Source organism: Natrialba sp. SSL1 (genome assembly GCF_001861355.1).
GTDB lineage: Archaea > Halobacteriota > Halobacteria > Halobacteriales > Natrialbaceae > Natrialba.
This window is the reverse complement of record NZ_MASN01000030.1, coordinates 167,994-282,075: the sequence shown is the minus strand read 5'-3', so window position 1 is coordinate 282,075 and position 114,082 is coordinate 167,994. Positions and strand designations below refer to the sequence as shown.

The 114,082-nt window shown below is 62.4% G+C and carries 100 protein-coding genes, 2 tRNA genes and 2 pseudogenes (2 of these 104 only partly in view); 52 read left to right on the top strand and 52 right to left on the bottom strand.

Annotated elements, in window-relative coordinates; genetic code table 11:
* Positions 1-17 carry the 5' end (the start) of a DUF7114 family protein gene (locus tag BBD46_RS09400; RefSeq protein ID WP_071401450.1) on the bottom strand. The gene continues 919 nt to the left of window position 1, outside the view, so the window shows 17 of its 936 coding nt (coding positions 1-17); it begins with the start codon at positions 15-17; the stop codon falls past the left edge of the window.
* A 60-nt stretch (positions 18-77) separates the two neighbouring features.
* On the opposite strand from BBD46_RS09400, the gene BBD46_RS09395 reads away from it, so the two are divergent.
* Complete coding sequence (locus tag BBD46_RS09395) at positions 78-884, top strand: enoyl-CoA hydratase/isomerase family protein (protein WP_071401449.1); 807 nt, start codon at positions 78-80, stop codon at positions 882-884.
* Between the two features lie 93 nt (positions 885-977).
* On the opposite strand, the gene BBD46_RS09390 is transcribed toward BBD46_RS09395, so the two are convergent.
* The 3 genes from BBD46_RS09390 to BBD46_RS09380 all read right to left on the bottom strand — a co-directional run bounded on the left by BBD46_RS09390 (position 978) and on the right by BBD46_RS09380 (position 4,020).
* Positions 978-1,772 (bottom strand): NAD+ synthase, encoded by a 795-nt coding sequence (locus BBD46_RS09390; protein WP_071401448.1) that lies wholly within the window; start codon positions 1,770-1,772, stop codon positions 978-980.
* Between the two features lie 149 nt (positions 1,773-1,921).
* A complete protein-coding gene (locus BBD46_RS09385) occupies positions 1,922-3,550 on the bottom strand; it encodes a hypothetical protein (RefSeq protein ID WP_071401447.1) in 1,629 nt (542 codons plus the stop codon).
* A gap of 224 nt (positions 3,551-3,774) precedes the next feature.
* Positions 3,775-4,020 (bottom strand): amphi-Trp domain-containing protein, encoded by a 246-nt coding sequence (locus tag BBD46_RS09380; protein WP_071401446.1) that lies wholly within the window; start codon positions 4,018-4,020, stop codon positions 3,775-3,777.
* Between the two features lie 181 nt (positions 4,021-4,201).
* Here BBD46_RS09380 and BBD46_RS09375 point away from each other — a divergent pair, with 181 nt between their 5' ends.
* The gene (locus BBD46_RS09375) at positions 4,202-5,137 is read left to right on the top strand and encodes an NAD(+)/NADH kinase (protein WP_071401445.1); all 936 of its coding nucleotides are present in this window, start codon (positions 4,202-4,204) and stop codon (positions 5,135-5,137) included.
* Between the two features lie 96 nt (positions 5,138-5,233).
* Here the strand turns inward: BBD46_RS09375 and BBD46_RS09370 are convergent, their stop codons facing one another.
* The 3 genes from BBD46_RS09370 to BBD46_RS09360 all read right to left on the bottom strand — a co-directional run bounded on the left by BBD46_RS09370 (position 5,234) and on the right by BBD46_RS09360 (position 8,344).
* Positions 5,234-5,893: a DsbA family oxidoreductase gene (locus tag BBD46_RS09370; protein ID WP_071401444.1), complete on the bottom strand. Its 660-nt coding sequence runs from the start codon at positions 5,891-5,893 to the stop codon at positions 5,234-5,236.
* Positions 5,894-6,021: 128 nt separating this feature from the next.
* Positions 6,022-6,930: a DNA-directed RNA polymerase subunit epsilon gene (locus BBD46_RS09365; protein ID WP_071401443.1), complete on the bottom strand. Its 909-nt coding sequence runs from the start codon at positions 6,928-6,930 to the stop codon at positions 6,022-6,024.
* 364 nt (positions 6,931-7,294) lie between these two features.
* A complete protein-coding gene (locus BBD46_RS09360; RefSeq protein WP_071401442.1) occupies positions 7,295-8,344 on the bottom strand; it encodes a nucleotidyltransferase domain-containing protein in 1,050 nt (349 codons plus the stop codon).
* A 247-nt stretch (positions 8,345-8,591) separates the two neighbouring features.
* On the opposite strand from BBD46_RS09360, the gene BBD46_RS09355 reads away from it, so the two are divergent.
* Both BBD46_RS09355 and mptA read left to right on the top strand, forming a co-directional pair.
* On the top strand, positions 8,592-9,353 hold the full coding sequence (locus BBD46_RS09355) for an SDR family oxidoreductase (RefSeq protein WP_071401441.1): 762 nt from the start codon (positions 8,592-8,594) through the stop codon (positions 9,351-9,353).
* Between the two features lie 356 nt (positions 9,354-9,709).
* On the top strand, positions 9,710-10,642 hold the full coding sequence (gene mptA, locus BBD46_RS09350) for a GTP cyclohydrolase MptA (protein WP_071401608.1): 933 nt from the start codon (positions 9,710-9,712) through the stop codon (positions 10,640-10,642).
* Positions 10,643-10,659: 17 nt separating this feature from the next.
* On the opposite strand, the gene BBD46_RS09345 is transcribed toward mptA, so the two are convergent.
* Positions 10,660-11,463: a TrmB family transcriptional regulator gene (locus tag BBD46_RS09345; RefSeq protein ID WP_071401440.1), complete on the bottom strand. Its 804-nt coding sequence runs from the start codon at positions 11,461-11,463 to the stop codon at positions 10,660-10,662.
* 79 nt (positions 11,464-11,542) lie between these two features.
* Positions 11,543-13,231, bottom strand: a complete 1,689-nt coding sequence (locus tag BBD46_RS09340; protein ID WP_071401439.1) for a DUF255 domain-containing protein — start codon at positions 13,229-13,231, stop codon at positions 11,543-11,545.
* Positions 13,232-13,354: 123 nt separating this feature from the next.
* Between BBD46_RS09340 and BBD46_RS09335 the strand changes: the two genes are divergently transcribed.
* The 4 genes from BBD46_RS09335 (at position 13,355) to BBD46_RS09320 (ending at position 16,600) form a co-directional block, all read left to right on the top strand.
* Positions 13,355-14,032 carry an FxsA family protein gene (locus BBD46_RS09335; RefSeq protein ID WP_071401438.1) on the top strand — a complete coding sequence of 226 codons (678 nt, stop codon included), beginning with the start codon at positions 13,355-13,357 and terminating at the stop codon, positions 14,030-14,032.
* 68 nt (positions 14,033-14,100) lie between these two features.
* Positions 14,101-14,174, top strand: a tRNA-Ile gene (locus tag BBD46_RS09330).
* A 327-nt stretch (positions 14,175-14,501) separates the two neighbouring features.
* Complete coding sequence (locus tag BBD46_RS09325; RefSeq protein WP_071401437.1) at positions 14,502-15,098, top strand: TetR/AcrR family transcriptional regulator; 597 nt, start codon at positions 14,502-14,504, stop codon at positions 15,096-15,098.
* Positions 15,098-16,600 (top strand): MATE family efflux transporter, encoded by a 1,503-nt coding sequence (locus BBD46_RS09320; RefSeq protein ID WP_071401436.1) that lies wholly within the window; start codon positions 15,098-15,100, stop codon positions 16,598-16,600. The genes BBD46_RS09325 and BBD46_RS09320 overlap by 1 nt, the downstream gene beginning before the upstream one ends.
* A 580-nt stretch (positions 16,601-17,180) precedes the next feature.
* Here BBD46_RS09320 and BBD46_RS09315 read toward each other — a convergent pair.
* On the bottom strand, positions 17,181-19,913 hold the full coding sequence (locus tag BBD46_RS09315) for a hypothetical protein (protein WP_071401435.1): 2,733 nt from the start codon (positions 19,911-19,913) through the stop codon (positions 17,181-17,183).
* Between the two features lie 476 nt (positions 19,914-20,389).
* Here BBD46_RS09315 and BBD46_RS09310 point away from each other — a divergent pair, with 476 nt between their 5' ends.
* The 3 genes from BBD46_RS09310 to BBD46_RS09300 all read left to right on the top strand — a co-directional run bounded on the left by BBD46_RS09310 (position 20,390) and on the right by BBD46_RS09300 (position 23,435).
* Positions 20,390-21,184: a hypothetical protein gene (locus BBD46_RS09310; protein WP_071401434.1), complete on the top strand. Its 795-nt coding sequence runs from the start codon at positions 20,390-20,392 to the stop codon at positions 21,182-21,184.
* Between the two features lie 104 nt (positions 21,185-21,288).
* Positions 21,289-22,575 (top strand): HEAT repeat domain-containing protein, encoded by a 1,287-nt coding sequence (locus tag BBD46_RS09305; RefSeq protein WP_071401433.1) that lies wholly within the window; start codon positions 21,289-21,291, stop codon positions 22,573-22,575.
* The gene (locus tag BBD46_RS09300) at positions 22,572-23,435 is read left to right on the top strand and encodes a CheF family chemotaxis protein (protein ID WP_071401432.1); all 864 of its coding nucleotides are present in this window, start codon (positions 22,572-22,574) and stop codon (positions 23,433-23,435) included. The genes BBD46_RS09305 and BBD46_RS09300 overlap by 4 nt, the downstream gene beginning before the upstream one ends.
* Before the next feature lie 186 nt (positions 23,436-23,621).
* Here BBD46_RS09300 and BBD46_RS09295 read toward each other — a convergent pair whose 3' ends face one another.
* Positions 23,622-23,816, bottom strand: coding sequence for a hypothetical protein (locus BBD46_RS09295; protein WP_071401431.1), 195 nt, complete (start codon positions 23,814-23,816; stop codon positions 23,622-23,624).
* A gap of 235 nt (positions 23,817-24,051) precedes the next feature.
* Between BBD46_RS09295 and BBD46_RS23515 the strand changes: the two are divergent.
* The 8 genes and pseudogenes from BBD46_RS23515 to BBD46_RS22625 form a co-directional block, all read left to right on the top strand.
* A pseudogene (locus BBD46_RS23515) lies at positions 24,052-24,306 on the top strand (archaellin/type IV pilin N-terminal domain-containing protein); the annotation flags it as partial.
* A 351-nt stretch (positions 24,307-24,657) separates the two neighbouring features.
* A complete protein-coding gene (locus tag BBD46_RS23510; RefSeq protein ID WP_253184542.1) occupies positions 24,658-25,389 on the top strand; it encodes a flagellin in 732 nt (243 codons plus the stop codon).
* 2 nt (positions 25,390-25,391) lie between these two features.
* The gene (locus BBD46_RS09285) at positions 25,392-26,051 is read left to right on the top strand and encodes an archaellin/type IV pilin N-terminal domain-containing protein (protein WP_071401429.1); all 660 of its coding nucleotides are present in this window, start codon (positions 25,392-25,394) and stop codon (positions 26,049-26,051) included.
* A gap of 248 nt (positions 26,052-26,299) precedes the next feature.
* Positions 26,300-26,806 (top strand): flagellin, encoded by a 507-nt coding sequence (locus BBD46_RS09280; protein WP_071401428.1) that lies wholly within the window; start codon positions 26,300-26,302, stop codon positions 26,804-26,806.
* A gap of 86 nt (positions 26,807-26,892) precedes the next feature.
* Positions 26,893-27,384, top strand: coding sequence for a flagellin (locus tag BBD46_RS09275; protein ID WP_071401427.1), 492 nt, complete (start codon positions 26,893-26,895; stop codon positions 27,382-27,384).
* Positions 27,385-27,422: 38 nt separating this feature from the next.
* The gene (locus BBD46_RS09270) at positions 27,423-29,201 is read left to right on the top strand and encodes a FlaD/FlaE family flagellar protein (RefSeq protein WP_071401426.1); all 1,779 of its coding nucleotides are present in this window, start codon (positions 27,423-27,425) and stop codon (positions 29,199-29,201) included.
* A 306-nt stretch (positions 29,202-29,507) separates the two neighbouring features.
* Positions 29,508-31,232: an archaellar assembly protein FlaJ gene (flaJ, locus tag BBD46_RS09265; protein ID WP_071401425.1), complete on the top strand. Its 1,725-nt coding sequence runs from the start codon at positions 29,508-29,510 to the stop codon at positions 31,230-31,232.
* Between the two features lie 218 nt (positions 31,233-31,450).
* Positions 31,451-31,588 carry a hypothetical protein gene (locus tag BBD46_RS22625; RefSeq protein WP_171908180.1) on the top strand — a complete coding sequence of 46 codons (138 nt, stop codon included), beginning with the start codon at positions 31,451-31,453 and terminating at the stop codon, positions 31,586-31,588.
* An 89-nt stretch (positions 31,589-31,677) separates the two neighbouring features.
* On the opposite strand, the gene BBD46_RS09260 is transcribed toward BBD46_RS22625, so the two are convergent.
* Positions 31,678-32,511 (bottom strand): DUF7500 family protein, encoded by an 834-nt coding sequence (locus BBD46_RS09260; RefSeq protein ID WP_071401424.1) that lies wholly within the window; start codon positions 32,509-32,511, stop codon positions 31,678-31,680.
* A 495-nt stretch (positions 32,512-33,006) separates the two neighbouring features.
* Here BBD46_RS09260 and BBD46_RS09255 point away from each other — a divergent pair, with 495 nt between their 5' ends.
* From BBD46_RS09255 to BBD46_RS09240, 4 genes are all read left to right on the top strand, one after another.
* Positions 33,007-35,481, top strand: a complete 2,475-nt coding sequence (locus tag BBD46_RS09255) for a FlaD/FlaE family flagellar protein (protein WP_071401423.1) — start codon at positions 33,007-33,009, stop codon at positions 35,479-35,481.
* Positions 35,482-35,559: 78 nt separating this feature from the next.
* Positions 35,560-36,318, top strand: coding sequence for an ATPase domain-containing protein (locus BBD46_RS09250; RefSeq protein ID WP_071401422.1), 759 nt, complete (start codon positions 35,560-35,562; stop codon positions 36,316-36,318).
* Positions 36,319-36,332: 14 nt separating this feature from the next.
* A complete protein-coding gene (locus BBD46_RS09245) occupies positions 36,333-38,006 on the top strand; it encodes a type II/IV secretion system ATPase subunit (protein WP_006653771.1) in 1,674 nt (557 codons plus the stop codon).
* Positions 38,007-38,086: 80 nt separating this feature from the next.
* Entirely contained in the window at positions 38,087-38,971 is an 885-nt protein-coding gene (locus tag BBD46_RS09240) for a CheF family chemotaxis protein (protein ID WP_071401421.1), read from the top strand.
* A 234-nt stretch (positions 38,972-39,205) separates the two neighbouring features.
* Here BBD46_RS09240 and BBD46_RS09235 read toward each other — a convergent pair whose 3' ends face one another.
* The 3 genes from BBD46_RS09235 to BBD46_RS09225 form a co-directional block, all read right to left on the bottom strand.
* Positions 39,206-40,423 (bottom strand): chemotaxis protein CheC, encoded by a 1,218-nt coding sequence (locus BBD46_RS09235; protein WP_071401420.1) that lies wholly within the window; start codon positions 40,421-40,423, stop codon positions 39,206-39,208.
* A gap of 6 nt (positions 40,424-40,429) precedes the next feature.
* Positions 40,430-40,786, bottom strand: a complete 357-nt coding sequence (gene cheY / locus BBD46_RS09230) for a chemotaxis protein CheY (RefSeq protein ID WP_006653774.1) — start codon at positions 40,784-40,786, stop codon at positions 40,430-40,432.
* A gap of 630 nt (positions 40,787-41,416) precedes the next feature.
* Positions 41,417-42,226: a CheR family methyltransferase gene (locus tag BBD46_RS09225; RefSeq protein ID WP_071401419.1), complete on the bottom strand. Its 810-nt coding sequence runs from the start codon at positions 42,224-42,226 to the stop codon at positions 41,417-41,419.
* Between the two features lie 387 nt (positions 42,227-42,613).
* On the opposite strand from BBD46_RS09225, the gene BBD46_RS09220 reads away from it, so the two are divergent.
* The 3 genes from BBD46_RS09220 (at position 42,614) to BBD46_RS09210 (ending at position 46,200) form a co-directional block, all read left to right on the top strand.
* Positions 42,614-43,420: a bacteriorhodopsin gene (locus BBD46_RS09220; RefSeq protein WP_071401418.1), complete on the top strand. Its 807-nt coding sequence runs from the start codon at positions 42,614-42,616 to the stop codon at positions 43,418-43,420.
* Positions 43,421-43,652: 232 nt separating this feature from the next.
* Positions 43,653-45,293, top strand: coding sequence for a methyl-accepting chemotaxis protein (locus tag BBD46_RS09215; protein ID WP_071401417.1), 1,641 nt, complete (start codon positions 43,653-43,655; stop codon positions 45,291-45,293).
* A 154-nt stretch (positions 45,294-45,447) separates the two neighbouring features.
* On the top strand, positions 45,448-46,200 hold the full coding sequence (locus BBD46_RS09210; protein WP_071401416.1) for a bacteriorhodopsin: 753 nt from the start codon (positions 45,448-45,450) through the stop codon (positions 46,198-46,200).
* A 124-nt stretch (positions 46,201-46,324) separates the two neighbouring features.
* Here the strand turns inward: BBD46_RS09210 and BBD46_RS09205 are convergent, their stop codons facing one another.
* From BBD46_RS09205 to BBD46_RS09185, 5 genes and pseudogenes are all read right to left on the bottom strand, one after another.
* On the bottom strand, positions 46,325-47,911 hold the full coding sequence (locus BBD46_RS09205) for a globin-coupled sensor protein (protein WP_071401607.1): 1,587 nt from the start codon (positions 47,909-47,911) through the stop codon (positions 46,325-46,327).
* 262 nt (positions 47,912-48,173) lie between these two features.
* A complete protein-coding gene (locus BBD46_RS09200; RefSeq protein WP_071401606.1) occupies positions 48,174-48,740 on the bottom strand; it encodes a chemotaxis protein CheW in 567 nt (188 codons plus the stop codon).
* A 96-nt stretch (positions 48,741-48,836) separates the two neighbouring features.
* Positions 48,837-50,470: pseudogene (locus tag BBD46_RS09195) on the bottom strand (methyl-accepting chemotaxis protein).
* Between the two features lie 323 nt (positions 50,471-50,793).
* A complete protein-coding gene (locus BBD46_RS09190; RefSeq protein WP_071401415.1) occupies positions 50,794-51,960 on the bottom strand; it encodes a chemotaxis protein CheW in 1,167 nt (388 codons plus the stop codon).
* Positions 51,957-52,751 (bottom strand): ParA family protein, encoded by a 795-nt coding sequence (locus tag BBD46_RS09185; protein ID WP_071401414.1) that lies wholly within the window; start codon positions 52,749-52,751, stop codon positions 51,957-51,959. Before BBD46_RS09185 ends, BBD46_RS09190 begins: the two co-directional genes overlap by 4 nt.
* A gap of 138 nt (positions 52,752-52,889) precedes the next feature.
* Between BBD46_RS09185 and BBD46_RS22170 the strand changes: the two genes are divergently transcribed.
* The 6 genes from BBD46_RS22170 to BBD46_RS09160 all read left to right on the top strand — a co-directional run bounded on the left by BBD46_RS22170 (position 52,890) and on the right by BBD46_RS09160 (position 58,428).
* A complete protein-coding gene (locus BBD46_RS22170; protein ID WP_139173555.1) occupies positions 52,890-53,114 on the top strand; it encodes a hypothetical protein in 225 nt (74 codons plus the stop codon).
* Entirely contained in the window at positions 53,114-54,163 is a 1,050-nt protein-coding gene (gene cheB, locus BBD46_RS09180) for a chemotaxis-specific protein-glutamate methyltransferase CheB (RefSeq protein WP_071401413.1), read from the top strand. Before BBD46_RS22170 ends, cheB begins: the two co-directional genes overlap by 1 nt.
* Positions 54,151-56,172 carry a chemotaxis protein CheA gene (gene cheA, locus BBD46_RS09175; protein ID WP_071401412.1) on the top strand — a complete coding sequence of 674 codons (2,022 nt, stop codon included), beginning with the start codon at positions 54,151-54,153 and terminating at the stop codon, positions 56,170-56,172. The genes cheB and cheA overlap by 13 nt, the downstream gene beginning before the upstream one ends.
* A 92-nt stretch (positions 56,173-56,264) precedes the next feature.
* The gene (locus tag BBD46_RS09170; protein WP_071401411.1) at positions 56,265-56,882 is read left to right on the top strand and encodes a chemotaxis protein CheD; all 618 of its coding nucleotides are present in this window, start codon (positions 56,265-56,267) and stop codon (positions 56,880-56,882) included.
* Positions 56,883-56,977: 95 nt separating this feature from the next.
* Complete coding sequence (locus tag BBD46_RS09165; RefSeq protein WP_071401410.1) at positions 56,978-57,688, top strand: RAD55 family ATPase; 711 nt, start codon at positions 56,978-56,980, stop codon at positions 57,686-57,688.
* A gap of 5 nt (positions 57,689-57,693) precedes the next feature.
* The gene (locus tag BBD46_RS09160; protein ID WP_071401409.1) at positions 57,694-58,428 is read left to right on the top strand and encodes a hypothetical protein; all 735 of its coding nucleotides are present in this window, start codon (positions 57,694-57,696) and stop codon (positions 58,426-58,428) included.
* A 386-nt stretch (positions 58,429-58,814) separates the two neighbouring features.
* Here BBD46_RS09160 and BBD46_RS09155 read toward each other — a convergent pair whose 3' ends face one another.
* From BBD46_RS09155 to BBD46_RS09145, 3 genes are all read right to left on the bottom strand, one after another.
* Positions 58,815-59,882 (bottom strand): anthranilate phosphoribosyltransferase, encoded by a 1,068-nt coding sequence (locus tag BBD46_RS09155; protein WP_071401408.1) that lies wholly within the window; start codon positions 59,880-59,882, stop codon positions 58,815-58,817.
* Between the two features lie 114 nt (positions 59,883-59,996).
* Positions 59,997-60,587: a bactofilin family protein gene (locus BBD46_RS09150; RefSeq protein WP_171908179.1), complete on the bottom strand. Its 591-nt coding sequence runs from the start codon at positions 60,585-60,587 to the stop codon at positions 59,997-59,999.
* An 82-nt stretch (positions 60,588-60,669) separates the two neighbouring features.
* Positions 60,670-61,710, bottom strand: coding sequence for a phosphatase PAP2 family protein (locus BBD46_RS09145; protein ID WP_071401406.1), 1,041 nt, complete (start codon positions 61,708-61,710; stop codon positions 60,670-60,672).
* Positions 61,711-61,841: 131 nt separating this feature from the next.
* On the opposite strand from BBD46_RS09145, the gene BBD46_RS09140 reads away from it, so the two are divergent.
* Complete coding sequence (locus BBD46_RS09140) at positions 61,842-62,891, top strand: Lrp/AsnC family transcriptional regulator (protein ID WP_071401405.1); 1,050 nt, start codon at positions 61,842-61,844, stop codon at positions 62,889-62,891.
* Between the two features lie 144 nt (positions 62,892-63,035).
* Here BBD46_RS09140 and BBD46_RS09135 read toward each other — a convergent pair whose 3' ends face one another.
* The 4 genes from BBD46_RS09135 to BBD46_RS09120 form a co-directional block, all read right to left on the bottom strand.
* A complete protein-coding gene (locus tag BBD46_RS09135; RefSeq protein WP_071401404.1) occupies positions 63,036-63,329 on the bottom strand; it encodes a hypothetical protein in 294 nt (97 codons plus the stop codon).
* A gap of 69 nt (positions 63,330-63,398) precedes the next feature.
* A complete protein-coding gene (locus tag BBD46_RS09130) occupies positions 63,399-66,506 on the bottom strand; it encodes an FAD-binding and (Fe-S)-binding domain-containing protein (protein WP_071401403.1) in 3,108 nt (1,035 codons plus the stop codon).
* Between the two features lie 506 nt (positions 66,507-67,012).
* On the bottom strand, positions 67,013-67,828 hold the full coding sequence (locus BBD46_RS09125; RefSeq protein ID WP_071401402.1) for an enoyl-CoA hydratase/isomerase family protein: 816 nt from the start codon (positions 67,826-67,828) through the stop codon (positions 67,013-67,015).
* On the bottom strand, positions 67,825-68,712 hold the full coding sequence (locus BBD46_RS09120) for a 3-hydroxyacyl-CoA dehydrogenase family protein (RefSeq protein ID WP_071401401.1): 888 nt from the start codon (positions 68,710-68,712) through the stop codon (positions 67,825-67,827). The genes BBD46_RS09125 and BBD46_RS09120 overlap by 4 nt, the downstream gene beginning before the upstream one ends.
* 128 nt (positions 68,713-68,840) lie before the next feature.
* On the opposite strand from BBD46_RS09120, the gene BBD46_RS09115 reads away from it, so the two are divergent.
* Together BBD46_RS09115 and BBD46_RS09110 are read left to right on the top strand one after the other, a co-directional pair.
* A complete protein-coding gene (locus BBD46_RS09115) occupies positions 68,841-69,587 on the top strand; it encodes a hypothetical protein (RefSeq protein WP_071401400.1) in 747 nt (248 codons plus the stop codon).
* A gap of 184 nt (positions 69,588-69,771) precedes the next feature.
* Complete coding sequence (locus BBD46_RS09110) at positions 69,772-70,914, top strand: thiolase family protein (protein WP_071401399.1); 1,143 nt, start codon at positions 69,772-69,774, stop codon at positions 70,912-70,914.
* 45 nt (positions 70,915-70,959) lie between these two features.
* On the opposite strand, the gene BBD46_RS09105 is transcribed toward BBD46_RS09110, so the two are convergent.
* The 4 genes from BBD46_RS09105 to BBD46_RS09090 all read right to left on the bottom strand — a co-directional run bounded on the left by BBD46_RS09105 (position 70,960) and on the right by BBD46_RS09090 (position 77,479).
* Positions 70,960-72,099 (bottom strand): acyl-CoA dehydrogenase family protein, encoded by a 1,140-nt coding sequence (locus BBD46_RS09105; protein ID WP_071401398.1) that lies wholly within the window; start codon positions 72,097-72,099, stop codon positions 70,960-70,962.
* A gap of 230 nt (positions 72,100-72,329) precedes the next feature.
* Positions 72,330-73,901, bottom strand: coding sequence for an AMP-binding protein (locus BBD46_RS09100; protein ID WP_071401397.1), 1,572 nt, complete (start codon positions 73,899-73,901; stop codon positions 72,330-72,332).
* Between the two features lie 254 nt (positions 73,902-74,155).
* Entirely contained in the window at positions 74,156-76,423 is a 2,268-nt protein-coding gene (locus BBD46_RS09095) for a TRAP transporter permease (RefSeq protein WP_071401396.1), read from the bottom strand.
* A 12-nt stretch (positions 76,424-76,435) separates the two neighbouring features.
* Positions 76,436-77,479, bottom strand: a complete 1,044-nt coding sequence (locus tag BBD46_RS09090) for a TAXI family TRAP transporter solute-binding subunit (RefSeq protein WP_071401395.1) — start codon at positions 77,477-77,479, stop codon at positions 76,436-76,438.
* A 161-nt stretch (positions 77,480-77,640) separates the two neighbouring features.
* Here BBD46_RS09090 and BBD46_RS09085 point away from each other — a divergent pair, with 161 nt between their 5' ends.
* From BBD46_RS09085 to rdfA, 3 genes are all read left to right on the top strand, one after another.
* On the top strand, positions 77,641-78,804 hold the full coding sequence (locus tag BBD46_RS09085) for an acyl-CoA dehydrogenase family protein (RefSeq protein WP_071401394.1): 1,164 nt from the start codon (positions 77,641-77,643) through the stop codon (positions 78,802-78,804).
* 368 nt (positions 78,805-79,172) lie between these two features.
* Entirely contained in the window at positions 79,173-79,937 is a 765-nt protein-coding gene (locus BBD46_RS09080) for an IclR family transcriptional regulator (protein WP_071401393.1), read from the top strand.
* A 444-nt stretch (positions 79,938-80,381) separates the two neighbouring features.
* Positions 80,382-81,005 (top strand): rod-determining factor RdfA, encoded by a 624-nt coding sequence (rdfA, locus tag BBD46_RS09075; protein ID WP_071401392.1) that lies wholly within the window; start codon positions 80,382-80,384, stop codon positions 81,003-81,005.
* Between the two features lie 151 nt (positions 81,006-81,156).
* On the opposite strand, the gene BBD46_RS09070 is transcribed toward rdfA, so the two are convergent.
* The gene (locus BBD46_RS09070) at positions 81,157-83,145 is read right to left on the bottom strand and encodes an archaea-specific SMC-related protein (protein ID WP_071401605.1); all 1,989 of its coding nucleotides are present in this window, start codon (positions 83,143-83,145) and stop codon (positions 81,157-81,159) included.
* A gap of 415 nt (positions 83,146-83,560) precedes the next feature.
* Between BBD46_RS09070 and BBD46_RS09065 the strand changes: the two genes are divergently transcribed.
* From BBD46_RS09065 to BBD46_RS09055, 3 genes are all read left to right on the top strand, one after another.
* Positions 83,561-84,016: a hypothetical protein gene (locus BBD46_RS09065; protein WP_071401391.1), complete on the top strand. Its 456-nt coding sequence runs from the start codon at positions 83,561-83,563 to the stop codon at positions 84,014-84,016.
* 107 nt (positions 84,017-84,123) lie between these two features.
* Positions 84,124-84,879, top strand: a complete 756-nt coding sequence (locus tag BBD46_RS09060) for an SDR family NAD(P)-dependent oxidoreductase (protein ID WP_071401390.1) — start codon at positions 84,124-84,126, stop codon at positions 84,877-84,879.
* A gap of 114 nt (positions 84,880-84,993) precedes the next feature.
* Complete coding sequence (locus tag BBD46_RS09055) at positions 84,994-85,632, top strand: small multi-drug export protein (RefSeq protein ID WP_253184532.1); 639 nt, start codon at positions 84,994-84,996, stop codon at positions 85,630-85,632.
* A 59-nt stretch (positions 85,633-85,691) separates the two neighbouring features.
* Here BBD46_RS09055 and BBD46_RS09050 read toward each other — a convergent pair whose 3' ends face one another.
* Positions 85,692-86,711: a succinylglutamate desuccinylase/aspartoacylase family protein gene (locus BBD46_RS09050; RefSeq protein ID WP_071401389.1), complete on the bottom strand. Its 1,020-nt coding sequence runs from the start codon at positions 86,709-86,711 to the stop codon at positions 85,692-85,694.
* Between the two features lie 117 nt (positions 86,712-86,828).
* On the opposite strand from BBD46_RS09050, the gene BBD46_RS09045 reads away from it, so the two are divergent.
* Positions 86,829-87,347, top strand: a complete 519-nt coding sequence (locus BBD46_RS09045) for a peptidylprolyl isomerase (RefSeq protein WP_071401388.1) — start codon at positions 86,829-86,831, stop codon at positions 87,345-87,347.
* A gap of 91 nt (positions 87,348-87,438) precedes the next feature.
* Here the strand turns inward: BBD46_RS09045 and BBD46_RS09040 are convergent, their stop codons facing one another.
* Positions 87,439-87,672 (bottom strand): helix-turn-helix transcriptional regulator, encoded by a 234-nt coding sequence (locus BBD46_RS09040; RefSeq protein ID WP_071401387.1) that lies wholly within the window; start codon positions 87,670-87,672, stop codon positions 87,439-87,441.
* 10 nt (positions 87,673-87,682) lie between these two features.
* Entirely contained in the window at positions 87,683-88,114 is a 432-nt protein-coding gene (locus BBD46_RS09035; protein WP_071401386.1) for a DUF2178 domain-containing protein, read from the bottom strand.
* A gap of 61 nt (positions 88,115-88,175) precedes the next feature.
* Between BBD46_RS09035 and BBD46_RS09030 the strand changes: the two genes are divergently transcribed.
* From BBD46_RS09030 to BBD46_RS09015, 4 genes are all read left to right on the top strand, one after another.
* Complete coding sequence (locus tag BBD46_RS09030; RefSeq protein WP_071401385.1) at positions 88,176-89,156, top strand: oxidoreductase; 981 nt, start codon at positions 88,176-88,178, stop codon at positions 89,154-89,156.
* A gap of 32 nt (positions 89,157-89,188) precedes the next feature.
* The gene (locus BBD46_RS09025) at positions 89,189-89,536 is read left to right on the top strand and encodes a ferredoxin (RefSeq protein WP_071401384.1); all 348 of its coding nucleotides are present in this window, start codon (positions 89,189-89,191) and stop codon (positions 89,534-89,536) included.
* A gap of 90 nt (positions 89,537-89,626) precedes the next feature.
* A tRNA-Leu gene (locus BBD46_RS09020) sits at positions 89,627-89,710 on the top strand.
* A gap of 272 nt (positions 89,711-89,982) precedes the next feature.
* Entirely contained in the window at positions 89,983-90,966 is a 984-nt protein-coding gene (locus tag BBD46_RS09015; protein ID WP_071401383.1) for a hypothetical protein, read from the top strand.
* 60 nt (positions 90,967-91,026) lie between these two features.
* Here the strand turns inward: BBD46_RS09015 and BBD46_RS09010 are convergent, their stop codons facing one another.
* From BBD46_RS09010 to nadA, 7 genes are all read right to left on the bottom strand, one after another.
* On the bottom strand, positions 91,027-92,520 hold the full coding sequence (locus tag BBD46_RS09010) for an aldehyde dehydrogenase family protein (RefSeq protein WP_071401382.1): 1,494 nt from the start codon (positions 92,518-92,520) through the stop codon (positions 91,027-91,029).
* A 96-nt stretch (positions 92,521-92,616) separates the two neighbouring features.
* Positions 92,617-93,051 carry a hypothetical protein gene (locus tag BBD46_RS09005; RefSeq protein ID WP_071401381.1) on the bottom strand — a complete coding sequence of 145 codons (435 nt, stop codon included), beginning with the start codon at positions 93,049-93,051 and terminating at the stop codon, positions 92,617-92,619.
* A gap of 72 nt (positions 93,052-93,123) precedes the next feature.
* Positions 93,124-93,954 (bottom strand): ABC transporter permease, encoded by an 831-nt coding sequence (locus tag BBD46_RS09000; protein WP_071401380.1) that lies wholly within the window; start codon positions 93,952-93,954, stop codon positions 93,124-93,126.
* The gene (locus BBD46_RS08995; RefSeq protein WP_084777718.1) at positions 93,951-95,204 is read right to left on the bottom strand and encodes an ATP-binding cassette domain-containing protein; all 1,254 of its coding nucleotides are present in this window, start codon (positions 95,202-95,204) and stop codon (positions 93,951-93,953) included. The genes BBD46_RS09000 and BBD46_RS08995 overlap by 4 nt, the downstream gene beginning before the upstream one ends.
* A 261-nt stretch (positions 95,205-95,465) precedes the next feature.
* Complete coding sequence (nadC, locus tag BBD46_RS08990) at positions 95,466-96,338, bottom strand: carboxylating nicotinate-nucleotide diphosphorylase (protein WP_071401379.1); 873 nt, start codon at positions 96,336-96,338, stop codon at positions 95,466-95,468.
* A 38-nt stretch (positions 96,339-96,376) separates the two neighbouring features.
* Positions 96,377-97,966 (bottom strand): L-aspartate oxidase, encoded by a 1,590-nt coding sequence (locus BBD46_RS08985; RefSeq protein ID WP_071401378.1) that lies wholly within the window; start codon positions 97,964-97,966, stop codon positions 96,377-96,379.
* Between the two features lie 4 nt (positions 97,967-97,970).
* On the bottom strand, positions 97,971-99,104 hold the full coding sequence (nadA, locus tag BBD46_RS08980) for a quinolinate synthase NadA (protein WP_071401377.1): 1,134 nt from the start codon (positions 99,102-99,104) through the stop codon (positions 97,971-97,973).
* Between the two features lie 210 nt (positions 99,105-99,314).
* Here nadA and gfo6 point away from each other — a divergent pair, with 210 nt between their 5' ends.
* Positions 99,315-100,427, top strand: coding sequence for a D-xylose 1-dehydrogenase Gfo6 (gfo6, locus tag BBD46_RS08975; RefSeq protein ID WP_071401376.1), 1,113 nt, complete (start codon positions 99,315-99,317; stop codon positions 100,425-100,427).
* Positions 100,428-100,438: 11 nt separating this feature from the next.
* Here the strand turns inward: gfo6 and BBD46_RS08970 are convergent, their stop codons facing one another.
* The 6 genes from BBD46_RS08970 to BBD46_RS08945 form a co-directional block, all read right to left on the bottom strand.
* Complete coding sequence (locus tag BBD46_RS08970) at positions 100,439-101,422, bottom strand: LLM class flavin-dependent oxidoreductase (protein WP_071401375.1); 984 nt, start codon at positions 101,420-101,422, stop codon at positions 100,439-100,441.
* Between the two features lie 120 nt (positions 101,423-101,542).
* The gene (locus BBD46_RS08965; protein ID WP_006653827.1) at positions 101,543-102,019 is read right to left on the bottom strand and encodes a PIN domain-containing protein; all 477 of its coding nucleotides are present in this window, start codon (positions 102,017-102,019) and stop codon (positions 101,543-101,545) included.
* On the bottom strand, positions 102,016-102,309 hold the full coding sequence (locus BBD46_RS08960; RefSeq protein WP_071401374.1) for an AbrB/MazE/SpoVT family DNA-binding domain-containing protein: 294 nt from the start codon (positions 102,307-102,309) through the stop codon (positions 102,016-102,018). The genes BBD46_RS08965 and BBD46_RS08960 overlap by 4 nt, the downstream gene beginning before the upstream one ends.
* A 165-nt stretch (positions 102,310-102,474) precedes the next feature.
* On the bottom strand, positions 102,475-103,233 hold the full coding sequence (locus BBD46_RS08955; RefSeq protein WP_071401373.1) for an E3 ubiquitin ligase: 759 nt from the start codon (positions 103,231-103,233) through the stop codon (positions 102,475-102,477).
* A 123-nt stretch (positions 103,234-103,356) separates the two neighbouring features.
* Entirely contained in the window at positions 103,357-104,586 is a 1,230-nt protein-coding gene (locus tag BBD46_RS08950) for an ABC transporter permease (protein ID WP_071401603.1), read from the bottom strand.
* A 185-nt stretch (positions 104,587-104,771) separates the two neighbouring features.
* Entirely contained in the window at positions 104,772-106,442 is a 1,671-nt protein-coding gene (locus BBD46_RS08945) for an amidohydrolase (protein WP_071401372.1), read from the bottom strand.
* Between the two features lie 140 nt (positions 106,443-106,582).
* On the opposite strand from BBD46_RS08945, the gene hmgA reads away from it, so the two are divergent.
* Positions 106,583-107,815, top strand: coding sequence for a hydroxymethylglutaryl-CoA reductase (NADPH) (gene hmgA, locus BBD46_RS08940; protein WP_071401371.1), 1,233 nt, complete (start codon positions 106,583-106,585; stop codon positions 107,813-107,815).
* 81 nt (positions 107,816-107,896) lie between these two features.
* Here the strand turns inward: hmgA and BBD46_RS08935 are convergent, their stop codons facing one another.
* The 4 genes from BBD46_RS08935 to BBD46_RS08920 all read right to left on the bottom strand — a co-directional run bounded on the left by BBD46_RS08935 (position 107,897) and on the right by BBD46_RS08920 (position 110,626).
* Positions 107,897-108,259 carry a hypothetical protein gene (locus tag BBD46_RS08935; RefSeq protein WP_071401370.1) on the bottom strand — a complete coding sequence of 121 codons (363 nt, stop codon included), beginning with the start codon at positions 108,257-108,259 and terminating at the stop codon, positions 107,897-107,899.
* A 91-nt stretch (positions 108,260-108,350) separates the two neighbouring features.
* A complete protein-coding gene (locus BBD46_RS08930; RefSeq protein ID WP_071401369.1) occupies positions 108,351-108,875 on the bottom strand; it encodes a DUF5817 domain-containing protein in 525 nt (174 codons plus the stop codon).
* A 144-nt stretch (positions 108,876-109,019) separates the two neighbouring features.
* Positions 109,020-109,673, bottom strand: coding sequence for a hypothetical protein (locus BBD46_RS08925; protein WP_071401368.1), 654 nt, complete (start codon positions 109,671-109,673; stop codon positions 109,020-109,022).
* Positions 109,670-110,626, bottom strand: coding sequence for a GAF domain-containing protein (locus tag BBD46_RS08920; protein WP_071401367.1), 957 nt, complete (start codon positions 110,624-110,626; stop codon positions 109,670-109,672). Before BBD46_RS08920 ends, BBD46_RS08925 begins: the two co-directional genes overlap by 4 nt.
* A 165-nt stretch (positions 110,627-110,791) precedes the next feature.
* On the opposite strand from BBD46_RS08920, the gene BBD46_RS08915 reads away from it, so the two are divergent.
* The 4 genes from BBD46_RS08915 to BBD46_RS08900 form a co-directional block, all read left to right on the top strand.
* Positions 110,792-111,133 carry a cupin domain-containing protein gene (locus BBD46_RS08915; protein WP_071401366.1) on the top strand — a complete coding sequence of 114 codons (342 nt, stop codon included), beginning with the start codon at positions 110,792-110,794 and terminating at the stop codon, positions 111,131-111,133.
* A gap of 86 nt (positions 111,134-111,219) precedes the next feature.
* Positions 111,220-112,581, top strand: a complete 1,362-nt coding sequence (locus tag BBD46_RS08910; RefSeq protein WP_071401365.1) for an NRAMP family divalent metal transporter — start codon at positions 111,220-111,222, stop codon at positions 112,579-112,581.
* A gap of 115 nt (positions 112,582-112,696) precedes the next feature.
* Positions 112,697-113,404 carry a sensor domain-containing protein gene (locus BBD46_RS08905; RefSeq protein ID WP_071401364.1) on the top strand — a complete coding sequence of 236 codons (708 nt, stop codon included), beginning with the start codon at positions 112,697-112,699 and terminating at the stop codon, positions 113,402-113,404.
* A gap of 104 nt (positions 113,405-113,508) precedes the next feature.
* Positions 113,509-114,082, top strand: the 5' portion of a protein-coding gene (locus tag BBD46_RS08900; protein WP_253184531.1) for a hypothetical protein. The gene runs 248 nt beyond the window's last position; only the first 574 of its 822 coding nucleotides appear in the window; the start codon lies at positions 113,509-113,511; the stop codon falls past the right edge of the window.

Genomic DNA, 114,082 nt, shown 5'->3' with positions numbered 1-114,082 from the left:
GAGTCGGCTTTGTCCATTAGCGGGACGTTACGAGGGCGGAGGCAAAGACCTTTGGAAACGCCGGATCGACTCTCGCCATGATCGACAGTTTCGATGGGCTGGACCCCGCTGCTAGTGCGGACACCGATGGCTCTCGTACGGGCGACGACCCCGCCCCCTCTCACGAATCCACTCCCCCCGATCACTCTCACATCCGAACGATCGCCCTCGACCGCCCCCAGGCCCGAAACGCCCTCACGGTCGACGGACTCGAGTCCCTCGCCGCCACGGTCGAGTCGCTTTCAGCGGGTACAGACGCCCCCGCAGTCATCTATCTCCACGGCCGCGGGCCCGCCTTTTGCGCCGGCGCAGACCTCACCGCCGTCGCCGATCTCGACGGTGACCGTGATGCAGCCCGCGAGTTCGCCCGCCTCGGCCAGCGCGTTGCCCGTGCGATCGAAACCTCTCCGGCGGTCGTCATCGCCGGCATCGATGGCCCCGCGATGGGCGGCGGTCTCGAACTCGCCCTGGCCTGTGACGTTCGCGTCGGCACGCCCGCGTCAACGTACGGCGAACCCGGCGTTACCTTCGGCCTCTTTGGCGCTTGGGGCGGCACCGCCCGGCTCCCGCAACTGGTCGGTGAGGGCAACGCACTCGAGTTCGCGCTCTCCGGACGAACCGTCGATGCGGAGGAGGCGCTTCGGATGGGGCTTATTTCGCGGATCGAAGATGATCCCCGCACGGTCGCCGCATCGATCGCTGAGAATCCGAGCGAGACGGTGAGTGTGCTGAAGCGTCGGCTTCGCGACGACAGCGAGCGGGCGGAACAGGAGCGACGCGAGGCGGATGCGTTCGCGGATCTGGTGGCTGCGCACGCGGACGAGATCGAGTCGGTGCTGGAGTGAGCTGCTGGCGCTGGTCAGTCGGACGGCTCGTGATGGCGAGGCGGGGCTCCGGAGAGCGGACAGCAGACGGTGAGAAACAAACCGTCCGGCGGTTCAGAAAAGGGGGTCTGGTGACGGCGGAACCTGACGTTTGTGTTCGCTGTGTTCGTACATCCCGCGAACGCGTTCGACGGTTTCGGGTTCGACATCGAGTTCGCGGCAGGTCGCGGCGACCGAGAGTGGACCATCGACGTGTGCGATGAGGATGGAATCGAGCGTTTCGTAGCTCAGCCCCATCTCGTCCTCGTCAGTCTGATCGGCCCACAGCTCTGCGGTCGCGGGCTTGGCGGCGAGTTCCTCGGGGACGCCGACGTGGCGCGCGAGTTGGCGGACCTGCGCCTTGTAGAGGTTCCCGATCGGGTGGCAGTCGACCGCGCCGTCACCGTACTTCGTGAAGTAGCCGACGGCAGCCTCGCTGCGGTTGCCTGTCCCCAGTACGAGACGGTTTTCGTGGTTTGCGACGAGGTAGTTGAGGACCGCCCGAACACGGGCACGAGCGTTGCCGACGGCTTCGCGGTCACCTTCGGCTTCGGGATACGCCGAGAGCAGCGAGTCGACGATCGGCTCGATTTCGATGACGTCGTACGTGAGTCCCAGTTCCTGAGCGACTCGTTCTGCGTCGCTCATGTTCTCGTCGCCGCTGACGACAGCAGGGAGGACGAGGCCGTGTACGTTCTCGGCGTCGAGTGCGTCCGCAGCGAGGTGGGCAGTGAGTGTGCTGTCGATCCCACCCGAGAGACCGAGGACAGCGCCATCGACGCCTGCCGTGTCGATCTGCTTTCGAATAAACGTCGTAATGTGGTCGTGGTGCTGGTCGAGTTCGGCTTCCGAGAGTCGTGGATCAATCATACTCAGCCATACGCGGACAGGTGTCTAATATCCTGTCCACACAGGTAATTGGTGGACGAGTGGTCACCTATCCACCGTTCTGGGAGCCAAAACTCTTCGGAAAGAGGGATAACAGCAGTGTGTTCAGTGACTTCTGAAGCGAACCGAGATCACAGATACCCGAACAGCGTCCCGACGAGCACCAGTACCCACGTGCCGGCACCGACGAGGAGCATGTCGTTGAACCGGCTCTCGCGCGTTGCCCGCCGTGTCGCGCCACCGGCGATCAGCCCGAGTGCAACGACGACGAGCATCCGCTGGACGATCACGTCGAGCGGCAGTACGTCGACGCCGAGCAGGCTATAATCGAGCCAGATAGCGACCGCGAGCGAGGTCGATGCCACGAGCGCCGCATCGAGTCGGCGCTCGAGTCCGCTCGCGATCACGTACGTCGCAATCGGCAATCCGAGTGCGATGAGCGGGTAGAGCGACGCTGCGATCATATGAACGGTCATGAACGAGAGCGTCCGATCGACGGCGATGCCGAGGATCCTGACGCCGAGGATGATCGTGAGAATCGTCCCCGCGAGGATCAGGTGGCGCGCCTCGATTCGATCTGCGGCGGCGGCGAGTCGCTCCCGATCGCTCTCGGTGAGGTGCTCGTCGAGTTCGGCACTGAGTTGCCCCTCGATCCGCTGTGCTGGTCGCTTCCCGTCGTCATGCGGGCGTTCCCGTGGGTCGATCGAGGACAGCCGTGACCAGCCACGAGTACTAGGCTCGCTCTGCCCGCTCCGCGCGCTATTGCGGAACCGCATACCGGTTCGGCGATGCAAGAGCATTCCGAGCAGCAACGGCACGACGAGCGCAGGTGAGAACGTCAGATCGACCTTCGTCGCCCAGCCGTCGGCATCCGACGGGCCGCTGTTATCGAGGTAGATCCGCTGGAGATCCTCCTGCTGGTCGACCCCCGGGATCGCCATCAGATCCTGTTCGAGACGCAACTGCGCACCTTCGACACCGTCGACGCGGTGTCGCAGGGTAAACCAGTCGAAGTGTTCGGAGTGCGTTTGCATGACGACCCACTGGTCGTCGGGGTTCGGACTCTCGTAGAGTCGGATGTGATACCGGTAGCCGTAGTACTCACCGTCCTCGAGTTGCAGCGTCTCGGTCGTCCAGTAGGCCTGCTCGTCTGTGCCCGGGTCGAGGTAGGCAAAACGGGTCGCACCGTCGGCCTGCGACCACGGGATATCCGTCGGTGAGACGGGGCGAAGCGCGTGCTCGTGGCCCGCCTCGGACTCGTTTTCGGGCTCAGTTTCGGTCGGTTCCGTACTCTCAGTGCGCTCGACGCCGGTCGAGCTGTCGCCATCCTCGCTCGTCTCAGCTGTGTCGTTCCCGCCATCCGTCTCGGTCTGTGCAGTCGTACTCGAGTTCGGGGGAGTCTGTGAGTCTGTTGTACTCTCGTTCTGAGCGAACCCGACGAGGTCGTCCGTATCGAAGTGGTCGTGATCGGTTTCCTCCCAGTCACCGCCGCCGTAGGCGGTCAGCAGTTGAACGATCGTCTCGGTTTCCCCGCGGACGACGACGTTGAGCGGGCTGCGCTGTTCGTGGGCCTCTCGGGCGTTGAGATACGGCCAGAAGCCACTGTCGCTGTCGTCGAACGTGATGATTTCAGGGGTCGGTTCGTCCTCCGTTTCGGGGGCCACGTCGCTTGTCGATGGCGAGAACAAGAGTGAGGGGCCACCGATGAGTACGATGGTGGCTACCAGCAGGATGGCTCCAATGACGATCGAGCGACGCATCTCACCACACTATCGACTGTATTCATATTAATCTACCTCTCAGGCGCTGTTCTCCCAGCGGAACCAACATGACTGGTGGTGAGAGCAACGAAGGTACCTGGAACTGGGTGATCGACGCTATCGACGGAAACGGCGGAAATAACCGAACCGGCAGAACCGACGAAAACGACCGAAACGACTGAAACAACCGAACACGGCAATGACGAAAGCGATGAAACCGACAGCTACTGTTCCGGTTTCCAGTTCAACTCGATCCGTACCGTTTCCCGGTTCCCTCGGAACATCGTCGACCGCTCGATTACGTCGATCGATGTCTCGACCGTTTCTGGCGGGGAAAGTGCCACCGTCTTGTTTCCAACGTCGATATCGACGTGTTCGCCGCCGGCTCTGAACTCCGCAGCAAGCTGCTCGAAATAGGCCGCAAGCTCGTCCCGTGACTGTGGCTGATCGACTGTCGTGCGCTGTGCCATACTCGCTGGTGCCCTCGGATTCGGAAAAGTATGGGCTGCAAACGAACGCCTAGTCAGGGTTTACTTCGGCCCCACTGCTTCACCGACCGTTCATACGCAGCCGCGGTTCGGTCCCACGCTTCGTCCTCGAATTCTCGATTCCAGGCGTGACTTTTTGCCGACGGCCGCGGTACTCGAACCGATGGCAGACGTCTCGAGTGCCACCGTCGATGTCGGCATCGTCGCCCAGCGAGCAAACGACCGAGCATACGACCTCGTGACAGCGCTCCGGACTGCACTCGAGAACCGGGCCGCCGTCGAGACGACCGTCACGGTCGACGAACTGACTGCCGAACACGTTTCGGTGCCCGGCGTCCCCGTCGCGGCGATGGCCGAGTTCGACCTCGTCGTGAGTATCGGCGGGGATGGAACGCTTCTGTTCGTCGCCCGTGAGGTTGGCGAGACGCCGATTCTCGGTGTCAACCTTGGTGAGGTTGGGTTTCTCAATGCCGTTGCACCGTCGGATGCGCTGGATATCGTCCCCGATGTCGTCTCCCAGCTACATGCAGCGGACGATCTGGAGACACAGCGGCGAACGCTGCGGCGATTGACGGCGACACCAGCCGGTGCTGGTGGCGAGGATGGAGCCACTGCACCCACGGGCGCAACCGAATCAACTGACACCGGACCCCAACCCAACTGGACGCTCGAACCCGCACTCAACGAAATCGTGGTTCACGGCCCGCGGCGAGGCCACGGCGGCGGCGCAACGATTCGTGTCGCTGTCGACGGCCGACAGTACGTTTCCGGACACGCAGACGGCGTCCTCGTTTCGACGCCAACCGGCTCGACCGCGTACAACCTGAGCGAGGGTGGCCCGCTCGCCCACCCCGACGCCGACGCACTCATCGTCACACAGATGGCCGCTGCGGACGGCCGACCGCCGCTTGTCGTCGACGCCGATGCGACGATCACGATCACCGTCGAGGACGCAGCAACCGCGTTCGTGATCAGCGACGGCCGCGACCGCCAGCAACTCGAGCCGCCCGTGAGTGTCACCGTCACCACCGCGTCCGAACCGACGACGCTCGTCGGTCCCCAGTCCGATTTCTTCGCCGCACTCGAGAAACTCGAGTGACTACGATTTCGGTCGAGCCGGTCACGGTGACCTTCTGTGGGCGTTCACACCGGTCTCTGCCCGTTCACACTGGTAGTCGCCCGTTCACCCTCTCTCTCATAGCTTCTCAGCGTCGTTACCCGACTCGACCAACTGAGCGAGTTGCGTCGGTGCGACGGCACCGCGTGCGGCCGTCCCATCGACGACGAACGTCGGCACGCCGGTAATCCGGCGTTGCTGGGCTGTCTGGAACAGCTCCTCGAGTTCGCTCCGAAGTGAGGTATCGTCGAGCGCCGATCGAATTTCCTCGACTGGAAGCCCACCGTCGGCTGCGAGATTGGTCAGAACGTCGGTCTCGCCGATGTCGCGACAGTCCTGCCAGAGCGCCGAGTAGATGGCTTCGTCGAAGGCCGCCCACTGTTCTGGGTACTCCTGCGAGACGTACCAGGAGGCCTGCTGGGCTGGCAGTGAGTCGACTTCGATGGCGAGCTCCTGTGCCATCTCGACGTCGTACCGTTCCTGTAGTCGCCGGACGTTCTCACGAGCCTGATCGAAGTACTCGTCGTCCTTGCCATCGTCGGCGTCGTGATCGATCGAGCCATCGGGATTGCGCTTCCCACGACGCAGATCGAACGGTCGCCAGTCGATCTCGAGTGGGTTTGATCGCGTCTCGCGGTACTGCTCGAGTGTGCGCGTGCCGAGGTAACAGAACGGGCAGACGTAGTCGGCGTACAGGACGAGGGTGTCCGCGGCACCGCTACCGCTGTCGGTACTCATTGGCTGCCATTGGGTGGCTGGCGGGAAAGGACCACCGTCTGTCGTGTAGACGCGAAAGGAAACGTGCAAGAACGTACAGACAGGGAGGAAGGCACAGACGCAGGTGGTCGATGTGTCGCGCCGGTAGGTCAGTTGGGTCGTGTGTCGCCACTGGAGTCAGTATCGGTGGTAGGATCGAGGTCGGTATCAGGTCCGGAATCGCTCGTCCCATCGCCGGCCGTATCGCCATCCTCACCGCTCCCCGGCGCTTCGTTCGCCGTTTCATCCGGAGCACTGCCCATATCGCTGTCCCCATCTCCACTCGCATCCGCGTCGGTCGCAGCCGGCAGATTCGGATCCCGGTACGGGTTCCGTCCGTACGCCGGCAGTTCGTCGTCGAGTTGGGACTTCAGCACCCGGCGCAGGCGGTTCAGACTCGTCGTATCGAGGCCGTGATCCGCTGCGAGGCGTTTGAACGTCGGCTCGTCGGTAATGTCGTGAGCACGGTACTGGCCGAACAGTTCGTCCATTCGATCAGCCGACAGCGTCTGGGCGTCGATATCGTCGAGTCCGAAATAGGCCCGGCGGTCGAGATCGACGACGTGGCGGATCACTACCAGTGCGACCTTGGGAATCGCCCGCTGGCTGCCGAACTCCGTCAGGTCGATCTCGTCCATGACGCCGAGCGCGAGGTCTCGCTGCCAGGGGGTGAGCTCGAGTGCGTTACACAGCGCCTGCGTCGTCCGCAGTCGGTCGAGGTGGTGGGCACGCTCGCTGTAACCCGGGGTGGCGGCGTGTTGTTCGTCGTGGAGCCGCCGAACGCTCTCCGAGAGGTCCGCATCGGGTGATTCCGCGCGGCCGATGACGGTCGCACTCGGCGTGACAATCCCCCACTGGCGGACCGTCGTGTCTCGCCTCGCGGCCGTACGGGAGAGCGTCCCCGCGCCGGGGCGGCTCTCCAGCGGGCGCTCTGGTGGCTCTCCGGGGTGATCAGGGCGGGCAGTGACGGCTCCCGCCCGTTCGGGGACTGGACCGGGGTCGGCACCGTCGTCGTACATTGTCTGTCGCTCAGACAGGGAGACAGAAAAAGGCTCGCTCGTTTTGCGGCGCGTTTCAAGACGACTGACAGACGATCTGACAGCTCTTCGAGAGCTGGTAGCTGGTAGTTGGTTGCTGGTAACTCGTCACGTCGTACTCGAGTCGAACGGAAACCAGCGCACCCGCTCCGCAAGCGTAGTCGTCCCGCAAAATGCCCTTCGTAGCTACACCTTGTGACCAGAGGCACTTAAAGAATCGTTGCCGGCGCGGGACGAACGGCGGTGGACAGTCGATGGACAGCCAACCGGCTACCCGATTCGAACGAACCGACGCAAAACAGCGCGTCGGTGACCCGTCGTATCTACACCTTGTGACCAGAAGCACTTAAAGAACTGCCGCGAGCAACTCGTCGGTGAATTCGTCCAGCCGCGCCGGCTCCGGGCCCGAACGCGCGTGAATCGCCGGCTCAATATCGACCGGCGGGTGGGCGAACTCGCGACCTACGATATCGCCGACCACCTCCTCGCCCTCGCCGCGGCGCTTTCGCTCGAGCAAGTCCTGCGCGCGCTCGATTCGTTCAGCGTCGAAGACTGCTGGTGCCTGCTGGGTGAGAAACTGTTCGAACTCGAGTGCTGGGAGGTCGTGGCTGGTGGAGTTGGTGGGGATAGTGGGGCCGTCACCTGCCTCCCCACGCTCACCAGTCGCCTGCAGATAGCGTGCGGCCATCGCCGCGCGATAGATCGTGAGATTGCGCTTGACGGTGGGTTTCGTCTGCGTTTCGGTGAAGCGTTCGTCGTCTGCAGCGACGGTCATGGTTCTCGTGTCGCCGCTCGTCGTGTCGTCGCCCGCCGTGTCGTCGCACTCACCTCCGGTCGCTCGTTCAACGACGTAGCTATCCGCACGCTTCTCCACGATAGGAAATAGCTCGTCGTCCGTACGCACGAGGTGGTGTGAGATATACTTCCGGTAGTTACTCGCCGCGATCCCGCGGTAAGCGTGGTAGAGGTCCATCGGGTTGTACGTGTGTTCGATGTACGCCCGGAGTTCGTCGAGAACGGACGGCTCACACGCGACTCGATACTGGATGGGGCTCCGAACGAGGTCGAGGGCACCGTCGTTCGAACCCGCGAGCAGGTCCGCGAACGTCCGGACGCTCCAGCCCTGGTAGTCGACATCGTCCTCGCCACTGTACTGTGTGACGAGGGTCTCGTCGGGCTGCTCGAGATGTGCGTACTGCCGGAGATCGGTTGGCGCGAAGACGAATCCAACGTCGTAGTCGCTCGCTGGACTCGCACCACCCCAGGCGTGGCTTCCGCGGGCGACGGCGAGCACGACCTTGACGTCGTGGGCGCGCTCGATGCACTCGAGTTGCCGCTCGACGGTGGCTCGAACACGCGCTGATACTCGTGGGGAAGCTGCTGGCGCTGTTGGCATGGGACGTTCAACTCGGGAGCGAAGCCGCCAGTCGACAAGAAGCCGCACGACCGCGGAGTGCCGTTCGTAGCTACACCTTGTGACCAGAAGCACTTAAACGACGATGGGAACGGGTTAATCGACAACCTATTTTCTCTTTCTGTCGGGATCTCGTCCGGTACTCGAGTCGCCGCCTGCAGTTGAGGGTCGTCTCGCTTAGCTTTCCGGCTTCTCGAGGCTTTTTGGTGGTTCCCGACGGGACAGTGGTATGGGTAATGAAAACACGCTGCATGGAAAGGCGGCGCTGGTCACTGGAGCGAGCGCAGGAATCGGACGGGAAACTGTTCGGGCACTCGCACGCGAGGGGATGAACGTCGCACTCGCGGCGCGCCGAGCCGATGAGTTAGATGCGCTGGCGGCGGATGTCGAATCAGAGTACGGTGTCGACACGCTCGTCGTTCCAACCGATGTGACGGACGAAGAGGCGGTCGAACAGCTGGTGGCCGAGACGGTCGACACCTTCGGCGGACTCGACGTAGTGGTCGCCAACGCGGGAACGGGAACCGAACGCGGCGTCGGAATCGACGAACTGGACACCGAACAGTACCGGACCGTGATGGACGTCAACACCGACGGCATGTTCTTCACGACGCGAGCAGCCGTTCCGCATCTCGAGAAATCGGCGGGGACGATCGTTTTCGTCGGCAGTTTTGCGGGGAAGTTTCCGCGGTCGGGAAGTCCGGTCTACGCGGGAACGAAGTGGTGGACTCGCGGGTTCGCATTGAGTCTGGCGGCACAGGTTGGCCCGGACGGGATCGGTGTCACGGTCATCAATCCGTCCGAAGTTAGAACGGAGTTCGGCAAGGAGTATCGCGACGAGGCGGAGTTATCGAAACAGCGGTACGATCCGGGAGAGATCACCGAACCTGCGGATATCGCGGCGGCGGTTGTCTTCGCCGCACAGCAGGAACCGCCAAACGCCGTGACCGAGATCGACCTCTACCGGCGGGATAAGTTCGAGATGATGTGAAATGCGAGTGCGGACCGGATGGCTCTCCGCTGAAGTGCTGCCGACGCAGATTTTGGACAGATACCGCGCATGGTCTGTCCTGTGGAGACTCAAGGTGTGCCCCGCAGAACTGTTCGGACTCGATGTGTGATTGGTCGATATACGGAGCCCAGTCTCTCCAGTCAGAACAGTGTAGAGTGCGATCCGCAGAACGACGTTCTCCCGTCGTATCTACACCTTGTGACCAGAAGCACTTAAAGAGATGTTGTGCTGGAGTGGTTTCGCCGTTCCCCACCGCAACCGAGCCGTCCGCCGGTATTCGCCAGTGAACTGTCCGTTCCGAAAGGCATAATCGCGCGCTCCCCTGAATGCGAGCAATGAGTCACCAGTTGCCGGACGTACAGGCGTCTTCGCCAGACGTTACCGTCGGCCTGAGCCAGGTCGGCGTCACCGGTGTCGAAAAGCTCGTCAAACTCGCCCGGGAGGACAAGCGCCCGATCGTCCTCACCGCCGAGTTCGAGGTCTTCGTCGACCTCCCCGCCTGGCGCAAGGGCGCGGACATGAGCCGCAACATGGAGGTCATCGACGAGATTCTGGAAGACGCCACGCGCGAGGAAGCCTACCGCGTCGAGGAGGTCTGTGGCGACGCTGCAGAGCGCCTCCTCGAGAAGCACGACTACACATCGAAAGCACAGGTCTCGATGGAAGCCGAGTTCATGCGCCGCGAGCAGACGCCGGCGAGCGACCGCGAGACCCAACACACCGTCGATATCATCGCCGCCGCGACCGCGACCGAGGAGGGCACGCGCGAGGAGATCGGCGCGGAAGTAACCGGAATGACAGTCTGTCCGTGCTCGCAGGGAATGTCCGCGGCGCGCGCAAAGCAGACGCTCGAGAACCTCGGCGTCGAGGACGAGACGATCACGCAGTTCCTGGAGGAAGTGCCACAGCCGGGCCACTCCCAGCGCGGACACGCGACGCTCACCGTCGAGGCGGGCGGCGACCCCGACGTGGACCTGAACGACATCATCGACATCGCGCGGGATTCGATGAGCGCGCGAATCTACAACCTGGCCAAGCGCCCAGACGAGGACCACATGACCTACGAAGCCCACGCAGACGCGAAGTTCGTCGAGGACTGTGTGCGCTCGCTTGCGGAGGGCGTGGTCGACGAGTTCGAGCACCTGCCGGACGATGCAGTCGTGACGATGAAGCAGTCGAACGACGAGTCGATCCACCAGCACAACGCCCACGCCGAGCGCGTCGTCGAGATGGAGACGCTGCGCGAGGAAATCGCAGCCGACGAGTAAGCAAAACGCGAACGCAGTTAGAACGTCAGCGGCTCTGCATCTTCCCACCGCGGCGCGAACTCGTCGTGGACGTTCGCCGCAAACTCGGGGTCTTTGAGGTCGATCATGCCGAACGCGTCGCCCGAGGAAAGCGGGTTCGGCACCTGAATACAGACCTCGGCGTCGTCGATGAGGTTGAACGACCCGGTCACTTCTTCGCTCGTCCGCACGTCGAAATCGTCACGCGCCTGTAGCGTCGAGCGATACCGCTCGCCGACGTTCTGGGAGAGCGAATTGACCAGTCGGCGCGTCATCAACACGTCGACCGAGACACCGCGATCGAGGGCGTCCTCGAGTGTCGCCAGCACATCGTCGCCGACGGTCTGCATGTCCCGCTGTGGCACGGGGTCTGCGGCGACCATGACGATCGACTGGTCGGCGGCAGCGAGGCGCTCTAAGAGGAGGTCGATCGTCTCCTCCGGGCCGACTGCGGCGGTCCAGAACTGTTCTTCGACCGGATCGGCCGCGTCGAGTTCGTCGGAGAGATCGTCGACGATGGATTCGTACTGGTCTGCTTTCTCGTCGAGTTCGCGCTTTTTGTCCTCGAGCAGGCGGTCGAGTGCGGTCGAGGGCTCGACGGCGACATACTTCTTCGGTCGGCTCGCAGTCTGCGTTCGAACGAGATTGTACTGCTCGATGCTGTTCAACACGTCGTAGATACGGCCCATGGGAACGTCACTGGCGCGTGACAACTCTTTGGCCGTTGTCGGACCGGTGTTCAACAGTGCTCGATACGCTCGAGCCTCGTACTCCGAGAGCCCGAGGTCCCTGAGGCTGGCCATATACTGTCCACTCGACCGGAGAAACATAAACGCTGTGGTGGTTTGCGATCGGATCGAGTCGGCCCGTTTCAGCACCCGACTAGTCGAGAACGGACTGCACCGCCTCGCTCAACTCAGTTGGAGTTTCAGCGATGGTCGAACTGCGGTCACCGAGGATCACGCGGGCAGTGCCTGTCTCGACTCCGGGCTCGATATCGACCGTGGCTGCGTCAGGAACAACGACCTTCTCGTGGTCGGCCATCCGCAACGCGGCCCGGTGCAAGTCAGACCCCGGCTCGTCGCCGACCGCGATAACGAGCGGCCCCTCGAGTAGCCGCGACGTTGCCGTCGCGTACTGTGCGATCTGGACACCGAACCGATCGCTCGCGCCGGCGAAGGACGCGAGTACCTCCCGGGCGACGGTGCGGTACGTTTCGTCGCCGGTGAGCGCCGCGAGGTCGAGCAGCGCGTCGGCGAGCGCGACGTTCGAATCGAGCGGCCGCAGCGGCTGATCGAGGAGTCCCGCACCTGCCTCCGGTCCGTCGACGAACGAGTCGCCATCGCGCAACTGGTCGATGGTCGCGTCGGCGACGGCGGTCGCGGTCGACAGGATATCCAGATCGAAGACACTCGCGGCCGTCGTCAGCGCTGACAGCGCTCGGGCCTGGTTCGCGAGCAACGGCGCGGTTGCACTAGCGCCGTCGGAGACGGTCTCGGGATGAGCATGCGTGACGACGCCCTCATCGATCAGGTCAGTCTGGAGTGTCTCGAGTGCACGCGTTGCGTACCGCCGGGCGCGCTCGTCGTCAGTGTAGGCCGCATAGGTGGCCAGCCCCTCGATTGCGAGCGCATTCGGGCCTGCGAGGACGGCGTCGTCGACCGGTGGCTCGGCTGCCGCCTCGCGATCCGTCGCATCCAGGCTGTGGGCGTCCGTTTCGCCCGGTGCCTGGCTGTTCGCGAAGGCGTCGACGGCGTCGTTCCAGAGCGTCGTCGTCAGGAACTCGACCGTCCGCGCGGCCGGCTCGCGGTACTCGTCTCTCCCAGTGAGGAGATACGCGTTCGCGAACGCGCGTACGAGCGCGCCGTTCGAGTCCAACAGCTTCTCGTGCTGGAGGCCCGACCAGTCGGGGTCCGTCGCGAAGCGATAGAAGCCCCCATCGTACTCGTCGAGCAAGTTCGCGCTGACCGCGTCGAACGAGCGCAGCGCCATCTCCCGGTCACGCTTCAGGGCGAACTCGAGTGCGTCGGGCAGCGGGAACTTCGGCTGTTGGCCCCAGCCGCCGGCGGTCTCGTCGTACGCCTCGGTGAGCTGGCCGAGCATGGCAGACTCGACGTCCGGCGTCAGATCACCGGCGGGCGGGTTATCCTCGCGGAGCGGTCGCGGCACGCGACCGGCACCGCTGCCCTTCGTGTCCCACATGGTGCGGACGCTGTCGAGGACCTGTCGCATGCCGTCGTGGCCGAGATAGCCCGCACCGGTCAGCACCGAGCCGTCGGGGGCCAGAAAGACAGTCGAGGGAAAGCCGCCCATGTTGTACCGATCGCGCACGCGTGGGCGACGGTCGACGTCGACGCGGACGGGGACGAAACTATCGTTGACGTTCGCTGCAATCCGCGGTTCTGCGTAGGTCTCTTCGTCCATCTCGTGACAGTGGTCACACCACGTCGCAGTGAGCGAGAGCAAGATGGGGAGCTCTGCCTCCGCTGCCTCGTCGAAGGCCTCCTGGCCCCACTCGCGCCACTCGACGCGCGTTCCGTCGTCGCGGTCACTGTCCATACCGATACCCATACCGGAGGTGGGTGAGTGACTGGGGTAAGCCCTTCGTTCGGCCGTGCTGGCCGTCGCAGTGAGCCTGCTCGTCAGGTGTAGTGAGAGTAAAGGGTTTTCACCCTTCGCTGGCTATATTGCGGTATGCTCCGGTGGATCTTCGCGCTGTTGCTCATCCCGTTTCTCGACGCGGTGCTTCTCGCGGTCGTCGTCAGTCAGACGGGCCACATCGGCTGGGTCGGCATGGTGCTTCTCGTCGTCCTCACCGGCCTCGTCGGGATGCTCCTCGTCCGTGCAGAGGGCCGCAGGACGCTCCGGAAGATGCAACGTTCGCTCGTCCAGGGTGAACCGCCGACGAATCAGCTCCTCGATGGGGCGCTCCTGATCGCGGCCGGCGCGTTCTTGCTCACACCCGGCCTCGTCACGGACCTCATTGGGTTCCTGATCGCGGTTCCGATCACTCGGATCCCGATCAGAACCGCCCTCAAGCGGTACGTGGTCATCCCCTACGCCGACAAGAAGACCGACGGCCTCGCGAGCGGAGCCGTCTGGACGTTCGGCTTCCCGGACGACGGCCACCCGGACGCAAGCGGCGCTGGCACGACACAGGAGACCACCGGAACCGGTGTCGGAACCGGCACCGCAGGTGGCACGTACGATCTCGGCACCGACGACTACTCGGTAGACACAGGTTCCAGTTCCGAAACGGACGGTGGACGCAGCCGAGACAGCGCTACCGACGGCACCACGATCGATCTCGAGGCGGGCGAGGAGAGCGAGAATCCGGATGACAGCGACGAAGACAGTCACCACGCGCGGTAGCGCGTCGCACAGAGCACGGAGAAAGAAACGCTTAAACATCCCACCGAGCAACTACCGAGTGCAGACGCGGGCCAATAGCTCAATCAGGTTGAGCGCCACTCTGATAAGGTGGAGGCTCTCGGTTCAAATCCGAGTTGGCCCATATTCTGGTGACGAGCAATTTCGCGAGTCACCAGTATGGAATCGAACTCGGAATTGAGCCCTGGAAGTCGCAGCCCGGGAGCGAATGTAACGAGCGACCTGGACCGTCTTCCTTCGGTTCAAATCCGGTTGGCCACTCAGCTTCTGAACGCTTCTTAGACACCCGGTAACGCCGGGTTTGGCGTTCTACAGTTCCGTTCACGGCGTTCGAGATAATCTGCCCCCGAATTCACCGAGTAGTCGAGTCACTCCGGTAGCCGGACGGCTGTTGCAGTCGTCCGGCTTCCGAACACTTTTGACTGACTGGTCAGTAAGTTACCGTACTCGAATGGACGATACGGAACGAACGATTCTCAAAGCAACCTATCGCGTGCTCTGCGAACACGGCTATGCGGACCTGACGATGCAGCAAATCGCGACCGAATCGGACCTGAGCAAGGCGACTATTCACTACCACTACGGCAGCAAGGAACGCCTCTTCGAGGCGTTTCTCACGTATCTCTACGAGCGGTACTCGGACCGGCTGGACGAGGTATCGGGGCCGACCGCGCGAGATCGGCTCGACGAGTTGCTCACGATACAACTCGCAGATACGGAGGATGAACCGGGCATCGACTTTCGAACCGCGATGCTCGAGGTGCGCGCGCAGGCACCGTACGACGAACGGATTCAGGAGACGCTGAGTGCGTTCGATGCGACACTGGTCTCGGCACTCCGCGAGACGATCGCTGCCGGTATCGAAGCGGGTGAGTTCGACGATCACGTCGATCCTGCGCTGGCCGCCGACCTCCTGACGACAGTGATCAAAGGCGCACATACGCGACACGTCGCCGTCCGGCACCCGCTCGAGCGCTCTCACGAGGCTGCGCGCACGTACGTCGAGACGTATCTCATCGGTGAGACGCCGTCGGAGGTGACCACCTGATGGGGATCAGAAAATCCGTCAACTCGCTGTTCAAGGGACCGGAAGATCTGGATCTCACCTCGGGTGAGATCGGCCGACCACTGTTTTACCTCTCGTTGCCGATCATCATCCAGAACCTCTTTCAGGTGCTGTACAACCTGGCCGACACCTTCTGGCTCGGCCGCCACAGCACCGAGGCGCTGTCTGCGATTACGTTCGCGTTCCCGATCGTCTTCCTGATGATCTCGCTCGCGCTAGGCGTTTCGGTTGCAGGGAGCGTCCTCGTCGCCCAGCACACCGGGGCAGGGAACGAGAAGCGTGCCGCGTACGCCGCCTCACAGACGATGTCCTACGCGGCCATCATCTCTGTCGTACTGGGTATCCTGGGATACGTCTTCGTCGACGACATCACCGCCCTCCTCGGGGTGAACGAGACCGTCGCGCCGCTGGTCGTCGAGTACATGCGCATCTATGCGGTCGGCCTGTTCGCCGTCTTCGGCTTTGCAGTCTTTATGGCGCTCATGCGTGGCTACGGCGACACAGTGACACCAATGTACGTCATGGCCGGCTCGGTCGTCATCAATATCGTCCTCGATCCGATTCTCATCTTCGGCTTCGAGGCGAATCCGCTGTTTAGCTTCCTCGGACTCGCTGGACTCGAGGCGGCGGCACTCGACGCGACCGGGTTCGACGGCTGGGGGATTGGCGGCGCTGCGGTCGCAACGGTATTCTCGCGGGCGGTCGCGCTGGTGATCGGACTGGCCATCCTGTTCCGCGGCAATCACGGCGTGCAGATCCGTCTCTCGGAGATGGGGCCGGATCTCGAGTTTGGGCGGACGATCGTCACCATCGGACTCCCGGCCTCCGTCGAGGGTGCGGCCCGTTCGCTCTCTATCACGCTGCTTCTCGTCGTCGTCGCGACCTTCCCGAACGCAGTTAGTGGGGCGTACGGCATCGGGACGCGAATCTTCTCGGTGATCTTCCTCCCGGCGCTCGCCGTCTCCCAGGGGATCGAGACGATGACCGGCCAGAACATCGGGGCCGAGGAACTGGACCGCGCCGAAGAGACGAACCACTTCGGGGCGCGTGCCATGCTCGTCCTCCTCACGATCGGTGGCGGACTCATCATGCTCGCCGCGAGACCGATCGCCGGCATTTTCTCACCAGATCCGGCGGTAGTCGACCACACCACGACTTTCCTGCGCGTGACCGGGCTTACCTTCGGGTTCATCGGTGTCATGCGCGCCTACACCGGTGGCTTCCGCGGTGCCGGTCACACGATGATCGCAGCCGTCGTCTCCCTCATAACGCTCGGGTTCATCCGGCTCCCAGTCGCCTGGGTCGCGTCGGGCCCACTCGATGTAATGGGCCTCTGGATCGCGTTCCCGATCTCGAACATCGTGGGCGGGGTCGTTGCGTACCTGTGGTTCAAGCGCGACACCTGGCGTGATGGCAACCTGACCGAGAGCGGCCCGTCACCCGACGGAATCGAATCGAGCGTCGCATCGACCGACGACGATTGACCAGGTCAGTCACGACGACTCCCTTAGAATTACGCCGGTCACGACGACTCCCCAGCTCAACAAGCGACAATCTCGACACCAGCGGCGATGTCGTCGGCTCTGTTTCTGGCACTCCTTCGCTTCGCTTGAGCCACGGTGTACTCGAGTACGCACTCTGTCTACCCGATCTGCTTCTTTTTCCCTTCGCCCTTCCCGCCACCGTCCCCGCTCTCGCTCTCACAGCGATCTGGATAGCTGCTGATCAGGTACTCGAGTACCGATCACAATAGAGGCAGTCAGAGTGACAGCACCCTGAGCAATGAGAAAACATGTTTTGAATAGAGACTACCGCTCGGAGAAAGGGACAATATTTCCAACTGCGGCGTCTCTGGGTTTGAGCGGACGCAAGTTGGCGTTCTAGCAGTAAATAAGGATACCAAAACTGGATATCGAATACAGAGACGCACGACTCCCATACCCAGTTGCTGCAGCCGTCTGGGTCCGTTTCCGGGAGGGGGTGACTGCTAGCGGATGAACAGACAACCAGCTATGGTATTCAGAGGATATATCTTCTCAATATGGCACTATTAGCAAAACCAGTTCACGACAGATTCGCAATCACGAGTCCTTCAGCCCGAAGCACGACACCAACGTCGCCGTTGTCACCCTGGAACACCTCTTCGTGGGACGTAATATCGTCGACACCGGCACCCACTCGGAACTGGTCCACGTCCGGCAGGGAGGCAAGCGTCCGACGCTCATCTGGCTGTAACTCGAGATCCTGCATGAAGACCGTGTCCTCGGCCGTCTGACACCGCACGCGCACCGTCGCCGCCCGCGGCAGTTTGTTCTGGACGACCAGCGTCCCTGCACCAAGCCCGACGAATCCCTTCACAGTCGCGACGAGCATCGAGAGGTTCGTCGCGCGGATCTGATTCGTGATTTTGGTGCCCTCCTCCTCGAGTATCCCTGGGACGGCGGCCGGTTCCGGCGGGAAGTTCTCCGGATCGTTGCGGTAGACGAGCAGGGTAAGCGAGGAGACGAGGACGCCGAGCACTCCAAGGAGGATGAGGAACCACGGCAGCCCGGCCTCCTCCTCCGGTGGCTCAGTCGTCGAGTCGGATTCGTTAGTCTGTTCGCCATCGGACGATGGAGATGACTGGTCGTCCTGTTCGTCAGAATCATCCGGTCCGTCTGACTCACTGGGATCAGTAGCTGGCTCGTCATCAATAATTTCAACACCAACACCGACTGTCGACGCAGCAGTTGCATTGTCCGTCTCAACGGAGAAATCGTATGCACCGATCTCTTCTGGGGCATCGATCGTCGTCGAAACGTTGGTCGACTCCCACGGACCGAGCGTCACCCGGTCAACGTAGACGAGTTCGTCATCGAGCATGAACTCGACGTACTGATCGCCGGATTCAGTACCTGTGTTGTTAATCTCTGAAGAGAGAGTTAGCTCGCGGTCAGTGTCGTTGGTGTAGTCGCCGCTCAAATTCTGTGGCTCGTAGTGGGAGCTTTTGGATCGAACCGTGGCGTTTGCGAGCGCCTCGTCGTTGTTACTTATAATTGCAGCTTCCACCTTCGGAACATCACTCTCAGCAGTTCGGTAAACGAACTGTTCGGTAGTTTGTTCACCGACCTCGAGCGAGACGTTCGTTCGGTCACGAATCTGTCGCAATGTCCGGTCCGGATCTGCGATTCCGCTGTCGATCCGGAGTCGGACCTCTTGCTCGCCTTCGATTTCGCCCGTGTTTTCAATGACGGCTGTCGTAACGAGTTCCTCGCTCGCATTAACTGGCTCGTTGATTTCGTCAATCGTCACCTCAAAGCCGCTTCCAGTAATGCGTGGGCTGTCAGTAGCACCAGTTCCAGGGGTGACCAGTTCAGCGTCAACGCGTGGCGCGTCACCCGACTCCGTTTCGTACTCGAACGTCTCTGTCACAGGTTGGTCGCCATCTAGTTCGACTGTTCGGTTTTCGATTAATTTATCGTCGACGTAGAACTGAACGGGATATTCCTGCGATTCGTCAGGGATTCGGTCCCATCGATCGTATCCAATCTCGGCGGTGAGTTCGAGCGTCTCGCCTTCGTCAGGATCGTTCTGATCAGTGAACGCCGCCTCGACGTTCTCTTCGTGAGTTGCCTGACCGAGAACCTCGACCGACGCTGTGTGTGAATTGTAGCCACTCTTGACTGTCGCCTCGACGGATGGTGAATCATCCTCCGAGGTTTCGTAGGTGAACGTCTCGACGGTCTCTTCGCCGGGACTCAGTGCGACAGGTCTCGTTGTGACGTGTGAATCGTCAATCAGGAAGTCGATGATATACTCCTGCTCGCCGTCCGGGATGTTGCCGTGACGAGTAATTTCGACGGGAACCTCGAGTTCGTCGCCCGCAGCAGGGAATCGCGTCCAGTCGTCGGTGATTTCGACATCGACGCTGGCCTCGTGGACGGTGACATCGGCCGTGTCCGTACCATCCTCGGTACGTACACGAGCGCTTTCGATTATGTCGTCGCCTTCTTCGGTCTCGTAGTCGAACGTGACCGTCCCCGAGTCATCACCATCTAACGAGATCGAGTCCGTCAGCGTCTCTTTGATCTCGTTGTTGCCATCACGCAGGAAGAGCTCGAGTTCCTGGTCATCTGACCCGTAGTGTGGATTCGTGACTTCGACAGTGATAGAGAGCGTCTCCCCTTCTCCAGGGCTGTTTGTCTCGGTAATATTGGGCTGGAAGTCGACCGTATCGTGCTCCGTATACTCGACAGTATCGCCGTCCGCCTCGACTGTCGAGCCACCGTTGACAGTCTGGACCGTGCCGTCGTCGGTGAGTTCGAGTGTATCATTGAGGTAGACACCATCTGTGACGACGAGATCAGGGTCGTTCTCCACGACGCGGACTTCATTACCGTCAACCATGGCCGGTTCACACGATTCTGTCACAACGGTGCCGCTATCGAGGTCGACGACCAGCGCCTCATCGTCAGCGGAAACGACGGGATCCGGGGGCAGCGACTCTGCATCTGCACTTGAACCCGTGATAACGTACTCATCGTCGAACGTAACGACTACCGTATTCGAGTAGCCGTCCGACGAATCGGTACACTGCTGTGTCACAGCCGACTGTAGTGATGGTGTGGGGCCATCGAAAGTCGTCGATCCGCTCGTCTCTGCTGTCGGCCCACCGGCTATGTCGGTTGCACCCGCTGTCCCAACACCGAGAGCGACGAGCAGCACTGTCAGCACGAGCATCGCACCGAGTGATCGCGGGACACGCAGACCGAAGCACAAACACGACTCAGTGTCCGAAGTTGCGTCCCCGTTCGTCATGCTGTATTCGTTCCGTGCATTGCCGTCGCTGGTTCGGCTCCAGCCCGTTCAACGGGACGTCTCGCCGACTGTTCGTCAGCGTCCCAATGCTGCTCTGTCATAGTTTCTTCTTTCCGCGTCGCCTCGAACCACATCGAGTCGAGTTGCTCTTGGCGAGCAGTAGGAAATCCATTCATATCATATTGCCGGCCCCGCGAACGACGTTCTGCCAGCAGGGGGCCGAAACAGTTACCCGTACACACCGAACGGCCGACGAATTTTTCACGGTCTGGTGTGACGGCATCGTAACGATGCCACGATATCCTGGGGAGCGCTCTGTTTGCGACGACGAGAGTGACCGGGACTCTTTGCGAGATCGATCACCGACTGCCTCACCACCAACACGGACCGCTACCAACGCCGACTCGAGTTCGACTCCCCACTCGAGTACCGGTACCGGACACAGTGGTCTGACTCGCCGCACTGCGCTGGGTGCGGTGACGACTGCAGCAGTTGGATTGACGGCGGGCTGTCTCGATTCGATCCGCCACATCGGCCAGACACGAGTGCCGGTCGATCCCGAAGAGCCGGGTGACGATCCGGATGCGACGCCTGGTGAGTTCTACCACCTTCTCGAGGAGAACGATATTGCGGTCGACGAGCTGTATCACGATACGGAAGACGACGACTGGATTTTGTTCTACGAGTCTGCGGCGTCGGATGCGGTCGAATCGGACGACGAGATTGCGCTCATCTACCGCGTGTTCAGTGAGGGGATGATCGACCGCGGTGCAGAAGTCAACCATCTCTACACGGAGGTCGAGGACCGATTCGATGGGCAGGTGAAAGGCTGGGCGGTCAACGCCCAGTGGGCCGAAGAACATCTCGACGGAGAGGCCTCGGATATCGAACTGTGGAACGCGATTGCTGGGACGAAGCAGTACGAAGATGGTGAGGAGCCGGGTGCGGATGCAAACGAGTCCGACGAAGGGGCCGGTGAGTTGTCGGAGGGGGACGACGAAGACGTGGACGATTCTGATGCGGATGAGGAGAGTGGTGACGGTGACGGAGACGGCGATGGCGACAGTGATGGTGGTAGCGACGGTGACGACGGTGATGATAGTGATGCTGATGACGATGGCGACGATGGTGGGGGTAGGGAGGAGAGTGAGACTGATGAGGACAACACCGAGGACGAGACCGATGAGAGCGACGAAACCGATGACAACGACGACTCGTCGGACGACTCATCCACCAACGAGACAACAAATGGCACCGAAAGCGACGAGTAGGTGCACCCGGTGTCACGACCGACCCCGAACCGCCACCGTGAGAGCACAACCAGAACCTGCACCGCGGAGACGGGCTTCTGGCCCCCACCGGTGATCCCGTAGCTATGGCGTTATTCGAACTCGAGCGCAACGCGAACTTCGAACAACTCATCCGGCACCTCGAGGCCAGTTCCAACCCGGATATCCGCCGTCGTGCTGCCGAAATCCTCGGCAGTCTCGAGACGAGTGCGGACGACGTCGTCACCGAGGGACAGCCCCGATCAGTTCGGGACGACGTCGTCGATGCGCTGATCACCGCCTCGCAGGAGGACGAGAACGACGAGGTTCGGGCCGCAGCGATCGACGCCCTGGACCAGTACGGCCAGGACGCACTCGAGGAGTTCATCGGCGAACTCTCGGGGCAGGACTTCGAGAACCTCGCGGAGTGGAAGAAGGCGAAGGTGCTCGCGCGCGGGCTGTCGGCCGACCGGGCCGAACTCCGGATGGCCGCCGCAACCGGCCTCGGACGGATCGGCGAGGACAACGTCGTGAAGGCGCTCGTCAACCGACTGGACGATCCGGACGCACGCGTGCGAAAGCGCATCGCCCGCGCACTGGGGCGCATCGAATCCGCGGGGAGTGTCCCCGCGCTTGCGAAGCGATTTCACACCGACACCTACGCCGTCCGGATCGAGATTGCCTACGCGCTCGCGGATATCGGAACGGACAACGCACTTCGCGAACTCATCGACGTTGCCGACGCGGAGGACGAGGTGCTTCGCCGGATCGCAGTCGACGCACTCGGCCGTCTCGGCAGCACGGAGGCCGTCGAGGTCCTCGCGAACGCGCTGAGCGACGAGACGGACATGGTTCGTCGGACGGCCATGTTCTCGCTCGTCCAGTTGCTCTCGGAGGCTCCCTCGAACGCGAGCCACCAGGTCCGCGAGAAAATCGTGGGGGAACTCGAGGCGGCAGACACTGACGAGGTGATCGACCCGCTGATCGAGATTCTGGACCGGAGTACCGAGACGGCACAGCGGCGCAACGCGGCGTGGCTCCTCGGACGTGTCGCGAACGACAACGACGCTCACACCGAGGCCGCACAGGACGCGCTCATCGAGACGATGGGCGACGACGACGAGATGACTTCGAAGTTCGCGGCAACGAGCCTCTCGATGCTCGACAGCGACGGGCTGGAGCTGCGGCTACTCGAACTCGTCGAGGACGGGCTGAAAGACGAGGAGCTGCGCGTCAAGGCGCTGTTCGTCCTGGGGAAGATCGGGACGGATACCTCGCGGCGACGGCTCTCGAGTTTCGTCGAACGAACGGATAGCGATCGGCTGCGAAAGCGTGGTTTCTCCGCACTCTCGAAGCTCGGTGGCGTCGGCACAGTGGCTGGTGACGCAGTATGAGCAGTGGTGAACAGAAGCTGGCGGACGTAACGGGCAAGTTCACGCAGGTCGTCCGCGAGGGCCGCAAGCTCTCGGATACCAACTGGTCGAACGGCCGCATCGTCCTCTCGAACAAGCGCATCGTGATCGTCAGCAACGACGGGAAGGTGACGATTCCGCTCGGGAAGGTGCAGTCGATTCGCGGCCGGTACGACGTGAACCAGACCGTCGCGAAGGTTTCGAACTACATCAGCATCAACTACGGGGCCAACGTCTACCTCGTTTCGATGGGTGACGTCCAGGAGTTCGAACTCCAGATCCAGAAGGCCGTGTTGGACGGCGAAATCGTTCTCGTCAAACACCCTGCTGTAAAAGGCGGCGTCGTTCAGGACTCCTCGTGGCGCAAGGCGCGCGTAAAGATCAACGAGGGCGTCGCGAACTTCGCCATCGAGAGCGGCGAGTTCGTCCAGATCGAGGTCGACGACGTGGGGACCGTCGAGAGCGACGAGCGGACGGTTCGGTCACAGGAACGGCCCGTGATCGAGGCCGAGCACACGGAGGGCGGCTCGAGTGTCCAGACGTATCTCTCGGGCTCGAGCCAGAACTGCGCGATGTTGAAGTCCGTGCTGGATCGTGGGGCAGAGAAGAACGCCTCGCAGATCGACCTCTCCGGGAAGGAAGAGGAGGTGTTGATGGCGATCTACTCGGGTGTTTCGCCGTTCGAGGTGCCGGAGTTCCTGGATATCGAGACTGACGAGGTCGAGGAGATTTACGAGCGCCTGATCGAGTTGCAGGTGTTAGAGGAGGTTCGCGTTCGGCGGGAGGTCGCGTTGAAGCCACGCGGGCGGAACATCGCGAGTGAAGCGATGAATAACAAGTGAGGCGTGACACGGATGCGGTCGGCAACGTTCGCAGTGGTACGTTCGGCACTTTCTATACTGTGATTAGAGCGGGCAGGTGCGACTAGTTGTCCAGCGAATCGAGAGAATAGTGTGGGAAACCAGCGTGTTCCCCATCCCCAGTTGTGTCGTCTCTCCTGTCGTGCTCAGTGTGTTGTCAGCCGGTCCTTACTCGCTCTTGAGGTAGCTCACGTCGCGTTCGAGCTCGTAACCGCGCGGGACGCCGACGTTTTCCAGACAGTCGTCACAGAGTGGTTTCGCGTAGGTGCGGTTGTTCGATTTGCCGAGAATATTGGCGTCGTCGAGTGAGACGATGTCATCACAGCGGCTACACTCGATCTTGTCGCCGTCAACGATATTCATGCCGCAAATTCGTTCGAGCGGGGAGATAAGTCTCCCGGCCGACTGGAAGCCGACGGAGGTGGAACGGGGGGATCGGCCACCAAGTTTAATTACCTGTCCAGCAGTTCGGCCAGTAGGTTTAAGATATCCACCTATCGGCAGTTAGAGTTAAGAGTGTAAAGTTTGGCAAGTAGACTTAATAACAATCGCTCTGAACCAGTGTCCACTGCCCGGTATCGCCGGGTGTATAATACCAATGTTCGAACGAATTACAGACGACGACCGCGGTCAGGTGGGGATCGGCACCCTTATCGTGTTCATCGCGATGGTGCTTGTCGCTGCGATTGCCGCGGGCGTGCTGATTAACACGGCTGGCTTCTTGCAGACGCAGGCTGAAGCCACCGGTGAGGATAGTACAAGTCAGGTGAGCGATCGCCTGCAGATCGTGAGTGAATCTGGTAGCGTTGCTCCAACTACAATTGGGGCTGAAGGACTCAGCGACGCAACAATCACCGCTGAGATAGCAATAGCTGATGATGAAATAGCAGAAGAAGATATCGTAGTATCTGTTGCAACAAGTGCTGTAGCAGGCTATGAGGATACAAAAGTCATAGAACTCCCGGAAGAGTCTGGTGACGGAGAAAGTATTGAAGTTGAATTTGACAATGTTCCGGCAGATGACTTAGCTGTAACTGTTGATGGAGAATCCATTGTAGCTCAGACTGCCGAAGCATCCGGTGGTGGGGTTGAGTTCACCGATGACGATCAAATCACGGCACTTCCAGAGGACTCCGACGCAAGTGATGTCAAAGCACTCATCGAACTTCCAGATAGCATCGATGAGGAGTATGACGAAAGTGAGGTGAAGGAAGAGTTCGCAGTTCGTACGACAGACGCTGACAGAACTCTCGGAGACATCGAAGATGTCTTCTATAATGTAGATGCAGAAAGCGACTTCGAGGATGAAAACGACTTCGTCTACGATATCGTAAATGACGCCACTGATATCGGTGACGAGGGTAGTGGATCCGATTATGAACTTGATGGAAATTACGCAGTTGTTGACCTTGGATCGCTAGACGAGGGCGGCTATGCTGTTGAGATTATTGGCCTTGAAGCAGTAACGTACACTGTCTTCGAGGCAGGAGATGAAGGTGACGAAGATGCAATCAGTGGCGAGGGTGAAGATGTCCTGTTCTATGGCTTTGGCATCGATCAGGTTAGTAACCTTGGTGACTTCGAAAACCGGGTTGACGAACTACAGTTCGTAGCTGCGACGGCACCTGGATCGAACCCGATCGACCTCGAACAGACATCTGTTCAGTTCATCGGTGAGCAGGGTGCAGACAGTGTCGCTATCAGTGATGCCCGGAACGTCAATGACATTCAGGGTGTCACTGACGGTGTGCTGACTGACAGTACCGACCGAGCAGAAGTGACGTTTCGTGTCGTCGGTGAAATTGACAACTACAACCGTCTGAGCGAGGGTGAGCGGTTGTCCGTTATCTTCACGACTGACTCCGGTGCGACAACGGAAACCGAGCTTCGTGTTCCAACGACTATCACGAATGATGACGAATCGGTGAGGCTATAACAATGTTCGAAAGCAACACTGACGAACGCGGCCAAGTCGGGATCGGCACCCTCATTGTGTTCATCGCAATGGTGCTGGTCGCCGCAATCGCTGCGGGCGTCCTGATCAACACTGCAGGCATGCTGCAGTCGCAGGCTGAAGCAACAGGCGAAGAGAGTACTGAACTGGTTTCCGAGCGGATCGATGCGACGAGTGCCGTCGGTATCGTTGATGACGACGTAGTCGAAGGAGAAGGCGGTGCAGATCGCGGTGAACTTAAGGAAATTCGTGTTGGGGTAACTGCAGCACCGGGAGCAGATGATATCTCTCTCGATGATACGGTCATCCAAGCTGTGGGTCCAAATGGACAGGCAAACCTTGTCTACGAAGATGGAAGTAATGGGTTTGACTTCGATGACCCTGAAGTTGAGCACCTAAGTGGCACGTTCGTTGCTGAAAACGATGAGGATGAATACGTCGACCCATCCAACGCAGTCCTTGACGAAGAAAACGACTTCACGCTCGTCTTCAACCCAGAAGACACGCCATTCGGAGATGGTGACCCGTTCGGTGAGGGAGACGAGTCGCAACTCGACATCGTCTCGCCATCGTCCGCAACGACGCAGGTCACGCTGACCGCGCCTGACCTCTTCAGTGAGGACGGCGAAGCAGTTCGACTCTAAGTCGGTACAGCTGACCGCGTTGCAGTTTATTTTTTTAGCCGGTGCGTGCTCAATACATAGCACAAGCGAAGAGCAGCAGCGAGCACAGCCCTGTGCAGTACAAGACGATACCCAAACGAACAGGACGAGGGCTGCAACCAGATCATAGCTACTCGAGTACACCACTCCACACCGAAACCGAGTGATCGACACCTGAAGGCACGACTGGCCAGAGCGCTTTTAAGAATCTGATACCTCAAAGAGACGTAATGGGGTTCAGTACGAGCGGCGCTGTTCTCGTCATCCTGGTTGGCTTCCTCGTCGCCGTCAGTGTCATCGTCCCCACGGTGTTCAGCGTCGGCGCGGCGACCGGCGACGCGTTCGCCGCCCAGAACGACCAACTGCGGGACCAGCAGAACACCGCCCTCTCGATCGACTCCTTCGAGTACATTGGCGACGATGACGAACACGATGCTCTCGTTGTCGTGACCAACGAGGGATCGACCTCGCTCTCCGTCGAGAAAACCGACCTCGTCGTCAACGGCCACTTCTACCCCACTCAGGGCTACGACGACGAGACGACGATCGTCGACGGCGAGGCAGAACGCGACGAGAGCGACGTCTGGACGCCCGGCACGCAACTCGATATCGAACTCTCCGACGGCGGCGACGCGAACGGCGAACTCGAGTTCACCGGCGACGAAGACGAGGACAGTATCCGCATCACGACTGAACGCGGTGTTGCTGAGACGGCGTGGATTACGGTATCGGAGTGAACCCGGCGCAAGCGCGCGGCGGGTGCAGACGAACGCGGGCCAGAAGACAAACCAAGGACGACTCACAACGAATGGAGCACGAATAAATGTCGAGCGTCTCGGCGACCCACCTGATCATGTTCATCGGCAGTCTCGTGATTGCCTCGGCAGTTGCGGGAACGGTCATCATGGAGGTCGGCAACGTGAGCGACTCGATCGAGATGCGCGGTTCATCGGTCGCCGAGGAGATCGAAACCGACATCGCGATCATCAGCGACGAATCCCAGGCTGATGCGATGGTTACTGCGCCCGACGGTGACGACGCCGACGGCGTATACGAAATCACGGTTCTCGTGAAGAATATCGGTAGTGGGGATATTCCAGCACAACAAAGCGCCGTCGATGCGCTTGTCGACGGGACGTATTCCCCCGTGACGAACGTCGAGCGGATCGACTACGACAGCGACACCTGGGACGCCGGCGGGGTCGTCGAGCTCACGATCGAAACCCACCAGGTAAGCGGCGATACGGACGTGGCGGTGCTCGTCACGGGCAGCGAAGACACGATCACGTTCTACTGGGACGAAGACGACGACTGAACGGACCGGAACAGAACGACACTGAATCAAACCCACACATGACACTACTGCTATTCAGCCAACTCGGTGGCGGTGACGACTCGGACGACGCTGACGATACCGACGCCGACGAGGGCGACGACCTTCTCGGAAGCGACGACGGCCTGATCGGCGACGACCTCGGCTTCGACGACGGCGGTGACGACGAAGACTCGATGGACGACGAGCTCACCTATCGCCTCGACGAGGTCGAAAAGGAGGTCGACTCCCTCGAGAACAAGGTCGAAACCGTCCGCGGGGAGAACGAACAGATCAGCGACTCGATCACGAGCGTCGAGCGCAACGTCGACAAGCTCGTCGACATGTACGAAATCGTCACCCAGGGAGTCAACCCCTTCGTCGGCGACCAGGAACTCGGCAACGCGTTCGAGACCGCCGCAGGACAGGGCGGCGTCTTCGGCGGCGAGGACGACCCCGCCAACGATATCGACGAGGATATTATGAACTCCGAGGCGGAGGACTTCCTCGACGACGACCTCGAGGAGGAGCCAACAGACGACGATTTCGACGAGGTCGACACCTTCGACGACGGCGACGACGTGCTGGAAGACGAGTTCGACGATGACGGCGATGCCGACGCTGCCGATGCTGACGAGGATGCCGTCGACTTCGACGACGAGTTGGCAGCAGACGAGAGCTCGTTCGACGACGATCTCGGCGTCGAGATGGACACGGAGTCGGAGCTCGGCGACGACCCCCTGGACGGCGTCGACGAGGACGACGAGACCGAGGCCGAAGCAGACCCTGCAGAACCGACTACCGACGACGCGCCAGATTCCGAGCCTCCTGCGCCAGACCCAGCAGCACAGACGCCATCTGCTGCAGCGCCCGACGGCACGAACGGAGAAGACGGTGACCTCCCGTACCTCGTCACTGTCCCCGCCAGAAACGACGCCGAACTGGCGACACTCGAGTGGCTCCAGTTCCTCGTGGACGGGGCGGGACTCGAAGGGGCGGCACAGACGATTGCGTACTACGAGTCGGTGGGGTGGATTTCGTCGCCGGTGGAGACGTACTTACAGCGGTTGTTGAACGGGTTTGGTGGTGACGATGCGCCGCTTGCGGCTGCGGAGATCGAGCCGAAGTCGGTGTTGCGAAACGACGAGCACAAGCGGAGTTTGCGGTATATTGCGGGGATTGCGACGCCAGAGCGTGATGTGCCGGACGCCGGATCTGTCCCGGATGCTGAGTCTGTCCGGAGTACTGAACCTGCCCAAGATGTTGTGTCTGGCCCGGATGTGGAAACGTCGACAGAGTCTGCCGTCGGTGCTGACGGTGACGCTGGCACTGGAACTGGCACTAACACTGGCACTGATACCCACTCTGAACCGGGTGACCGCAATGAAACTGGCGCTGCGGCCAGCGCAGAGACGGACCCCACATCGGATGCACGACTCGAGTCCGGACCAGCGGACGCCGCGACGAGCGAGTCCAGCGAGTCGAGCGGGGAGGTCGCGGAACACGGTGACGAAGGACCCGGGCGTGAGTCTGGGGCGCAACTCGAGTTGGAGGCCCAGGCAGAGCAGAGTGGGGTGGATGTGGCTGCGGGTGGGTCGACCGCTGCCGGTGAGTCGGAGCCGGAGTCGGAGTCGGAATCAGCGTCGGACTCTGGACTCGAATCGTGGGTGGAGTCCGGCCAGGAGTCGACGGCAGATGTGTGGGAGTCGGGGTCCGAATCTGCGTTCGAGTGTGAGTCTGTAGCCGATCCCGACGCCGACCCCGTCCCCCAGTCCGAGTCAGAATCCGAGTCTGGCTCGGCGTTCGAGCCCGAGTACTAACGTCCGTTGTCGCCGCCACGAGGACAGATACCCGGCGATGATAGCGGCTCTGTGTCGTCTTCTGCGCTCAGTACCTTGATCGTCCTGACACCGAGAGCGTTCCATACACCTGATTTGCCACTGTTCGTCGGGCTGACGGTACCAGCCAGAAGTTTTGTATGCTGAGCTTTCAAAGAAGTGCCTACGATACCGACGCGGTCGCAGTTGACATCAGTCGTCGGGAGCCACGGCGGCTGTCGACGCGTGACCGCGCTCGACGAAACCGCTGCAGACACGCGGTGCGGACGGAGGAACGCAGGACGCACAATGGGTATTGCGGATAACACAGCAGCGATCAACGACTTCAGCAAGTCCATCATTCGGTCGTACGACGAGATGGATCTCCCGGCACGGTTGTACGTTCCGGGAGTGTTGCTGCCTTCGTTCCTCTTTTTCCTCGCGACGATCGTCATCGCGGTGATCCTCGACGTCTTCTTGCTGGTGAAGCTCCTGATTCCGGTGCTCGGCCTCCTCGTCTTCGTTGCGGCGGTGGGCTACCCACGGCTGGCAGTCGACCAGCGCCGTATCGAGATGGAGAACCGGTTCCACCTGTTCATCATCCACATGACCATCCTGTCGACGACGAACATCGACCGGATGGAGGTACTGCGCAAGCTCGCCCAGGAGGAGGAGTACGGCGAACTGGCAGACGAAGTCCAGCGCGTCGTCGACCTCGTTGATGTCTGGCACCTGAGTCTCGGCGACGCCTGCCGTCGCCGGGCGAAGGCGGTGCCGAGTGAATCCGTTGCCGACCTCTTCGAACGGATGGCCTACACGCTCGGTGCCGGCCAGCAACTCGACGAGTTCCTCCATCAGGAGCAGGACGTATTGGTCGAAAAGTATTCCACAGTGTACAAGCAGTCGCTTGGCAACCTGGACGTGCTGAAGGACCTCTATCTCTCGCTGATCATTTCGATGACGTTCGCACTGGTGTTCGCGATCGTCCTCCCGCTGCTGACCGGCAACGATCCGACGCTGACGACCAGCATCGTCATCGTGCTGTTCGTCTTCATCCAGATCGGGTTCTTCTTCGTCATCCGTGCAGTCGTCCCCGACGATCCGATCTGGTACCTCGAAGACGGCTATCGGACGGCGACGAAGAAGCGAATGCTCGCTTCGACCGTCGTCGGCGTCGGATTGAGTGTTCTCACCGTCTTCCTACTGGGGCTGATCTTTCTCGACGTGCTTCCGGAACCGGGTGGGCTCCCGATCCGGGATCTGCCCTCGATGCTTCACATGCCTATCGCAACGCTCCCGCTGTTGATCCCCGGTCTCGTCTTCTGGTACGAGGAACGACGCGCGTTCGAACGCGACCGGGCGTTTCCGAACTTCATCCGCGCACTCGGGACGAGCGAGAGCGCAAAGCAAAGCACCACCTCCGAAGTGCTCGCAACGCTGCGCTCGAAGGACTTTGGCCCGCTCACCGAGAACATCGACGACCTCTACCGGCGACTGAATATGCGCCTGAGCACCGAGAAATCCTGGCGTTACTTCACCGGCGAGACGAACACCTTCCTGATCCAGAAGTTCAGCGAAATGTACCTGGTTGGCCGCGAGATGGGTGGCGGCCCGAAGCGACTCGGCGAACTCATCAGTACCAACATGAGCGAGATCATCAACCTGCGCGAAGAGCGCAAGCAGCAGACGACAACGCTCGTCGGCGTCATGTACGGCATCACCGCCGCTTCGGCGTTCGCGTTCTTCATCGGACTCGAGTTGGCCCTGATGCTCTCGAGTTTCGATATCGATCTCGACGGCCAGATGGGCGGGCAGCTGATTCACACGGACGAGTACAACGTGCCGGTGCTCCGGTACCTGATCGTGCTGGTGTTGATTTTCAACGCGTTCATCTCGTCGCTGGTGCTCCGGGTGGCAGACGGCGGCCACTTCGGGAACTCCTACGTTCACTTTACGGCGCTGCTCTGGATCGGCGCGGTGACGGGGACGCTGACGGAGCGACTTGTCGATGTCCTCATCACGGTCGATCTGTGATCGGTTGCGCCGTGATCGATCGCGGTCTGTATCACTGCTGTCTGGTCTGGGACGTCATGGGTATGGATATCGCCATGACTGTCGCTTACTGCCCGCTCTTTCCTCTACAACTGTATAGTAGCCAACTGACAGTGCACGCCGAGTGACCGGTGAACGACTCCAGGTGACCGGCCACAAGACAATTAGTGACAGCGGCGAAATCGACGAGACAGACACCCATGCGCTCCGATCGAAAACAGCGATTTCACGCGGCGACACGGGGTATCGAATCGGTACAGAGCGGCGCGCTCCTCTTTGGGTTCTCGCTGATCCTCTCGTTTTTCATGGGAGCGGTTATCTTCCTGAACGGTGGGTAACCGGCTGACGGTGTCACTGCCGGCCGTTTGAAACGTGCTGTCCGAATCCGTCTCCATATCGTGGCCGACTGTTTCGATTCTGCTGATCTCTACTCGAGTGCATCGCGCAGGTCGCCGATGGTATCGGTTTCGTCGAGTCCGTGTTTCGCGGCGGTTTTTCGTAGCTGTGTCTCGGTGAGTTCGGGAGCGAATTCGGATTTGGCGAACAGGAGGGAGGCGGTTCGCATGGTGGGTGTTTTGCGGGCGACGTGTTGGGCGTACCAGAGGACGAGGTTGTCGAAGGTGCCGACGACATCGTCGGAGGCGGTACGGTGGCGGACGGTGTCGTTGCCAAAGCGGGAGACGATGTCGACGGCGAGTCGGGCGTCGGTGCGCTCGAGTTCGTCGGCGAGGATGGAGCGGGCGTGTTCGGGGCTCTGGGGTGGCTGTGGGGTGGGTTGTTGGTGGTGGTCCTGGGCCGGTTGCTGTTGGCGCTGACGTTGCCGTTGGTGTTGGTTGCCTCGCTCTCGCCCTTGCTGTTGCTGTTGCCCAGCGTGCTCCTGCCCAGCCTCGTCCTGTCCGTGCATTGGTGCATGCTGTGATGAACGTGTCTCGCGGTCTGTGTCGCTCTCCGTGCCCTTGCCGGCTGTTCCAGCGCCAGACGTAGAGCCGGAGCCAGACCCAGACTGCGTCCGCGCACTGGTGTTCTCTCCACGCGTACTCGAGTCCGTCTCCTCGGGGACGTTCGGCGGGCTGTGGTCGGCTGAGACGACGTATCGGCTGTCGGAAACCTCGGCTACGTAGGGGCTTTCGGTAAAGTCCAGTTCGTCGGGCGAGAGGACGCCGCCACCGTTGTTGCCGCCGGGTTGCTCGCTTGGGAGCACGGGGGGAACGTCGGCGTCGTCGGACGAGTCTGGGTTGCCACCCTCGTTACGATCTGTCATGGAACGATCGATAGTCGGAGTTCGAGGGCAATCGAAAAGAAACCTTTGTTCGGGTGAGCGGCGTGAGAACGGTGGAATTGCTGGTCGGCGAACACACGGGCGGTGTGGCGAGAGAATCCGGCCGTTCGGAACCTATAGTAGCCACTGCAAGTCAATGCACACGTGATCGCACTTCCGCGGTTCTCACTCGTTCCACTTGCTCGCGGGTCACGCTGTTCCCCGCTCGGTGTCCGCGGTTCTCACTCACTTCGTTCGCTCCGAACCGCGCTCGCTCCGAACCGCGCTGCCGTCGTGCGATCAGTGTGTAAATAGTTGCTGTTGTTACTATAACAGTCCAATCGGCCACAATTACTTAATACGTAGGTTGTCATAGTTTTCCTGAATGACGACTCGTAGCCATCCGGAGCGCCGAGCCAGCACGCGGGTTCTGTTCGGTGGCCGACCGGGGATGGCAACGAGTGAGCGAGCGGTAGACGCCAGCGGAACAGGTTCACCATGGTACTCTCGATAATCGGCAACATACTCGGAGACGGCGATGGCGACGGCGCCAGTGGTCGCTCGAACTCCGGGAACGATAGCGACGACATCATCGGTGGTGACCTCGCCGGCAGCATGAGCGACGACGAGTTGCTCCCAGGTGCGCGAACTGAGAGCGCCGCCGGGGGGAACGGCGGCGATGGCACCGGTAACGACGATCTCTTTGACGATGGCGACCTCGGCGGTGACCTCGACGGCGATCTCGACGGCGGTGGGGATGACTTCCTCGACGACGACTCGATGTCGATGGACGGCATGGGCGAGATGTCCGAGATGGGTGATATGGACGATATGGGGTCGATGGACGGGATGGACGCCATGGACGACGGCGGCGGCACCGTCTCGAGTGAGGTCGAAGCGCGCGTCGAAGAGATGGAGAACAGCGTCGGCTCGCTTTCTTCGACGGTGAACACCGTCCAGAGCGAGAACGAAAAGATCAGCGAATCGCTCGACGATATCGAGGAGAACATCCGGAAACTCCTCGAGGTCTACGAGATGGTGACCCAGGGTGTCAACCCGTTCGTCGAGGGCGATACCCTCACTGATTCGATGGCCGGCGGCGGTGCCGCTGGAAGCGGCGATTTCGGCGGACAGAGTCTGTTCGACAGTAACGACGGCGACGAGGAGGACGAGGCGATCGATGAGGATATCGCGAACGCCGAAGCCGACGATTTCCTGGACGAGAGCATCATCGACGACGATGAGGAGTTCGAGGATGACGACGAGTTCGACGACCTGGAGGACGATATGAGCATGGACGCAGACGCAGACGACGACCTCGATGCGAACGCTGACTCCGGTGGTGACGATGACCTGTCGTTCGATGAACTGAAATCCGAATACGACTCCGGCGACGCCGACTGGGACGGCGATGCAGCGGCGGGGGCTGAGGACGGTGGCAACGAGCCAGCGGACCAGAGCGCCACAGAAGGGACGGATCCACTCGAGGACGACCTCGACGACGAGTCGTTTGCTGACGACCTCGCAGTCGATGACGAGTCGACGGATGAGACCTCGTTGATCGACGACGTCGATGCAGATGCTGCTGGCGACGCTGATGCTGGTACCGACACCAACGCCGATCCCCTCACGACCGACGATTCCACGGAACACGCCCCCGACAGCCTCGAACACCCGGTGTGGGACGACGGCGGCCGCCCATATCTCGAAACCATTCCCTCCGAGTACGACACCGAGTTCGTCGTCATGGACTGGCTCGAGTACCTGGTCTCCGAACTGGGTCTCAACGGCGCGGCCCGGACGCTTTGTTTCTACGAGTCGATCCACTGGGTGAGCACGTCGGTCGAGTCACACCTCCAGACGGTGTTGAACGGATTCGGCGGCGGCCCGGACATCGGCGACCCGGAACCGCACTCCTCGCTCGGCGTCGACCACAAGCGAAGCCTCTGGTGGATCAGCCAGATCGCGACGCCGGAAAAGAAGCGCCGGCCGTTCGACGTGTGGGTCGAAGACGAAGGTATCACGGTCGAACAGGCGATGGCCGCGGCTGAGCAACACCGGCCAGAGGCGGAGACGGCTGAGACCGACAAGTCCAGCGAGACCGGCACGTCCCCCGACTCGGACACAGCGCCACCAGTCGACGACGTGTCGGCTACAACCGAGACGGACGAACTGGCTGCCGGCGCTTCCGGCGCAGAACTCACCTTCGACGAATCGACTGCTACCACCACCAACCACGAGTCTGCCCCTGAATCGGTTGCAGTGACGGACGCCGGCGAGCACGCTGACGGTGCACTCGACACCCACGACACCCACGACACCCACGACTCTCCCGAGGGGACATTCGAGGACGAGACATCTATCGAAGACGGTGCCGATGGCACTGCCGATGCAGACGACATCGAACTCGAGTTCACTACGGACGAACCGCTCGATCCGTTCGCGGCTGCGGGAGACGAGACCGCCTCGACCGACCAGACCGACGGTGACAGCGAGGTCGACTCGACCTCGGGTGCGGATACCGATGGGACAGCAGCGACGACCGCAACGGCGGGCGACACCGAACTCGAGTCCAGCGGCGCACAGAAAATCTTCATCGAGGAGGCAGAGGCGGATACGACGGATCCGGATCACCGCAACGAACCGGCGGACGAGCGAGTCGAGCCGGCAGCGGAAGTGACGGATGGCGGGCAGATGATCTGGGTGGACTCGGATGTCGTGCTCTCGGAGTCCGGTGCCAGACTGTGCAACACGCGCGCGGCCACCGGTGGCGTCGACCGCGGATCCCGGGCCGAAATTGCAAAGCCGCTCGTCGTTTCGGACGAGCCAGCCGATCTCGAGGGCTGGCAGGTCGAGCGGATCAAGCTTCTGCTCGCCCCGGAGGAGTTTGACATCGGCCGTGAGCGTGGAACCGACCGCGAGGAGGCGGCTGACGAGCGCGAACAGGCTCGTGAGCCCGAACAGGAACAGTAATCGCCGTGGACGAGCCACGAGCAAGTAGACTGAAGAGCCCGGAGAACGAGCCACGAGTCAAGGCGAAGACGAGAGACGATGAGTCAGTTTAAAAATATCTTCTCACTCGGTCTCGACGACCGCGACCGACTGAACAAGGAACTCGGGGGCGGTATCCCGACTGGAAGTATCGTACTGATGGAAGGCGACTACGGTGCCGGCAAGAGCGCCATCTCACAGCGCTTTGCGTACGGCCTCTGTGAGACGGAGAAGTCCGTGACGTTTCTCTCGACGGAGCTCGAGGTCAAGGGCTTCGTCGATCAGATGGATTCGTTGAATTATAACGTCGAGGAGCACCTCCTCTTCGAGAATATGCTGTTCCTCCACGGCGACCTCGACAGTGGTAGCGTGCTCTCGTCAACCGACGAGGAGCAAACGCGCCAGGATCTGTTGACGGATCTGATGGACGAAGAAACCCTCTGGTCTGCCGACGTCATCATCATCGACACCTTCGACGCGATTCTCCGAAACGATCCGAAGTTCGAGGCGCTGGTTCGCCAGAACGAAGAACGCCAGGCCGCCCTGGAGATCATTTCGTTCCTACGCGACGTGATCTCGCAGGGGAAAATCGTCGTGCTAACGGTCGACCCGTCGACCGTCGGCGAGGAGGCGATCGGGCCGTTCCGATCGATCGCGGACGTGTTCATCGAACTCGAGATGATCGAGGTCGGGAACGACATCCGCCGGCAGCTGTTCATCAAGCGATTTGCGGGGATGGGCGAACAGGTCGGTGACCGGATCGGGTACTCGGTGCGGTCCGGAACAGGCATCGTGATCGAGAACCGGAGTGTTGCCTAGAAGGTGACCGTGGCATGACGGAAATGGGAACGCCGAAGCCGTCGGACGAGCTTCAGGAGCTGGCTGCACGTCGTCCACACCTGCGCGAGCACCTGAAGAAGTTCAGGCAGATTACGGGCGAATTCCCGGTGCTGATCGACGAACCCTCTGCGGAGTACGAGACGCCGCATCCGAACGTCCTCTATCCGGTCGGTGGCCCGATCTACAGTCACGTTTACGGCGACGTGGGAACGAAGATGCAGTACTTCGCGGTCGAGCCGACGCTGTCGGACGAGGAACAGTCGGTGTTTTCGACGGTCAAAGACTCGCTGCTTCGCCGAAGTGCGACCAAGGTGGCACCCGAGAAGGACGCAGAGTACAGCGACCGAATCGAGGAGTTGCTGAGCGAGACGACCCACATCAAGGGCAACGAGGTCGAGAACATTGTCGAACGGCTCAAGGTCCGTTTCCATCCGGGTATTCAGGAGATTCCACAGGAAACCTACGAGAATATCCGCTACCGGCTGAATCGAGACATCGTTGGCCTGGGGCCACTCGAGCCGGTCATGCGCGACCCGGCGAACGAGGACATTCACGTGATCGGCCCCAACGAGTGTTACGTCGATCACGGCGTCTACGGGATGGTCGAGACGACGGTCGATTTCGGCACGCAAGACGAGTTCGACCGCTGGCTCTCGAACATGGGTGAGCGTATTGGAAATCCGATGACCGACGCCGAGCCGATCGTCGACTCGACGCTGCCCGACGGTTCGCGTCTGAACGTGATCTACAGCGACGACGTGAGCGTGAAGGGCCCCTCCCTGACGATTCGTCAGGGCGACGAGGTGCCCCTCTCGGTCACCCAGATTACGAACTGGGGGACGCTCTCGCCCGAGCTGGCGGCGTACCTCTGGCTCTGTCTGGAGAACGAGCGAACGGTGTTCGTCGTCGGCGAGACGGCATCCGGGAAGACGACGACGCTGAACTCGATCATGTCGTTCATTCCGCGGGACTCGAAGATCTACACCGCGGAGGACACCGCTGAGGTGCTCCCGCCACACGACACGTGGCAGCAGCTCCTCACCCGTGAGAGTCGCAGCGAGGACAGCGCGGACGTCGACATGTTCAACCTGGTCGAGGCCGCGTTGCGTTCGCGTCCCGAGTACATCGTCGTGGGTGAGGTTCGTGGTGAGGAGGGTCGCATGGCGTTCCAGGCGGCCCAGACCGGTCACCCGGTCATGCTGACCTTCCACGCGAGCGACATCGTCTCGATGATCCAGCGATTTACGGGGGACCCGATCAACGTCCCCGAGACGTTCATGGACAACGCCGACGTGGCGCTGTTCCAGAACCGCGTCAAGCAGGGCGACGACGTCCTGCGTCGCGTGACTTCGGTCCAGGAGATCGAAGGCTACTCCGAGCAGATGGACGGCGTCGTCACCCGGCAGGTGTTCTACTGGGACCCCGTCGAGGACGAGATCGTCTTCCAGGGGATGAACAACTCCTACGTGTTAGAAGAACAGATCGCGACCCTGCTCGGCTACGCCGACACGCGTGACATCTACGACGACCTGCAGTTCCGTTCGGACATCATCGAGCGGATGATTCAGGAGAACATCCTGGCCTACCACGAGGTGAACGACACCATCGACTCCTTCCAGCGCGACGGTGTCGAGGGCCTGCCGTTCCACGTGACGCGCCCGGACTAGCGGCTGTGGCCGTTCTTCCTCGCAACTGCGGCGACGAAAACGTGTAAAGAGCTAAGAGATTTCGACGAGAAGGACCTGTCATGTCAGAAGACGTCGTTGCCGACTTTACCGGCCGGTTCTTCCGTAATCACGGGGAATCTCCGGGTACGCCCACGTCGGGACGAATCATCATGACGAAACGCCGCCTGGTCCTCGCGACGAACGACGATAAGACGACGATTCCGCTCTCCACAGTCATCGATGTCAACGTCGGGAACGTCCCCAGCCACGTCAAGCAGTTCTTCGACGACACGGTGACAATCGGCTACAACGACGACGGCCAGACCCGAAGCGCCGTCATCGAGAGCACGGGCGAAACCGTCGACACCTTCGTCGCAATTCTCTTTCGCTGTCTCCTCAACGGCCGCAAAGCAGCGGTCAAACACCCCGCACGCGTCGGTGGTCGCGTGAAGGATACGCCCGTCGTCCCCGGGAAGATCCGCATCAAAAACCGACGGATCGAGGTGACGACCAAGCGCGAAACCTTCAGCTTCGACGTCGAGACTGTGATGCGAATCCAGCGCTCGAACAAACTCGGCGAGAGCGCCGACCGCGTCACGCTGGTCGTCAAGTACATCGACACGGACACCGACGCCGGCCTGACGACGACATCGCTTATCTCCCCCGCCAAGAGCCAGTACGTCAACCTGCTCGGGCGCTTCCTCCGACTCGAGTTCGACGAGCTGCGCGAGGAGGTCGCCGACATCGAACTGACGAATCCCGAAAAGCGCGTACTGGTCGGGATTCACGCGACTGGCGGCGATATCGACTTTACGAACATGCTGGACGGCGACCCGGCGTACGTGACGAACGTGCTGAATTCGGTGCAGAACAAGGATCTGGTACTCGAGAACGCAAGCGGTCTGTCGCTGACGTCGAAGGGGCGGATTATCGTGAGCGAGCGGATCGAGGACGTGAACGCCTGAGTCTTGCCAGGTGGGCGTTCTGTAGTGGCGGTGTGGTGGCTGTCTCTCCTTGTGCCTCGATTGTGTCTGTACTCCTGTTCGCTTCAGATCAGAGCTGAACCGCGGCACTGAATCGCGGATCTGAACCGCGGAACCGAACCGCGGCTGTGAGCTGTGCGCTTCGGTCGCGTCGGCTGTCGCTGTGCTGTGAAGCGGGACAGAGGCCAAATAGAACAGGTGACTCGAGACGCGCTACTACTGGCGGTCGAACAGTTCCGCTGGATCGACGCTCGTGTTCTCCGAGTTCTCGATGAGCAGGTCACCGAGCGCCTGCTTGAGTTCGGACCGGCGCGGCAGGGCGAGCATCTGGCAGGTGAACACCTGGTCGCTGTTGGTCTGGATGTTCGAGTCGAGCATGAACGCGTGGTCGTCGGTTTCGGCCATCTTGGACGTGATCGGCGTCATGATCGACGAGCCGGTGTCGGCGACGAACTGCGGCGGTTCGTGTTTGATTTCGGCGTTCAACACGTTCGCCCAGCCGTCGACGAAGCCGCTGGTCATGATGTTGCCGAGTTCCTTCAGCGCGCCCTGTTCGACGGAGCCCCACTGTTCGTCGGTTTCCATCGGGACGAGGGAGTCGACGACCGCCCGTCCGGACGGCTGGTCGAACAGAATGACCAGGTTCCCGCTGAACTTGCCGTCGAACGGCATGACGGTCCCGACGTAGCGCTTGTTGCCGACCTCCGCCGGAATATCTTCGATCGGCACCAGCGTCAGGCGACTGATTTCGACCGTCGTGTCGATGCCGGTCATCGACGTGATGTTCGTTGCGGCCTTCTCTGCGCCCTCCTTGGTCATGTCGTTGAAGACCTTGAGCTTCTCCACCGAGACGATGTCGTCGGTCCGCGGCTCGAAGGCGCGCTCGAGTGAGCTCGATTCGGGAACGAGCAAGATCCGGAAGTCGATCGGTTCGTTGACGCCTTCATCGGCGGCTTCGACGCGGCTTCGAAAGACGAACAGATAGTTGTCTTCGGTTGTCGCGGACTTTGGCAGGACGTCGGTCCCAGTGCCCTGAATGTACGACGGCGGCGAACTCTTGATCTTCGCGTTCAGGTAGTTCGCCCAGCCGTCGACGAAGCCGCTGGACATGATGTTGCCGACTTCCTCGATGCTGCTCTTTTTCTTCTCCGGGTCGTCCGCCGGGACGAGTTTGTCCGTGATCGCTTTCCGTCCCTGTTCGTCGAACGCGAGGACGACCTCGCCCGAGATTTCACCGGAGAGGTCGATGTTGACGCCGGCGAACTCGTTGCCGATGAACTCGTACTGAAGGTCCGAGGAGGACATGAGCGAGACGTTCGTCACCTGGACGCTCGTACTGATCCCCGTCAGTTGCGAGAGTGACTCGGCAGCCGATTGTGCGCCGTCGTGAGCGAGCTCCTGGTAGGTCTCGAGCTCGCGAATATCGATTTCCATGGCGGATTACCCGGCCGCGATGCTGTTGAGTTCCTCGAGGACACTTTCCTTCTGGAACGGTTTCGTGATGTAGCCCTCGGCACCGGCCTTGATCGAGTCTTTCATCTGCTCGGCCTGCTCGACGCTGGTGCACATGACGACTTTCGCGCTCGGATCCATATCCGTAATCTCGTCGGTCGCCTCGATGCCGTCTTTGATCGGCATCACGATGTCCATGAAGACGATGTCCGGCTGTTCTTCCTGATAGAGTTCGACGGCCTCGACCCCGTTTTCGGCCTCACCGACGATGGTGTGGTCTTCTTCCAAAATTTCACGGAGAAGATCCCGCATGAAGCCGGAGTCGTCCGTGATCAGCACATCCATGACCGAGTCAATACACGCAGATTACTTAATAATATTGACCAAGATGGTGACACTCGACCGACTGGAATCCACTGACGGCGTGGCGGTCTTCGAACGTGCCTCTGTCGTGCGATCAGGTGTGTAGTTGCTTGCGGTGGCTACTACGGATGGTGGCTGTGGCCGGCGAGAGACGGCCGGGGATAGCCAGGGATAGCGGGAGACGGCGAGAGTCAGTCGGGGACGGCCAGTGATGACGGGAAAGTCGATCACCGTCCAGTCGACCAGCACTTGCTCTGACAGCGTTCCGAGACCGTTTACAGCCCGAAACACCCTCCAGCGTGTCTGTCGGTTCGCTTTTGGCCACCAGCTGAATCACAGATCGGCCACAAGCTTTACAACCGTATGGGCATAAATCGGTTTCAAATCTGATAATACAGTCGGTGTGTACGTTAGTACATCAACGGGGGGTCCAAAACAAACGGTCTCGCCGCTGAGCAAACTGCATCCGTTCGGTATCGCCGGCTCACTGTGGGTCGCCACTCCCGACAGAACCACCGATTGGACCAGGAATTACCCGCGACTGTACACCAATCTGGTGTCAGTCGTCGATCAGCACACGACTCGGTACCGACAGCGGCCGCGTTCCGTCACTCACGTCCGCCGATAGATTCGATGGCGGTTGTCCGTCGCCTCGAACGTCGACTTCAACGACGGCGGAATCGTCTCGCTCTTGCCGATCACGAGATAGCCACCCTCCCGAAGGGAGTTGGCAATCGTTTCGAGCATCGATCGCTTGTACTCCGTATCGATGTAGATGAACAGATTTCGGCACGTCACCAGATTGAACCCGGACTTCGACGCCCCGCTGATCAGATCGTGGCGCTCGAAGGTCACCGGTCGCTTGACTCGGTCGCGCACGCGATAGACTCCCTCGTCTTGGTCGTGGTCGACGTACTGCTCGTAGTTCGAGAGGTACTCGAGTTCCCCGCCGAGATCGGTCGTTCGTGACTCCTCGTAGACGCCGTCGCGGGCGACGTCGAGGGCGTCCTCGCTGATGTCAGTGGCGACGATGTCGACGGCGGATTCGTCGATCTGGGGGTCGGCGTGGATGAGCATCGAGAGCGAGTAGGGTTCGCGGCCGTCGGCGCAGGCGGCGCTCCAGATCGAGACCTGTCGTTCGCGCGCGGAGAGGGTGCGAAGGACGTCACGGATGCCGTCCCAGACTTCGGGGTTGCGAAAGAAGCCGGTGACGTTGATGCTCATCGAGTCGAGCAGGGCTGCCTGCTCGTCGGGGTCGGTTCGAAGTTGATCGAAGTAGTCGTCGTAGTCGTCGCACTTCGTCCGTCGAAGTCGGGCCGTGACTCGTCGGTCGAGGTAGCTATCGTTGTAGTGGCTGGTCGAGAATCCAAGTTCGGTTTCCATATAGTCGAGGAGAGCGCGGAACGAGTCATCGGCGGGCACGGTTATACACAACTTTCAGATTCCGTGCAATAATAACCTTACGACACTGTGTAGCTCTCTTACACCTCTGTAGTAGTTGATCTGCATATGTTTTTATTGTTATATGTGTGACCAAGCGCGGGAAAATCACAGGCGGGCTCCGGGTCGAAACGAACGAGGCGCTGTTCACGCTGAAAAACCGGCCAAGAAGTGTAGATTCACAAATCATTATGTGTGTTGACAACCCATCACAACCGGGTGGGTCTCTCTGACAGAACTCAGTGATCCGCGACGGAGTCGACGAGACGGACGGTGGTATCGGGTCGACAACACGGACCGACAGCCGACGCTCGATGGGTGGGCACAGCGACAACACGCAGCCGGCTATCTCCCCTCGGTGATCCACCGATGATCGCGAGCGAGCCGATTCTCGCGGGCTCGGGGGTACTGTTACTCCTCGGGGCCGGTGGCTTCACACTCGGCACACGGCGGTTGCCAGCGACCACACGGCAGTTTGGCTACGCGATTGCACTCGCCTGTGCCAGCATGGGCACTGCGTACCTGCTCATGGCAGCGGATGCGTTGACCGTCGTGACCTCCGGCCGCGAGGAATCGGCTGCCCGGTTCCTCGGGTATACGGTCGTGATGACGACCAGTAGTCTCGTTATCGGTGCGCTCGCGGGCGCACGACGGCGACAGACACTCCTCCTCGTGGGTGGGAATCTGGTCGCAGTCTGGGGGACGCTCGCGAGCTGGATCCTGAGCGGGACAGGAGAACTGCTCGCCACCGGGCTCATCCTCGGTTCGTTCCTCGGCGTCACAGTGCTCCTGCTTGGACCGATGGCACGCGCCGCCAGCGCGGTTCACGCCGAGCGGACGCTCCTCTACGGAAAGCTCAGAAACCTGCTGTTGCTCGTCTGGGCCAGCCTCATCGTCCTCGGGGCACTCTCCGAACAGACGCTCGGGCTCACCGACGCTGTCGTCGGCCAACTCGCCGCAACGTACGTCGATCTCGTCTTCCTGTTCGGATTCGGGCTCCTCCTCGCACGAAACACCGAGGCACTCGCGTCCACCGGGCCGCTTGTCTCGTGGGGCGCGGTCGGGGGTGGGTCGAGCGTGGGCGATTCGAGCACGGGACACTCGAGTGGAGACCGGTCGGGTACAGGTGGAACGGGGGCACAGACACCCGGCTCGAACGCGACGGAGAGCGACTGAGTGCGCAAGCGGTGTGGCTATGAATTGCTGTGTTAGATTCGTGTAGGACAGTTCCGGGATTGTGATGGCGCTCGTCGTGGCATGTGGTGAGCGATAGCTAGGTATGGTGGAAGCGACCGCGGTGGCAATAACGATTATGTGGGGGTAGTGAGACGTCTACTGCAAGGCGGGAGTCAGTGTGTTGACTGATCAGATGCGCTGACTCCAGCGGTACGAGAGGGGAGACCACGGGATGCAATTCGATTCACTACTACCAGCACGGATTCGCCGCCAGTACAGTGTCAAGATAGCCGGTGCGCTCGGTTTCGTCGCCGTCGTGACGATCGGGTTCGGTGTCCTGTTTGGACTCCACATCGTCAACGGCCCGACCGAGGGACTGCAGGAACGCGCCATCGCCGGACTGACCGGCCTACTCGTTATTTTCTCGGTCAACCTCGGGCTCGTCGGGATCGTTCTCGGCGGAAACGTCGCCCTGTCGCTGCGCCAGCTCGGCGAGCGAACCGAGCAGATCGGCGACGGGACGTTCGACGTCGACCTCGAAACCAATCGGGTCGACGAGATCGGCCAGCTCTACGACTCGGTCGGTGCGATGCGCGACTCACTCGAGACGACACTCGAAGAGGTCGAGGCCGAACAGGAACGCGCCGAGACGGCCCAGCAGGAAGCCGAGGAGCAGGCCGCCCAGCTCGAGGAGGAACGCGAGCGGATTCAGGAACTCCAGCATCAGGCCGAACAGCAGAATCAGGAACTCGTCGCCGAAGCCCAGCGCTTCTCGGACGTGATGGACGAGTGTGCTGCCGGCGACCTCAGTCGACGACTCGACCCGCAGACGGACGACGAGGCGATGCGGGCGATTGCGGAGTCGTTCAACCGGATGCTCGATCGGATTGGCGACGTCGTCGCCGAAGTGCAGGACGCAAGCGAAACGGTCGACGAGATGTCCGGCGACCTGCAGGGGTCGAGCCAGCAGATCCGCGCAGCCAGCCAGGAAGTCGCCGAGTCGGTCCAGGAGATCGCAGACGGCGCGACGAGCCAGACCGAGGATCTCGAACTCGCCGCCAGCGAGGTCAGCGACCTCTCGGCGGCCACCGAGGAAGTCGCAGCGACGACCTCCGAGATCGCAACCCAGTCCGAAGGGATGGCGACGCTCGCAGACGACGGCCAGGATGCGGCAGCCGACGCCGCACAGAACATCGACCAGCTCGTCGAGACGACCGAAACCGTCGTCGAAACGGTCGAGGAACTCAACGAGGAGGCCGACCAGATCGGCGAAGTGATCTCGCTCATCGACGACATCGCCGACCAGACCAATCTACTCGCGCTCAACGCGAACGTCGAAGCCGCCCGCGCCGACGAGAGCGGGGACGGCTTCGCCGTCGTCGCGAACGAGATCAAGTCGCTCGCCGAGGAAACCATGGACGCCGTCGAGGAAATCGAGGGGACACTCGAGTCCATCCGTGATCGGACGGGGACGACGGCGGAGGAGATCACGATGGTCGACTCGAACATCAAGACGACGGCGACGCGCGTCGACGAGCTGCAGTCCCAACTCGAGACGATCAGTTCCGAGGCGGACCAGATGGACGCGAGTATTCAGGAGATTACGCAGACGGCGGACGACCAGGCGAGTTCGGCACAGGAGCTTGCGACGATCGTCGACGACGTGACGAGCGTGTCGGCGGAGACGAGCAGTCAGGCCGAGCAGGTCGCAGCAGCCTCCGAGGAGACGACGGCGACGACGGAGAGCGTCTCGACGATGGCGGGCGATCTGGACGAGCAGGCACAGCGGCTGAACGAGTTGATGGAGACGTTTACGATCGATCGGCAGGCCCAGTCGGCGATGGCGGCCCCTGCGGGAGTTGGAGACGACTAACGCTGGCGTCGATCGCGGTTCTGGAGTGGCTTTCCTACCGTCTCACTCGGTATATGGCTGCTGACGATTCGACGACGACGGTACGACGATACCGCGACGACACTACGACTACGACAGCACGAAACACCACGACTACGACACTACTACCACGACAATGATTGACCACACGACAACCTTCGTACTGACGAGCACGATTCTTGCAGCAATGACGACTCTCTTCCTGCTATGGGTCCGCCGACTCGAGGCCGGATCACGGCGTCTCGGGTATGCGGTCGTCGCCGCCTCCGGCGTGATGTGTGTCACGTACCTGCTGATGGCTGCGGGCGTTCTCACCGTCTCGACGACCGGCCGCGACGAGTCTGTCGCCCGGTTCCTCGGCTACTCGATCGCCTGGGGTGCCGTCGCCTCTGTGATCGGGCTGATATCCGGTGCCGAACGGCGGTACACACTCGCCCTGCTCGGCGGGATTCTGCTGAGTCTCTGGGCGACTGTGGGGAGCTGGATTCTCGGCGGCACGGCCGGGACCGTCATCTCACTCGCGATCGTCGCCGGCGTCGGCGTAATGGGCGCTACCCTGTACGGCCCGCTCGCACGCCAGGCACAGACCGTGAGCAGCGAGCGCACGCTCCTGTTCAGTCGACTCAGGAACCTGACCGTCCTCGTCTTCGTCGGGCTGCTCGCAACCGGTATGCTCTCCGCACAGAACCTCGCGTTCACCGACGCCTTCGTCGGCCAGACGCTCGCGACCTACCTCGACATCGTCTGGCTCGCCGGCTTCGGCGGACTGGTGCTCCGCAGTACGGACGCACTCGCAGACGCCACCGACGATCGACCCGCAACAGCCGCGGTGAACTCGAGTTCGAGTACTGACGGTGCCACGACTGGGTCGGTTCAGTCTGCGGACTGAGCGGTACGGTTGTGGGTGCTGCTGCTGGTTTCGGTGTCGGTGCTGGTGTCGGAACCGGTACTGGTGTCGGAACCGGTGTCAGTAGTTAGTTTGAACTCGAGAGCGACGAGCGTACTGCTGTGAGCTACGACGAGGACATCTCGTCGGCGAGTCGGGCGACTTCGGACTCGATCTTGTCGACGATCTCTTCGACTTGCTCGTTCTGGTCGACGATCGCCTCGATTTCGGTTGTGACCTCGTGTGACTGTTCCATTGCGGTGTCGGCCATGCTTGCGACCTCCTCAGTACTCGCAGCCTGGTCGTCGGTTGCCGTTGCGACCTCCTGGATGCCCGTACTCGCCTCCTGGACGGATTCTTCGATTCGCTCTAAGTTGTCGACCGTCTCCTCGACCAGGTCGACACCGCTTTCGATCTCCTCGTTTGCCGTCTCGAGGCTGTCGACCGTCTCCTCGGTATCTGCCTGGATCTGGTCGATCATCCGCTCGATGTTCTTGGCTTCCTCCTGGGACTCCTCGGCCAGGGACTTGACCTCGTTTGCGACGACTGCGAAGCCGTCGCCGGCCTCGCCGGCCGTCGCCGCCTCGATCGAGGCGTTGAGCGCGAGGAGATTGGTCTGGTCGGCGATGTCGTTGATCACGTCGACGATCTCGTCGATCTTCTGGACGCTCTCGCGCAGATCCTCGACATCGTCGGTGACCTCGTCCGCAGCGTCGTCGACGACCTCCATCTTGTCGATGGCTTCCTCGGCGGTCTCCGTGGTGTCGCTTGCGATCTCCTCGGCGCGCTCGCTGGTCGCGCTGACCTCCTCGGCGTTCGAGGCGATCTCCTCGACCGTCGCCGACAGTCCGGCGACCTCGCTCGAAATCTCGCCAACCGCGTTGGACTGCTTCGCGGCCAGGTCGTTAATCTCCTCGGAGCGCTCCGAAACCTCCGACGAACTCTCGCGAAGGTCGCTGACCGATGACTGGACGTTCTTCGAGACCTCGCGTCGGTGCTCGAGTTCGTCCTCGATATCGGCGTAGGCGTCGATGTAGGTATCCATCGCGATCTGCTGGTCGACGTTCAGGAGTTTGAGCACGGAGAGCGACTGTTCGACGACGCCGTCGACCATCGCCTGGGCCTCCGAGAGCGGCACGAGTGGCTCGTCCTGCGCCGTGTCTGGCGTGTGTTCCTCGCCTGCAGACGCAGACGACTCCGTGGCAGGTGTCTCCGAAACAGTCTCACCGGCAAGCTCGTCCGTCGCATCCTCAGCAAGTGCCGTCAGAATTCCTTCGTAGTAGATCGAATAGCCGCCGAGGTAGAACTTCGGCCCCATATCCAGCATATCGTGGATTTTGCCAATTCTGGCACGACGCTCAGCGTACTCGGTTCCGTATTCGCCGCGCCCGAGATCGAGTAGATACTCGTACTGGGTCTTCTCGAGTGCGTCGACAGCTTTCGACGAGGAATTGAGAACAGCGGTCGCCTCTGTGTTCGACTGCAGATGGGCGTAGAACTCGTCGACGAGGTCGTCTGCAATCTCCTCGAACAGCGGTGCCATCGACTCGAGTCGGTCTTCATCCGCGCTGTCGAAGCCGACGAACTCTTTTCGCCACTCGATTTCGCGACGGTCAAGTCCGATCCGTGCGGCGAGTGATTCTCCATCGACCTGTCGTCTGTTGCTCTCGTCGATTTTGAACTGCGACTGGCGCTCCGTCTGGTGAGTCGGCATTGTCTCGATGTTCCGTCGAGTCATCCATATACTTATTGGCAGGGCGATGTTTCGACGGAGAACAAGCCGCCTGTTAGCTGTTTCATCGGGTATGATACCTGAGTGGTAGCAGAAAACAGTGGACGCTTTGCCGATCGTACTCGAGTCCGGGCTGGCCTACCGACCGAAACGCGTTCTCGTAGGGAACCGTGATATCGTACCGTAACGAGTCACCGTGTCGAACCAGTCCCACAGCGAATCGTATTCTGGGCCGAAGCGAACGTTAAACGCGAACGTCGGTCGGATCAATCCACAGCACGAATTCGTCTTCCTGTCGAACGATGCCAGCGATCCCCTCGCCGTCAACGGCGGTGTCGACTGCTGTCGCGTCGATCTTGCGTACCTGGCGTACCTCGTCTGCGAGCCAGCCGATCCGGTCGGTCGAATCGCGCTTTCGCTTGAAGACGATGATTCGATTCCCGAGTTCGTCGCTGTCGTTCTCGCCAAAGATCGTTCGCAGGTTGACGATCTTCGTCGTTTCGCCACGGAGGTCCATCACGCCCTCGACGTGGTCGGGAGTGTTCGGAATCGCGGTCAGTTCGTCCGTGTTGACGATCTCCGCGACGTAGCCGATGTCGACACAGTAGCGGTTTTCACCGAGGTCGAACTCAAGTACGTGGACGGTGAGTTCGTCGGGGGTGTCGGTGTCGGCGTTGGCGGTTGTGCTGGTGGCGTTGGCGTTGGTGTTCGTGTTCGTATTCGTATTTGGGTTTGTGTTGGTGTCGGCGTTGGTATTCGTTTCTTCAGTCGCGTTCGATTGTGTTGCGTTGGGTTGATTCGTGGATACCATGGCAGTTCGGTGTTCGGCGTTGTGTTCGGCAATCGGTGTTCGGCAGTCGGCAGTCGGCAATCGGCGTTCGAAGTCGTGACCCGCAGAGGCCGCACCTCAGCTGTGGTCGTCCGTCGACAGACGACGAACGTCGCCCTCGACATCGTCGACCAGTTCGTCGACGGTCTCGGCGTGGTGCTCGATGGCTTCGAGACCGTTGGCGACCTGCTGGGATTTGTCCATCGCAGTGTCGGTCATGCTTGCGACCTCCTCAGTACTCGCAGCTTGGTCGTCGGTCGCGGTCGCGACCTCCTGGATGCCCGTACTCGCCTCCTGGACGGATTCTTCGATTCGCTCTAAGTTGTCGACTGTGTCTTCGACCAGGTCGACACCAGTGGAGACGCCTCGTTTGCTGTATCGAGACTGTCGACCGTCTCCTCGGTATCTGCCTGGATCTGGTCGATCATCCGCTCGATGTTCTTGGCTTCCTCCTGGGATTCCTCGGCCAGTGACTTGACCTCGTTTGCGACGACCGCGAAGCCGTCGCCGGCCTCGCCGGCCGTCGCCGCCTCGATCGAGGCGTTGAGCGCGAGCAAATTCGTCTGGTCGGCGATGTCGTTGATCACGTCGACGATTTCGTCGATCTTCTGGACGCTCTCGCGCAGATCCTCGACGTCCTCGGTTACCTCGTCGGTTGCGTCCTCGACGTCTTCGATCTGATCGATCGCTTCCTCCGCTGTTTCCGTGGTGTCGCTTGCGATCTCCTCGGCGCGCTCGCTGGTCGCACTAACCTCCTCGGCGTTCGAGGCGATCTCCTCGACCGTCGCCGACAGCCCGGACACCTCGCTCGCGATCTCGTTCATCGACGCCGACTGGTCGTCCGCGAGATCGGTGATCTCTGCGGTTCGGTCGGTCACGTCGTCCGTCGAATCTGCGACCTCGCGAAGCGTCTCCTGAATGCGGTCGCCAACGGCCTCACGGTTGCGCTTCGTCTCGAGCTGGTCTTGGAGCTGTGCTTCGTACTCTGCGATCCGCTCCTTGTCGGCCGCCCGCTGTGTGTGCTGTGCGCTGGCGTAGGTCTCCATCGCGAGCTGCTGATCGACGAGACTGTGACGCAGGAGCGAAAGGGTCCGTTCGACGACGGTCTCGACGGCGTCGTCTACTGCCGTCTCCACATCGTCCGCCGTCTCGCCGTCGGTATCGGCATCGGACTCGAGTTCGGCTGCAAACTCGGATTCGACCTCGCCCCCAACTTCTGCTTTCACGTCCGCAGCAATCGCCTCGAGTGCGCCCTCGTAGTACGCACCGAACGAGCCGATGTACGCTTCAGGACCCGCCGCGAGAAGGGTTCCGACAGCCGGCGACTCGAACCGCGCTGCGAACACATCCGCGTCGGCCCGCCCGTTCGCCGCGGCGTCGACGAGTGCAGCCTGGGCGGACTCGAGTTCCTCCTGGCTCGCCTCCCGCTGGTCTGTGAGTGCACTCGAAACCGCAGGGTCGCGGCAGGCGGCGTCGGCGGATGCCGCGGCGAGGGCTGTGCGATTGTCGGCGAAGAGTTCCGAGAGCGACTCGAGTCGGGCCTCGTCGTCGGCGTCCAGTGACACGAGGTCGCTCGCGCGGTCGACGCTCGCGGGGTCGACGCCGGCGTTCGTAATGGCGTCGACGTCCGCGTCCGTGACCGACGCCGACCCGGTTCCCGTTGGGTCGGTAGCGGCCTCGAGACGGGACGCTCCGCCGTCTGTTCTGGGCATAGTGGTGACAGTGAGAGTCAGCTAAATAAGTGTTTTTGCAGATTCGAAGAAGCGGGCGGTTTGGCGGCCACAACAGTCATATACGGTGGTTTGAGAGTCGGGACGGATGCAGCGATCAGTACGGAACGCAACAGTTTCTCGGTGAACGGTTACGCAGGCTCGGCCAGCAAAACGAAACCGAAGACGATTGCATCGGCCAACAAACCGAGCACGAAGACGACCGAATCGACGAGCGAGGCGTCATACGGTCTGCTGTACCGATTTGCCGATCCGACCGCAGGACGGCTCGCGGTCGGGCCGGAACTGACTTCAAGTAGTCCGTCTCAGTCGATGTTCGCGATGAGTTCGTCGATATCGAGCCAGGCGACGAGCGTCGTCCGGTCGTCGTCGTCCTGCTTCTTGATGATGCCGCGAACGCACTCGTGTTGGTGGTCGCCGGCGGCGTCCATGACGCTGCCCGTCTCGTCGATCTGGCTATCGTGATACGTCACAGCCTGCGAAACGTCGGTCACGCGAACGCCGAGTTTCTGTTTGTCGTCGCCGCGTTCCAGGACGACGATGTACTGATCGTCGGACAGTTCGTTGTGCTCGACATCGAGCATCGTCGTCGGATCGAGGACGCCCGTGATCTCGCCGCGGAGGTCCGTCACACCGTCGATTGCGGTGGGGCCGCGCGGGAAGCGCGTGATGTCTTTCATCTCGACGATGGCGCTGATCCGGTCGATCTCGATGGCGTAGCGGTTCTCGTTCAGGTAGAACTCGAGCATCTGGATCGTCGACTCGCCGTCGTGCGTCGAGTGGATCAGCGTGTTGCCCTGCTCGAACATGGCGTCCTTGCGCGCGGCGGTCGCGTCGCCGTACCCCTCGGCGTCAGCCATCGTCGCGGAGCCGTCGACGGTCGGTTCTGCGCCGGTTCCCGTGAGTTCGGCGACGGTTGACTGGCTGGCGACGGCACCGCCGAGTGCGGCGAGCGGCCCGCCCGCGTTGGCGTTCGGCCCGGCGTCGGAGACCGAGTCGCCCTCGTTGAACGAGAGCGAGACATCGCCGTCGTCCGTCTCTGCCGACGCGTCGGCAGCTGCGGGCTCGACGGTTTCCACCGCACCAGTCTCCGAATCGGCCGTGTCCGATTCCTGTTCTGCCTCGGAAGGAGCGTCTACCGTCTGCTGGCTGTCGACGTGACCATCATCACTGTCAGCCGCGGTCCCGTCGCCGCTCGTTGCTGGCCCGTCGCGTTCGCCTGCTGATTCGGTACCGCTATCTGCGCTGTCGTCGTCCGCAGACGGCGCTTCCGCCGCGGTCTCGTCCGCCTCGCCTTGCGCTGTTGTCTCCTCGGTTTCCTCAGTTGCCCCTGTTTTTCCAGTTTCCCCCGTCTCCTCAGTTTTCTCAGTTACCGCTGTTTCTTCAGTCTCCTCACTCTCCGCTGTCTCACGTGCTCCACCAGCCGCACGGTTGCGCATCTCCCGTAGTCGACGTGCTCTGTCGTCAGTCATGCTGGAATCTCCTGTCTCGGCAACTGCTCGTCTAGCTGCTCGGCCATCTCCGTGAACACCGCGCTCATATCCGTCTCTTCCTCCACCGCAAACACCGATTTCCCCGACGCGAACGCCCGCTGCAACGCCACACGCTTTCGGATCCGATACAGCGGCACGTCCGGCAGCGCCTCGTCGAACCACTCGAGCATCTCCGTCGCCGCTCGCGTGTTCTCGATCCGGTTCGCCACCAGCGCCTGCGGCTCGATCGTCACGTCGTGGTCCATCTCCAGCGCCCCGACGTAATCGAAGAGTAACTCGAGTGACCGCTTGCTCGTCGGTTCGGCGAGCGCGGGAATTACGAGGTTCTCCGTCGCGTACAGCGCGTTGTCGGTCAGGAGACCGAGGTGGGGCGAGCAGTCGACGACGGTGACGTCGTACCCGCCTGCAGTCTCGAGTCGATCGAGGAGCGCGTCGAGTCGCGTCTCGCCGTCCGGTTCCTGGACGAGCGTAGACTCGGCGGCGTTCATGTCGACGTTGCTCGTGACGACGTCCATCTCCGGGTGAGTGGAGACGAGTTCGTCACAGTCGACAGCCGCCGGCTCGACGAGCGCGTCGAGTAGCGACGGCGGTTCGGCGTCGTAGGCCTCGAGCAGGCCGAGTCCTTCGGTCGCGTTCCCCTGCGGATCGAGATCGACGAAGAGGACGTCACGTCCGAGTTCGTTCAGCGCACCCGCGAGGTTGATCGCGACGGTCGTCTTGCCGACGCCTCCTTTCTGATTTGTCACACACAGCCGAGCAGCTCCCGCCATTCGAGTGAGTCGTTTCAACTCTGCCTACATAACTCACACGGCCAGTGGGGGTGAGAGCGTGGCTTTCGTCGGATCGAGCGGCGCTCGACGGCCGGTCCGGCCGAACGCTTTATGCGGGGATCATTACAAACCAGTGCCATGGCAGTGAACGGATCGAGCGCCGACGCCGTCGAGGCCGGCGACGCGACGGATTGTCTTGGTGCTCGTCGGGCGGGGCGAATCGAAGCGGGGGCGCTCAACGCGTTGGGACAGCGTACTGGGGAGCAAGAGTGTGACATCGGAGCTGACTCCGGACGGCCCAGCGGACGAGTATCGAAATCGAATCTACCGGGCCACACCTCCGGGTCGCGGGAGGACACCTGATGGTCGATGCAGTAATCGCAGACGACTCGGCGGTGATGCGCGAGACGCTCGGAAAGATTCTGGAGGATGGTGGCATCACCGTCGTCGCCCGTGCCAAAGACGGCGTCGAGGCGGTCGAACTCATCGAGCGCCACGATCCAGACGTGGCGACGATCGACATTCAGATGCCCGGACTGACGGGCCACGAAGTGATCGAACAGGTGATGGCCGAGAACCCGATTCCGATGCTGGTTATCAGCTCGCAGACGACGCGCAACGCGGATGCGACGTTCGACGCACTGGACGCCGGTGCGGTCGACTTTCTGGCGAAGCCGTCGGGCGACGGCTCGGTCAACATCTGGTCCCAGCAGGAGACGATCGTCGACCGCGTCCGTGCGGTCGCGGAAGCGGACGTTGCAGGGATGGAGACGGGCCGGGTCAGCGAGGACCAGTCCCGGACGATCAGCGTCAGTTCCGAGTTCCCCTGCGATCCGACGCTCGTCATCGGTGCATCGACCGGCGGCCCGCGGGTCGTCGAACAAGTGCTGTCCGAGCTTCCACAGCGGGCAGGCCTCCGCGTACTTGTAGTCCAACACATGGCAGATCATTACACAGAGCGATTCGCGAAACGGCTCAACGAACGAACGGCGTACGATTTCAGGCAGGCCCGAGAGGGAGACACCGTCGGCCCTGGCGAGGGCGTCCTGGCGAAGGGCGGCTCACACCTACGAGTGACCAACGAACGGAACGGGCAACTGACCGTCTCTCACGACAACGGCCCCAAACGCCATAACGTCAGGCCCGCCATCGACGTAACGATGGAAACCGCAGCCGAAACGGTCACCGGCAATCTCACCGGTGTGATTCTGACCGGGATGGGTGCCGACGGCGCAGCCGGCCTCGCCGCGATCAAAGACGCCGGCGGGAAGGCGCTCGTCCAGGATGAGGCGACCTCGCGCGTCTACGGCATGCCGAAGGTGGCAGCCGAGGAAGTCGACGTCGACATGGTGCTCCCGAAGGACCGCATCGCCGAGGGCATCACCAACGCCTTCCGGGGGTGGTCCGCGTGAGCGACGCGACCAGCACCTTCGTCCAGGAGAGCCAGGAAGACATCCAGAAGTTGAACAACGCACTGCTCGACCTCGAGGACGACCCTGGGAGTTCGGACGCCATCGAGACGGTGTTCCGCGTCGCACACAACCTGAAAGGGAACTTCGGCGTGATGGGCTATACGACGGCGAGCAACCTCGCTCACGCGATCGAAGACCTGCTCGACTGCATTCGCGACGGCGAACTCGAGGTCACCCCCGAACGGATGGACCTCATCTTCAACGGCGTCGACCACCTCGCCCAGATGGTCGAGGAAATCTCGGACACCGGCGAGACGAACACCGACCCCGAGGAGACGATCGAGGCGATCCGCGCGTCGATCGAAGGTGGCGAGTCCGCGCCGGGTGAGACCGCAGGGACGACCGACGAATCGACTGGCGACGACGCCGTCGACACCGACCGCGACGTCCCGCTCGAAGACCTCGCAGACGACGTCGACATCGAGGCACTCGAGTCCGACACCGCCGTCTACCGGGCGGCACTCGAGTTAGATGACAGTGGCTCGCCGCAGGTCGACGCGATGTTCGTCATCGATGCGGCCGGTGACGAGTACGAGTTACTGCGGACGGTGCCGACGAACGAGACGATCGAGGCGGGTGAGTTCGATGCGGTCTTCGACGCCTACGTGACGGCGACGGGCGACGACGCAGACAACGAGGCCGTCGAGGCGTTCTTCGACGACAACCGGTACGTCGAGGGTGCCAGCGTCACGGACGTAACGGGCGACATTATCGACGCGGTGACGGCGGATGCAGACGATTCGGACGACGCCGATGCCGAGTCCGACGATTCGGCAGGGAGCAGTTCGAACGTCACCCACAGCAGTAAGGAAGTCGAGTCGATCCGTGTCGACGTCGAACAGGTCGACCAGCTCTACAACCAGGTCGAAGAGATGGTCACGAGCCGGATCAAGCTCCGCAAGATCATCGAGGACAACGAACTGGTCGAAGCCGAAGACGAACTCGAGGAGCACGGCAAGATCACGGCCAGTCTGCAGGATACGGTACTCGAGATCCGGCTGGTGCCGCTGAAGAAGATCGTCGGCAACTTCCCGCGGGTCGTCCGCGACATCTCGCGCGATCAGGGCAAGGAGATCGACTTCCAGATGGAGGGTGTCGACATCGAGATGGATCGCTCGATCCTGAACGAACTGGGCGACCCGCTGATGCACCTCATCCGGAACGCGGTCGACCACGGGATCGAATCGCCCGAGGAGCGCGAGCGGAAGGGCAAGTCCCGCGAGGGGACGATCAAACTCATCGGCGAGCGCGAACGCGACCGCGTCTCCGTGACGGTGAAAGACGACGGTGGCGGCCTCGACGTCGAGAAGATTCGGTCCAAGGCGGTCGAGAAGGGTGTAATGGCTGAAGAAGAGGTCAAGCTACTCGACGACTCCGAGGTGTACGACCTCATCTTCCACCCCGGCTTCTCGACGACCGACGAGGTGACTGAGGTCAGCGGCCGCGGCGTCGGGATGGACGTGGTCAACCAGGTCGTCCGCGGCGTCGACGGCTCGATCAACGTCGAGAGCGAACCCGACGAGGGAACCGAGATCACGCTGATGTTGCCCGTCAGCGTGGCAATCGTCCGCGTCCTGTTCGTGACGGTCGGCGACGAGACCTACGGCGTTCCGATCAAGAACATCGACGAAATCTCCGAGTTCGAGGATGTCGATATCGAATCCGTCGAAGGCCGACAGACCGTCACCCACGACGGCGACGTGTATCCGCTGCTCTCGCTTGGCGACCGCCTCGACGTCCCCGACACCGAACCCGACGAGGACGACATGGTCGTTCGCATCAAAGACAGCGTCAGGCAGGTCTGTCTGCGCTGCTCCGACGTGATGGGGCAAGAAGAGGTCGTCATCAAGCCGTTCGAAGGCGTCCTGAGCGGTGCACCCGGAATCAGCGGGGCCTCGGTGCTCGGCGAGGGAGAAGTCGTGATGATCCTCGACGTGGATACGCTGTAGCAACGCCCATCGTACTCGAGTACGGCGGCGGCACAGACAACAGGTGTGGGTGGTGGCACACTGCGGGAACCGAACAACCACCAATTCAGACTATGACGGATAAAAAGAGACTCGGTCGGGACCACTCCACACCAGAACGAGCGGAGACGCCGTCAACCGAGGACATCACAGAAGAGATTATCGCGACCCTGCGTACAGACCCCGATTCTGCAGACCGCTCTTCAGCACCCGACGACACCGGCGCGATTCCCGTTGGCATCGCCGACTACGCGCTTACGGACGACGAGACGACGCTCAAAACCAGCGGGCTCGGCTCCTGTATCGGCGTCGCAATCCACGACGACCGCGCCGGCGTCAGCGGCCTCCTCCACTTCATGCTTCCAGCCGCCGCCGACGCGAACGGCACCCACCCAGACGCGAAGTTCGCCGACACCGGCTTCGAGTCCATGCTCGAGTCATTTCGCGACCTCGGGGGCACGCCCGCCCGCTCGTGGGCCAAAGTCGCCGGCGGCGCGGCGATGCTCGACACCCAGCTCACCGCCACGATCGGCGAGCGAAACATCGAAGCCGTCACGACCGAACTTGAGGCCGCCCACATCCAGATCCGCGAGACTGATGTCGGCGGCTACCACGGGCGGTCGCTCGCGTTCGATCCGTCGACCGGGACGTTGACGGTGACGAGTGCGAACGGCGATGTTCGGCAACTCTGACGGCTGTCGGCGGCGTCTGCGGCATCCAAACTGTCGAATGGCGTGAAAGACGGCCGCCAGAATTTATTTAGTCGGTACGTTCCTGATTCCCGACAATGCGAATTCCATCGGGTGTACCGGGGTTCGACGAACTGCTCAGCGGCGGGCTCTTGAAAGACCGCCTGTACGTCATCAGCGGCCCGCCCGGCAGCGGGAAGACGACGTTCTGCTCACAGTTCGTGACCAAGGGTGCGATTGACGGGGAGACGACGCTGTTTCTGACCCTCCACGAGTCCCAGCAGGAACTCGTCTCGGACATGGCCAACTACGAGTTCGGCTTCGACAAGGCCGTCAGCTCCGGCCACGTGAAGGTGCTCAACGTCTTCGACAAGGAAGCACAGCGACTCTTCTCGTCCTCGTCGCGAAGCTCCGGGGACTTCCCATCGAACGTCGAAAACCTCTCGAACCAACTCGTCGCCTTCGTCGAATCGCGCGACGTCGACCGGCTGGTTATCGACTCGACGATGTTACTCGAGTACTACTTCTCTGACGACCTGAACGCGCTGATCAAGTTCCTGACGAAGCTAAAGCGCGCCGACGCGACGGTCATCTTGATTTCGGAGATGACGGATCCGTCGTCCTACTCTGACGGCCACTACCTGGCCCACGGGGTCGTCTTCATGCACAACTATCTGGAAGCGGGTGGGATGACGCGGGGGGTACAGATCATCAAGATGCGCGGGACGGAGATCGACTGTGATATTCGTGGAGTCGAGTTCACGAACCGCGGATTGCAAGTCGATCCGAGCACGAAGATCCAGACCTGAGTTCGATGTACGACAAGAGCTTCGGCACGGACTGGGAGTCGATCGACGGCCGCGAGGAGGTCGTCGAACGGGCCTACGCCCTCGGCGTCGCAGTACGTCTCGGCGATACGTACACCGACGAACTCGATCGGTTGACGAATCAGGTCGAGACGACCTACGACGAGAGTTTCGTCAATCTCGCCTATCAGAAGGGCCGCGACGAGGCGGCCAACCTGTCGAGCCAGCCGCCCAGAGAGATCTGGCAGGAACTGGTCGAGGATCAGACGATCATCGAGGCCACAGAGACGGAGGAAACAGACGATACACTGCCGGACGCGATTCGCGGCGTCGACATCGATAGTCCGCCCGCCGACAGCACAGAGAGCCTCCGGAAACCAGGGCTGCTTGAACGCCACCGTGCAGCACAGCGCGACTCGGACGACGGCGTCCAGAGCCTGTTCGGCGACGGTCGCTCGATCTTCGGCCGCTCGATGGCCAAGATCAGACGGACCCAAACAGACACCGACTTGCAGGACGAGGAGAGCGACAGTGGCGGTGATGCAGACGATGACACCGACAGCGACGACTCGGCCGGCGACGGAGAGACAGCACCAAACGAGGGAAGTGCATCGAACCGGAGCAACACCCAGAACCAGCGTCAGTCCACGGGGAACTCGAGTACCACTGGACGAACGTCGTCCACTGACGGCGCTCGCCGATCGCGGTCGGGTGATCGCTCCCAGTCGACCGACGACCGCTAACGGGGTCGCGCTGGTACAGCAGAATTACGTGTTTACTTTGTTCTGTGTTCGCTATCATACTATAACTCGTAACAGACAGGAATTGTGGTGAACGCCAGCGAGGACGCTGGCTGCTGGTCACAGCTTCACCGGTGCTCTGTCGTCAGTGACCGTTGCGATACGGTGTCGCTGCGACGGTTTGACTGACGCGGCTGCAACCGGTACTCGAGTCCCAGTACACTCACAACAAACCAGCAGCGGTAGGACTTGGCCAAACAAGCGTGTTAGACGGCGGATTCACGCTGATTGGGAACTGATACTGACAGTAACGACTCAGCCGGAGAAAACATGCGTACATTCGGACTGGTATTCCAACCCCTCAGGAAAGAATAACAATTGTAGCAGGGTCAGAACGACCGGAGGTCCTCGAGTACCGCCGCGGCGCTGCCGTCGTCGATAACCTCGCGGGCACGCTCGAGCCCGTCCGCGAGGCTGTCGACGTCCTGGCGGGCGTACATGCGGAACGCGCCGTTGAGTGCGATCGCATCGGCGAACTGGTCGTCGCGCTCGCCGGCGAGGACGGCCTCGGTGATCGAGGCGGAGTCAGCGGTTACGTCGTCGACCGCGAGGTCGTCACCCTCCATCTCCATGCCGTACTCGGCGGTTTCAATCTCGTAATCTGCGAGATCCTCGCCCTCGTCCCACTCGGCGACCTTCGTATACCCCGGGCGGATGTCGTCGTAGCCTTCCATTCCCTGGAAGAAGATCGCGCGGGTGTACTCGAGTTGGTCGCTCTCTTTGAGCAGGTCGGTCAGCTTCTTCGCGAACGCGAGGTGGTAGAACGAGCCGAGGTGGACGTCGGCGTTCGCGGGGTTGGCGACGGTTTCGATGGTGTTGACGAAGGTACGGACGCCCATCTGGTCGCGCCGGTCGAAGAGGTCGTGGACGCCGGGGTTGAACTCGGGCTGGTAGTAGAAGCCGAATCCGGTCTCGTCGACCATGTCGGCGCTCTCCTGGGGTGCGAGTTCGGTCCTGACGCCGAGTTCGTCGAGGACGTGCTTGTAGGCGGTTTCCTTCTGGGTCGGCACGCCGTCCCCGGAGTGGACGACGACGGGGGTACCCGCGGCCGCGGCGACGACGCCGGCACCGACGCCGAGCAGGGCGGAGGTGTGCTTGCCGTCGTAGTTCGCGCCACAGTCGACGGGATCGGCGTCGGGTTCGGCGGTGACGACGGCCTCCTCACGCATCACGTCGGTGAAGGCCGCGAGCTCTTCGGGGTTGTTTCGCTTCCAGCGGTTCGCCAGCCAGAACGCGCCGAGCGTTGTCTCGTCGGGTTCGCCCGCGAGGATGCGCTGGAACGCTTCGCGTGCCTGCTCGCGAGTCATGTCGTCGGCGGACTTGTGTCCCGAGCCGACGACTTCCGTCATCAGCCGTTTTAGCGGCCACTCACCGAACTCCTGGGATGCCTGAGCCATGCGACCGACTTGGGACGGGCGGCGCAAAAGCCTCCCGTTTCCGGTGGCGGACTCCGTGCCGAACACCGACGGTGGAACGAAGTCGCGCCGTCCCCGTCGGCCCATCGGAGCGCATCAGCCCGTCTCCTCCACGTCGCCGTCGACCTCCGCCGTGTCCGCGAGCTCGACCGACTGTCCGGTCACGTCCCCGTCGACTTCGGCGTCGGTCTCGAGTACCACGTCGCCATCGGCGTCGATGCTACCATCCACCTCCGCGTCCTCTCGCAGGAGCACGTCACCGCCGGCCTCGACGTCGCCGTCGACGCTCGCATCGTGTTCGAGCGCGACGTGTTCGCCGGCCTCGATGCCGTCGTCGACTTCGGCGTCCTCCTCGAGAAGAACGTGTTCGCCCGCATCAACGTGGCCGTCGACCTCGGCATCTCGTTCGAGGACGACCGAGCCCTCGGTGGTGAGGTCGCCGTCGAGTTCGACGTCTTCGGCGATGACGACGTCGTCGTCGGTGTCGATTTCGCCCTCGTCCTCCTCGACCGCCATTGCGTCGTCTCGGTTCTCGATCGGCCACGAGTCGTCGATTTCGTCGTCATCGAGCGGGCTGTAGTCGTCGTCTCCGCTTTCACTCCCGTTGCCCTCGTCTTCGTCCGACTGTGCGCCCGCCCCGCTCGCGACGAATCCAGCCGCAACCGCCGTTCCAGCAAGCTGTAACATGCGCCGCCGTGTCGATTTTCGAACCATCACGAGTGGCTGGCCACGGGAAGGTCCATAAAGGATTCACCAGGATCGAACTGCACTACTCGTTTCGAACGCGGTTGCGAACCCGTTCGGCGTACTCTCTCAGCGCCGAGAGGGCGCGTCGCCAGGTGCGCGGCGAGAGGAGGTGTCCGAGGCCGGCCAGCGCCGCCCGAAGCCAGAACGCAAGCGACACGCCGGCCCGGCGCGCGTGCGGAGAGTGACGGAGTACGGGGACGGTGACGACGAGTGCGGTGGCGAGTCCGGCGAGTCCGCCCGCAACGTACACCGAGAGGACGGGAAACAGTTCGAACGTCCCAACGAGCGGCGCGAGCGCGAGTGCTGCCAGTCCGCCGTGGAACGCGACTGGACGAGCCGCCTGCGAGGGCAGCTCGACGGCGACGAGCCGGCGACCGAGTACGATCAACTGCCAGCCGGCGAACGCGCCGAGCGAGGCCGCGAGAATGAAGACCGACTCCATCGCCACGTCGCTCGTCACGACGAAAAAGCCGCCGAGGGCGATCGCGGCGGCGAACGCGACCGTCGTTCGATCGGTGAGGTACTTCGAGAGCGCCTGCACGGCGAGGAGCAAGAACGCACCGACGGCGAACCCAACGACGACATCGACGAGGTAGTGAACGCCGAGGGCGACGCGGGAGAAGGCGACGGTCGCGACCAGGCCGGCCGCCACGGCGAATCGACGGCGGCGCGTACTCACGGTGAGCACGTGCGCCAGGCCGAAGAAGACGATCGTGGTGTTAACTGCGTGGCCGCTCGGAAAGCCGTAGCCGGATGCGAACGCCGTCGCCTCGTAGAGTTGCTGGACGCCGACCGGGAGCAGGTCCGGATCGAGAAGCGGTTCGTCCGGCCGCGGAAAGCGGAATATCTCCTTCAGTCCCTTGTAGAGTCCCATTCCGGCCAGCCAGACGCCCGCGACGGCACCGATATCGTCGCGGTTCGGCGAGCCGATCCAGTACGCGATGGTAAGTACGAGCGCCAGAAACCAGATATCGCCGAGTTGGGTGAGCAACGCGATGATGACGGCAGCCCACTCGGGAATCTGTTCCTGGATCGGACCGAACTCGCCGATTCCACGCGACATCGTTCGAAGTCATCCGTCCAACAGGTAAAACACCATCCATATCATGCGCCGAACGCGGCCACGGAACAAGCCGTTGTGCGGGCCACCACTGACCCGAAAGCGATACGGTACCCGTTTCCCTAGATTCGCCAATGACCACATCGGCGGGGACCTGGCGCGACGCCATCGACGACGTCGACGCAGCGCTGATCGACGGCTACCAGAGCGGCTTCCCGATCGAGGAACGTCCGTTCCGACGAGTCGCAGCCGACCTCGGAATCGAGGCGGACGACGCCGTCGACCGCGTTCGAACGCTCATGGACGCCGGCGTCGTCCGCCGATTCGGTGCCGTGCTCAACCCGCCGGTGATCGGCTCCTCGACGCTCGCAGCCGTTAAAGCCCCCGAGGACCGGTTCGACGAGGTTGCGGCGACGATCAACGACTATCGACAGGTCAACCACAACTACGCCCGCGACCACGAGTGGAACATGTGGTTCGTCGTCACCGCCGGCTCACAGGCCACACGCGACGCGATCCTCGACGAAATCGAAAAAGAAACTGGGTGTTCGGTGCTCACTCTCCCGATGCTCACCGACTACTACATCGACCTCGAGTTCCCCGTCGTCAACACCGACCGCTTCGCCCGCGAGTCACTCACCGCACAGACCGACGCGTCGGCGACCCGGATCAGCGAATCCGCAACCAGCTCACTGTCGGTACTCGAGTCCGACCTCCTGCTCGAAATTCAGGACGGGTTCCCGCTGTCGGCGACGCCGTACCGAGACGTGGCCGACGAACTCGATGCAGATGTCGAGGCTGTCCTGGCTGCAATCGATCGGCTACACGCAAACGGCTGCATCAAGCGCATCGGCTGCATTATCAACCACGTCGTGACCGGCTTCGATTCGAACTGCATGGTCGTCTGGGACGTACCGGACGAAAAACTCGACGAGTGGGGCGAGCGCGCGGGCGGGCTACCGTACGTGACGTTGTGTTATCACCGACCCCGCCGGCCCGAACAGGACTGGCCGTACAACCTGTTCACGATGATCCACGGCAGGGATTCTGACGCCGTCGACGAGAAGATCGACGAGTTGGCGACGGACTACCTGCCGGTCGACCACGATCGGCTTTACTCGACGGAGACGCTGAAACAGACGGGTGCGCGGTACGACGAAATCGTTAGTTCAGCCGACGAGTGAACGGCCACTGTTGCAGCGTCAGATCACCACCGTCGCAGCGGTAGACGGCCACTGTGACAGTGCTGGACGATCACTGATGCAACGCTAGATCACCCTGCTACAGCGTCGGACCGCCACTGCCAGACCGCAGCGTCGAACTGCGCCTCAGCCAAATTTCTCGTTCTCCGGATGCGTGGCGCTTCGTGCCTCTCGATGTTCCTGTTCTTGGCGTGCCTGTTGTGCCTGTGCGGCCTGTTCTGCGTCGAACTGGCCACTCTCACGGCCGAGCGTTCGTGCAAGCCAGACGGCACCGTAACTCACCGCGACGAACCAGATGACGGCGATGAGCACCAGCGACCAGCCGCCGAGAGCCACGATGGCGACGGCACCGACGCCACCGAGGGACACACCAGCAGCGGAGACTGCCTGTCTCGCTCTCGGCGAGAGCGTGGAGCGCATACGTGTCCGTTCAGTCTAATCGGCGATAAGTGTTGGGCAAAGAATACGTCTTCGCAGGGCGCTACCGAATCAGTTCTCGAGTTCCTGCTCGACGAGTTCGATCGGTGTTGGCGGCTTTTCGTCTGTACTCGAGCGGCCCTCGAGTTGGCTGCGACAGGAGGCACCGGGGGCGACGACGCGGTCGCCGTCGCTGTCGTCGACCTGATCGAACAGGATATCCGCGATGGCGTCGCTCATCGAGGCGTGTTCGGCCTCGTAGCCGAAACTGCCGGCCATGCCACAGCAACCGGAGTCGAGCGGGTCGACTTCGTAGCCGGCGCGCCGAAGGACGCCGACGGCGTGGTGGTCCTTCTTCGTGGCCTTCTGGTGGCAGTGGCCGTGGTAGGTAAGTGACTGACTGGGTGCGCTGTCGCCGTCAGCGCCGGCATCAGACGCGAAGTCGATCGCATCGTCCAGTCGGAAGACGTCGAGGTACTCACAGACGCCGTAGCTCGCCCCGGCCAGTCGCTTCGCGGACTCGCTCGAGAGCAGGTCCAGATAGTCCGACTGGAACATGACCGCGTCGGAAGGCTCGATGACGACGACGTCCCAGCCGTCCGCGACGAGCGGCGAGAGAGTCGCGACGTTCTCGCGCGCCGTCTTTCGGGCCTTTTCGAGGAACCCCTTCGAGAACGCCGGCCGGCCCGTGTCGTCGAGTTCGTCGGGAACGGTCACGTGAACGCCCGCGGCCTCGAGGACGCGGACGGCGGCCTTCCCGGCCGCCGGGTTGCTGTAGTTGGTGTACGTATCGGGGTAGACGACCGCCTTGTGTTCGGCCTCTGCTTCGGGGACGTGCGCGCCGCCGCGTTCCTGGAACCAGGTTCGGAACGTGACCGGTTCGAACGTCGGAATCGGGCGCTTCGAATCGATGCCGACGGTCGCCTCGAGGAGCGTTCGAGCGCCGGGGATCGACGCCATAGCGTTCGAGAGCGGCGCGAGCCGCGAGCCCCACCGCGAGAGCGTCGCGACGTTCGCGAAGAGGCGATCCCGCAAACTCGCCCCGTTTCGCTGGTGGTACTCGTGAGTCACTTCGGCTTTGAGCTTCGCCATATCGACCTCGCTCGGACAGTCGATCGCACAGCCCTTGCAGCCGATACAGAGGTCCATCACCTCCTCGACGAACTCGTCCGAGGTCGCCTCGTCGCCGTCCATCTCGCCGCTCATCGCCTGCCGTAGCGCATTTGCCCGGCCGCGGGTGGCCGTAATCTCCTCCTGGCTCGCACGATAGGTCGGACACATCACGCCGCCGGTCGTCTCCTGCTCGCCGCGACAGCCGCCACAGCCGTGACAGAGCTCGACCATGCCCTGCATGCCGTTGTCATTTTGCCACTCGAGTGCAGGCTCGAAGTCAGCCTCGAAGTCGTAGTCGGGATCGAACCGAAGGTTCTCGCGCAGGTCGGTCGGGTTCTCCTCGCGGAAGACGACCTGGCCGGGGTTGAGAATCCAGTCGGGATCGAACGCCGTCTTCAGGTCCTGGAAGGCCTCCCACAGTTCCTCGCCGTAGAGCTTGCGGTTCCACTGGGTGCGCGCGCGGCCGTCGCCGTGCTCGCCAGATACGGAGCCGCCCAGTTCGACGACGAGGTCGGTCACATCGTCCGCGATGCCGTGTAACTGGTCGAGGCCAAAATCGGTCTTCGTGTTGAGCAGCGGCCGGACGTGGAGTACGCCGGGGCCGGCGTGGGCGTAGAAACTCGCGTAGGTGTCGTGCTCCTCGAGGATGGCCTCGAAGCGCTCGACGAATTCGGGGAGCTTCGCGGGCGGGATGGCGGTGTCCTCGATGAACGAGATGTGCTTCTCGTCGGTCGTCCGCGAGAGCAGGATCGGGAGCCCGGACTTGCGGAGCTTCCAGAGCTTTGCACGCTCCGCCTTCTCGTAGGCCTCGAACGCGTCGATCGCGTGGTGGTCGGCATCCGTTGTCGGCGCGTCTGCGGCCGGCTCGCCCTCGGCCGTCGCGTCGGGACAGCGGTCGGCGAACAGGCCGGCGACTTGCTCGCGCCCGTGGTCTGCGTCGTCAGCGTAGAACTCGACGAGGAGCACGGCGTTCGTTCCCTCGGGTAGCATCTCGGCGACGGGGCCGAACTCGGCCGTATCGCGCGCGAGGTCGAGCAGTACGTCGTCTAACACCTCGACGGCGGCCGGGCTGTGTTCGAGGATCGGCGCAACGTCCTCCATCGCCTGGTGGAGGTCGGGATAACACAGCAGCGAGACCGCCTTCGTTTCCGGCACCGGTTCGAGCAAGACCGTCGCCTCGGTGACGATTGCGAGCGTCCCCTCGCTACCCGCGAGCAGCCGTGCGAGGTTGACGGAGCCGGGCTCGCCGGTATCGCCTGCGGTCTCGCCGCCGGGCAGGTCTGCCCCGCGATCCTCCGCGACGAGACGGTCCAGATTGTACCCCGAGACGTTGCGCTTGAGTTCCGGGTAGGCGTCCTCGACGAGATCCGCCTTCTCGTCCAGAATGTGTGCTACTTCGGCGTAGATTCGCGCCTCGAGGTCACCCTCAGGATCTGCCCGCTCGTCGATTTCCTCGCGGGTGACCTCGCCGAACTCGGTGACGGTCCCGTCCGCGAGGACGACCTCCGCAGATTCGATATAGGCGTCCGTCTTCCCGTACTTGAGCGAGTGCGAGCCCGTCGAGTTGTTCCCGATCGCGCCGCCGATGGCGCTCTTGTCGCCCCAGGCTGGGTCCGGCGCAAACTTGAGGCCGTGTTCGGAGAGCGTCTCGTTCAGCGTTCCGAGCACCGTTCCGGGTTGAACGGTCGCCGTCCGCCCGTCGAGGTCGACCTCCCGAATCGCGTTCATGTGGCGAGTGAAATCGAGCACGACGGCCCGGTTGACCGTCTGGCCCGCGAGGCTCGTCCCGCCGCCGCGCGGCAAGACCGGGATTTCTCGTTCGGCGCAGTACTCGAGTATCCCCGAAACGTCAGCGGTCGATTCGGGGAAGGCGACGGCGATGGGCGTCACCTCGTAGGCGCTCGCGTCGGTCGCGTAGAGCTGTCGAGAGTAAGAGTCGGCACGGACGTCGCAGTCGACGAGCCGCGTGAGGTCGTCGACCAGTGCGGGCCGATCGACGTCCGAACTTTGATAGTCGTAGGTCGCACGTCGGTCGGCGGCCGGGTCGACACTCGGCTCCAGAGACATACCTGACCCTTGCCCGTCGGCGGCTTAAATGATCGTCCTTTGCGGAAAGATACCGTGCCGGGAGTGACTGCTCCGCCATCACGATAGCGGCCAGAGATATCACTACTCAAATATACGTATTTTATGGACAACTCATTCAGTCAATTATCTCTCAGACCTCATCGAGGACGCTGAATTTGAGAGTCAGAGGCCGGGAAATCACCATCTTAAGATCCCTGTCCTGTGTAGTCGTCTGTCGACACCAATTATCCACTGAACGTGTTTTTGACGCTCCTGAGTACCCCTTCCCATCGAGGAGTTACTCGTCTACCCCCAGGCCCGACATATTTGATCGAGCACCTATTGACCGTGGTGTCAGAAAGGAGAATGCTGTGAAGAGAACGGCGGCGCGCTTCGTATACTGTCGGACAGAACTATTCGAAGATCGGTCGCGCTACTACGGCCATCACCTTCGGAGATGGCCGCGACTTCGCGACCGACTTCTCACTGACTTCTGTCCGGCAGTATTACTCGCCCGTGAACTCCGGCTCGCGCTTCTCGAGGAACGCCTCGATGCCCTCGTCCTTGTCTTTGGTCGCAAACAGCTGTACGAACAGCTCCGACTCGTAGTCGAGCCCCTCCTCGAGTCCCATCCGCGAACCAGCCTTCACCGCGTTCTTGGCGAACTCGAGTGCGATCGGACTCTTGGCTGCCATCGATTCGGCAAGGTCGTAGATGGTGTCGTCCAGGTCGTCCGCGTCGTGGACTTCGTCCACGAGACCGATCTCGTGAGCCTCCTGGGCGTCGATCAGGTCGCCCGAGAGGATCAGCCGCATCGCCTGGCCCTCACCGACGAGGCGGGCGAGGCGCTGGGTGCCGCCGCCGCCCGGAATGAGGCCGAGGTTAATCTCGGGCTGGCCGAGTTTCGAACCCTCGGCGGCGATGCGAACGTCACAGGCCTGTGCGAGTTCGCAGCCACCGCCGAGCGCGTGGCCGTTGATCCGTGCGATGACTGGGATCGAAGCATCGTCGACGGTCTCGTAGACCCGCGGGCGCTCGCTGGCCTCGCGCTGCTCGACGAGGCTGCGGTCTTTGAACTCCGTCACGTCCGCGCCGGCGACGAACGCGCCAGAGCCCTCGCCGCCAGTGAGCACCAGCACACGCACGGCATCGTCGTCCTCAGCAGCCGCGACGGCCTCCTTTAGTTCCGTGCGAACCTGGCCGTTGAGCGCGTTCCGTGCGTCAGGACGCTCGATCGCGACCGTCGCGACCTTCTCGGCGTGCTCGCCGACTGAGACGGAAACGAGTTCGAGTTCGGTCTCGAGCGCAGCGAGGTCACTCATTCGTCCGCACCCCACTCGCCGCTCATGCCGACGCGCTCGCCGTCCTCCCAGACGTAGAAGCCCTCGCCGGACTTCCGGCCGAGGTTGCCCGCGCGAACCTTCCGGCGCAGCGCCTGCGGTGGCTTGAACCGCTCGCCGAGTTCCTCGCGGAGATGTTCGGCGATGTGCAGGCGCACGTCGAGACCGACGTGGTCGCCGAGTTCGATCGGGCCCATCGGGTAGCCGTAGCCGAGTTTCATCGCCTCGTCGATGTCCGCCGGGCTGGCGACACCTTCCTCGACCATCCGGATCGCTTCGAGTCCCGTCACGAGCCCCAGTCGCGAGGTCGCGAAGCCGGCGCTGTCGCGAACCACGACATCCTCTTTCTCGATCTCGCGGACGTAGTCAACCGCGAACTCCTCGGTCCGGTCGTCGGTCTGCTCCGCGATCACGATCTCGACCAGGTCCATCAGATGCGGCGGATTGAAGAAGTGCAGCCCGACGACGCGCTCGGGGGACTCGAGTGCACTCGCCATTTCAGTCACGGAGAGCGAGGACGTGTTCGAGGCGATTACCGTCTCCTCGCCGGTTTCGGCCTCCACGTCGGAGAGAACGTCCTTCTTCAGGTCCATGTCCTCGGGGACGGCCTCGATGACGAGGTCGGCATTGGCGACGGCGTCGGCGAGGTCGGTCATCCCCTCGATGCGCTCGAGTGTGGCGTCCATCTCGTCTGCAGTCAATTTGTCCCGGTCGACGCCGCCCTGGAGGTTCTCGCGAATGCCCTCGAGTCCCTTCTCGACGAGGTCGTCCTCGATGTCTCGCAGGACGACATCGTAGCCCGCCATCGCGGAGACCTGTGCGATTCCGTGGCCCATACTGCCGGCTCCGAGTACCGTGACTTGCATGGTCGAAACCCACACGGGAGTCGATCAAAAGCGTTCCTGTTCGCACACTGCGCCAGTCTATTGCAGTATATGGGTGTCATATAGTTATCATCAAAAAGAACTTATCGAACACACATCAATCGAACTTAATGAACTCCCGTGCCCTCCTGATCGCAGCCTTCCTCGTCGGGATACTGCTCCCGGGAGCACTGATAGCGTCACCCGGCGTGTACTACGTCCCACTCGAGTCCCACAGTTACGGTATCGCCACCGACTCGACTGATGCGTTTCACTCGACAGTCGCTGAAGCCGACCTCGACAGGGAGAACGCGACGGCAGTTAGCGATCTCTCGCCCGCGACTCAGCGCGCGTTCGACGAGCCCCGCTCGGAACTAACGGACGGCGAATCCGGCTGGCAAGCGGTCACGGTGACGGTGTGTCACGACTCGCTGCTTGTCTGTCCGGCCTACGACGAAGCTCCTGATTTCCCGCACGACGGAATGACGGATCCCGGAGCGCGGACTGGAAATAGCTACGGACTCGTCGAGGCCGACGACGAGCAGTACGTTGTCGAAACGCGAGACGTAACCAGCCTCGGATTCGGTTTTTTCGTCGTCCACCCGATTGCGTTGAGTTCGTTCATGCTATACGCGTTCTATCTTGGACTCACGGCGATGCACTATCACGACTCACAGCCCGCGAGAGTTGTTGGCTGTACGGCTTACGGCGTGCTGTTGCTCTGCTGGCCGCTCGTCGTCGCCGCCGGGTACACGTTGGGGCTGAGTATATCCGTCCTGTACCTTCCAGTTGCCGCACTCGGCGGCATCGGTGCGACAGCCCTCTGGTATGGCGTCATCAGAACGCTCCTCAACCGGGCAGTGAATCGGGCCTGCTAGTGAGTTGCTGAAGGCCGTCGAGAGACGAACGGATGATGGGCCACTTTAGGACTCGCGACGGGATGAGCCTCAGTTCGCACTCGAGTACCCGCCCCGACCACCAGACTGCAACGTAAGCAGGCAGGCGATGTCTGCGGAGAACGGAGCGATTTTTATCACTCCCCCTGAAACACCGTGACAACTGATGAGCGATACCCAGCCAGTAGTCGTGCAAGCAGTCAGGACTCCACAGGGAAAACACGGCGGCGTCTTCGCCGAAACCGGCAGCGAGGAACTGTCTGTCCCGCTGGTCGACACGATGCTCGAGCGCACCGGGCTCACGGGTGCAGCTGTCGACGACATTCGGTGGGGCTGTGCGAAGCAGGTCGACGAGCAGAGTAACAACATCGCCCGCGTGATCGCGCTCTGCTCCGAACTCGGCGAGGACGTGCCGGGGACGACCATCGACCGACTCTGTGCCTCCTCCGCGGAGGCGATCATGAGCGCGAGCGACGCCATCCGCGCGGGCCAGCGCGAGGTCATCATCGCCGGCGGTGTCGAGAACATGAGCCGCACCGAGCGCCGGAAGGGGATCGGCTCCTACGACGGCATCGCCGAACAGTACGACGCGGCGGACCTCCAGATGGGCCAGACGGCCGAGACCGTCGCGGACCGATACGACATCAGCCGCGAGGAGCAAGACGCCTACGGCGCACGTAGCCAGCAGCGCGCCTGTGAGGCCACCGACGAGGGCCGCTTCGACGACGAAATCGTCCCGATCGACACCGGCGAACAGGTCGTCGAAGAAGACGAGGGTCTCCGGCCTGGTACGACCCAGGAGAAAATTTCGGGGCTGCCACCCGCCTTCGAAGAGGACGGCTCCGTTACCGCCGCCAACGCCTCCCAGATCTCCGACGGCGCGGCGGCCGTCATGCTCACGAGCAAAGCATTCGCCGAGGACAATGGACTCGAGATCATGGCCGAAGTCGGCGACCACGATGTCGCCGGCGTCGATCCCGAAGTGATGGGGATCGGTCCCGTCCCAGCCGTTCAGGGTATCTGGGAGCGAAACGGCCGCTCGGCCGGCGACTACGACCTCGTCGAACTCAACGAGGCTTTCGCGAGTCAGACGCTGTACTGCCAGGACGAACTCGGCTTCGACGACGACGTGTTCAACGTCAACGGCGGCGCAATCGCGCTGGGTCACCCGCTCGGTGCCTCTGGCGCGCGGCTCCCCGTCACGCTGATCCACGAACTCCGGAAACAGGGTGGCGGCCTCGGTCTGTCGACGATGTGCGTCGGCTACGGACAGGGAGCTGCAGTTGAGTTCCGGGTTCCTGAAGCCTGACGGCAGAAAACAACACGGAGAATAACCGATCGAAAACGGAGCCGCTTACAGCAACTGATCCGCGATGATGTTCTTCTGAATCTCCGAGGTTCCCTCGTAGATCTTCGTAATTCGGGCGTCACGGTAGTACCGCTCTGCGGGGTAGTCCGTGACGTAGCCCGAGCCGCCGTGGACCTGGATACCCTCGTCGGCGACCTCGACCGCAATCTCGCTAGCGAACAGCTTCGCCATACTCGAGAACTGCGCGGCGATGTCCTGGTTGTTCTGCTCGACTTCGGTTGCGGCGCGGTAGGTCAACGAGCGGGCGGCTTCGACGCGGGTCGCCATCTCGGCGAGCTTGTGCTCGATGGCCTGGAACTCCTTGATCTTCTGGCCGAACTGTTCGCGCTCGCCAGCGTAATCGATCGCGGCGTCGAGTGCACCCTGTGCGGCGCCGACCGCCTGGGAGGCGACGCTCGTGCGGCCGGCGGCGAAGAACTCCATCAGCTGGTAGAAGCCCTTGTCGACCTCGCCGATGACGTTCTCCTCGGGGACGCGCACGTCGTCGACGACGACCTCCGCGAGGTCCGAGGCGCGGATGCCGAGCTTGTTGTCGATCTTCTCGGTCGAGATGCCGTCAGTGTCCATCTCGACGAGGAACGCGGTGATCCCGCGGTGGCCCTCGTCCGGGCTAGTCTTGGCCATCAGAACGCCGACATCGGCGACCGTCCCGTTCGTGATCCACATCTTGTTTCCGTTGAGGACGTAGCCGTCGCCGTCCTTCTCGGCGACCGTCTCGATGCCGGCGACGTTCGAGCCGTGTGCGGGCTCGGAGATCATCGAACAGGAGGCCGTCTCGCCGTTCGCGACCTTCGGCAGCCACTCCTCTTTCATCCACTCGTCACCGAACTCGAGGATCATGTTCGTCCCGAAGCCGGCGGAGCCGACGGCCGAGCCGATACCGGGGTCTGCGCGCCAGAGCTCCTCCGTGACGATCGTACTCGATATTTTGTCCATGCCGGCACCGCCGTACTCGATCGGAATGCCCGGCGCGACGAAGTCGTACTCAGCTGCCTTCTTGCGCAGTTCGATCGGGTACTTCCCCTCGCGGTCGTACTCCTCTGCGACCGGCTTGATTTCGTTCTCGCCGAACTCGCGGACGGCGTCACGAATCGCGTCGTGTTCGTCGGATAGACTGAAAGCCATACGGGATGCTCGTGGGCAAGTTACAAAATAGCTTCGATGATTCCAAACGCTGCAAAAGATTCTGCCGAAGTTGTTACCACTGTAAAGTTATTCAGGAATCATATGCGAGTGGCTATCGGTGCCGACACTCGGCCAAGAGGCGGCGACACTGGCAGGTTGTGTCAGTCGCGATTGGTATCGTGAATCGTGGTATTCTCGGTTGTACTCGAGTCGCTTGCCTGCGGGTCCGCTTACTCCTCGTCGCGGATCTTGAACTTCTGAACCTTGCCGGTCGTCGTTCGTGGCAGTTCCTCGACGAACTCGACCTCACGGGGGTGTTTGTACTCCGCGAGGCTCTCGAGGCAGTACTGCTTGAGGGCTTCCGGTGTGGCGTCGGTGTCGGGCGTCGGCACGACCAGTGCCTTGACGGTCTCGCCGCGGCGTTCGTCCGGCACGCCGACGACGGCGGCGTCGGCGACGGCCTCGTGCTCGAAGAGCAACTCTTCGACCTCCCGTGGGTAGACGTTGTAGCCACCCGTCACGATCATGTGCTTCTCACGGTCGACGACGAAGAAGAAGTCGTCCTCGTCCCAGTAGCAGATATCGCCGGTGTGGAACCAGGTCGTCCCGTCTTCCTCGGTGAAGGCGTCCGCGTTCGCCTCGGGCAGTTCGTAGTAGCCCTGCATCACGTTCGGGCCGGCAATGACGAGTTCGCCCGTGATTTCGTGGAGGTCTGCCTCCTCTTCGTCGATTGGCCCCTCCTCGACGCGGGGAACCGTCTCGAAGTCGTCAGTGACAACCTTCGCCTCGACGCTGGTATCGCCGGGGCCGTCGAGCGGCCTCCCGATGCTGCCCTTTCGGCGCGCGCCCTCTCGGTTGGCGTGCGTGACCGGACTCGTCTCCGTCAGGCCGTACCCCTCGTAGAGTTCGACGCCGTACAGTTCCTCGAAGCGCTCGAGGACCTCGTGTGGGAGACTGGCACCGCCGGAGTTGACGAACCGGAGCGCCTCGAGTTCGTACGCCTCGGCGTCGGGCTGGTTGATCATGTCGTTGAACATCGCCGGGACGCCGAACATGATAGAGAGGTCTTCGTCTTCGATCAGGTCCATCACGGTCGGTGCGTCCCACTCGGGGATCGGGTAGTAGGCACCGCCGCTGTACATCGCGCCGTTCATCACGACGGACATGCCGTAGATGTGAAAGAGCGGCAGGGTGCCGACGAGGCGGTCCGAGGATTGGAAGCCGCCGTGGGGCACGTCGGCGTTGGCTTCGGTCGTCCAACGGATGTTGTTGTGGGTGAGCAGGACGCCCTTCGGCGTGCCAGTGGTGCCCGACGTGTAGGGCTGGACTGCCACGTCGTCGTCCGCACGGTCGACGATCGCTTTCGTCTCGTCTGCGAGGAAGCCGTCGAAGGCCGTCGCGCCATCGGCGTCGCCGCCTACGCTGATGACCTGTTCGACGTCAGTGTCGTCGAGCACGTCGCGGACGTTCGGGACGTTGTCCGCCAGCGAGACGACGGCTTTCGCCCCACTGTCGCCCAGCAGGTGGCCGATTTCGCGGGCCTTGTACTGCGGGTTCATCGGCACGACGATGGCACCGGCGCGCAGCGTGCCGTAAAACGCCGTCACGAACTGCGGCAGATTCGGGAGGTAGATGCCGACGCGATCGTCCTCGCCGATGCCGTTGTTCTCGAGTGCCTGTGCGAACTGGCCGGCGCGCATCCAGAACTGTTCGTAGGTGAGTTCGGTACCCTCGTAGACGATTGCGGGAGAATCGGGGTTCGATTCGACAGTCTCGGCGACAGTCGTGACGAGATTAGTCATTCGCTTATTCGTGAGTTGCGTGAGAACTACTAAAGGATTGCTGTCCGGTAGCGGTGACGGTGCGAGCGGTGGTGTGAAGGCGGTGTCGCCAGTCGCCGTTTCGCGACTCTCGTTGCGAGAGCAGTGGTACTGGAGACCGATGAGAGAGGTCGATGAGAGACCGATAAGAAAGACGAACCGACAGGCAGTGAGCGATAGTGCCAAGAATCGGAAAAGAGAGTCAGAAGAACCGATCGACGCTGCCGGCAACTGTCTTAGTCCGAGGTCGTCTCGGTTTCAGCCTCGGTCTGAGTTCCTGCGTCTGCGCCGGCGTCGGCGTCGATGTCGTAGCCGAGGACGACCTTCGCGTACAGCAGTGCGCCGACGATGGCCGCTGCGGCGACGACCTGGATTGCGACGCTCACAACCGAGCCGAACATCGCACCGAACGCGGCGATAGCGTACAGCCCGCGGGCAGGGTAGGAGAGGTCGCGTGCGCCGTCGAAGCCGATCGTGGCCACGATGAGCGCGACCGTCCCGGCGAGGACGACGGGGAACGCGAGCAGCGTCTCCTGGGACCAGGTGATGAGACTGTTGTTCGTCACGAACGCGAACGGGATGATGAATCCGGGCGCGCCGATACGAAGCGCCTGGATACACGACCGGACGAAGTCCGTGCCGGCGATGCGCGATCCGATCGCGACCGAAATCGCGACCGGCGGCGTAATTGCCGAGAGCATCGCGAAGTAGAAGACGAACATGTGTGCCGTGATGTCCGGCACGCCCATCTCGGTGACGCCGGGAACGACGAGCACGACGACCAGCACGTACGCGGCTGGCGTCGGCATCCCGAGCCCGAACAGGATACTCGCGATCATCGCGAGCACGAGCACGACGACCAGCAGTCCGCCGCCGAGGCCCAGAATACCGGTGCTCACACGCGGAGCAAGCCCGGTGAACGTGAGCATCTCGATGATGATTCCCATCGCGGCGAGGACGCCGACGAGCGGGGCCATCTCGAGTCCACCCCGGCGGAGGCCGAGGGCGATCTGTTCGATCACGCGATAGCACTCACGGAAAACCCAGTAGAATCGGTAGCCGATGGACGAGTACTCGGCGTTCATCTTTCGTGCCTCCAGGATGTCGACCGCGACGAGCTTCAGGCTGCCGACGAGGAAGATCGTCACGATACTGTAGAGGCCCGCATAGAGCGGTGTGTACCGCAGGACGACGAGCGTCACGATCAACACACCGAGCGGGACCGCGAAGTGGATGCCCTGCAGGAGCAGCCGCCAGTCGAACGAGCCCCTGTTCGGCGTCGTCCAGCCGAATTTGAGGATTGCGAAGTGGATCCCGATACCGACGCTCAGGTAGAACAGCGCGGCCGGAATTACGCCGGCCTGTACGATGGTGAGGTAGCTCTCGCCGAGTAGGTCGGCCATGAGGAACGCGGCAACGCCCATGACGGGCGGGAGCATCTGCCCGCCAGCGGACGCGACGGATTCGATCGCGGCGGAGAAGTCGTCGCGGACGCCCTGATCCTGCATCATCGGAATCGTGAAACTCCCGGTAGTCGCGGTGTTCGCTGCGGCACTGCCGGTGATCGACCCCATCACCATGCTGGCGATGACGGCGATCTGGACGACGCCGGTGCGTAAGGTCTTGCCGAGTTCCCGTCCTACGTCGAGGACGAAGTCCATCAGGCCGTAGGCCTTCGCGATCCCGGCGAACATGATGAAGATCGCAACCCACGTCGACCCGATTCCCATCAGGGTATCGTGGTAGACACCGGTGAGATCGATCGCCCCCTGTCGCGCGATGCGCTCCCAGCCGTAGCCGGTGTGGCGGAGCACGCCCGGCAGGATCGTCGCGAACAGGACGTGTGCGTAAGCGATCGAGACGACGGTAACGCCGGCGATGATGTTCCCGAACGCTCGGCGGGTCGCGTCGATGACGAGAACGATCAGCAGCGCGCCGACGATGAGGTCCACCTGGGTGTGGCCCATCAGGTGGACGTCCTCGTGTAGTCGTTCGAAGTTGAGTTCGACGTAGGCCGTCGCCAGGAGCGCGAGTGCGGCGAACGAGAGCGCAACGTAGGGGTCGATGCGGTCGTACGCCGCTCTGAGTCGAGCGACCTGCTCTCCCCAGGTCGAACCGAGGGATGAGACGACACCCGGCGTCTGTCTCGACCCCGAGACCGAAGTGGAGTCTGTCCTCGCGTCAGCACCAGCATCAGCTCCGGCGTCGACGCTGGCTTCTGCCTCGGCTTCCGCCTCCGCTTCAGCTTTGTACCGCCGTCTCACCACGTCGAGGTAGTACAGCGCAAGTCCCAGACCGAGGAACACGTTCGAGTACCGAAGCCGCATCCACATCAGCGAGTACGCGTAGTAGACCGTCCACACCGTGAAGGTAATCGCAAACAGCGTTACCAGCACGTTGAGCACGAGCAACCGCGTCACCGTTACTCGCCGCGGGATATCCGTCGCTACGAACGGCGGCAACCGGTCGTTGATCGGAGCTGCAAGTGGAATCGGGAGTTCCATCGTGACTCAGTCTCAGGGCTCGTCGGCGCGTTCGAACTCGTCCTGCCAGATACCCAGTTCCTCGTAGAAGTCAGCCGCCGCCGCGTGGAACGGAATATCGTCGTAGGCGTTCTGTAGCCAGAACTCCTCGTCCTCGAGTGGCGCGAGCACAGCGCTGTACTCCTCGAGCTCCGCGCGGTGCTCGTGCATGAGCTCCAAGAAGTCATAGACGAGGTCGTAGTCGAGGTCGGCCCGCGACATGAAGTTGTACGCGAACGTCGGACAGTGGACCTCCTCAGGGACTGCGGTTGGCGTGGACTCGCCCTCTTCGAGTTCCGCACCGTCGAAGGACTCGATGAGCAGGCGGTCGTCGTCCTCCCACTCGGCGAGGACATCGTCGTCGACGTCGAGAATCGAGAGGTCGACCGTGCTCATCATCTCCTGGAGCCAGCCGGGCTCGATGTCGAAGTTCATGTAGGTACCGACGCCGACGTCGAGGCGACCTTCCTGCATCGCACTGCTCTGTTCGCCGTAGGTGAGGCTCTCTCGGTCGTAGTCGTCGACCGCCGCGTCGAGGGCGTGCTCGAGTGCCGGCGCGGTACCAGATCCTTCTGGCGTCGGGGAGACGCCGTGGTCCTCGGTGATGTCCGCGAGGGTCTCGAGATCCTCGTTCGCGGTGCAGAAGAACCACGGGAGGTCGTAGTAGTGAAAGACCTGCGAGATCTGGAAGTCCAGGTCGCCGAGCTGGCCGATGCCCTCGGAGATTTCGTGTGCAGACCAGTTCTGGAGGTAGACCATCTCGGCTTCCTCGTTCGCGAGCGCGCCGATGTTGGCCTCGGTTCCGGGACTGGTCTGCGCTTCGGCGAAGAGGTCGTCGGTATACTCGTTGATGACCGCCGTAATTCCCTGATTTGCGGCGTAGGCGGTGGTCCCTTCCGTCGCGGTTCGCATTCGAACGGGGTCTCCATCCTGACTGTCAGAACACCCTGCGAGTGCTGCCGTGACGCCGGCACCAGCGGCGCTCAACACTGCGCGTCGACTCGTCAGTTTGGACTGACCACTAGATTGGTGTGCCATGCCATGCACGTCTGTAAGCCATTATTATATATGTACCGAAACAACTCTAAACACAGGAAATCTGTTCACAGTTCTTGTAAAATTGAGCGTGAATCAGGCGCACGCATGTGTGTGATAGGCAAACCACAATACCTATGCTTCCGTTGGCTGATGTTCAATCTATGCTGGATTTCGTTCAGCTCGAAGCGGATTTAGACCAGGAAGAACGGTTGATCCGGGACACCGCCCGGGAGTTCGTCGAGGAGCACGTCAAGCCTGATATTGGCGAGCACTTCGAGGAGGGAACGTTCCCGACCGAATTGATCTCCGAGATGGGCGAGCTCGGCTTCTACGCGCCCAACCTCGAGGGATACGGCTCACCGAACGTCTCCGAGACGGCCTACGGCCTGCTGATGCAGGAACTCGAGGCCGGCGACTCGGGACTGCGCTCGATGGCGTCCGTACAGGGTGCGCTCGTCATGTACCCGATCCACGCCTACGGCAGCGAAGCACAGAAGGAAGAGTGGCTTCCGAAGCTCGGCCAGGGTGAGGCCGTCGGCTGTTTCGGACTCACCGAGCCCGAACACGGCTCGAACCCGTCGGGCATGGAAACCCACGCCGAAGCCGACGGCGATGGCTACGTCCTGAACGGCTCGAAGACGTGGATCACGAACTCCCCGATTTCGGATGTCGCCATCGTCTGGGCGCGCGACCGCTCGGCTGAAGACAACCCCGTTCGCGGGTTCCTCGTCGAGACCGACCGCGACGGCGTTTCGACCAACAAGATCACCGAGAAGCTCTCGCTTCGTGCATCGATCACGGGCGAAATCGGATTGAACAATGTTCACGTGCCGGAAGAGAACGTCCTCCCGGGCGTCTCCGGCATGAAGGGGCCACTCTCCTGTCTCACGCAGGCCCGCTACGGCATCGCCTGGGGTGCGATCGGTGCAGCTCGCGACGCCTTCGAGGAGGCACGACAGTACGCCCAGGATCGCGAACAGTTCGGTGGTCCGATCGGTCGATTCCAGCTCCAGCAGCGCAAGCTTGCCGAGATGGCGACCCAGATCACGCTCGCCCAACTGCTCGCCTACCGTCTGGCCGAGCTCAAAGAGCGCGGCGACATGCAGCCACACCACGTCTCGCTGTCGAAGCGCAACAACGTCCGCATGGCTCGCGACCAGACTCGCGTCGCCCGCGAGATGCTCGGCGGCAACGGCATCACCACGGACTACTCGCCGATGCGTCACATGGCGAACATGGAGACGGTCTACACCTACGAGGGCACCCACGACATCCACACGCTGGTGCTCGGCGAGGAGCTGACCGGTATCAAGGCGTACCAGTGAACGAACGCCACCGTCAACGGTGACGCCGACGCCGGCGTCACCGGCACAACTCCACTTCGCCTCTCAGATTGCCGTCGCTTCCGTTCTTCTTGCTCTGTCTTTGTCGCTCTCTTTTCCGACATCCACACTGGCCTCCATCACCAACTGGTCTCTGCACACTCGTTTTTCGATCCTGTTCCGGAGATTGAACGCATCTGGTTGGATGGTGAAACACCACAGCCGCTATCTGAAATGCGTGCAGTAGGGTAGCAACCAACACAGATCGCAAACGGGCGTGGCTGTTCCGTGTGACACCGTCTGTTTCACGTTGAGGTGGTATCGTTTTACTCTCCGGAACATTCATTGGCGCGCCGCCGGAACGCGCTGCTATGTGCACCGATCGAACCGACCGGGACGACGCGGGGGTGTCGACGACTCGCAAGACCTTCGAAATCCTCGAAACGCTCGCAGACGAGGACGGCGTGACGATCACGGAACTCACACGGGAGACATCGTTCACCAAGAGCACCGTCTACCGCCACCTCTCGACGCTCGTCGACCTCGGCTACGTCGTCGAGCGCGACGGCGCGTACTTCGTCGGCTTTCGGTTCCTCGAGATCAGCGAACAGGCCCGGGGCCGCAAGAAGGGCTACACCGCGGCGAAACGGAAGGTGTTCGAACTCGGCAAGGAGACTGACGAGCGTGCCGTCTTCATCGTCGAGGAGGACTACGAGGGCGTCTACATCCACCGGTATGGAAGCCTCTCCGATACGATGATCGGCAAGCGACGTCCGCTCCACTCACTCGCGGCCGGAAAGACGATTCTCTCGGAGTGGGACGACGATGCCGTCGCCGAGTTCATCGACGCTGTCGGACTGGAGTCGAGCACGGACAATACCATCACTACCCCCGACGAACTGTACGCCGAACTCGAGACGATTCGCGAGCGCGGCTACGCGGTGAACAACGAGGAGTACATGGCCGGCCTCCGTGGCGTTGCCGTCCCGGTCTATACGCCGGACGAGACGCTGCTCGGTGCGCTGAGTGTGTTCGGGCCGACGAGTCGGTTCAAGGACGAGTACGTCCACGAGGAACTCCCAAATCGCCTCTGGGACAAGGCGGGCGAAATCAAAGTGACGCTGGCGTACGGCTGACCGCAGACACTGGTTGCAGTATCCGGTTTCTGCCCACGTTCAGCTTCTGCCGACGGACCACGCACGCAGACTGGGTTCGTTTCTGCGGAACAGACACGCGGTCCGGATCCAACCCGACCCGAACACGTCACGAACTGTCCGACCGGAACGCATTCTGTGCTCTCTGTCTTCGACATACGAAACGAGTTCCCACAGTGTCGGACTGTGAGCCATCGACTCTCCATCGCATATATTACCGCCAGTCGCCCCAGCATAGCTGACCCAGCTATCGGATGAACGTGTCCGGCATGCGGAACAGCTGCGGTCCGGGATCGACGTGCCACCACCGAAACGACTTTCGGCGACTGACCGAAAGTCGTCGCAACCGATGGACCACGAGAGTACTCGACGAGGATGGGACCGGCGCGCCCACCAGTCACCAGCGCTGGGGGACCCTATCGCGCTATGACCGACGAATCGTCGACCCCAGGACCGAAACCGAAAGTCGCACGCCTCATCGAAACGTACGAGCACGAACTTGCAACTATCGGCGCGGAACTCGAGAGCCGCTGGACGGATCCCGACACCGATGACAGCCTGCGGACGCTCGCAGACTGGTTCAACGAACAACTGTTACGGGCGGCACTCGCCGACGCCGATGTCGAAACGGTCACTGACGACGTCTCACAGCTCTACTCGCTGCTCACCGGCGACACCGGAAGCCGCGGCGAACGAACGCAGATCGAGCGCCGACTCGAACGGCAGGGCGTCGACGTGTCGTCGCTTACCGACGAGTTCGTCTCCTACGGTGCGATTCGCTCGTACCTCACCGGCTATCGAAACGCCTCACCACCGCCAACCGAAGGGCAAACGAGTGCGGCGACGACGGCCCGCACGATCGATGGCCTGCGCCAACGGACGGTCGCCGTTACGGAGAGCAAGCTCGATCGACTGCAGGATACTGACCAGCTCCGAGTCGGCCCACACCGGGTTTTTGCGGACGTACAGGTACTCTGTGAACGCTGTGGAAAACAGTACGACGTCGCGGACTTGCTGGCTGCAGGTTCGTGTGACTGTTACGAGTCCTGACGCCTGGCGAACGGACCGTCCTACCCTGCCCCGTTGCGCTACGAAAACACCGCCATCCGAAACGAGTACCCCACACCAGCAACCGAACTGTTTCGCATGTCGAACCCATAACACCGATACTGGTGTTACGGGATTGGCCAGCAAGCGATACTTAAATCTCGGTCACGCGATCGTACTCGTCGTCGATCGCCGCTGCGTCCTCGGGCAGCAAGGCGACGACGAGGAAGTCGGTGTGCGATTCGAAGTACTCCACGAGCGACGCGATTCGGTTCGAGTCCAGCGCCTCGAGCGAGTCGAGCAGCATGAACGGCACCTCCTCGTAGACTTCGTGGACGAGATAGCCCGCAAGTCCGAAGATCAGCCCCGTTACCTCCCGCTCACTCTCGCTCAGGTGATCGATTGTATCCTCGTAGGTCCGTCCCTCCGCCGTACTCCGGACGATGTGCAGGTCGAACGCCGTCTGCTCGACCTTTCGTCGCCCCTCGCGAACCGTCTTCCCAACCCGCTCGATCCAGATCCGGTCGATGTTGTCGTACTCGAGTACCTCGAGCACGGCGTCCATGTGGTCGTTGAACGACTCGACGGCCTCGCGTTCGATCCGGTCGATGCGCGTGCGCAGTTCCTCGAGTTCCTCGCGGATTTCTTCGCGGCGCGCTTCGAGGCGTTCTCGTTCGTCGAGGTCGGACTCGATCTCCTCGATCCGGTCGGTCGTCGTCTCGAGGTCGCGTTCGAGTCGCCCGAGGGAGAACTCGAGTTCGTTCGCGCGGCGGTTGAGGTCGAGGAGGCTCTCGTCGGCCTCGTTCTCGTCGTCTCCCGTGTCGGCTTCGGCCTCGAGTTCGGCGGCTTCGGTTTCGAGTGCGTCGATTTCGGCTTCCAGTTCCTCGCGGCGGTCGGAGAGGTCGTCGAGGCGGGCCTCGCGCTGGTCGATCTCGTCGCTGACGGATTCGAGGCGGCGGTCGACGCGTTCGTGGCGCTGGCGCGTCTGGTTGATCTCGCGGCGCTCAGCACGGAGGGATTCGATCCGGTCCTCGAGGTCGTCGCGCTCTGCGAGTTTCGTCTCCTGGTGGTCGCGCAGGCGTTCGATCGTCCCCTCGATCTCGTCGCGTTCGACCTGCGTTCCGCAGGTCCAACAGCGGACGGTTTCCTGGTCCTCGACGAGCTGGTCGGTGAGCGATTCGGCGTCCGACTCGTGTTCGGCACCGTCGGCGAGCAACTGTCGAATTTCGGGGTGTGAGCCCTCGAGCATCTCCTCGTTGAACTGGACGATGCTCTGGAGTTGGCTGATGACGCCGTCGATCGACTGCGACTGGCGTTGGAGGCGGTCGATCTCGTCGTCGACCTCCTCGCGATCGAGCGAGTCGAGAGCAGGGAGGTCTGCGCGTTCGTCCTCGAGTTCCTCGTACTCTCCGCGCAGTGCGGAGAGGCTCTCCCGTTCGGTTTCGAGATCGAAGCGGACGTCTTCGAGTGCGGAGCGGCGCTCACGGAGTTCGCTCAGTTTTTCCTCGAGTTCGTCCTGGCCTTCCTGCTGGGCGTCGGCGCTGGCTTCGGCCTCCTCGATAGCCGCTTTGACGGCCTCGAGTTCGTCGCGCTTGTCCTCGATCTTGGTCTCGAGGTCGGTGCGCTCCTGCTCGAGCCCCGGGAGATCGTTCGTGAGTGACTCGAGCCGGTCGAGTTCGTTCGAAAGATCGTTTTTCTCGTCGGTCAGCCGCGAGATTTCGCGTTCGATCTCGTCGGTGTCGACCGGCCGGAGAATGATCTCGCGCAGGTCGTCCTCCATCGTGACAGCGCGGCGAGCCGGGTTGGACTCGAGTAAGAACGCGTAGAGGTCGGCGAGTTTCGGCTCGTCGAGATAGGGATCGCCGTCGGTGACGACGGTGTTACCGGAGCGGGTGAGCGTGCGGGTGTAGGTCTCGCCGTCGAGTTCGAGTTCGGCGTACCCCTCCTCGGCGTCGGCCTTGAGCGATGCCGATTCCCCGCCGAGGGCGGCCATGAACGCCTGCAGAAGCGACGTTCGGTTCGTCGCATTGCGCCCGGCGAGGACGGTTATGCCCGACTCGAGTTCGACTGTCGTCTCATCGATCCCACCGATGTTCTGCGCCCGTAATCGCGCCTCGTGGGCAATCGACTCCTGTGTAGCCATCATTGGAATAACTTCCTAGCCGAGTGATAAACCTTTGGAGGGGAACGATTGGCTTTGGTTGGGTACTCGAGTACCGAATCCACGATTGGCTACGCGCATGTAAAAACCATCATAAAAACATTCTACTATGGAGTCAAATATGTAGTGATCAGGACCCGGGTTGACTAGCGTAGTGAACTGGAGATGGCTATACCACTATAGGTCACTCCCATCTACGACCACAGTCTGTTGAGAGATGAACTGACGAAGCGTACTACCCAAAAGATAACAGATTCAATAATCGTCTCCAAAAGCATCGACAGAAATAACAATTAGATCTATAGTACTATCTTTCAATCATCACCTTAGTACTACTTGTGTCGAGTTGATCCATCACGACTGACGATTTATATACGATTACGAAACCACCGAAGCTATGGCTTCACAACAGATGCCATCACGACGCGCGACACTCCGGACGATGACTGCGCTCGCAACCGGCCTGGCGGTTGGGAGCGGGAGTGTTGCTGGGAGTATCGATACACAGACTGATTCGGATACCGATGGACCGGCCGATACCGAGCGATACGTCGCCGTCGTCGACCGAATCGTGGACGGCGAACACGTCGTCTTGCTACTCGAGGAGGACGGGCAACTCGTCGACCAACTGGTCGTTCCGCGATCGGAGTTCGACAGCGTCTCCGAGAGTGATATTCTGGCTGTGATCATCGCGGATGACGAACTCATTGAGTATCGAATCCTCCCGGAACGACCCTGCGATATCGACACTGTGGCCGTTGCTACCGACAGTCAGGACGACCTGAATGATGATCGTGAGACACCGCCAGCGTCGTCACCGCAGACTCGAGGTGACCGACCCGACTGCCTGTAGACTACTGCTACCATTGTTTTTTGAAGCGAGTTGTTTCCCAAACAGCGGCAACTATTAGTGGTCAAACAATGAACGAATTTATGTATTGTCCGGATGATGGCGTACCCATGCGACTCGCTGACAAAACCGTGGTCATCACCGGTGCAGCGGCAGGGATCGGACAGGCAACCGCCGAGCGGTGTGCCGAGGAGGGCGCACACGTCATCGTCACGGACATCAACGACGACGGTGAGGCTGTTGCCGAAGCGATCGAGGAGGCAGGCGGCTCCGCCGCGTTCTATAAACTCGACGTGACCGACGCCGAACAGTTCCACGACGTGATCGACGAAATTGTCGCCGAGCACGGACTCGACGTCCTCGTCAACAACGCCGGCACCGGCCACCCCGGCGGCAGTCTGGAGACCATCGACGAATCCATCCGGGACTTCGTCGTCGACGTCAACATCAACGGCGTCTGGAACGGCTGTCACGCCGCGTTGCCGCACCTGAAAGAGCAGGGCCACGGCGCAATCGTCAACGTCGGCTCGCTGGCGAGCCTCCTCGGTCTCCCGAAGCAGGCAGCCTACTCGCTGACGAAGGGTGCCGTCCTGAACATGACCCGCGCTGTCGCGGCCGAGGCTGGCCCCTACGGCGTCCGCGCGAACACGGTCTGTCCGGGCTTTACTGAAACGCAGTTGCTCGACCAGTATCTGGCCACTCGAGACGACCCCGAGGCAGCGCGCGAGAAGATGGCCGAGGAGTACCCGCTGAAGCGCCTCGCCACGCCCGAGGAGATCGCCGACGCGATTCTCTTCCTCGCGAGCGACGAAGCGTCGTTCGTGACCGGACATGGGCTGGTCGTCGACGGCGGATTCTCGGCGTAACGCCGTCACGCGGGTCCCGTTTCAGCACGACGCGATCCAGTTGCAGCCGCATGAGACAGTCACACTCTGTCGAGTCGAAATCGCTTTGGTTTCCCCAAACCGAGTGTCTGAACAATGCCCTCGCTCTCGGCGCTGGTACCGATTGCAGACGTGGGGACGACCATCGATTTCACCGCGAGTTTCGATGTCGGAACGGCACTCGAGGAGTCGGCCGGCATCGCCCGTTACCTCCTCGTGTTCGTCTTCGCGATGGTGCCCGCAGTCGAGCCGTTCATCGTGATTCCCGCAGCGATCGGCCTTGGACTCGACCCGTTTGCCACCGGCATCGCGGCCTTCGCCGGCAGCGTCACCGCCGTCTCCCTGGTCGTCGTCTTCCAGTATCGACTCCAACGATGGTGGGCTCGTCGCCAGGCTCAGGGGGATGATAGCGCGCCGGGACTCGAGTACGACGCTGAATGCGACGCCGTGTCACGTGTCGAATCCGGTGTCGACTCAGGTGAACCTGAGCACAGTCAGCGTTCGGAACCGACCGGCCGATACGGCCGCGCACGGCGAATCTGGGACCGGTACGGACTCCCCGGCCTCGCCGTTGCCGGTCCGATCCTGGCCGGGATTCACCTCACTGCCCTGCTCGCCCTCATCGTCGACGACCGACCACGGGTTGTCGTCGCCTGGCTGACGGTCGGTCTTGGTGCGTGGACGGTCGTCCTCGTCGCCACCTCGGTGCTCGGGTTCGCACTGCTTGGTCTGTAAGCGAGCGTGCAACCCGGACCCCAGTGTCGTTGAGTCGCTTGGCCCCGTCTCTCACCCGATCAGGTCTCTGACTCCCGAACCAGCGCGACACTCGCGAGCGTCTCTCCCTCCACGACGGTGGCTTCCTTCGTGAGGGCGTACAACACTCCCGCTCGCTCCGCCGTCGCCGTCGCCAATGGCTCGTATGTCGCCGGATCGAACACCGTTCCCAGGGTCGTCCCCGCTGAGATGAGTTCACCTAACTCGAGTGCCGGCTCGGGACGGAACAGGCCTGATTCGGGTGTCGTCACTTTTCCGAGGTGGTTTCGGGCGACGGTCTGGTCGTGATCGATGACGTCACCCGGGAGCAGGCCGAGCGAGCGACAGACGTTGAAGAGGCCGTCGACGCCGGTTTCGACAGCACGCTCGACGATCTGTTTGTTGTGTGCAAGTTCAGGTGTGATCGCCGGAACGTCCTCCTCTGCGGCGGCGACGCGGAGTTTGCCGGCGAAGCCGCGGCGGTGCCACTCCTCGGTGGCGTCGTCGTTTGCTTCCTCAGAGAGGAGCAGGTCGGTCCCGAACGCAGAAGCGAGTTCGCGGGCGCGGTCGTCGCCCTCGCGGTAGACGACGTGTGGGTACATGTCGGGGCTGCCGGTGTGGAGATCGACGATCGCGTCGGCCTCTGTCACGTACTCCCAGAGGGTGGCAGCCATGCGCTGGTGGAGGCTGCCGTCAGCATCACCCGGCCAGACCCGGTTCATATTGCTGTTGACGCTGTCGAAGGCCTCCGGTGCGGTATAGGACACACGGTCGAAGGTGAGCGGGTTCGCGACGGGGACGGCGATGATGGTCCCCGACAGGGGTTCCTGCAGGACCCGCTCGTGAAATCGCCGCAGCGTTTCGGTGCCGTTCACCTCGCGGCCGTGTTGGGCGGCCTGGATGTACAGCGTTGGTGCGTCCCTGTCTGTGGTTTCGCTCGCTTCGCTCCCGTCGGTGTCCGTGCCAGCAGGACGATAGCTGTGCACTGTCGTCGTGAGCGGAACACCGGACGGGAGTCGTGCGAGCGTCACCGTCTCGGACGTATGCACCGTCTCGGTCATGCTCGAGGCTACAACCGCCTGTTGTATGTAGGTGCGGCCCGCAAAACGCAGCGGCACTCACTGCCTCACACGAGCCGAGACCACTATCGTTTTCACCCGTCCCGTCGACCCCGACGTATGGGCAACGTTACTGCAACCCTGCACACGAACCGGGGCGACATCGAGGTCGAACTCTACGACGAGCGCGCACCGAGCACCGTCGACAACTTCGTCGGACTCGCGACCGGCGGCAAGACGTGGGAAGACCCCGAGACGGGCGAGGAAGTCGACGGCGAACCGCTGTACGACGACGTCGCCTTCCACCGCGTCATCGAGGGCTTCATGATTCAGGGTGGCGACCCAACCGAAACCGGCCGCGGCGGCCCGGGCTACCAGTTCGACGACGAGTTCCACGACGAACTGCGCCACGACGACGCCGGCGTCCTGAGCATGGCTAACTCCGGCCCGAACACCAACGGCTCGCAGTTCTTCATCACGCTCGACGCCCAGCCACACTTAGACGACCGCCACTCCGTCTTCGGCAAAGTCACCGACGGCATGGATGTCGTCGAAGAGATCGGCAGCGTCGACACCGACCGCAACGACAAGCCGCGCGAAGAAGTCGTACTCGAGTCGGTTTCGGTCGACTACGAGTAAGCTCAGACTGGCTTGGGCCAGTTCCATTGAATTCAATCCAGTTCAGTTTTCGATTTGCGGAGTTCGGTTGCGACGGCCCTACAGATTGCCGTCACTCGGTTTTGAGATCAGAGTTTGAAACGAGATCGAGATCTATGTTCGGTTCGAAGAGCTCCTCGATGTGACACTCGAAGAAGGCGGCCAGTTTGAACGCGAGTTCCAGCGACGGATCGTAGCGTTCGCGCTCGATTGCGTTGATCGTCTGGCGTGTCACGTCGACCGCCTCGGCGAGGTCGCCCTGACTCAGTCCCGCTTCCTCCCGCCGTTCGGTGAGATGATTTTCCATGCTGAAGTGATCAGGAGCGACGGCTGACGATCGTATAACAGACACCGTAGAGGAGTCCAAAGGCTGAGAACAGGTAGATTCCGCCCCAGACCGTCGGTGAGATCGTAATATAGTTGCCCGCGTTCAGCACGTAGAGCGCCGGAACGATCCCGAGTCCGACCATGAACGCGATGCCGATCAGCAGCCCGCTCGCACGGTTGTGAAGCCGCTCGTCGCGCTCGTCGACGAGTTTCGTGTCGCTGACGTATGGAACCGCCACTGCGACGATCATAGCCGCCCACACCGTCACGAGATACGTGGCGGTTCCGATAAGCTGCTCGCGAAGGAGGATGCCAGCGAGAAGGCCGAGACAACCAATCACGACGAGTCCCCAGACTGATCGTTCGTACGTTTGCCTCCCGATTCCGAGTACCGTGTTCACCTGCTGTCTGGTGTCGGACATGCTTTACAGTAAAGCGTACTTTACACCGGTGCTTAAAGATATCGTTGGTCGTTCGACACCTATGGGCTGGACAGCCGCCGACATCCCCGACCAGCACGGCCGGACAATCGTCGTGACGGGCGCGAACAGCGGTATCGGGCGCGAGACGACCTGCGAACTCGCGCGCAACGGTGCGTCCGTTATCATGGCCTGCCGAAGCCTCGACCGCGGCGAAAAGGCCGCCGTCGACATCTGTCGGGAGGTTCCGGACGCCGACCTCCGCGTCGAACGGTGTGACCTTGCTAGCCTCGAGTCAGTTCGCGAGTTCGCGGCGCGCGTAGACGACCCGGTCGACGTGTTGATCAACAACGCCGGAACGATGGCGATTCCGCGTTCAGAGACCGCAGACGGCTTCGAGACCCAGTTCGGCGTCAACCACCTCGGTCATTTCGCGCTCACCGGACTGCTGCTCGATCGGGTACAGACCGCCGCCGTCGAGAGCGAGGACGACGCTCGTATCGTCACCGTCTCGAGTGGCATGCACGAACGCGGCAACATCGATTTCGACGACCTCCACCACGAGTCGTCGTACGACCCCTGGGACGCTTATGCGCAGTCGAAGCTCGCGAACGTGCTCTTTGCGTACGAACTCGAGCGACGGTTGCTCACCGCGGATGCAAACGTACGGAGTATCGCTGTCCATCCTGGCTACGCGGCGACCAAACTCCAGTACCGCGGTCCCGAAGAAACGGGCGCGCGAGGGCGAAAGGCAGTGCGGTGGCTGCTCAACGCTCTTCTTGCGCAGTCGTCCAAACGCGGCGCGCTACCGACATTGTACGCTGCAACTGTCCCGGACGTCGAGGGCGGGGCGTACTACGGTCCCGGTGGACTCGCGAATATGCGTGGCACGCCGACACGGCAGGCCTCCTCGGAGCGGTCCTACGACGAGGAGACGGCCCACCGTCTCTGGAGCGTTTCGCGGGAGTTGACCGGCGTTACGTACGATCTGCCCCGGCCGGCGATGGAACCGTCGACATCGGCGAGTGACTCACCACAACCGTAACGCGAAAGGCGACCCAGCCGAACAGCCATATAATGACTGACGACGGCGACGACGGCATCCAGCGTGCGAGCGACGTGGGATCGACCGACGCACCACCGATCGAGGAGAAGCCATACAAGATCATTTTCGAGGCGAACAAGTGTTTCGGGGCCGGCAAGTGTGCCGAAGTCAGTGACAACTGGGAGATGTCGCTCGCCTCCGGTATCGCGAAACCGAACGAATACTTCATCGACGAGGAGGACCTGGATCACAATGTTCGCGCCGCAGAGATCTGTCCGGCGAAGAAGGACGACGGCTGCATCCACGTTATCGACCGGCGGACCGACGAGGAGATCGCGCCGGATCCACACGGTGATGGGACGCTGAGCGTCGACTGGTAGCATCCGCTGGCGCTCGTTTGTGAGCGCTCGTGAGAAACGAACACCGAAACGCACATTTTAGCGGGGCGGATATCCACGAGTGCCTTTTGTGCGAGGGTAGCCAAGCAGGCCAACGGCGGTGGGCTTAAGACCCGCTCCCGTAGGGGTCCGAGGGTTCAAATCCCTTCCCTCGCATTACCGCTGCGAGTAACCCGAGAGCAGCGGGAATCGAACGAAGGATTTGAACGACGGAACGAGGGAGCGAAGCGACCGAAGTTCAGGTAGTTCAAATCCCTTCCCTCGCAACGTGCTATCCCACAACAATCAGGAGATTCATACCGAGCTTCGTCCGTCGGCCCTCGTTCCACACGCTCCGCGAGCAACGTCTTCCACACGCGCCACAAGCAGCGGTTGTTTGCATCGCCGGTAAATGCTTCACGAGACTGGCCGCGATAGAAATTCCGGCTATGCCCGACGACGCGAACGAACAAGGCCGCAGCGTCTTTCACTGGACTGTTATCGACGGAAACCGCTTCTCGGTCGCGGGCGTGCTCCTCGGCGGGATTTTCGTCCTCCTCTGTGCGCTCCTCGCTGCAAATCTCTTTCCCAGTGAGCCCGGCGAACCACTGTACCTGCTATTCAGCGCATTTCTCGGGGGCAACCTCACACTGATCACGGTCGTCATCGCGATCAACCAACTCGTCTTCTCGCGAGAACTCGGATCACCCGGAGACCTAGAGCAGCGGACGCGAAACGCTGTCGAGTACAGGAACGAGGTCCAGTCGGTGATGGACCGGAAGGTGAGCCCAGTGATGCCGGGTTCGTTCTTGCTCGTCCTCCACGAGAACCTGGGGAACCGGGCGCAGCAATTACGCGAGACGAACACGGGTCAGGAGTCAGACGACCTCTCGGCCGAACTCGACGAACTCATCGGAGCGCTTCGGGAGGACGTTCGCCGAGTGACGCAAGCGCTCGACACACCTGCAGCCGACGAGCAGATCTTTGGGGCAATTGCGGCGACGCTCGGGACGACGCAGGCCGAACAACTGTACGAACTCACGCGGATCGAAACCGAGTACGAAGACCAACTATCCGGTGACCAGCGTGACCTCTTTGAGTCGATCCGTGAACATCTGCTCCACATCGACGTGGCTCGGAAGTACTTCCGAACCGTCTACATCACGAAGGAACTCTCGTTCCTCTCGCGGACGCTGCTATTTGTCGGGCTCCCAGCGCAGTTTCTCACCGCCGCGACGCTCGCAGTGTACGACCTCGCGGCGATCGAAGCGCTGCCGGCGGCCGCCATCGTCGGCGCGACACTCGTCGCCATGATCGCCTGCTTCGCGCCGCTCGCGATCCTCGCCTCGTTCGTTCTGCGGCTCTCGTGGGTCGCCCAGCGAAACGCGACCGTCATGCCGTTTGCAGCCTCGGAGAAAGACTACACGCTCTAGTGGAGGTGGTTGTGTGAGCCGCCAGGCCGCCAGGGATAGACCCCACAGGTCACCAACAGGTCAGAACGGATACTCCCGCGGCTCGCGCTGCACCGAAATCCACTTCGTCGTCGTCACCTCCTCGAGTATCGACTCGCCGTTGTACCGTCCCAGCCCGGACTGTTTCATCCCACCGAACGGAACGTGGGGCTCGTCGTTGACCGGCTGGTCGTTGATGTGAATCATCCCCGTCTCGATCCCGTCTGCAATCCGGCGCGCCTGGGCAAGATCCTGACTGTGAACCGAGCCCGAGAGACCGTGAATCGTGTCGTTGGCCAGTTCGATCGCTTCCTCAGTACTCGAGTACGGAATCACTGGCGCGACCGGGCCGAAGTGCTCGTTGCAGGCGGCGGGCATGTCGTTGTCGGCGTCGGCGAGCACAGTCGGTTCGACGACGAGGCCGTCGTGGTCGCCGCCGGCCTCGAGTGTGGCACCCTCCGCGACGGTGTCCTCGATGTATTCGATAATCTGGTCGCGCTGGCTTTCGTCGATGATCGGGCCGATGATCGTCTCCTCGTCGGTCGGGTCGCCCGTCGGCAGGCTCGCGGCGCGCTCGGCCAACTGGTCGACGTACTCGTCGTAGACCTCCTCGTGGACGAGGTGGCGGTTGGCCGAGATGCAGATCTGGCCCTGGTGGAGGAACGAGCCGAAGGCACCGGCGTCGGCGGCCTGTTCGACGTCTGCTCGGTCGGTGACGACGTGAACGTTGTTCCCGCCGAGTTCGAGCGCCGGGAGCGCACAGTTGCCCGCGGCCTGCTCGGCGACGGAGAGGCCGACCGGTGTCGAACCGGTGAACGCGACCACGCGCGGGATATCGTGGCCAGCAATTTCGTCGCCGATTTCGGAGCCAGAACCGGGGACGACGCTAATCAGTCCTTCCGGCGCGCCCGCTTCTTCAAAGATGCGGGCCAGCAAAAGACCGCCCGTGATCGGCGTGTTCGAGGCCGGCTTGAGCACGACACCGTTGCCAGCCGCGATCGCCGGCGCGACCGCCCGCATCGAGAGGTGCAGCGGGAAGTTCCACGGCGAGATTACGCCGACGACGCCGACCGGGACGCGTTCGACCGTATTCTCCTTCCCCGGGACGATCGATTCCGTCTGCTGGCCGTCCATTCGGAACGGAAAACTCGCCGCCTGCTGCATCATCCCCGTCGCCGTCTGGATCTCGGCGACGCCCTTGACCCGCGCGCTCCCCGCCTCGAGCGCGAGCAACTCGAGTACCGCCTCGCGATTGTCGCGGACGAACTCGAGTGCGGCGGTGACGACCTGGGCGCGACCCTGTGGTGGCTGGTCGGCCCACTGTTCTTGTGCCGCTGCAGCGGCTTCGTAGGCTTGGTCCACGTCGTCGGGCGTGCCGGCGGGGACCGTCGTGAGCTCCTCGCGTGTGTAGGGATTCTCGACGGAAATCGAGTCGCGATCGCCCTGGTCGGTCCACTTACCGGCGAGGTACAGCGCGTTCCAGCCGTCGGTCTCCGCGTCGGTTCCGGCGTCGGGAGAAAGGGGAAGCTCCGTCATGGGTCGGCCTACCTGACCAGTGAGCAAAAGCGGCTGACCGGCAGGCGCAACCCGGGATGGGTGGCGAGCAGGGGTACAGGCTGGCGCAGCGTCCGGCTACTCGAGTTGGGCGTTCGGGAGCAGCCACGCGAGCGGGACGTAGAGGCCGACACCGGCGAGGAGCGCTACGGCGAGTCCGAAGAACGGATCGAGCTCGACGAACTGCGTGGTAAACAGGACGATGCCGGCGGGCGGGAGCGCCATACCGGCCGCGAGCCGGTGCAACGAGCGAAACGGACCGCCGCCGTTCTCGGGAACCATATTCTCGAGACCGTCGTTTGGCTCGGCCCACATGAACAGCGGGAGAAAGAGGTAGATACCGCCGCCGACGAAGAGGCCGGCGAGCGCGCCGATTGCGGGGTCCTCGAACAGGAAGTGGCCGAGGACGGCGAAGACACCGATATCGACGAGTCCCACCGCCGCAGCGATTCGCTCGGGTGTGATGGGGCCGTCCTCGAACTGTGCAGTGTTCGGTTCGTGTACGTCGCTCATGGTCCGTAGACAGGTAGGATGACCATCACTTTTTCGCTGCGCGCCGAGAGAGCCGAGCAGCAGAGTGGCCGACTACTGCTGCGCGCGGAAGAGGTACATGGTGAGCGGACCGAAAACGACGACGAGCGCCACGGACAGCAGGAGGACGATACCGACCTCGCCGGCCGTCGCGGTGCCGTGCATCAGCCCACGCATGGCCGTGACGAGGTGGCTGACCGGATTGATCGCGACGAACGCTTCGAGCCAACCCGGCATCGTTCGCGGGTCGACGAAGACGTTGCTGACGAACGTCAGCGGGAACAGAATCAGCATACTGACGCCCATGAGAGATTCGGGCGTCCGCATGACGAAGCCGAGCGCCGTCCAGATCCACGAGAGGCTGAACGAGAACACCAGGAGTAACGCGACCGCCGCGAGGACGCCAACGATGCCGCCTGCGGGCCGAAAGCCGAGCGCGACGCCGAGAACGATCACGAGCGTCGAGGCGATAGTGTACCTGACGGCGTCGCCGAGCAGGGCACCGACGATGACCGACGGCTGCCAGACCGGTATCGTTCGGAACCGGTCAAAGACGCCCTCGTCGATATCGTCGTTCAGCGTGACGCCGGTGTAAATCGTGATGAAGACGACGGTCATCGCCAGAATTCCTGGCAGGAGTTCCTGCAGGTACGCATCCGTCGACCCGGCCAGCGCACCGCCGAACAGGTAGGTGAACAGCAATAGGAACATGATCGGGAAGACGGTAACGTCGAACAGCTGTTCGGGCACGTGCTTGATCTTCAACAGCGCGCGCCAGCCGAACGTCAGTGAGGCGGAGACCGCGCTGGGACGCGACGGTCGCGGACTATCCGAGACTGCTAGCTGGAGCTGCTCGACGTCGGGGTCGGGAGGACCGTTGCTCATTGTGATCGCCTCTTGGAGTCACTCGCAGGCCGATTCCCGGACCGATTCTCGACCCGGTCAGCAGTAGCGACAGTTCTAGTAGTCGCAGCGCTCTCAGCGTTCCCAGCACCCTCAGCACTCCCAGATCCCTCAGATCCGTCAGCAGCCGCCGCCTCCGCACGCCCCGACCGATCCGTCACCGTCAGGAAAAACTCGTCCAGACTCGGCTGGCCGAGCGTGAACTCGCTCACCTCGATACTCGAGTGCGACAGCGCCTCGAACGCCCGCGTAACCCGGCCGGAGTCCGTGACCCGAGCCGAGAGCGCTGCCGGATCGGACTCGCGTACGACCGGCGCGTCGAGCACGGGTTGCAGTACGTCCCGTGCAGCTTCCCGTCGAGCCGGGTCGCGCAGCCGGACCGACAGCACGCCGGAACCGACGGAGGCTTTGAGTTCGCCCGGGGTTCCCTCGGCGATGATTCGTCCCTCGTCGATGACCGCGATTCGGTCCGCGAGCTGGTCGGCTTCGTCAAGGTACTGCGTAGTCAAGAGGACCGTGGTGCCGTTCGCGACCAGCGCGCGGATGATGTCCCAGACCTGATTTCGGTTCCGCGGATCGAGCCCGGTCGTCGGCTCGTCGAGAAAGAGCAACTCCGGCGTGACGACGATGCTCGCCGCGATGTCGAGCCGTCGGCGCATGCCGCCCGAGTAGGTCTTCACCTGCCGCGTCGCCGCCTCGGTGAGCCCGAAGGCGTCGAGAAGCTCGGTCGCCCGCTCGCGAGCACCGGCTCTCGAGTAGCCGAGCAGGCGAGCCAGCAATACGAGATTCTCGCGGCCAGTGAGATCCTCGTCGACGGACGCGAACTGCCCCGTCAGGCTCACTCGCTCGCGAACCGCGTCGCCCGCTGTCGCAACATCGTCCCCGAACACCCGTGCCGTGCCGGCGTCGGGCTGTAACAGCGTCGCGAGCATGCGGATGACGGTCGTCTTTCCGGCTCCGTTGGGTCCGAGGAGGCCGTAGATCCCGCCGGCGGGGACCTGCAGGTCGATGCCATCGACGGCTTTCGTCTCGCCAAAGTGCTTGACGAGCCCCGCGATTTCAATGGCGAGCGGCGCGGGATCGTCGTCCGTCGGTTCACTGGTCTGTCCTCGCCCTCCCCGACGCTCATCCAGCGTCGCTGATCTGGCGTGGACGTGCGGTTCGTGCGTTTCGGCGTCCCCTGATCGGGCGCGATTCGTGTAGTCTTCAGAACCCCGCTGTCGGTCGGTCATCCGATCGCCTCCATCCTTGTCGAGCCGTAGCCGAGTTCGGGCGAGACACGCCGCTGTCGTCCGTCTGTGGTGGGAAAAGCTGGTCATACGCACTCCTCACTATGTGTAGAACTCGCACGGTCATGAACTCGCGCCAACCGGTGTGAAAGTGAACTGGACTAGCGCTGAGAGATGCCGTTATCGAGAGGGAGACGCGCCGTCAGCACACTTTCGCGCCGGCGCTGACGGTACCGAATTCGACGGTCTCACTCTTGCACGGGCTTAGACCCCCGTTCGAAACGATAAATCCAGCGACGGCGCGGAGTGGGTCAGTGATCCCATCGAAATCACGTCCACACCCGTGGCCGCATAGTCGGCGACGGACTCGAGTGTGATCCCGCCGCTGGCTTCGGCCAGTACGCCTTCGTATTCAGCGAGCAGCGAGACGGCTTCGCGCGTTTCCGTCGGCGTCATGTTATCGAGCAGGACGATATCCGCACCCGCCGCCGCTGCTCGCGGTGCGTCCTCGACTGACTCCACTTCCACGTCGAGTTTCGTGGCGAACGACGCGTGCTCGCGGAAGTGCTCGATTGCGCCCTCGAGCCCCATCTCCGCGATGTGGTTGTCCTTCACCATGACCATGTGCGAGAGGTCGAGGCGGTGAGTGTCGCCGCCGCCGGCGACGACGGCGCGCTTCTCGAGTCCGCGCAGGCCGGGTGTCGTTTTCCGGGTTGCGGCGATTCGGATGTCGTCGAAGTCGGTATTAGCACCTCGCTCGCAGCCTGCAGCCGCTCGCGTATTCGAAGCGTGTCGCGCCTCGCGTGCCTCGTCGACGACCCGGCGCGTCCGCGTTGCGATGCCCGAGGCGTGGCCCGCGAGGTTGACCGCGACGCGCTCCCCGCGGAGGACATCGCGGGCGCTCCCCTCGACGGCGAGCAGTTCGTCACCCGCCTTGAGTCGCGCGCCCGACTCGAGTTGGTCCGTCACGGTTACGCCGAGGTATTCGAAGACGGCGGCTGCAGCCTCGATTCCGGAGGCGACGCCGTCCGCTTTGGCGACGAGTCGGCCGGTCGTCTCGCCGGGTACCTGGTTCGTCACGTCGTGGTGGCCGACGTCTTCGCGGAGCCAGCGTTCGATCTGTTGGTCGGTGATCATGGTGGATGATGGGTGTGGTGATCTGTGCTCATCGGTCGTCAGTCGTCCGCCGTCTGTTCCGGCATCTGTTCATCCTCGACGACGTGATGACACCCAACCGACTCCGGGTTCTCGCTCGCAGCGCGTGCGATCAGCAGCGCGACGACGCTCGCGTTCCGGAGTTCGTACAGATCCCGCGCCGTCCGCGTGCGGATGTAGGCGTCAACCTCTCCCTTGAGTCGCCGGAGGACGGCACCCGCGCGAGCGATTTCGTCGGGGTCGCGCTTGAGTCCGAGATACTCGTCCATCGTCCGCTGGAGCCGCGCGAATTTCTCGCCCGCGAAGCGGTCGGGGAGGTCGGGATCGCGGTTCAGGAGGTCCGGCGCATCGACGGCTGTGGGGTCGGGATCGGAGCCTGCTCCAGCCCCGGCCGCGTCCTCTCCCGCCCGCAGTCCCCAGACGAGTCCCTCGAGAAGGCTCGTGCTCGCGAGACGGTTCGCGCCGTGAACGCCCGTCCGGGCACACTCGCCGACGGCGTAGAGCCGATCCAGCGACGTGCGCCCACGGTTGTCGACCGCGATGCCGCCACAGAGGAAGTGCTCGCAGGGTGCGACGGGAATTTCGTCGCCCTCAATGCCGCGGTCGCGGCACTTCGCGGCGATGGTCGGGAACTCGGCGTCGAACTCGAGTGGGCTCACGTCGAGCACGACCTCGCCGGTCGCCTCACGCTCGGTTTCGACTGCACGAGCGACGACGTCTCGCGGCGCGAGTTCGGCGTCGGGGTGGTAGTCGGGCATGAACCGGTCCCCATCGGCGTTGCGGAGGAGTGCGCCCTCGCCGCGGAGGGCTTCGGAGAGGAGGAACGTGTCCTGCTTTGCGGCACCGCCGCTTCGCTTCGAGGCGCTACGCGCCTCGCAATCGTAGGCCGTCGGATGAAACTGAACGTACTCGAGATCGGCCACATCTGCACCGGCGAGCGCAGCCATCGCGATCCCGTCGCCGGTGGCGTCGTCCGGATTGGTCGAGCGGCTGTAGAGCGCGCCGATGCCGCCGGTTGCGAGGATCGTCGTACCGGCGTAGATGGGGTGGCCGGCCGGTGCTTCGTCCGTGACCACGCCGTAGACTCGACCTTCGTGGGTGATGAGCTCGAGTGCAGCCGTATCCTGACGGACCTCGATCCGATCGTGGTCGTCGACGTGGTTCAGGAACGGACGGAGGATGTGAGTGCCCGTTGCCGCGTCGACGTGGAGAATGCGATTCTCGGAGTGGGCGGCCTCGCGGGCGTAGTCGAACTCGCCGCTGTCGGTTTCGTCGAACTCGATACCGAGTGTGTCGATGAGCACGTCCTCGACCGCCGCGTCGGCGTGGTCGACGAGGACATCGACGGCGTCGGGATCGGCAGTGCCGTCGCTGGCTGCGATGATATCCTCCGTGAGCGCGGCGGGGTCGCCGCGGGTGGTCGAGATGCCGCCCTGTGCCCAGTCGGTGCTGGCATCGTCGGGTTTCGTTGCTTTGGTCAACAGGAGCACCTCGGCCCCCTCGCGGGCGGCAGCGAGTGCGGCCGAACAGCCCGCGATGCCGCTACCGACGACGAGCACGGCTGCGGTTTCGGCGGTCGCTGCGTTCGGGGTGGAGTGTGTGTCGGTCATCGTCTTAGATCTCGAGCATGCGATCGAGTGCAACCTGTGCAAGCTCTTTTTCGTCGGGAGCGACCTCGATCACGTTTCGCTCGCGGCCGGCGACGAGTTCCTCCAGGACCCACGTCAGATAGTTGGGATCGATCTGGCGCATGGCGTTACAGTCCATGCAGGCGTCGCCACAGAGGGGAAGCACGTTCACCTCAGGGTGCCAGCGCTGGAGGTGGCGGGTGAGGTGAATCTCAGTGCCGATCGCCCACGTGTCGCCTGGCTCGGCGTTCGCGACGGTGTCACAGATAGTCGCCGTCGAGCCGGCTACGTCAGCGGCTTCGACGACCTCGCGGCGACACTCGGGATGGACGATGACGTTCGCATCCGGATCATCCGCGCGGACCTGTTCGATGTGCTCCTCGCGGAAGCGCTCGTGAACCTGGCAGTAGCCGTCCCAGAGGATGATGTCACTCTCGGCGACTTCCGTGGCGTCCTTGCCCTCGGGGTCCCAGGGGTCCCACTCGGCGATGGCGTCTTCCATGCCGAGTCGGTGGGCGGTGTTCTCACCGAGGTGCTTATCGGGGAGGAATAACACCTTGTCGCCGCGGTCGAACGCCCACTCGAAGGCTCGGTGTGCGTTCGAGGAGGTGCAAACGAGGCCGCCCTGGCTGGCACAGAAGGCCTTCAGGTCGGCGTAGGAATTCATGTACGTGATCGGGATGATGTTCTCGTCGGGCGCGGCGGCGGTGATCTCCGCCCACGCGGCGTCGACCTGGAGTGCCTCGGCCATGCCGGCCATCGGACAGGATGCCTCCATGCTGGGGAGGATCACCGTCTGCTCGTCGTCGGTGATGATGTCCGCGCTCTCGGCCATGAACGTCACGCCGCCGAAGATGACGTACTCAGCGTCTGCCTCGGCAGCCTCCTTCGAGAGTTGGTAGGAGTCACCCACGAAATCGGCGTGCTCGACGATCTCGCGTCGCTGGTAGTTGTGTCCCAGAATAACGACGTCGTCGCCGAGCTCGGCGAGTGCCGTTTCGATGCGGCCCGTTCGTTCTGCCTCGTCTAACTCCCGGTAGGCCGCCGGGAGTTGCTCTAACGAGTCGTACTTGAACAGACTCAGGTCGGTTTCCAGTTCCGCAGTTTCCATCGTGACCATTGTGTGGTACCCGTCGGTACATCGATAACACACGGCCGTATTGAATAACTTTTTCCTTCAATACGGCACATCGGTTACATTCGAAAGTGGCAAGTCGGCTATTGGGACGGAAGCGTTCGTAAATCAGGCCGCCGAACAGGTTCGGGCCCTGACTGGTCCGTCGTTGGTAACAGCCGCTTTTCGGTCCAGAGACCGTAGTGAATCAGACCAATGTCACTCGAGGACGCCTTCGACGAGTTCACCCATCGCGACTGGGAGCGTACAGAGTGGGAACGGGCGAGCGAGGACGCCCAGCCGACAGCGCCGGAGACACCGGAGACAGTCCGACTCGCCATCGTCGGCGTCGGCAACTTTGCTCGCAACCGAGCGTTGCCCGCGATCGCGGAGTCGCGATACTGCGAAACGACCATGCTGGTCACCGGCTCGACCGACCAGTGTCGAACCCTCCACGAACAGTTCGGCATCGACCACATCGTCACCTACGACGCCTATCTCGCCGGCAACCACATCGACACCTACGACGCCGTCTACATCGCGACACCGAACGCGTTCCACGGCCGCTACGCAATCGCCGCCGCCAACAACGGCAAACACGTCCTCTGTGAGAAGCCCCTCGAAACGACAGCGGACCGAGCACAGGAGATCGTCGATGCCTGCGACGATGCCGGCGTGACGCTGATGACCGCCTACCGGCTCCAGGTCGAACCCACCGTCCGCCGAACGAAGGAGCTCGTCGCCGACGACGTCATCGGCGACGTTGTCCAGGCCCACGCCGGCTTCTCCCATCCACTGCTCGACCACGCCGACCCCGACACCTGGCGACTCGATCCCGACCTCGCCGGCGGCGGCGCGCTCGTCGACCTCGGCATCTACCCGTTGAACACCATCCGCTTCGTCCTCACCACCGAACCCGACGACGTGTACGCACGAACGCACTCGAGTACCGCGCCGTTCGATGCGGTCGATGAACACGTCTCGTTCCAACTCGAGTTCCCGACGGGTGCGACGGCTGCCTGTACGGCGAGTTTCGACGCGCACGCGAGCAGTTGGCTCGAGTTGATCGGGACGGACGGGCTGATTTCGATAGCGTCACCGTTCGGTGGCGTGGTGCCCCAGGAGATGGTCGTCGAGAGCGGCGATGTGCGAATGGAGTACACGGGACCGTCGGTGGACGAGGTCCGAGAGGAGTTCGAGTACTTCGGCTACTGCGTGGTGACGGGGACTGACCCGGAGCCGGACGGCGAGGATGGGGTGACGGATTTGGCGATTATCGAGGCGGCGTACGAGTCGGCGGAGACGCACTGTCGGGTGGAGTTAGAGTAGAAGAGGGCCGGTTACAGCTGCGTCGGCGCTAGCGCGTCGATTGTCGCCTCGGTCACGGCGTTCGAGGCCGGCTCCGGGACGACGACGATCGGGTGGTCGATGCCGGTCTCCGACACCAGGGTCCGGAGCTGGTCGCGTGCGTCGTCGGGCGTGCCCGCAACACCGAGATCTCCGAGCATCTCGTCGGAGACGGCCTCGGACGCGGCCGCACGGTCGCCCTCGCGCCAGGCTGTTGCGATCCGGTCCGCTCGGTCGGGGTAGACCATCGAGACCGCGCGGCGATATCCTTCGCCGCTGCCGACGTAGTAAGCGACGTGTTGGCGCAGCGTCTCGCGGGCCTCGTCGGCGTCCTCGCTGACGACCGAGGGAACGTACGGCGCGATGGTGATTTCCTCGGGATCTCGGTCGCGTTCGCGCGCAGCGTCCGCGACTTCCTCGAAGGCCGAATCGAGGTTCGAGAACGGGATGTTGTGCGGTATCCAGCCGTCACAGAGCCGGCCGACGACGCGCCGATTCGCCGGGCCGAGTCCGGCGTGGTAGATCGGCACCGGCGCGTCGATCGAGGGGAAGTCCGCGGCCTGCAGAAGTTGTCCCTCGTAGTTGACCGGCTGGCCGTCGCCTGTGGTGTACTCGCGAACCAGTTCGATCGTCTCGTGGGCGCGCCGAACGGGCCGATCGAAAGACATGCCGTGGAGATCTTCAACGGCCTTCGGCGTGCTCGTTCCGAGTCCGAGTCTGAATCGCCCGTCGGAGGACTGCGAAAGCGAGGCGGCGGTCATCGCGAGCACGGCCGGCGACCGGGAGTAGACGTTCAAAATCGCGCTCCCGAGATCGATCTCGTCGGTCCGGCAGGCCATCTCCGTGAGCTGCACGACGCCGCTCGCACCCCAGAGTTCCCCGACCCAGACGGCGTCGTACTCGCGTTCTTCCGCCCGAACGGCGACGTCCGCCTGGTCGACGTCCCCGAACGACGTGACCATGAGTCCTACGTCCATGCTCGGAGGATACGCGGGAATCGATAAAAGTGTCCGTGCCGGTTGCACGTTCGAGTGGTGGCGCTCTGCTGCGAAGACGGCACTCTACTACAGCCCCATCTGTCAGGTGATGAGGCAACTCTACTCGGGGTAGACGGTCAACGACGGATAGTACGTTTCGTAGAAGGCGGTATCGAAACTGAGCAGCGCGTCACCATCTACAGTCGCGTGCGCGCCGATGACGAAGTCCGCAGCGATGTGCTGACGCGGTGAGAGACCGTTGCTGCACTCCTCGCAGTGAACGCGCTGTTTCGTCCCGCAGGATGGGCACTGGAGACCATCAGGTCGACGATCAGTGTATCGCTGGAACCCCTCGCCGGCCTGGAACAACGCCTCCCGTGACGGCTCGACGACCTGAATACTGAGGTCCGCTAGAAACCGATCCAGTTCGGACGCCGTCTCGAAGTGACCGTCTGCTGCGAGTTCGGCGTACACGATCGACGAAATAACGATTCGGCCCCGACGGTAGGCTCGTCGAAGTTCCGCTTCGCTTGCGTTCGCATAGTCGTCTTCGTAGAGAAGCGCCAGAAGAACGTTCGTATCGACTGCTGTCGTCACGCGTTGGCCTCCGACTCATCGTCGTCGTTCTCGTCGCCGCTATCGCGAGGGTACTCCCCACGGAGTCGGCGCATCCGTTCGGGCATTGTATCACCGGTATCACCGCTGTCAGCGCTACCGCGGTATTTCTCGAAGGGGTCCTCACCGTCCGCCGTCGTCGGCTCCTTCTTTTGGATCTTGTACCCGGACTCAACCTCCTCGAAGGCGATTTCGTCGCCAGGTTCGATTCCGAGCGTCTCTCGAATCTCCTTCGGGATAGTGACCTGACCCTTGGTGGTGACGCGCGGCATGTATTACTCTGTGTTAGGGAGTAATACTCCATAAGTATTACCCACAACATCGTACTCGACCGTTCAGCGAGACTGGCAAGTGAGGCGCTATCGACTGGTCACACCAAAGTACGGGCGAGGTACCTTCCGTACACGGAAGTCGTACGTCTGCAGTTCCGCAGATGTTCAGAACGCCATCGCAGCCGTCATCCAGAGTCCGAAGACGAAGACGATTGCGCTGATCGCGAGCCACGAGAGTTGCTGTCTGACGAGCAATCTGGCGGCCCCATCCTGACACGAGTCTGCGACGACGAACGCCGGCGTGTCCGGTCCGTCGCCGACGATGGCACTGATGTCTCGCATCGTCTCGCGAGCCTCTACGTCGTAGCGCGACTGGCCGAAGACGTACGCCTCCTCGCCGGGGTCGAGCCGGCGTTCGTGGTACTTTCGGTCGTTCCCCGTCGCGAATTCGACGACCCCGAGATCGAGTGAGGTGTTCTCGGACTCGAGATCCGACTCGTGCTCGAGGAACCGTCGGATCGACTCGGGTTCGCGCTCGCCGCCGTCGATTCTGGTGCTGGCCGACGTGGAGAGAGCGAGGTCGGCACCGACCGGTTCGATGCGGACGCTCGCCGTGCGGTCCTCGAGTCGGAACGGGAGCCCGCCCATTCCGCTGTCGACGGTGTCCCACGAGGAGTTCTTCCCGCTCGATCGGAGCTCTTCGACCTCGTACTCGTAGACGAGACAGGGCGTGCCGGTCAGCGGAGCCTCGACGGTGCCGGTGATTTCGCTCGCGGTGCCCTCGAGTTCGACCGGGCCGTCGGCGCGCTCGGCGGCGATCACGTCGTCGGTGTCGCCGCGATAGACGTGGTAGGCGGGGCGGAGTCGGTAGCCGGTGTAGAGGAAGCCGGCGATGCCGAGGAGGAGCAGTGCGGGTCCAACCATCGACGGAACGTCTCAGTTCGTGACCATAACGGTAGCGGTTCGCCCCGTTCGCCGTCCGCCGTCCGCTTGGGACTGTTCAGACACCTACACCAGAGAGTTTACCCGTCACGCACACCGGATGGCTCACTCGTGACGCAACGCCTCGATCGGATCCACCCTCGCCGCTCGCCAGGCCGGATACAGCCCCGAAACGACCCCCACGCCGATCCCAACCGCCGCCGCGATGGCGATCCACTCGAGTGGGTAGACCATGGGCCACCCGATGAGTTGCACGCCGAGGTAGCCGACGCCGAGGCCGAGCGCGATGCCGAAGACGGCACCGACGAGTCCGAGGATGATGGATTCGACGAGGAACAGCTGCATGATGTCTCGCTTCGTTGCACCGATGGATTTCATGATCCCGATCTCGCGGGTGCGTTCGGTGACGCTGACGATCATAATGTTCGCGATGCCGATGGAGCCGACGACGAGCGCGATGGCGGCGACGGCGGCGACGAAGCCGGTGAGCTGGTTCACGAGGTCCATGAACTGGTCGATGGCGTCCTCGACGGTCTGGACCTCGATCTGGTCGCCGTCCTGTTTCAGTTCGGCGGCGTGGGAGTCCGTCTCAAGATAGTCGGTGACAGCGTCCTGTGTCGGCTCGACCGCCTCAAAATCTTCAGCACCGATCTGGAGGAGCGGATACGCGTGCTCGTCGTCGCCGTCGGGCGTCTCGATCGTCGTCGTGTAGTACGACTCGGCGGGAACGTAGACGTGTGGCGGCGTCTGACCGCCGAGTTCTTCCTCGATGACGCCAGTTACCGTCACGGTCGTCGTCTCGCCGTCCTCAAAGGTGAGCGTGAGTTCGTCGCCTGCCGACACGTTCTCCTCGAACGCCTGGCTCGCAGGTTCGTTGATCACCGCCTCGTCCTCGGCGTCGCCGTCGAACGTCTCGCCGTCGACGAACGGCGTGAACTCGAACGCGTCGTCCGTCGTCGCCTGTACGTCGACGACGCCGGTCACCTGCTCTTCGTCCGTTTCGGTCTGGACCACGTCGAGTGATCCCTCTGGCGCGACGAATTCGACGCCGTCGATCTCCTCGAGTGCCTCGATGTCGCTCTCCGTATAGATCGGCGTCTCGACCGGCATGATGCCGAAACCGTCCTCCGGTTCGGTCTGGGTCTGGACGAGCATCACCGGCTCCTGATCGTCCTCGATATCGCCGACGATGCTCTCGGAGAAGCCAGAGCCGAGCACCATGAAGGTGATCACCGCCGCGATACCGATGATGACGCCGATGGTCGTCAGCGTCGAGCGAAGCTTGTGGGAGGTGATCGACCGCCAGCTAATTCGGAGGCTCTCGAGTAGGTTCACGTCGACCACGGCCCGCGCGAGCGCATGGCGCTCGCTACCTCGTACAGCCAGTTAGTCGTTTCAATCGGTCAACAGGCGTGAGAATCGAACGGTCGCTGTACTGACTGCGAACGTTGTCCGTTGGACTGTCGGTTGCTCCGGTCCACGGAAGTCAGGTCATCCCCAGTCACTCTGAGTCACTACAGTCACTCAGCGGCGTCGTACACCACATCGCCGTCAACCAGCGTCATTGCCACGTCGATCTCGTCGATCGCCTCGGGCTGTTCCCACGGCGACTCCTCGAGAACGACCAGATCGGCGCGCTTGCCGACCTCGACGGTTCCCAGTCGATCCTCGTCGAACCCGACGTACGCGCCGCCACGCGTGTAGGCCCGGATCGCCTCGGTGACCGAGAGACGCTGCTCTTCCGTGCCGGCGTTGACCGCGTGGTGGATGCCGAGCAGCGGATCGAGCGGCATGCAGTCCGAACTGAACGCGAGCGGGACGCCGGCCTCGAGAACACGGCGGAATCGGTTGGTTTGCTTGCGCCGTTCCTCACCAAGGCGCTGGTCGTAGAGGCCCCCCTCGTCGGCCCAGCGGTGGAAGTTAGGTTGCATCGAGGCGACGATTCCCGCGTCGGCCATCCGGGCCAACTGGTCGTCGTCGACGAGTTCAGCGTGCTCGATCCGGTGGCGCGAGTCGGTTGGATCGTTGGTGGACTCGAGTAGGGAGAGCGTTTCCTCGATGGCTTCGTCGCCGATGGCGTGGATGGAGAGCTGGAACTCTGCAGCGTCCGCGCGGTCGACGATGTCACCGAGTTCGTCGGGGTTGACGACCCACTGGCCGCGTCCGTCGTCCGTGTCTGCGTCTACGTTTGTGCTTGCGTCGTCTGTGTCTGCACCCTCCTCACCATGTCCGTCTCTGTCCCCGCCCGCACCGACGTACGGCTCGTACACCTTTGCCGTCTCACCGCCGAAACTGCCGTCGGAGAAGGACTTGATCGCACCCACCTGCACGCGCTCGCTGCCCGCGTTCGTCGGCATCCCGGCTGCGGTGAGGTGCTCGAGGAAGTCGCTCCAGTAGTTGATCCGCACGCGAAGCGGCAGGTCGTCGTTAGCTGCCAGGTCGCGGTAGGCCCGAGCGGCCGTCGAGCGCTGCACCATGTCGTGGACGCCCGTTACGCCGAGTTCGACCGCGTGCTCCGCGGCCGCCGAAATGATCTCGCGCATCTCCGCGCGGCTAGCGGCGACCTCGTTTTTGACGACGCCGATTGCGTCCTCGACGATGACGCCGGTTGGCTCGCCGGCCTCGACGTGGACCTCCTCGTCTGGCAGGTCGTCCTCGAGTTGCGCCAGCGCGACGGAGTTCAGCGACGCCGTGTGGCCGTCAACCCGAATCGCGGCGATAGGGCGCGTCTCGGAAACCTGATCGAGGTCCTCGCGCGTGAGGTACTCTGCTCCCCCTTCGCCACCCCACGTGCTCTCGTCGTAGCCGAATCCGAGGATCCAGTCATGCTCGGCGCTGTCGGTCTCATCTTCCACGCCCACTGCGTCCCCCACGCCTGCTGTTTCGTCTCCGCGCGCAGCGAGGGACTCGAGTGCCTCCTCCCGCGAGTCGACTGTCGAGAGGTCGGCGTGGACGAGGTGTTCGCCGAGGTGGTCGAGGTGGGTGTGGGCGTCGATGAATCCCGGGAGGACGGTGCGGCCCTCGCAGTCGATGACCTCGGTCTCGACGCCCTCGAGGAACTCGATTTCGTAGGTATCACCGAGGCGGACAAGTTCGCCGTCGCGGATCGCAGCGGCTTCGTAGACGGTGTCGGGTGCCGTCAGGCTGTGGATCTCCGCGTTGGTGAGCAACAGATCGGCGGCTTCGGTCATGGTCGTGGTGTGGGAAACCAGGGGCAAAGAGAAACCGGTTTGGAACGCGACTGATTCGTGCTCCCTTCAGTGGTGGGTCCTCACTGAAGCAGCCGCGCGAATCAGCAACCCTTAGGAGACACCGCTGTCTCCACCAACGCATGACCACGACCGATCCGGAGGCCCTCGCCGACCGCGTACAGGATGGCGACCTCCGCATCCACGAACTCGAGGAGCACACCGACGCCGACACCGCGGCCGAGGCCCGCCGCCTGTTCGTCGAACGCGAGACGGGAGCCGATCTCAGCACCACCGGCAACTACGCCTTCCCCGCCGAGCAGGCCGACTCCGCAGTCGAGAACATGATCGGCGCGGCCCAGATCCCGATGGGCGTCGTCGGCCCGGTCGACGTCTCCGGCAGCGCGGCCGACGGCGAGCACTACCTGCCGATGGCGACGACCGAAGGAGCGCTACTGGCCTCGGTCAACCGCGGCCTCTCGGTGATCCGGTCGGCCGACGGCGCAGACGCCCGCGTGACGAAGAACGGCATGACACGCGCCCCCGTGTTTCGGGTCGAGGGCGTCGCAGAGGCCGCCGAAACCGTCGAGTGGGTCGACGACAACGTCGATGCCCTGCGGGAGGCCGCCGAGTCGACCACCAGCCACGGCGAACTGCTCGCCGTCGACACCTACGTCGTCGGCGACTCGGTCTTCCTCCGTTTTGCCTACGACACGAAGGACGCGATGGGAATGAACATGGTCACCATCGCCACCCGCGAAGCCTCCGAACTCGTCGAAGCCGAGACGCCGGCCTCGCTCGTCGCGCTCTCGGGCAACCTCTGCTCAGACAAGAAACCCGCCGCCATCAACGCCGTCGAGGGCCGCGGGCGCTCGGTCACCGCCGACGTGCTAATTCCGGGCGAACTCGTCGAAGAGCGCCTGCACACGACCGCCGACGCGATCGCGGAAGCCAACACCCGAAAGAATCTGACCGGCAGCGCCAAGGCCGGCAGCCTTGGATTCAACGCCCACGCGGCGAACGTGATCGCCGCGGCGTTCCTCGCGACTGGCCAGGACGAAGCCCAGGTCGTCGAGGGCGCAAACGCCATCACCACGATGGAGGCTCGCGAGCGCGAGGACGGCACGACGGACCTCTACGCCGCCGTATCGCTCGCCTCGCTCGAGGTCGGCACCGTCGGCGGCGGGACGAAGCTCCCGACGCAAGCGGAGGCACTCGAGGTCCTCGGACTCCGCGGCGGCGGTAACCCGGCCGGATCGAACGCCGACGCGCTGGCGGAAATTATCGCGGTCAGCGCGCTGGCGGGAGAACTCTCCTTGCTCGCCGCGCTCTCCTCGCGTCATCTGGCGAGTGCACACGAGGATCTCGGCCGATAGAATCGGCGAGAACCCGCAGAGACAGCATCGTAAGATCAGGCAGGACCGTCTATCTCGTTCAGTCTAAAACGTACGTCTTGGCTACTCTGAACCGGCCGCTTCGTTCAGTTCCCGTCGTACACGAATCGTCGTGATCGCGATGTAAATACCACCGCCGAGAAGCAAGAACAGCCCCAGAAGCGCCTGTATACCATCCGAAGCAAGCAAAAAGACTGCAAGTCCGAGCGCCGCGGTTCCGTGTGCGACGGCGAAATCTCGTCGGCCGTACGCGCCGTGGAAAATTGCTATCGCGGCGAACGTCCCGACGAAAACCCACATCGCGAGCGTCGTCGCCTCGTAACCGAACAGCGTCTCGTCGACGAACGTTCCGTAGCCGTAGAGCACCAGCGCGGCTACCGTTCCGACTCCGATCGTCTCCTGCTGGACGTCCACCATTTCGGCCATTGGGTCTGCGCTGACGTTTTCGCGCCCGAACGAAAGCCTTGCCGTTCCAGTCTGGCAAGCAGCGTCTCCCAGTTAGACCGTTCGCCAGCCCTCAGAGCAACCGATACTCTCCCCGACTCTCGCTCACCGTTCCCTGTCTCGTGAGCTTCTCGAGTGCCCGCCGAACGTAGTCAGCCGAGACCCCGCGCTCGCCGGCGTAGGAGATGACTTCGTCCTCGGTCGGCGCGTCGAGTTCGGCCAGCGCCCGCTCGACGATTTCCTTCTTGCTCCCGCTGCGTGTGGACCCGCGTGGGTCGCGGTCACCGGCCGCCTCGACCTCGTCAACGTCGAGGCCGGACTCCTCGAGGTACTCCGTGTCGTCGACCACCCCGTCTGCGACGTCGGACTCGAGTGCCTCGAATGAGTCGAGGTCGGCGAAAGCCTCGCCCTGTCCCTGACGGTTCGCGAGCATCGAGGCGCGAACCTCGCGGGCGTGGTTGGCGTCGTCGGTTTCGACGAATTTCTTGCGGCGCTCGTAGGGGCGACGGGCACCACAGCGGGGACATTGTGTGGTTTCGGAGCGGCCTTCGATGATCCAGAGATTCGAGCACTCGCTACAGCCGACGACGGCGTACATTCGTGTTCGGGAGAAGGGGTGGTGGATAGTTGAACGTTCGGACGTGGACGGACGCTGGTGGTGGTAGTCCCGTTGCAGACCTGGACACGAAATGAGGGGACAAGGTGACGCTTGCGGTCTGGAACGAGCGAGATAGCAGGCAGGCTACAGCGAAATATCGACCGTCTCGCCGACAGCCGAGAGTCCTGAAACCGTGAGCTGTGCCTCTTTGAACCCGGTCTTCTCCACGTCGATTCGTGCGGTAAACGAGGTTTCCATCCCGGTGAGCATGCTGTTCACGTCCGTCTCGAGGTCCGTATCCGTATCGAACGCACAGACACCGATCCCCTCACCCCGGCGGAGTTCGGTGAGGAAGTTGCTGTTGAGAAACCGGTAGACGGAGCGGGCGTCCTCGGCTTCGTCACAGATCGTCGAACACAGGTAGATTCCCGTCCGGAAGCGCTCAACGGACTGCTGTGACGTGGTGACCAGACTGGAGAGTTGCATCCCCATCCCGGTCAGATCCGCCGGGTCGTCGACAACAGTAATGCCATCGTCGCTTTCACGCCCTTCACAGGCCAGGATCGACGAGCGACTCCCTGCACCCATCGTCGTCTGATTCAACGTCCGGCGAATCGCGCCACCGGAGCGTTCCGTCTCGAGGATGACGCTCTGTTCGTCCTCACCAGCGGCAACGAGTTTAGCGAACACGGACGCGAGCGTCGCACTGTCGTCACCTGTCAACAGGATCGAGGTTCCGCTCTCGATGTCGCTGATTGGGTCCGCGTCGACGGCGAACTGCTGCGACGTGGCGCTCATTGTTCTGCCTCCAGTTCGGTCTCGGCTGCAGACTTTGTTTCTGGGTGTGCGTCCGTCTCGGCCACTTCATCCTCACTCACGCGCTCATCCCGCAACGACTGGCGCAACTCGAGTATCTCCATCGCCGTCTCGGCGTACTGACCGAGCGTGTCCTGCTCGCTCGCGGAGTAGTCACGGGGTTCGTGGTCGAGCACACAGACCTGACCGATCACCTGTCCGTTGGGGGCGGTCATGTTCGCGCCGGCGTAGGAGACGATACCGAGGTTCTCGAGTTGTTCGTTCTTGTTGAATCGCTTGTCGTCGGCGATGTCCTCGACGACCATGACGTCTTCCTGAAGCATGCTGTGGGTGCACATCGTGTCTTCGCGGGTCAGCGAGTCCCAGTCAGCGCCGGTACAGGCGAGGAAGTTCTCTTCGTCCTCCTCGATGAGGCCGATGAACGCGACCGCGGCGCCGAAGTGGTCGGCGATGAGGTCGGTCAGCCGGTCGAAGCTTTCCTCGATGGGGAGCGTGTCGATGTCGTACTGCGCGAGCGTCTCGAGGCGCTGGTCTTCATCGTCTGGTGCGAGGAAGCCGACCTGTGCGCTGTGGTCGATGATGTCGTTCACGATGAACGACAGTCGGTCGTCTGCGTCCGGCAGGTCGCGGTTGAGGTATTCGACGATGAGTTCCTCGAACGACGCGGTTTCGATATCGCCTGGCGAAACGTCAGTGAAGAGGACACACGGTGTCTGTGGCGACGCTTGACGGATCGCGTCGACGATATCGAGGCCAGTACCGTCGGACAGGTCGTAGGCAGTGACGACACAAACGACTGGCTCGGTTTCGAGCTGTTCGACTGCATCGGCAACCGATGTCGCCTCGAGGGCAGTGAGCGAGTCGTCCGCTTCGATCGCGGTCGCGACGGACGAGACGCGCGCTGTCGAATCGACACAAAGAACTGTGCGAGTCATGGTTCAGTGCGATGGACAGTATCAGTAAAAGGAACGAGGCCAACTAGGCAGGGTGGCAGTGGTGGTGTCGCCGCGACCGTCGCGTTGGACCGAACCAATTACACCCGTGGTCCCACAGTTTGCACCGACCCCACAATCTATGCACTCGAACCGAGTGCAAGGCGTATGGAGCACGTATCCCTGGCGGAGACCGACGCGTCCGAAGCCGCAGACGGCGTTCACCTGGCACTGATGGCCGGTTCCGAGTCGATGAACGTCCAGCATTTCGAGATCGAATCCGGCGCAACTGTCGAGGAGCACAGCCATCCACACGAACAGACGGGCTTCATCTACGAGGGCGAACTGACGTTCCTGACCGACGACGAGGAAATCGTCTGCGGCCCCGGCGATTCCTACGCGCTGCCGGGCGATCAGCCCCACGCAGCCGAAAATCGCGGCGACGAAACTGTTCGTGGGATCGACATTTTCAGCCCGCCACGCGAGAATCCGAACTGGCAATCGGACTAAGAGAAACGGAAGTGGTATGGTCAACTAATCGCCATTTTACACGCCGATACCACGGAGTTATATGCCTCAGTTGGCAAGCACGGCCGATGGCAACCGAGACGGAGTCGACCGGCTGGGCGGTCGGGCGGATCGAGTCGTTCGTGAGACGGTTGGGACCGACGTGGCTCGCGGGTGCGATCGCAGCCGGACCGGCGACGATGGTCAGTTTGCTGGCTGCTGGCGCGGGCTACGGCTACACGCTACTGTGGGTCGTCGTTCTCGCAGCAGTTCTTGGCACTGTTGGCCAGTACCTCGCGATGCGACTGGGGCTGCTCACCGAGGCGGGGATCGTTTCCGTCGTCGAAGACCACCTCGGCTCGTTCTGGGCCTGGGTACTCGTAATCGATGTCGTCCTCGCGGCGGGGCTCGCACAGCTCGTGATCATGAAAACGCTCGCGGACGTCAGCGCGACGATGGTCGCGAGCGCAGGCATTGCAGCGCTCGCTGATCCGCGGATCTGGGGCGTTCTCTGGGCGATTATTCTCGCACTCGGGCTCGCAGGCGGCGGCTACCGCGTCGCCGAAATCGGGGCCAAGGTGCTCGTTTCGTGTGTCGTCCTGGCGTTCGTCGCCTCGCTGTTCGTGGTGCCGGTCGATCCCACCGCAGCAGCGACCGGGCTCGTCCCCGAACTGCCCGGTGTCGGCGGCGCTGTCGTCGCTGCTGGCGTTCTCGGCGGTGCGGTCCACATCACCTTACTGACGATGCAGAGCTATACGATGCGGACTCGCGGCTGGACGGAAGCCGATCGGGACATCGCTCTCTTCGACGTCGTGAGCTCGATGCTCGTCGCGTTCGGTGTCTTCAGCCTCGCCGTTTTCCTCGTCGCAGCGAGCGTCCTCCCCGAGAGCGGCCTCGATCCGGCGACGATCGACGAAATTCAGGCCGCAGAAGCGCTCGGTCCAATCGCCGGCGAGCACGCGATGTGGGTGTTCCTGCTGGGACTGCTCGGTGCGGCCGTCTCGACGCTCGGCGGGAACACGATCGTCCCGCCGTACCTCCTCGCGGACAAACTCGGCTGGGAGCAGTCCGTCGCGGACCCACGCTACCGGGCCGCTATCGTCGTCGTCGCACTCGCCTCCGCAGTCGGCGTGTTCCTCGAGGGCGCGTTCTTCCAGTTGCTCGTAATCATGCTCGCGTTCGGCCTCGTCGGCACGCCGTTCGCACTCGCCGTGATCCTCTACCTGCTCAACGATCCCGATGTCGTCCCGGAGACGAACTCGTGGCTCGAGAACCTCGGCGGTATCGTTCTCTTCGGTATCGCGACCGTTCTCGCTGCCGAGTTCGTCCAAGAGGAACTCCCTGGCGCAATGAACGGCGAACTGTCCTCGCTGTTCGTCGTCGCCTTCGCGGTCGCAATGGGGCTTGCGATGTGTGGTCTTGCAGTCCGATACGTTCGCGAACGGTACTGAACCAACGGACAACAGGCAACTGACAACAGGAAACAAGCAACTGGCAACAGACAGCAGGCAACAGGAAACGGACAACGGACGAACGTTTTTGGGACTGTTCATCGAATCGTCTCACATGAGTAATCACGCCCCGCACCGGGGCGGAGCAAACCGACTTCGCTCGTTCGTCGGCGTCGCCACTGAGCGTCAGACCTACCGCAACCTCGCCTACCTCCTGCTGGCGATTCCGATCGGCATTGCCTACCAGTTCGGACTCATGCTCGGCTTCTTTGGCGGACTCATCCTCGCGTTCATGCTCGTTGGGATTCCAATCCTGCTTGGTACTATCGTCGGGTCGCGATACCTCGCCGAACTCGAGCGTCTGCTCGCCAACCGCTTGCTTGGAACGGAGATCCAACGGCCGGGCGGCGGACCGATACGCGGGACTGAGGCCGGTGTTCTCGGCTCGCTGAAGGAGATTATCATCTCAGAGGTTACCTGGAAGGGGGTTGGCTTTCTCGTTCTGCGGTCGTTTCTCGCCCTCGTCGTCCTCTTTCTGGTCATACTCGGTGGCTTCGTCTCGCTCGCACTCGTGTTTGCACCGCTCTCGAGTTCGACCGTCGTGCTGGGCTGGGAGATCGACACACTCGCCGAGTCACTGCTTGCGGTGCCGCTGGGGATCGTGCTGGGATTAAGTTTCTTGCACGTGACGAACGGTGTTGCGCGGATCGTCGGCTCGTTGGCGACAGCGTTGCTCGGCGACGAGTCGACTCCGAATCCTGGCCGTCAGAGCGGAGGCGGGAACGGGACCGATCCAGAACCCGACGAACGGACGGCTCTGTGAGCGGGCAAAGCAAAGGCTCGTCGGATAGATTTGACTGGACATCGTACCCAATATTCGATCACCACGACCTGCTCGTTTTTCAAGGCCGCTGAACTATACAGTTCTTGAGAAAATTAATAGTATCCTATAATAACTACACAGATATGAACCGTCGGGCTTTGGTCGGAACTGTGGCAATCGTACTGGCGTTCATTGGGGTCACATCCATGTTTTTGCTCCCTTTGAGCGTTGATTCGACAGATAGCCCGGTGGAGCTTGGTGAGTCCGAGTCGTACATCACCTCGGGAGAAATATCGGCGGAGAACGATGGGGTACTAGTCGCACACGAGGGGACGGTCCTCGCTGACGACGACGCACACCTTACGTTTGAGTACGGAAACAGGACCATCGAACACGTCTACGACGACGGAACGATCTACACGAAGTATGAGACCAACGCCACCGACGAGGCCTGGATAGAGTCGATCGGGTCAACCGACGCGGAGGAGAGACACTTCGGAGAGCACCAGGACAGGGTCGTCCGGATAACCGAAGAGAACGGAACCGTAGACTCCTCGGATATGACTTTCGTACGCACACAGACCAGTCACCACCTGCAGAACCTGGAGTACGAGCAGGGCAACGAGCAGGACGACCGGACGGTCTACGTGCCGTCGTCGACGTGGACCACGGTGAATA

What these genes read in the sequence shown, in the direction of transcription:
- BBD46_RS09205 (WP_071401607.1), bottom strand. Translation starts at nt 47,911, where the DNA reads ATGCCGACTCACCAGACGGAGCGCCAGTCGCAGTTCAAAATCGACGAG.
- mptA (WP_071401608.1), top strand. Translation starts at nt 9,710, where the DNA reads ATGAGTCACCAGTTGCCGGACGTACAGGCGTCTTCGCCAGACGTTACC.
- BBD46_RS09100 (WP_071401397.1), bottom strand. Translation starts at nt 73,901, where the DNA reads ATGACTAATCTCGTCACGACTGTCGCCGAGACTGTCGAATCGAACCCC.
- BBD46_RS09065 (WP_071401391.1), top strand. Translation starts at nt 83,561, where the DNA reads ATGGCTTCACAACAGATGCCATCACGACGCGCGACACTCCGGACGATG.
- BBD46_RS09260 (WP_071401424.1), bottom strand. Translation starts at nt 32,511, where the DNA reads ATGACAGATCGTAACGAGGGTGGCAACCCAGACTCGTCCGACGACGCC.
- BBD46_RS09160 (WP_071401409.1), top strand. Translation starts at nt 57,694, where the DNA reads ATGTACGACAAGAGCTTCGGCACGGACTGGGAGTCGATCGACGGCCGC.
- BBD46_RS09150 (WP_171908179.1), bottom strand. Translation starts at nt 60,587, where the DNA reads ATGTTACAGCTTGCTGGAACGGCGGTTGCGGCTGGATTCGTCGCGAGC.
- BBD46_RS09285 (WP_071401429.1), top strand. Translation starts at nt 25,392, where the DNA reads ATGTTCGAAAGCAACACTGACGAACGCGGCCAAGTCGGGATCGGCACC.
- BBD46_RS09170 (WP_071401411.1), top strand. Translation starts at nt 56,265, where the DNA reads ATGACGGATAAAAAGAGACTCGGTCGGGACCACTCCACACCAGAACGA.
- BBD46_RS09110 (WP_071401399.1), top strand. Translation starts at nt 69,772, where the DNA reads ATGAGCGATACCCAGCCAGTAGTCGTGCAAGCAGTCAGGACTCCACAG.
- BBD46_RS09305 (WP_071401433.1), top strand. Translation starts at nt 21,289, where the DNA reads ATGGCGTTATTCGAACTCGAGCGCAACGCGAACTTCGAACAACTCATC.
- BBD46_RS09340 (WP_071401439.1), bottom strand. Translation starts at nt 13,231, where the DNA reads ATGGGTATCGGTATGGACAGTGACCGCGACGACGGAACGCGCGTCGAG.
- BBD46_RS09255 (WP_071401423.1), top strand. Translation starts at nt 33,007, where the DNA reads ATGGTACTCTCGATAATCGGCAACATACTCGGAGACGGCGATGGCGAC.
- BBD46_RS09270 (WP_071401426.1), top strand. Translation starts at nt 27,423, where the DNA reads ATGACACTACTGCTATTCAGCCAACTCGGTGGCGGTGACGACTCGGAC.
- BBD46_RS09390 (WP_071401448.1), bottom strand. Translation starts at nt 1,772, where the DNA reads ATGATTGATCCACGACTCTCGGAAGCCGAACTCGACCAGCACCACGAC.
- BBD46_RS08960 (WP_071401374.1), bottom strand. Translation starts at nt 102,309, where the DNA reads ATGCCGCGCGTCACCACCAAGGGTCAGGTCACTATCCCGAAGGAGATT.
- BBD46_RS09010 (WP_071401382.1), bottom strand. Translation starts at nt 92,520, where the DNA reads ATGACGGAGCTTCCCCTTTCTCCCGACGCCGGAACCGACGCGGAGACC.
- BBD46_RS09000 (WP_071401380.1), bottom strand. Translation starts at nt 93,954, where the DNA reads ATGAGCAACGGTCCTCCCGACCCCGACGTCGAGCAGCTCCAGCTAGCA.
- BBD46_RS09185 (WP_071401414.1), bottom strand. Translation starts at nt 52,751, where the DNA reads ATGGCGGGAGCTGCTCGGCTGTGTGTGACAAATCAGAAAGGAGGCGTC.
- BBD46_RS09090 (WP_071401395.1), bottom strand. Translation starts at nt 77,479, where the DNA reads ATGGCACACCAATCTAGTGGTCAGTCCAAACTGACGAGTCGACGCGCA.
- BBD46_RS09370 (WP_071401444.1), bottom strand. Translation starts at nt 5,893, where the DNA reads ATGAGTACCGACAGCGGTAGCGGTGCCGCGGACACCCTCGTCCTGTAC.
- BBD46_RS09395 (WP_071401449.1), top strand. Translation starts at nt 78, where the DNA reads ATGATCGACAGTTTCGATGGGCTGGACCCCGCTGCTAGTGCGGACACC.
- BBD46_RS09125 (WP_071401402.1), bottom strand. Translation starts at nt 67,828, where the DNA reads ATGAGTGACCTCGCTGCGCTCGAGACCGAACTCGAACTCGTTTCCGTC.
- BBD46_RS09355 (WP_071401441.1), top strand. Translation starts at nt 8,592, where the DNA reads ATGGGTAATGAAAACACGCTGCATGGAAAGGCGGCGCTGGTCACTGGA.
- BBD46_RS09145 (WP_071401406.1), bottom strand. Translation starts at nt 61,710, where the DNA reads ATGTCGCGTGGAATCGGCGAGTTCGGTCCGATCCAGGAACAGATTCCC.
- BBD46_RS09095 (WP_071401396.1), bottom strand. Translation starts at nt 76,423, where the DNA reads ATGGAACTCCCGATTCCACTTGCAGCTCCGATCAACGACCGGTTGCCG.
- BBD46_RS08985 (WP_071401378.1), bottom strand. Translation starts at nt 97,966, where the DNA reads ATGACCGACACACACTCCACCCCGAACGCAGCGACCGCCGAAACCGCA.
- gfo6 (WP_071401376.1), top strand. Translation starts at nt 99,315, where the DNA reads ATGTCACTCGAGGACGCCTTCGACGAGTTCACCCATCGCGACTGGGAG.
- BBD46_RS09045 (WP_071401388.1), top strand. Translation starts at nt 86,829, where the DNA reads ATGGGCAACGTTACTGCAACCCTGCACACGAACCGGGGCGACATCGAG.
- BBD46_RS09325 (WP_071401437.1), top strand. Translation starts at nt 14,502, where the DNA reads ATGGACGATACGGAACGAACGATTCTCAAAGCAACCTATCGCGTGCTC.
- BBD46_RS09375 (WP_071401445.1), top strand. Translation starts at nt 4,202, where the DNA reads ATGGCAGACGTCTCGAGTGCCACCGTCGATGTCGGCATCGTCGCCCAG.
- BBD46_RS08955 (WP_071401373.1), bottom strand. Translation starts at nt 103,233, where the DNA reads ATGGTTGGACCCGCACTGCTCCTCCTCGGCATCGCCGGCTTCCTCTAC.
- BBD46_RS09215 (WP_071401417.1), top strand. Translation starts at nt 43,653, where the DNA reads ATGCAATTCGATTCACTACTACCAGCACGGATTCGCCGCCAGTACAGT.
- BBD46_RS09030 (WP_071401385.1), top strand. Translation starts at nt 88,176, where the DNA reads ATGGGCTGGACAGCCGCCGACATCCCCGACCAGCACGGCCGGACAATC.
- BBD46_RS22170 (WP_139173555.1), top strand. Translation starts at nt 52,890, where the DNA reads ATGGCAGTGAACGGATCGAGCGCCGACGCCGTCGAGGCCGGCGACGCG.
- nadA (WP_071401377.1), bottom strand. Translation starts at nt 99,104, where the DNA reads ATGGTCACGATGGAAACTGCGGAACTGGAAACCGACCTGAGTCTGTTC.
- BBD46_RS08925 (WP_071401368.1), bottom strand. Translation starts at nt 109,673, where the DNA reads ATGAGCGCCACGTCGCAGCAGTTCGCCGTCGACGCGGACCCAATCAGC.
- cheB (WP_071401413.1), top strand. Translation starts at nt 53,114, where the DNA reads ATGGTCGATGCAGTAATCGCAGACGACTCGGCGGTGATGCGCGAGACG.
- BBD46_RS09140 (WP_071401405.1), top strand. Translation starts at nt 61,842, where the DNA reads ATGACCACATCGGCGGGGACCTGGCGCGACGCCATCGACGACGTCGAC.
- BBD46_RS09085 (WP_071401394.1), top strand. Translation starts at nt 77,641, where the DNA reads ATGCTGGATTTCGTTCAGCTCGAAGCGGATTTAGACCAGGAAGAACGG.
- BBD46_RS09120 (WP_071401401.1), bottom strand. Translation starts at nt 68,712, where the DNA reads ATGCAAGTCACGGTACTCGGAGCCGGCAGTATGGGCCACGGAATCGCA.
- BBD46_RS09295 (WP_071401431.1), bottom strand. Translation starts at nt 23,816, where the DNA reads ATGAATATCGTTGACGGCGACAAGATCGAGTGTAGCCGCTGTGATGAC.
- BBD46_RS09070 (WP_071401605.1), bottom strand. Translation starts at nt 83,145, where the DNA reads ATGGCTACACAGGAGTCGATTGCCCACGAGGCGCGATTACGGGCGCAG.
- BBD46_RS09130 (WP_071401403.1), bottom strand. Translation starts at nt 66,506, where the DNA reads ATGTCTCTGGAGCCGAGTGTCGACCCGGCCGCCGACCGACGTGCGACC.
- BBD46_RS09360 (WP_071401442.1), bottom strand. Translation starts at nt 8,344, where the DNA reads ATGCCAACAGCGCCAGCAGCTTCCCCACGAGTATCAGCGCGTGTTCGA.
- BBD46_RS09200 (WP_071401606.1), bottom strand. Translation starts at nt 48,740, where the DNA reads ATGGTATCCACGAATCAACCCAACGCAACACAATCGAACGCGACTGAA.
- BBD46_RS09035 (WP_071401386.1), bottom strand. Translation starts at nt 88,114, where the DNA reads ATGTCCGACACCAGACAGCAGGTGAACACGGTACTCGGAATCGGGAGG.
- flaJ (WP_071401425.1), top strand. Translation starts at nt 29,508, where the DNA reads ATGGGTATTGCGGATAACACAGCAGCGATCAACGACTTCAGCAAGTCC.
- BBD46_RS09025 (WP_071401384.1), top strand. Translation starts at nt 89,189, where the DNA reads ATGACTGACGACGGCGACGACGGCATCCAGCGTGCGAGCGACGTGGGA.
- BBD46_RS09050 (WP_071401389.1), bottom strand. Translation starts at nt 86,711, where the DNA reads ATGACCGAGACGGTGCATACGTCCGAGACGGTGACGCTCGCACGACTC.
- BBD46_RS09060 (WP_071401390.1), top strand. Translation starts at nt 84,124, where the DNA reads ATGCGACTCGCTGACAAAACCGTGGTCATCACCGGTGCAGCGGCAGGG.
- BBD46_RS09365 (WP_071401443.1), bottom strand. Translation starts at nt 6,930, where the DNA reads ATGTACGACGACGGTGCCGACCCCGGTCCAGTCCCCGAACGGGCGGGA.
- BBD46_RS08970 (WP_071401375.1), bottom strand. Translation starts at nt 101,422, where the DNA reads ATGGACGTAGGACTCATGGTCACGTCGTTCGGGGACGTCGACCAGGCG.
- BBD46_RS09280 (WP_071401428.1), top strand. Translation starts at nt 26,300, where the DNA reads ATGGGGTTCAGTACGAGCGGCGCTGTTCTCGTCATCCTGGTTGGCTTC.
- BBD46_RS08945 (WP_071401372.1), bottom strand. Translation starts at nt 106,442, where the DNA reads ATGACCGAAGCCGCCGATCTGTTGCTCACCAACGCGGAGATCCACAGC.
- BBD46_RS09315 (WP_071401435.1), bottom strand. Translation starts at nt 19,913, where the DNA reads ATGACGAACGGGGACGCAACTTCGGACACTGAGTCGTGTTTGTGCTTC.
- BBD46_RS09005 (WP_071401381.1), bottom strand. Translation starts at nt 93,051, where the DNA reads ATGAGCGACGTACACGAACCGAACACTGCACAGTTCGAGGACGGCCCC.
- nadC (WP_071401379.1), bottom strand. Translation starts at nt 96,338, where the DNA reads ATGATCACCGACCAACAGATCGAACGCTGGCTCCGCGAAGACGTCGGC.
- BBD46_RS09115 (WP_071401400.1), top strand. Translation starts at nt 68,841, where the DNA reads ATGAACTCCCGTGCCCTCCTGATCGCAGCCTTCCTCGTCGGGATACTG.
- cheY (WP_006653774.1), bottom strand. Translation starts at nt 40,786, where the DNA reads ATGGATGTGCTGATCACGGACGACTCCGGCTTCATGCGGGATCTTCTC.
- hmgA (WP_071401371.1), top strand. Translation starts at nt 106,583, where the DNA reads ATGACCACGACCGATCCGGAGGCCCTCGCCGACCGCGTACAGGATGGC.
- BBD46_RS09165 (WP_071401410.1), top strand. Translation starts at nt 56,978, where the DNA reads ATGCGAATTCCATCGGGTGTACCGGGGTTCGACGAACTGCTCAGCGGC.
- BBD46_RS09080 (WP_071401393.1), top strand. Translation starts at nt 79,173, where the DNA reads ATGTGCACCGATCGAACCGACCGGGACGACGCGGGGGTGTCGACGACT.
- BBD46_RS08905 (WP_071401364.1), top strand. Translation starts at nt 112,697, where the DNA reads ATGAGTAATCACGCCCCGCACCGGGGCGGAGCAAACCGACTTCGCTCG.
- BBD46_RS09335 (WP_071401438.1), top strand. Translation starts at nt 13,355, where the DNA reads ATGCTCCGGTGGATCTTCGCGCTGTTGCTCATCCCGTTTCTCGACGCG.
- BBD46_RS09055 (WP_253184532.1), top strand. Translation starts at nt 84,994, where the DNA reads ATGCCCTCGCTCTCGGCGCTGGTACCGATTGCAGACGTGGGGACGACC.
- BBD46_RS09250 (WP_071401422.1), top strand. Translation starts at nt 35,560, where the DNA reads ATGAGTCAGTTTAAAAATATCTTCTCACTCGGTCTCGACGACCGCGAC.
- BBD46_RS09380 (WP_071401446.1), bottom strand. Translation starts at nt 4,020, where the DNA reads ATGGCACAGCGCACGACAGTCGATCAGCCACAGTCACGGGACGAGCTT.
- BBD46_RS08915 (WP_071401366.1), top strand. Translation starts at nt 110,792, where the DNA reads ATGGAGCACGTATCCCTGGCGGAGACCGACGCGTCCGAAGCCGCAGAC.
- BBD46_RS08920 (WP_071401367.1), bottom strand. Translation starts at nt 110,626, where the DNA reads ATGACTCGCACAGTTCTTTGTGTCGATTCGACAGCGCGCGTCTCGTCC.
- BBD46_RS09015 (WP_071401383.1), top strand. Translation starts at nt 89,983, where the DNA reads ATGCCCGACGACGCGAACGAACAAGGCCGCAGCGTCTTTCACTGGACT.
- BBD46_RS09190 (WP_071401415.1), bottom strand. Translation starts at nt 51,960, where the DNA reads ATGACTGACGACAGAGCACGTCGACTACGGGAGATGCGCAACCGTGCG.
- BBD46_RS09385 (WP_071401447.1), bottom strand. Translation starts at nt 3,550, where the DNA reads ATGCGTCGCTCGATCGTCATTGGAGCCATCCTGCTGGTAGCCACCATC.
- BBD46_RS08995 (WP_084777718.1), bottom strand. Translation starts at nt 95,204, where the DNA reads ATGACCGACCGACAGCGGGGTTCTGAAGACTACACGAATCGCGCCCGA.
- BBD46_RS09155 (WP_071401408.1), bottom strand. Translation starts at nt 59,882, where the DNA reads ATGGCTCAGGCATCCCAGGAGTTCGGTGAGTGGCCGCTAAAACGGCTG.
- BBD46_RS09300 (WP_071401432.1), top strand. Translation starts at nt 22,572, where the DNA reads ATGAGCAGTGGTGAACAGAAGCTGGCGGACGTAACGGGCAAGTTCACG.
- BBD46_RS09240 (WP_071401421.1), top strand. Translation starts at nt 38,087, where the DNA reads ATGTCAGAAGACGTCGTTGCCGACTTTACCGGCCGGTTCTTCCGTAAT.
- BBD46_RS09210 (WP_071401416.1), top strand. Translation starts at nt 45,448, where the DNA reads ATGATTGACCACACGACAACCTTCGTACTGACGAGCACGATTCTTGCA.
- BBD46_RS08930 (WP_071401369.1), bottom strand. Translation starts at nt 108,875, where the DNA reads ATGTACGCCGTCGTCGGCTGTAGCGAGTGCTCGAATCTCTGGATCATC.
- BBD46_RS08935 (WP_071401370.1), bottom strand. Translation starts at nt 108,259, where the DNA reads ATGGCCGAAATGGTGGACGTCCAGCAGGAGACGATCGGAGTCGGAACG.
- BBD46_RS09235 (WP_071401420.1), bottom strand. Translation starts at nt 40,423, where the DNA reads ATGGAAATCGATATTCGCGAGCTCGAGACCTACCAGGAGCTCGCTCAC.
- BBD46_RS09320 (WP_071401436.1), top strand. Translation starts at nt 15,098, where the DNA reads ATGGGGATCAGAAAATCCGTCAACTCGCTGTTCAAGGGACCGGAAGAT.
- BBD46_RS09105 (WP_071401398.1), bottom strand. Translation starts at nt 72,099, where the DNA reads ATGGCTTTCAGTCTATCCGACGAACACGACGCGATTCGTGACGCCGTC.
- BBD46_RS09275 (WP_071401427.1), top strand. Translation starts at nt 26,893, where the DNA reads ATGTCGAGCGTCTCGGCGACCCACCTGATCATGTTCATCGGCAGTCTC.
- BBD46_RS09245 (WP_006653771.1), top strand. Translation starts at nt 36,333, where the DNA reads ATGACGGAAATGGGAACGCCGAAGCCGTCGGACGAGCTTCAGGAGCTG.
- BBD46_RS22625 (WP_171908180.1), top strand. Translation starts at nt 31,451, where the DNA reads ATGCGCTCCGATCGAAAACAGCGATTTCACGCGGCGACACGGGGTATC.
- BBD46_RS09135 (WP_071401404.1), bottom strand. Translation starts at nt 63,329, where the DNA reads ATGCGCTCCACGCTCTCGCCGAGAGCGAGACAGGCAGTCTCCGCTGCT.
- rdfA (WP_071401392.1), top strand. Translation starts at nt 80,382, where the DNA reads ATGACCGACGAATCGTCGACCCCAGGACCGAAACCGAAAGTCGCACGC.
- BBD46_RS09220 (WP_071401418.1), top strand. Translation starts at nt 42,614, where the DNA reads ATGATCGCGAGCGAGCCGATTCTCGCGGGCTCGGGGGTACTGTTACTC.
- BBD46_RS08910 (WP_071401365.1), top strand. Translation starts at nt 111,220, where the DNA reads ATGGCAACCGAGACGGAGTCGACCGGCTGGGCGGTCGGGCGGATCGAG.
- BBD46_RS09040 (WP_071401387.1), bottom strand. Translation starts at nt 87,672, where the DNA reads ATGGAAAATCATCTCACCGAACGGCGGGAGGAAGCGGGACTGAGTCAG.
- BBD46_RS09345 (WP_071401440.1), bottom strand. Translation starts at nt 11,463, where the DNA reads ATGGCCAGCCTCAGGGACCTCGGGCTCTCGGAGTACGAGGCTCGAGCG.